Genomic DNA, 115343 nt, shown 5'->3' on the forward strand with positions numbered 1-115343 from the left:
AGCCCAGACCTTCCTGACGGATCCCGCCGCCCGCGAGGAGCGCGCCCAGCTCGCCGGCCGGATCGCCATGTCCAAGGCCATCACCTCCTACGCCCACCAGACCGGCCTGGACCAGGATCCCGTGGTGAAGCGCCAGATGGAGCAGCAGCTGGCCAACGTCTACTTCCAGGCCCTCATGCAGCGGCGGCTGGCCAAGGCCGAGCCCACGGAGGAGCAGCTCCTCGCCTTCTACAAGGAGCGCGTGGCCATGCTCCAGGCCCAGGGCCGCAGCCAGGGCGTGCCCCCCTTCGAGACCGTCAAGGGCCAGCTCCCCGAACTGTGGAAGCAGCAGCGGGCCCAGACCCTCAGCCAGGAAATCCAGAAGGAGGTCAAGGCGAAGGTGCCCGTGACCCTGGCGGACGACTACCGGCCCGCGGCGGAATAGCCTCGCCTCCATCGCAACGAGGGCCCCGAATCGGGGCCCTCGTTGCGTTTGGGTCAGCCCTTCCCCAACCGGGCCGATTGATCCAGGACCTCCTTCAGGGCCTTTTTCGCGGCCGCGGGCTGGCGCTTCTGCTGCGCTTCCCGGAATCGCGCCAGGGAGGCTTCGAGCCCCGGCCCCGCCGCCGGATACAGGGCCACCACCGGCTTGAAGGGGGCATCCACGCCGGGGATCAGGTTCCACTGGCCATCGTCCACGGCGCACCACGCCATCATCGCCATCCGTTCCGCCTGGCGCACATCTTGATCCGCCGATTTCGCCTGCCGGCCCGCCAGGGTGTTCGCCAGCCCCAGCGCTCCCACGGCCTGCTCGCGGGGCTTCATGGTCCCCATCGCCTTCACCTGCCGGTCGAACGCCGTCACCTCCGCCGCGGACAGGGTCTTGCCTAGGCCCGGCTTCGCGCGCTCCCACGCGGCCTTTCCCTGCGCGATCAATCCGCGCATGGCGCCACGGCGCCCTTCCACCAGCGCCCGGGCCACCGCTTCGAACGAGCCCTGAGCCTCCGCCAGCGCGGGCGGCCCCGCAGGCGCCTGAACGACCTGGGCGGGAGGAACGAGCAGCAACACCATGGGGGCCTCCGAAGCTCCACCTTAACAAAGGCGGAATGAGCGCCTGGCTGAAGCTCCTCAGGAGTTCCGCCCTGTCCGTGCCTGGAGAGGGCTGTGATTCCGATCCCGTCTCACCAAAACAAAGGCCCCGAAAGGGGGCCTTTGTTTTGGTGCCTGGAGACGGAATCGAACCGCCGACACATGGATTTTCAGTCCATTGCTCTACCAACTGAGCTACCCAGGCGGGAAGACTCAGAATAGCAGGCACAGCCGCATTTTCAAGTGCGGAGAGCGAGAGGATTGGTGCATCCTCTATGGTTCGAGTTCCGTTCGGAAGCAGAGGTTCGCCATGGCCCGTGCCCCCAAAAACCGTGAGATCCAAGTCCAGAAGCCCGCCCAGAGCCTGGCGCACTTCCAGACCAAGCTGGGGAGAGGGGAAGAGGAGACCGGGAACCTGCTGAAGCCGGTCCTCATCGGGGCGGGTTCCCTCGTTGCGCTGGGACTGCTCTACGGCGGATGGAGCGCCTACCGCACCCAGGCCGCGGAGAAGCACGAGGCCGCGGTGGCCGCCCTCCAGATGGAGGTGGAAGGCGACGGGATCACGCCCGTGCCCGCCGCCGAAGTGGAGAAGCGGATGCGCGAGCGCGTGAGCCGCCTGGAGGCGCTCGCCGCCTCGGCGCCCTCCTCCGGCAAGGCCGCCACCGAGGGCCTGCTGGCCAGCTGGCGCCTGGCGCTGGAGGGCAAGGCCGCGGCACCTGCCACGGCCACCGATCCCTGGAGCCGCATCCGGCTGGCTCAGCGCGCCGTGGCTCTGGGCCAGGCCGCCGCGGCCCGCGCGCAGCTCGATTCCCTTCGCGCCTCCGCCCAGCCCGGCGAAGCCTGGGCCGAGGCGTTCTGGTCCTGCCAGATGGAGGCCAACCGCCTCGCCGGCGACCGCGCCCAGGCCCTGAAGGACCTCGCGGAGTACAAGGCCCGCTTCAAGGGCCGCGGCGACGCTGATTCCATGGAGCGCCTGGTCCAGAGCATCTGAGCCGCGCCGTCTGAAAGGGGGACATCCCATGCGGATGTACGACCTCATCTATACGAAGAAGCTCGGCGGCGCACTGACGCCCGGACAGATCGCCTTCTGGGTGAAGGGAGCCGCCGACGGCACCATCGCCGATGAGCAGAGCGCGGCCCTCCTCATGGCCATCTGCTGGCGCGGGATGACCACCGAGGAGACCCTGGCCCTCACCCTCGCCATGCGCGATTCCGGAACGCGGATGGACCTGTCCTCCGTCCCCGGAATCAAGGTGGACAAGCACAGCACCGGCGGCGTGGGCGACAAGACCACCCTGATTCTCGGGCCCATCGTCGCCGCCTGCGGCGTCCCCTGCCCCATGTTCAGCGGCCGGGGCCTGGGCCACACGGGCGGGACCATCGACAAGTTCGCCTCCATCCCGGGCCTGAAGGTGGAACTCACCGACGCGGAGTTCCTGCGCAGCCTGCGGGAGACGCGCTTCGCCAACTCCGCGCCCACCGGCGACATCGCCCCCGCCGACAAGAAGCTCTACGCCCTGCGCGACGTGACGGCCACGGTCGAGAGCATCCCCCTGATCACCGCCAGCATCATGTCGAAGAAGCTGGCCGGCGGCGCGGACGCCCTGGTCCTGGACGTGAAGTGCGGCCCCGGCGCCTTCATGAAGACCCTGGAGGAGGCCCGCACGCTGGCCGAAAGCATGGTGGCCGTCGGGAAGGCGCACGGAATGCGGATCCGCGCCCTGATCACGCGCATGGACGCGCCCCTCGGCTGGGCCATCGGGAACGCCCTGGAGGTCATGGAGTCCGTGGAGATCCTCCGCGGCGAGCACGCCGACTCCGAGCTCGCCCAGATGAGCTTCCGCCTGGCCGCGGAGATGCTGCTCCTGGGCGGCGCCGCGACCACGCTCGAAGAGGCCGAAACCAAGGTCCAGACCACCCTCCGCGACGGCTCCGCCCTGGAGACGCTCCGCCGCTTCGTGGCCCTCAACGGCGGTGACGCCAAAGCCCTCGACGATTTCAGCCGCCTCCCGCAGCCGGGCCAGGCGATCGAAGTCCGCGCCGACCGCGCCGGCTACATTCAGGCCATCGACGGCCGCGCCCTCGGCCTCCTCGCCATGGAACTGGGCGCCGGCCGGAAGGACCGCAACGACGTGCTGGACCTCGGCGTGGGGATCCGCGTGCATGCGGCCGTGGGGCAGGAGGTGAAGGAAGACGATCTTCTTTTCACCCTCTTCACCAAGGCGGGCGCCCAGCCTGACCACGCCGCCTACCAGGCGACCATCCAGTGGAATGAAGGGACGATCAGCCCTTCTTCTTGGTTGTTGGCAACCATCGCCTAATCAGGATGTTGCAGATGCAAGACGCGCGAGATGCGGCATTCTGAAGGATGGTTCCCGAAATTTCGTCGGAATGAAGAATTTTCTTCCTCGTTCTGGTACTGTTACGCGTCTGTCCCTCTTCCGATCTTTCCCAGCCTCACGCCCAAACTGGATTCCCCCCTTCCCTTAGGCCAATCCATCTGCTGTTGTGCCTGAGGTTTCGCTGTTCTTACCTCGGGTCCCCCCCATCCGGGTTCCCGATTTTCTGGAGGATGCTATGCATCTCTTGAACAATCGCCTGGGCCGTCTCACGGCTCTCATCGCCCTGGGCGGGGCGGCTCTGTACTCGCAGGGCACCCAGACTGCCAACGTCACCGGCACGGTCGTCGATTCGGCCGGCGCCCCCCTCGCGGGCGTCACCGTCCGCTTGACCTCTCCTTCCCTCCAGGGCGTCCGCACCTACGTCACGGATGCCACCGGCAAGTTCATCGCCCGCCTGCTGCCTCCCGGCTTCTACACCATCCAGTACACCAAGGATGGCCTTGAGACCCGCAAGATCACCGAGCAGCTCGGCATCGACCAGACCTTCAGCCCCAAGGTCACCCTCTCCAAGGTGGGCGGCGCTGTGGTTGAAGTGATCGCGGCCGCTCCCGCCGTCGACAAGACCGACATCAAGACCGCCACCAACTACCGCGCTGACAGCGTCGACATGCTGCCGAACGCTCGTACCCAGGAAGGCGTGGCCCTCCTTACCCCGGGCGTGACCTCGGGTGTCGGCGGTCGCGTCCAGATTCGCGGCGCCCAGACCTCCGGCAACCTCTACCTGCTGGACGGCCAGAACATCGCGGACAACGCCTACAACAACCGGGGCGTTACCCTCATCGATGACTCCATCGAAGAGACCCAGGTCGTCACCGGTGCCATGTCCGCCGAGTACGGCGATGTCGATGGCGGCGTCATCAACTCCATTACCCGCTCCGGCAGCAACGAGTTCTCCGGCTCCCTCCGCTGGGAACTGAGCGATGCCGCCTGGAACGCCATGGCCCCCATGCAGGCGCGGGCCGCCGTCAACAACATCATGAACGAGACAAAGACCCTTTTCTTCAGCGGTCCCATTCTCAAGGATAAGCTCTGGTTCGCGGCGTCCTATTTCACGACCAAGAACACGGTGGCCAACAATATCGCTGCGGCCGCCATCGTCCCCGTCACCGCTCTTTCCGGTGCCACGCCGAATTCCCCCGACGGCGCCAATGCGGGTTATTCCCAGGCCAACGCCGAGATCCGCCGCCAGGCGAAGCTGACCTGGTCCATCAATCAGGACCACACCCTGGTCGCATCCTACATGCGGAATGCCAACAACCAGACGAATCGTAATTATTCGTCCGGCGAACTGCTGTCTCTGGTGCCCCAGATCAGCACGTCCGACTTCCTCAACATCGCCCTGCGGTCCGCTTGGGCCAGCAATCTCACCACGGAACTCCGCTACGGCAAGAAGCACCAGAACCTCTCCGCCGGTGGTGCCGCCAATGGCCAGAGCCCTTTTTACAACGATGACACGGGCTATTACTACAACAACGGCATCTTCAGCAGCAACGACGGTGGCGACGAGCGCGACAACCAGACCCTGAACCTCAAGGCCAGCCTGTTCTGGAATGGCGCCGGCAGCCACCAGACCGACTTCGGCATCGACTACTACGAGGGCAAGCGCCAGGCCAAGAACGCTCAGACCCCCACCGGCTACATCATCGAAGCGAGCGACCTGAACCTCAACGCTCGCACCGCCGTTGGAGGCGCTATCTGGACCTACCAGAACGGGGAAGGGTCCGCCAAGAACGATTCCTATGGCGTCTACGTCAACGACAAATGGAGCCTGGACCAGCACTGGAACTTCCAGTTCGGCGTGCGCTTCGACAAGTACGAAGCCAAGAGCGAGAGTGGCAGCAAGACGGCCGGCGCCAATGGCATCAGCCCCCGCCTCGGCGTGAAGTACGACCTCTTCGGCGACAGCAAGCATATCTTCGGCGTGAGCTTCGCCCGCTACAACGCCAAGGTGCTGGAAGGTATCACCAATTCGGTCACCAGTCAGGGCAACCCCACTGAGATCGATTACCTTTACTCCGGTCCTGCCGGTGCCCAGAGCTTTGCCGTCTTGCAGAACCTGAGCAACTACAACATTTCCCCCAGCGGTATCGCTTATTACAACGACCCCAAGCTGAATGTCCGCCTTTCCGACAAGCTGAAGGCCCCCACCACGGATGAGATCCAGGCCAGCTACGCCGTGTCCTTCAACTTGGGCGCCATGGGCGACGGCTACCTGAAGGTGACTGCGGTCGACAAGAAGTGGAAGAACCTCATCGACTACAGTGTCGGCAACAACGGTACGGTCAGCGATCCCACCGGGACGCCCATCTACGTGAAGGTTTGGGACAACAACTCGGAAGCCAAGCGGACCTACAAGGGCCTGGAACTGGAATCCCAGTACAACGTCAATCAGTGGAGCCTCCTCGGCAACATCACCTGGAGCCAGCTGAAGGGCAACTACGAGGGTGAAGGCACCAGCACCCCCGCCCGCGGAGAAGGCCTCCACAACTTCGACGTCCAGAGCGGCGTGGCTTTGTATGACCACAACTGGACCACGCCCTACGGCTACCTCACGGGCCACGTGCCCATCCGTTCGCGCATCACTGGCAGCCGCACCTTTAACAACGAATTGGGCAAGACCTCTGTAGGTCTGATCTATCGCTTCGATTCCGGCGCTCATTACAACAATACCCGTGTAATCTCTGCCGTTGATAATCCCAATACGGCCGCTAACGAAGCCCGTCTGGGTGGCTCGACCATGTCCAGCCAGTTTGGGACCAGTGGCACGCAGTACATGAATCAGACTCGCGGCGACGGTGTGTTCATGGCCTCGTCCTACCTGGATCTGGCTATCACCCATGACTTCCCTCTCTTCAAGGTGGGAAGCCGGGATGTGACCGCCTTCGGTAAGCTGAACATCAGCAACGTGCTGAACCACCAGCAACAGGTTTCCTTCAGCACCACGTATGCAGCTGCCACCGGCACTTATGGCCAGCCCAACGGCGGGGTGAACTCTCCCTGGGTGCCTACTTCCACCTTCGGAAAGCCCACGGGTACCACCAACTACGGTACCGCCCGAACCATCACTGCTTCCGCTGGCTTCCGCTTCTAGTTCTGGCAAATTCCAACAATAAACCGGGGCCCGCAAGGGTCCCGGTTTTTATATTTCACGAAAAGTCGCTAAATCAAATAAGGACATCAGCCACACCAAAAGGTGAACTAATTACCCTCTATCCATGAAAGAGAGCAAAGTTAAACCTAATGATTGACTCAAACGGAAGTGAGATTTTCATCGAAAACTGAATTTTTTATATCATTCATTTTTATTAATCCCATTCAGGGATCCCCCATAAGCCAAATATTCTTTAATAATCTGCTTGAGAAGGAGGAAAATCCCCCCTACTGATCTAATCGATTCTCCCAAACACTTTTTCTCCTGAAATAGCAATCCCAAGGGAAGGCCTTATTTAGGAGATTGGCTTCATCCACTCGTTCGTTACTATAATCTGTCAAGCAAAACCGCAAAAAGACGATCATTAAGTCATCTATACGCATCGCATAGTGATGTTACTTGTGAGTGTCTGGGAAAAAAAGTTTGTGTGATCAGGGGAACTTGCCCTATCCTTTCGGCATCCCCCTGATCTTTGGCCCACCTCAGGTATTGAGGCCGGACATTCCATATGTCCGGCCTCAATTCATAGGGAAGGGTCAGATGTCTTTTGCCCGTGGCGGTCCCCCCAACCGCTCCACTCTCTTAAGGAGTTTCTATGAATCGTGTCTTCACCCGGCTCGGCTTTACGGCCGCAGCGCTAGTCGCTGGGAGCGGCATGGTCGCGCACGCCCAGACGGCCACGACAGGCGCGGTGTCCGGCGTGGTCTCCGACAAGGGGGGTGCACCCCTCGCCGGAGCGACCGTGCGGCTCAGTTCCTCCCAGACCTCGCGGACCTACATCACGGGAACGGACGGCAGCTTCCGGATGGGACTGCTCAATCCCGGCGCGTGGACCGTCGAAGTCACCAAAAACGGATTTCAAAAGATTAGCCAGGCCGTCACGGTGCTGGTGAACCAGACCCAGCCTCTGACCTTCAAGATGGCGGGTGAGGCGGCAACGGTGGTCGAGGTACTGGGGACTGCCACTACCGTGGACACCACCACCACTCAGACCGGCCTCACCACCACCATGGATACCCTGTCGGCGATTCCCAAGGGACGCGATATGAGTTCCATCGCCTTCCTCGCGCCGGGCGTGGTTTCCGGTGGCTTCAATGGCCGCAACGATCCGTCCATCGGCGGCGGTTCCGGTGCTGAAAACGCTTACATCGTGGACGGCTTGTCTACCACCAACAGCAGCCGCGGCTTCCAGGGAACTCAGCTCGTCACGGACTTTATCGACCAAGTCGAAGTCCAGACCGGCGGGTTCAAGCCCGAATTCAGCGCATTGGGCGGCGTATTCAATGCCGTAACCAAGTCGGGCACGAACGAGATCAAGGGATCCACTTGGCTGACTTGGGACGCCATCGGCATCCAGGCGGTGGCCAAGAAGAGCAAGTACTCTCAGCCCACCACTCAGGCCGTGAACAGCCGCTACGACATCGGCGCTGAAATCGGTGGTCCAATCCTGAAGGACAAGCTGTTCTTCTTTGCCGGTGTGGACGCCAACATCACGGAAGCTCCGGGCAGTGTCCCCAACAACAACGGGCTGGTGGACAGCAAGCGGAAGATCAACGCCCTGCAGGCGCTCGCCAAGTTGAACTGGTACATCACCCAGGATCACCAGATCACCTTCTCGGCCAACATCAATGACACGAAGGATGATTACCCTACCCGCTATCCCGTGACCGGCAACGGCAACCTCGGGTATAACGACAAGAGCACGGTCCAAAACTTCGTCATCAACTATGACTGGACGATTTCTCCCTCTTTGTTCTTCAGTGCCAAATTCGGCACCACAGAGTTCAAAGATGAAAACACCCCGTCCGACATGACGAACATCGCGGTAACCGACAATGTCTATTACACCGCGGGACCCGGGGCGGCCAGCCGTCCCGACTTGGCCGGACTCGCATACCGCTCCGGAGGAGCGGGATATTCGGCCACTGCTGCGCTGGATAAGGTCACGTCGGACCAGCTCAGGGCAGATCTCAGCTGGTTCCTGGGCTCACACAACATGAAGTTTGGCATGTCCCAGCTGGAGTCCAAATACACCGAACTGGCCGCCACCTCAGGGGGCGAGCGCGTGACCATCCGCGCCACCACCTCCGGCGCCTTTAACGGCGTGGATCGCCAGTTTCTGAGCACGAATGCCACCGTGAAAGCCATCTTCACGGCCTTCTACGCCCAGGACACATGGGACGTGGGCAACGGCCTCAAGCTGATGTATGGCGCCCGCTACGAGATCCAGGATCAGCGTGACTTGAACGACAAGAGCTTCATGAAGTTCAGCAACTTCAACGATCAGCTCCAGCCGCGCCTCGGCTTCACCTGGGACGTGAACCAGGATGGAAAGACGAAGGTTTCCGGCAGCTATGCTCGCTACTTCGAATCCATCCCGCAGCGCCTCGCGATCCGCGTCTACGCAAATGAGATCTACCTCCGGTATCGCTATGGAACCAGTGGATCGACCTATAACGCGGCTACGGGAGCCTATGCCATCACCAGTGCAACCCCGAGCAGCATTACGGACTTCGCCACGCCCTTCAGCTTCGATCCCATCGCCGAAGGCGTGAAGCTTCCCCAGCGCAACGAGTACATCCTGGGCCTGGATCACACCTTTGCGAGCGGATGGACTGCCGGTATCCATGCCAAGTACCGCGAATTGAAGAACCCGATCGAGGACATGGTCTTCACTGACAGTGCTGGAAATCCCTACGATGAAGGTCCGTCCATCTCCTTCACCGGCACGGGAACTCCCACCGGGGGCGCAGGCGCCGCGGTGATCGGTAATCCCGGGGCCTTCCAGCAGTGGCGTCCCAACGCCAAGAGCATGACGCTCTACCTGTTGGGGCAGGGAACGACGACCAATAACTACGGCATCAACATGCTGCAGTACTACAATCCTGCCACCGGCCTCTTTACCGTCCAGGACACCGGTTTCACCAAGGCGGGCAACAAGTTCTCCAGCATCGACTTCACCCTCGACAAGAAGACGGATCGCGATGTCTTCAGTTTCAGCTACACCTGGAGCCGGCTCGAAGGCAACTACGAGGGCGTGGTGTCCAGCTCCAATGGCCAGGCGGACGGCAACATCACCGCTTCCTTCGACTACTACCCCTACGTAGGCTATGGCCTGCTTCCCAATGACCGCACGCACGTGGTCAAGCTCTTCGCCAGCCACCGCTTCGATTTCCTCGGCGGGGATCTGAACGTGGGCGCCAACTGGACCTATCAGAGCGGCACCCCCATCAGCCTCTTCGATGACGGTTCCACGAGCGAAGGCCATGCCCCGGGAAGCGGCAGCTCTCTGGACATCGGCGGCTACGGCAATGCGGTTCCCGCCAACGGCCAGTTGGGACAATACGGCCGCACGCCCGCCCTCAACAATGTCGATTTCCATCTCGACTGGGCCTACAAGCTCGGCAAGCGCTACAAGCTGATCCCCAGCGTGGACGTGTTCAACGTCTTCAACACGCGGTATGCCACCGCGGTCTACCAGCAGGCCACCGACGCGAGCGGCACCCGGGCCGTCAACTACGGTCAGGCCAGCGACTGGCAGGTGGGCCGTCGCTACCGGTTCGGCGTGAAGTTCCAGTTCTAATCGGGACGCATGTCGCAGAGGAGAGCGGGCCCGCAAGGGCCCGCTTTCCCGTTCGGTCGGCCCTCTTCAATCCTTGGGGACCCACAGCACATCCCCCACCCCCCCCACCGCGTTTTCCGCCCGCGCGAGCGCGAAGAGCCAGTCGCTGAGGCGGTTGAGGTAGGCGACGACGGCGGGGTTCAGGGATTCTTCTTCCGCGAGGGCGACGGCTTCGCGTTCGGCGCGGCGGCAGACGGTGCGGGCGACGTGGGCGTGGGCGGCGGCCGGGGTGCCGCCGGGGAGGACGAAGGCCGTCATGGGAGGCGCCAGGGCCGTCAGGCGGTCGATGTCGGCCTCCATGGCGGCCAGGTCCCAGGTGGGCCGCGTCATGCGGGCTCCCAGCAGCTCCTGGCGGTCGGCCGGGGTCGCCAGGATGGCGCCCAGGACGAAGAGGTCGTGCTGGATTTGTTGGAGCAGCTCCGGGTCCACGCAAACAGGCGTGGCGTGGAGGCGAAGAACGCCGATGACGCTGTTCAGCTCGTCCAGTGAGCCGTAGGCCCGCAGCCGTCCGTGCGACTTGCTGACCCGCTGGCCGCCGAACAGGCCCGACGAACCGTCGTCTCCCGTGCGCGTGTAGAGCTTCATGGCCGCTTCCTCCCGAGAGATCCCGATGGGCGGGCGTGTGGAGCAGAGCACCGGATGTTGCCGCCGGTGGGGTTGTTCAGCCCGATGACTGGGGATGGGTCCCCCAGGCCTGCCGTGATTGTAGAAGTGCGATCAGACCTTGAGGGCGAGCTACTCCGCAGCCGCGCGGCATCATTACGCCGCGATGACGACCAAGCAGGCCTACGCTCCCCCGTGGGCCCGGCTCCACGCGGCGGTGTCGGCCCGCCAGGCGCCGAGGGCGGCGAAGCCCGCGGCATCCACCACGCCCTGGGCCTCCGCTTCTTCGGCGAGGACATCGAAGGAGCTGAGGGTCTCGAAGCCGATTCCGGCTTCCGCGAAGGCGCGCTCCGCCTGGGGTAGGCCGTAGCTGAACAGGGCCAGCACCGCGGGCACGTCGGCCCCCTCCGCCTTGAGGGCCTCCGCGCACTTCAGGCTCGACATGCCCGTGGAGATCAGGTCCTCGATGAGGAGCGCGCGGTGGCCCTTCGCCAGCGGCCCTTCCACCTGCCGGCCCATCCCGTGGTTCTTGGGCGTGGGGCGGACGTAGGCCATGGGCAACTTCAGGCGGTCGGCCACCATGGCGGCCCAGGGCACGCCGGCCGTGGCCGCGCCCGTGATGAGGGTGGGACGGAACTCCACCGAGCGGGCCGCCAGGGCCGCCACGATCCGGTCGCGGATCTCCTGAAGGCCCAGCAGCTGCCGGTTGTCGCAGTAGATCGGCGACTTCAGGCCGCTGGCCCAGGTGAAGGGATCCTGCGGCTGGAGCTTCACGGCTCCCGCCTTCAGGAGGCAGGCGGCGAGATCCCGGGGGGGGAAGTCCATCACAGCTCCAATTCGGCGATGGGCTGCTTGGACAGATAGCGCTCGGCGCCGTCGGGGAAGAGGGTCACCACGCGGGAACCCGCGGGGAGGGTCTTCGCGAATTCGCGCGCGGCCCAGGCATTGGCGCCGCTGGAGGCCCCCACCAGGCAGCCCTCGGTGGCGATCAGTTCCCGCGCCGTGGCCAGGCTGTCCGCGTCGGCCACGTCGATGATCCGGTCCGCGAGCTCCAGATCGAGGCTGGCGGGAATGAACCCGTTGCCCACGCCTTCCACCGCCCATTCGCCCAGAGGCGCGCCGCAGTAGACGGAGCCCACGGGCTGAACCACCACCGCCTGGATCGCGGGGTTCTTCTCCTTCAGGAAGCGCGCGATCCCCGTGAAGGTGCCGCCGCTGCCGGCCCCGAGGACCACCGCATCCACCTTCCCATCCATCTGCGCCCAGATTTCGGGGCCGGTGGTGGCGTAGTGGCTGTCGGGATTGCTGGGGTTGTCGAACTGCTGGGGCACGAAAGCGTCGGGGATGCTGGCGGCCAGCTCCTGGCACTTGGCGATGGCGCCCTTCATTCCCTGCTCCTTGGGGATCAGCACCAACTCGGCGCCCAGGGCCTTCATCAGCATCATCTTTTCGCGGCTGTACTTCGTCGGGACGCACAGGATGCAGCGGTAGCCGAGGGCCTTCGCCGCGATGGCGAGGCCCACGCCGGTGTTGCCCGCGGTGGGCTCGATGATCGTGCTGACCCCGGGTCGGATCTGGCCCAGGGCCTCGGCGGCGCGGATCATCCCCACCCCGATGCGGTCCTTCACGCTGCCGCCGGGGTTCAGGTACTCGAGCTTGGAGAACAGCTGGAGCCCAGGCGCGAAGCGGGTCATGCGCAGGAGGGGCGTGTTCCCCACCAGGTCCAGGACGGAATCGACGACGGAAGGAAGCGCTCTCGCCACGGGATCAGCCTTTCACCACGATGCTCACCAGCTTGCCGCCGGGAGGCAGGACCACTTTCACGATCTCCTTGCCCGCCAGGTGCGGCTGGGCTTCCGCGCAGGCCAGGGCGGCTTCGCGGCGGCGATCCTCACCGGCGGCGGCGGGCACCGTGATCCGGCCCCGGACCTTGCCGTTCACCTGGACCACCACCAGGACCTCGTCGGCTTCCAGAAAGGCGGGATCGGCCTCGGGCCAGGCGGCCTGCATGCACAGGCCCTGCTTCCCGAGCTGCGCCCACAGCTGCTCGGCGAGGTGCGGCGCCACCGGCGACATCATCCGCACGAAGGCGTCGAGCGCGTGCTGCATCACGGCGGCGCGGTGCGGGGCGTCCGCAGGGAGGTCGGCGAGGGCGTTGGACAGTTCCATGAGCCCCGAGACCACGGTATTGAACTGGTAGCGGCGCTCCAGGTCGTCCGTGAGACGCGCCACGGTCTGGTTGAGCTTGATGAGAAGCGCCTTCTCCTCGGCGCTGAGCTGGTCCTTGGCGGGAAGGGCGTCGGCTGCGACGCCGTGCTCCTCCACCATGCGGGTGATCCGCTTGAGGAAGCGGCTGGCGCCCTCGATGCCCTCGAACCCGGTCCAGTCGATCTCCTTCTCGATGGGCGCGGCGAAGATCATGAATAGGCGCAGCGCGTCGGCGCCGTACTTCGAGATCACCTCGTCGGGATCCACGATGTTTCCCTTGGACTTGCTCATCTTCGAGCCGTCCTTCAGCACCATCCCCTGGCAGATCAGCTTCTGGAAGGGCTCGGGGCCGGAGGCCAGGCCCAGGTCGCGCAGCACCTTGTAGAAGAAGCGGGCGTAGATCAGGTGCATGGTGGCGTGCTCGATGCCGCCCACGTAGAGGTCCACGGGCATCCAGGCGTCGCTCTCCGCCTTGGCGAAGGGCAGCACCGCATTCTTGGGATCCAGGTAGCGCAGCCAGTACCAGCTGCTGTCCACGAAGGTGTCCATGGTGTCGGTTTCGCGCCGGGCCTTCGCGCCGCAGTTCGGACAGTCCGTGTCCAGGAAGGAACGGGACGTGGTCAGCGGAGAGGGTCCCACGCCCGTGAATGCCACGTCCTCCGGGAGGCGCACGGGCAGGTTCTCGGCCTTTTCGGGCACCACCCCGCAGGCCGGGCAGTGGACCGTCGGGATGGGCGTGCCCCAGTAGCGCTGGCGGCTGAGGCCCCAGTCCTTGAGCTTGTAGGTGGTGGTCTTGGCGGCGCGGCCACCCAGTTTCGCCACCATGGCGTCCACGGCGGCTTGGCTCTTCATCCCGGTGAATTCGCCGCTGTTGACGAGGGTTCCCAGGTCCCACTCGCTGTCAGCCTCGATGACCTGGGGGATCGGCAGGCCGTACTTCTGGGCGAATTCGTGGTCGCGCTCATCGTGGGCGGGCACGCCCATGACGGCCCCCGTGCCGTAGTCCATCAGCACGTAGTTGGCGGCGAACACCGGGACCTTCTCGCCCGTGAAGGGATGCACGACGGACAGGGCCGTGCGGTGGCCCAGCTTCACGTCGCTGGTCATGCGCTCTTCGCGGCTGACGGCGGCCACCTGATCGCAGAAGGCCTTCAGGCCCGCATCCATCTCCGCGGCCTTCTCGATGACGGGATGCTCGGTGCTGAGGGCCATGAAGGTCACGCCGAACAGCGTGTCCAGGCGCGTGGTGAAGACTTCGACTTCGCCGCCGCCGTCGAGGTCGAACGCGAGGCGCGCGCCCTCGGAGCGACCGATCCAGTTCCGCTGCATGGTCTTCACGTTGTCGGGCCAATCCAGGCCGTCGAGGGAGGCCAGCAGCTCGTCCGCGTACTTCGTCGTCTTGAAGAAGTACTGCTCCAGGGGCTTCTGCACCACGGGGAAGCCCGTGCGCTCGTCCTTGCCGTCCACCACCTGCTCGTTGGCGAGCACGGTGCCCAGCTCCTCGCACCAGTTCACGGTGCGCATGGCGCGGAACACGTCGCCCCGCTCCCACATCTTGAGGAACAGCCACTGGTTCCAGCGGTAGTAGTCGTCCTGGAAGCTCGCGATCTCGCGCTCCCAGTCGTAGCTGATGCCCATCTTCTGGATCTGGCCCTTCATTTCCTCGATGTTCTTGCGGGTCCAGATGGCGGGGTGGATGCCGTGCTTGATGGCGGCGTTCTCCGCGGGCAGCCCGAAGCTGTCCCAGCCGAGGGGATGCATCACCTCGTAGCCCCGCATCCGGCGGAACCGCGCCGTCACGTCGCCCAGGGTGTAGTTCCGGACGTGGCCCATGTGGATCCGGCCGCTGGGGTAAGGCAGCATCACCAGCATGTAGAAGGTCTTCGATTCCGGCAGCAGCTCCGCAGCCCGCTTGGCGCGGAAGGCGCCGGACTCGAGCCAGCGGCGCTGGATCTCGGGTTCCTGGGTCAGGGGCTGGAAGGGCATGGGGCGGCTCCGGGCGAACCCTTGATTCTACAGGAAGCTCGGGCGTTCCCGGCCCCCCTGCCCGGGCCAGAGGAGCCTCGCGGGAACTTCCCCCAACTCCTAACGCCGTCTTAACGCGCGGGGTGGCCATCTTATCGGGCCGGCTCGATCCGCCGGCGCCCGGAGCCCCGATGAAAGCCGCGTCCTTCCCGCTGATTCTCGCCTGCCTGCCGATGCTGGCCCAGGCGCCCTCCCCCGCCGCGCCCCCGGTTCTTCCGCTTCCCGGCCCCTCCAAAGCCGCCGAACCCTTCGCCTTCGCCGATTTCACGTGGCTCAACGGCAACCCCCGCACGAAGGAGGCCGTCCTCGATTCCAAGTGGTTCACCGGCGAGTTCCGGGCCGACGTGAACGCGGTCTACGACTTCAACCATCCCCAGGACCACACCCTGGTGGGCTCCAGCGAATTGGGGCGCACCGACGAGGTCCACGTCCAGCAGTTGGGGATCGGGGGAGATTTCCACTGGGACAACGTCCGGGGCCGCCTCATGACCCAATTCGGGCTGTATTCCACGATGACGCCGCGCAACGACGCCAGCTCCGCCAAGGGCCAGTGGCGGACGGACGACGCCTACCGCTACGTGTCCGAGGCCTACGGCGGCTATCACTGGGACGCGCTGAACGGCATCAACCTCGACGCGGGCATCTTCATGTCCTACATCGGGCTGTTCAGCTACTACAACTTCGACAACTGGGCCTACCAGCCGTCCTACGTCTCGTCGAACACGCCGTGGTTCTTCAACGGGCTCCGCCTGCAGGTCTTCCCCACCGACAAGCTCAAGCTGGAGCTCTGGCTCACCAACGGGTGGCAGTCCTACAACATGTTCAACCGCACCCCCGGCGTGGGCACGTCGCTCACCTGGCGCCCCACCGGCGACCTCAGCTTCATCTCCAACAACTACCTGCTGGGCGCCGACACGCTGGGGAACGCGAAGCGCACGCGGCGCCACACGGACAACAGCCTCCAGTGGAAGTACTGGGATCGGCCCGGCAGTTTCGTCTCGAAGATGGCCGCCAGCTTCACCTTCGACCTGGGTGACGAGCAGGGTGGCGGGGTCAGCCGCAGCGGGACGGCTTCCGAGCCGAAGCAGTACTTCGCGGGCTGGATGGCCTACCAGCGGTTCTGGTTCGCCCAGGACCGCCACGCCCTCACCCTGGGCGGGGGCGCCATCACCAATCCCAGCCGCTACCTCGTCCTGGTGCCGCCCATCAACGGGGCCACCGCGGCGTCGGGCACGCCCTATTTCACCGCCAATCCGGGAGAGCCCTTCCGCGCCTGGGACTGGTCCGCGACCTACGACTACATGCCCAGCCAGTTCATCACCATGAGGGCCGAGTTCAACCGCCGCGGCGCCAGCGTGCCCTACTTCGCGGGGCCCGGCGGCGTGACCCCTCCCGGGGGAAACCAGGGGGCGCCGGGTTCCGTCGTGGCCGGCTGGGCTCCCGACCTCCGCAAGACCGAGAGCCGCCTGACGCTGGCTCTCCTGGTGAAGCTCTGAGCCCCCGCCGCAGGCCCGCCATGCACCTTCTCCTGCCCTGGTTCCTGCCCGCCGCCGCCCTGGTGGGGTGGCTCGGCACCGCCAGCGCCCGCACCCTCGCGCCCGGTGGCCGGCAGGGGCGGGACCGGGTCGCCCTGCTCGCCGTGGCCTGGAGCCCTCTGCTGATCTGGCTGCTCGCCCAATTCGTCGATCCCGGGAGAAACCCATGAGCCCCGTCCTCGTCATCGCCGCCCTGCTGGCCCTGGGCCTGCTCGCCTACCTGGCGTTCGCCCTGCTCAAGCCGGAGGCGTTCCAGTGACCCACGCCTGGATCCAGAACCTCTTCTGCCTCGCCCTGCTCCTGGGGGCGGCGGTGCCCCTGGGGGCGTTCATGGCGCGGGTGCTGGAGGGGGAGCGCACCTTCCTCCATCCCCTCCTCCGGCCCGTCGAGCGCGGCCTCTACCGCGCGATGGGGATCCGCGAGGAGGAGGACATGGGCTGGAAGGCCTATGGGTGGTCCATCACCCTCCTCAAGCTCGTGGGGCTCGCGGCGGTCTTCCTGCTGATGCGGGCGCAGGCGGCGCTGCCCTTCAATCCCGAGCACCGGGCGGGCGTCGACGCGGCCCTCTCGTTCAACACCGCCGTCAGCTTCATCACCAACACCAACTGGCAGGCCTACGGCGGCGAGGCCACCCTGGGCTACTTCGTCCAGATGGTGGGACTGGCGGTGCAGAACTTCCTATCGGCCGCCACGGGGATCGCCGTCCTGGCGGCCCTGATCCGGGGGTTCGCGCGCCGCAGCGCGAAGGGGCTGGGCAACGCGTGGGTGGACGTGGTGCGCAGCACCCTCTACATCCTCCTGCCGCTGTCCTTCGTCTTCGCCCTCTTCCTGGTGTCCCAGGGCGTGATCCAGAACCTCTCGGCCTACGTCCGCACCGCGGGGGGACAGGTGCTCGCCATGGGGCCCGTGGCTTCCCAGGTGGCCATCAAGATGCTGGGCACCAACGGCGGCGGGTTCTTCGGCGCCAACGCGGCCCATCCCTTCGAGAACAGCTCGCCCCTGTCGAACTTCATCCAGACTGTGAGCCTCCTCCTCATCCCCGCCGCCCTGTGCCTCTCCTTCGGGCGGATGGTGAAGGACCGGCGGCAGGGCTGGGCGCTGCTGGCGGCCATGACCGTCCTCTTCACCGGCTCCCTGGCCGTCTGCACCTGGGCGGAGGTGAAGGGCAACCCGGCCCTGGCCGTGGCCGGCGCCGACCAGACCTCCACGGCCCGGAGCGCGGGCGGAAACATGGAGGGCAAGGAGCTGCGGTTCGGCCCGGGGCCGTCCGCCCTGTGGGCCACCGCCACCACCGCGGCCTCCAACGGGTCCGTGAACGCCATGCACGACTCCTTCACGCCCCTGGGCGGCCTGGTGCCGCTGTGGCTGATGCAGCTGGGCGAAGTGGTCTTCGGCGGCGTGGGCTCCGGGCTCTACGGCATGATCCTGTTCGCCCTGGTGGGCGTGTTCGTGGGCGGGCTCATGGTGGGCCGGACGCCGGAATACCTGGGCAAGAAGGTGGAGGCCTTCGAGATGAAGATGGCCGCCATCGCCATCCTCCTGCCCTGCGCGACGGTCCTCATCGGCACCGCCGCCTCCGTCCTGTCGCCCGCGGCCGTCGCCTCGGTCAGCAATCCGGGCCCCCACGGCTTCACCCAGATCCTCTACGCCTGGAGCAGCTGCGCCAACAACAACGGCAGCGCCTTCGCCGGGCTGGCGGCCAACACCCCCTTCTACAACTACGGCCTGGCCGCCGCCATGCTCCTGGGCCGCTTCGGCGTGATCTGGCCCGTCCTGGCCCTCGCCGGCTCCCTGGCGGGAAAGAAGCACACGCCCGCCGGCGCGGGGACCCTCCCCACCCACACCCCGCTCTTCGCGGGCCTGCTGGTGGGCGTGGTGCTGCTGGTGGGCGCCCTGACCTTCATTCCCGCCCTGGCCCTGGGGCCCGTCGCCGAACACCTGACTTCGCGGAGCGTCCGATGATCTCCCGTTCCCCCGCCCGCTCCCTCTTCGACGCGGGGATCGCCCGCCGCGCCGCCGTGGACGCCCTCCGGAAGCTGAACCCGCTCCACCAGCTGCGGAACCCCGTGATGTTCACCGTGTGGGTGTGCAGCGCCTTCACCACCGGCCTGGGGCTCCGCGCCCTGGGGGGCGGAGGGGATGCCCGCCCGGCTTTCATATTCGCCATCGCCCTGTGGCTGTGGTTCACGCTGCTGTTCGCCAATTTCGCCGAAGCCATGGCCGAGGGCCGGGGAAAGGCCCAGGCCGACGCCCTGCGGCGGTCCCGGAAGGACGTGAAGGCCCGCCGCCTGTTTGGGAAGGATGCCGCCGCGGGAACGGAAGCGGTGGATGCCCCCGACCTCCGCAAGGGCGACCTGGTCCTGGTGGAGGCGGGCGAGACCATCCCGGCCGACGGGGAAGTGGTGGAAGGCGCCGCCTCCGTCAACGAGAGCGCCATCACCGGCGAGAGCGCCCCGGTCATCCGGGAGAGCGGCGGCGACCGGTCGGCGGTCACGGGCGGCACGCTGGTGCTGTCGGACCGGCTGCTGATCCGGATCTCCTCCGATCCCGGCGAGGGCTTCCTCGACCGCATGATCGCCATGGTGGAGGGCGCCAAGCGCCGGAAGACCCCCAACGAGATCGCGCTGGACATCCTGCTGGCGGGCCTCACCCTCATCTTCCTCCTGGCGACGGCGACCCTCCTGCCCTATTCCATCTTCTCGGTGAAGGCCGCGGGCCAGGGGCAGGCGGTGGGCCTGACGGTCCTGGTGGCCCTGCTGGTGTGCCTCATCCCCACCACCATCGGCGGGCTGCTCAGCGCCATCGGGATCGCCGGGATGGACCGCATGATCCAGGCCAACGTCATCGCCACGTCGGGCCGCGCCGTGGAGGCCGCCGGCGACGTGGACGTCCTGCTGCTGGACAAGACCGGCACCATCACCCTGGGCAACCGGGAGGCGGTGGCCTTCTTCCCCGCGGAGGACGTGGATCCGCAGCGCCTCGCGGACGCCGCCCAGCTGTCGTCCCTGGCCGACGAGACGCCGGAAGGCCGCAGCATCGTCGTTCTCGCCAAGGAACTGCACGGCCTCCGGGAGCGGGATCTCCACGCCCTGGGCGCCCGATTCGTGCCCTTCACCGCCCAGACCCGCATGAGCGGCGTGGATCTGGGCGAGCGGCAGATCCGCAAGGGCGCGGCGGACTCCGTCGAGGCCCATGTCCAGGGCCTGGGCGGCGCCTTCCCCGAGGAGCTGCGCCGCACCGTGGACCGGATCGCGCGGGAGGGCGGCACGCCCCTCGTGGTGGCCGAAGGCGCCCGCGCCCTGGGCGTGGTGCAACTCAAGGACATCGTGAAGGGCGGCATCAAGGAGCGCTTCGCCGAGCTGCGGGGGATGGGCATCCGCACCGTGATGATCACCGGGGACAATCCCCTAACCGCCGCCGCCATCGCCGCCGAGGCGGGCGTGGACGACTTCCTGGCCCAGGCCACGCCCGAGGCCAAGCTCCGGCTGCTGCGGGAATACCAGGCGGGCGGGCGGCTGGTGGCCATGACCGGCGACGGCACGAACGACGCCCCCGCCCTGGCCCAGGCGGACGTGGCGGTGGCCATGAACAGCGGCACCCAGGCGGCGAAGGAGGCGGGGAACATGGTGGACCTGGACTCGAACCCCACCAAGCTCATCGAGATCGTGGAGATCGGGAAGCAGATGCTGATGACCCGCGGGTCGCTCACCACCTTCAGCATCGCCAACGACGTGGCCAAGTACTTCGCCATCCTCCCCGCCGCGTTCGCCGGAATCTATCCCGCCCTGGGCGCCCTGAACGTGATGGGGCTCCACAGCCCCGAAAGCGCCGTCCTATCGGCGGTGATCTTCAACGCGCTGATCATCGTCGTCCTCATCCCCCTCGCCCTGCGCGGGGTGAAGTACCGCGCCATCGGCGCCGCCCAGCTCCTGCGGCGCAACCTGCTGCTGTACGGCGCGGGCGGGCTGGTCGTCCCCTTCGCCGGGATCAAGCTCATCGACCGGCTGCTCGTCGCCTTCCACCTCGTGGCGTGAAAAGAGGGAACAACATGGAACCGCAGATACACGCCGATGAAAGACATCCTCCGCATCGTCGTTCCGTCATCTGCGCCATCGGCGTCATCTGCGGTTTCTTCTTTCGCCCCTGTTTCTCTTGAGTGACCCCATGAACCTCCAGCTCCGCGCCGCCCTCGTCTCCTTCCTCGCCCTGACCGCGGTCACGGGCATCGCCTATCCCTTCGCCGTCACCAGCGTGGCGCGGCTCATCTTCCCGCGCCAGGCGGAGGGCTCCCTCCTCCGCCGCGAAGGAAAGGTCATCGGCTCCGAGTGGATCGGGCAGTCCTTCACGTCGCCCCGCAACTTCTGGGGCCGCCCCTCCGCCACCGTGGACGCGGACGGGAAGCCCCTCCCCTACAACGGGGGCAACAGCGGCGGCTCGAACCTGGCGCCCAGCAACCCGGCCCTGGCCGAGGCCGTCCGCGCCCGCATCGCCGCCCTCCGCGCCGCGGATCCCGGCGCCGCGGGACCGGTGCCCGTGGACCTGGTGACGGCCTCGGGCAGCGGGCTCGACCCCCACATCAGTCCCGCCGCCGCGGAGTTCCAGGTCGCCCGCGTGGCCCGCGCCCGGGGGCTGGCCGAGGCCCCCGTGCGGGAGCTGGTGGCCGCCCACACCGAAGGCCCCCAACTGGGATTCCTGGGCGAAGCCCGGGTGAACGTCCTCCAGCTGAATCTCGCCCTGGACGCGCTTCCCCGGGCGGACGGCGGCGGTTCCCGCTAGCGTACCGGCATGGCCCCTTCCCGCCCCGATCCCGACGCCCTCCTCCGCGCGGTCCAGGAGGCCGAGACGCGGGCGTCGCGCGCCAAGCTGAAGGTCTTCTTCGGCGCCGCGCCCGGCGTGGGGAAGACCTTCGCCATGCTCTCCGAGGCCCGCGAACTGCGACGCGAGGGCATCGATGTCGTCGCGGGCGTGGTGGAGACCCACGGCCGGAGCGAGACCGCCGCCCTGCTGGAGGGCCTGGAGCGCCTGCCGCCAGCGGAGCGCGCGTACGCCGGCCGCTTCCTGCCGGAGTTCGACCTCGACGCGGCGCTGGCCCGCCGCCCGGCGCTGATCCTGGTGGACGAGCTGGCCCACTCGAACGTGATGGGCTCGCGCCACGCCAAGCGCTGGCAGGACGTACTGGAGCTGCTGGACGCGGGAATCGACGTCCACACCACCCTCAACGTCCAGCACCTGGAGAGCCTGAAGGACGTGGTCGCGCAGATCACGGGCGTGGTGGTGCGGGAGACCGTGCCGGACACCGTCCTGGAGCGCGCGGACGAAGTCGAGCTGGTGGACCTTCCTCCGGAGGATCTCCTGGCGCGGCTGAAGGAGGGGAAGGTCTACCTGCCCGAGCAGGCCCGCCACGCCCGCGACCACTTCTTCCGGAAGGGCAACCTCCTCGCCCTGCGGGAGCTGGCGCTGCGCCACACGGCGGCCAGCGTGGACGCGCAGATGCGGCGCTACATGGCGTCCGAAGGTATCCGCCGGACCTGGGCGGCGGGGGAGCACCTGCTGGTGTGCGTGGGCACCGGCTCCCTGTCGGAGCGCCTGATCCGCGGCACGCGGCGGCTGGCGGCGGCCCTCGGCGCGCCCTGGACCGCCCTCCACGTGGAATCCCACCGGCGGCTGCGGGTCACGGATGCGGACCGCGCGCGCCTGGAGGCCCACCTCCGGCTGGCGGAGAAGCTGGGCGGCGAGACGGCGGTCATCGAAGGCGGCGGCCCGCTGGAGGAGGACATCCTGGCCTTCGCCCGCGACGGGAACATCACTAGGCTCGTGGTGGGGAAGCCCTCCCGCCCCCGCTGGCTGGAGGTGATCCTGGGGTCGCCGGTGGACAACCTCATCCGCCGCAGCGGGGACATCGACGTGTGCGTGATCACCGGCGATCCCGACCGCGGGACGGCACCGGCCCTGCTGCCTCGCCCGCTCACCAGCCCCGCCCGCAACTACCTGCTCAGCGCGCTGGCCGTGGCCGCCGCCAGCGCCGCGGCGGCGCTCGTGTTCCGCCGCACGGAGCAGGCGGACATCATCATGGTCTACCTCCTCGGCATCCTGGTCGTCGCCACCCGCTTCGGCCGCGGCCCGTCGCTCCTGGCCTCCCTCCTCAGCGTCGCGGCCTTCGACTTCCTGTTCGTCCCGCCCTACTACACGTTCGCGGTCACGGACTTCCGCCACGTCGGGACCTTCGGGATCATGCTGCTGGTGGGCGTGGTGATCGGGAGCCTCACGGAGCGGATCCGCGCCCAGGCCCGCCTGGCCCGGGGCCGCGAGCAGCGCACCCGCGCCCTCTACCGCCTGGGTCAGGAGCTGGCCCGCGGGGGAGATCCGGCCGCCCTCGCGGAGGCGGCCGTCCGGAACGCCGCCGCCCAGTTCCACAGCCGCGCGGCGGTCCTCCGGCCGGATTCCCATCGCCGGCTGGCGCCCCTCCCCGCGGACTTCCCCCTGGAGGAGCAGGAACTGGCCGTCGCCCAGTGGGCCTTCGACCACGGCCAGCCCGCGGGGCTCGGCACCCCCACCCTCCCGGGCGCCCGCGCCGCCTACCTGCCCCTCCTCGGCGCCGGAGGGCCCATCGGGGTCCTGGGCCTCCTGCCCGAGGGAAATCCCGCCTGGCTCGAACCGGATCAGCGGCAGCTCCTGGACGCCTTCGCCACCCAGACGGCGCTGGCCCTTGAACGCGCCGCCCTTGCGGAGGAAGGGGCCCGGGACCGGCGCCGGGCGGACGAGGAGCGGCTCCGGAACGCCCTGCTGAGCTCCGTCTCCCACGACCTCCGGACGCCGCTGGGCGTCATCACCGGCGCGGTGAGCGCGGCCCTGGAGACGCCGGACCTGGGCGATGCCGACCGGCGCGAGCTCCTCCAGTCCGCGCAGGTGGAAGCCCAGCGCCTCCATCGGCTGGTGAGCAACCTCCTGGACATCACCCGCCTGGAGTCCGGCGCGCTGGACCTCCGCACGGAATGGATGCCCGTGGAGGAGATCGTGGGCGCGGTCCTCAACCGCCGCGAGCTCGCCGGGGAAGCGGCCCGGATCCGCGTGTCCCTGCCGCCGGACCTGCCGCTGGTGGCCCTGGACGGCGCCCTGATGGAGCAGCTCCTGTTGAACCTCCTGGACAACGCCCTGAAGTACGCTCCCCCCGCCTCGCCCGTGGACATCAAGGCCTGGGCGGCGGGGAAATCCCTCACCCTGTCCGTCGCGGACCGGGGACCCGGCCTCGCGCCCGGAGAAGAGGCGCGGATCTTCGAGAAGCTGGCGCGGGGCGAGGCAGCCGCGGGCCGGCCCGGCGCGGGACTGGGCCTCGCCATCTGCCGCGGCATCGCCCTCGCCCACGGCGGGCGGATCCAGGCGGTCAACCACCCCCAGGGCGGCGCCCAGTTCCTGGTCACTCTCCCGGTGGGCACGCCGCCCCCGGTGCCCGAGGAGGCGCCATGAGCCCCGCCGGCCCCCTGGTCCTGCTGGTGGAGGACGAGCTTCAGATGCGGCGGTTCCTGCGCGTCGCCCTGGAGGGCAGCGGCTACCGCTACCTGGAAGCGGGGAACGGGGAAGAGGGCCTGGCCCTCGCCGCCCGCGAGAAGCCCGACGCGCTGCTGCTGGACCTCGGGCTGCCGGGCATGGACGGCCTGGAGGTGGTGACCCGGCTGCGGGAGTGGAGCGCCACGCCCATCATCGTGATCTCCGCGCGGGGGCAGGAGGCCGACAAGATCGCCGCCCTCGACGGCGGCGCCGACGACTACCTCACCAAGCCCTTCGGCACCGGGGAACTGCTGGCGCGCCTCCGGGCGGCGCTGCGCCACGCGAGCCCCGCGGCCTCGGATCCGGTGTTCACCCTCGGCCGCTGGCGGGTGGACCTCGCCCGTCGCCAGGTGCTGGTCGAGGGGCGCGAAGTCCACCTCACGCCCCTGGAGTACCGCCTGTTCACCACCCTCATCCGCCACGCGGGCAAGGTCATCACCCACCGCCAGCTGCTCAAGGAGGTCTGGGGCGGCGTGGCCGGCGCCCAGCCGCTCTACCTCCGCGTCTACATGACCCAGCTCCGCCACAAACTGGAAGAGGATCCCTCCCGCCCCCGCCACCTCCAGACCGAACCCGGCGTGGGCTACCGGCTGCGGATGGAGGATTAGCGGCTGGGGTGAATGATCCGAAGGGATCAAGATCATCGCCAAGCCGCCAAGGGCACCAAGAAAAAATCCCGGCTTTTCTTGGCGTTCTTGGTTTCTTGGCGGTGATCTTTTCTGCAGAGTTCGGAATCCGACGTTCTGCTCCGGGCGCCGTTGGATGCGATCCCAGCGATGGCCGTCAGCGCCGCGCCTTCCCCGTGACGCGCTCGACGTCGATGCGGAGGACGGCCGTGCGGAACAGGTCCTTGCCGATCCCGCGGTCCACCTGCTCCAGGTGCTGCGGCGCAAAGCGCTCGCCGAAGGCGCGGAGCGCGGCGCGGCGGGCGTCCTCGTCCTCCAGCCGCACCGCCCGGCCGAAGGCCACGGCGCTCTCGTAGCGGGTGGACAGCTCCAGAGGGACGGTTTCCGCCTCCGTGACCACGCAGTAGGACACCTGGTCGTTGAAGGCCAGGTTGTCCAGCTTGTGGCCGGCGGTGGCGCAGTGGATGATCAGGGCGCCGTCCACCAGGGCGTGGTTGACGGGCACGGCGTAGGGCCAGCCCTCGGCGTCCACCGTGGCGAGAACGCCCCACTCCGCCTTCGCCATCACCGCGTGGGCTTCCGCTTCCGTCAGCGCCCGGTCGCGGCGGCGCATGGGGTGGGAGGGCGGCGTTCCGGCGGAGGATTCCATGCAGCCAGTGTATGGCGAAGGCCGGGGCGCGGAACGGCTCCCGCGCCCCGGCCTTCCTTAGCCGAGACCGCCGTCCGCGCCCGCCTTCGGCCCTCCCACCCACGCGTAGAAGCTGGGCAGGGCCAGCAGGGTGAACAGGGTGCTGGTGACGAGGCCGCCCACCATGACCAGGGCCAGGGGCCGCTCCAGCTCGCTGCCGCCGAAGCCCAGCAGCATGGGGAGGAGGCCCAGGATGGCGCTGCCGGCGGTCATGAGCTTGGGCCGGACGCGGCCCAGGCTGGCCTCCTTCAGGGCATCCAGGAAGGGGAGCCCCGCGGCCGTGAGCTGCCGGGCCTGGGTGATCAGCACGAGGCTGTTCTGCACCGCCACCCCGAACAGCCCGATCATCCCGACGATGGAGCTGATGTTCCAGCTCTCGCCCGCCAGCCACAGGGCCAGCAATCCGCCCGCGAAGGCGTCCGGCAGGGTGAGGACGACGACCATCACCTCGCGCCAGCGGCCCAGCGCCAGGTAGAGCAGGCCCACCACCAGGGCGAGGGCCGCGCCGACGGCGATCGTCAGGCGCTTCTGGGTGTCCCGGGCCTCCTCCAGCTTGCCGCCGAGCTTCACGACGGTGCCCTTGGGGAGATCCAGGCTCCGCAACGCGCGCTCCACCCGCTTCCCCGTTCCCCCGAGGTCCCCGGCGGTGCGGACGTTGAGGGCGAGGCGCCGCTGGGCGGCTTCCCGGCGGATGAGGCTGGGCGTGCCTGCCTCCTCGAACCGGGCCACTTGGCCCAGCTCCACCACCCGGCCGCCATCCAGCACCAGCGGCAGGCGCTGGAGGCTCTCGGGGCTGGTGCGGCCGTCGTCGGGAAAGCGCACCACCCGCCCGATGTGCTGGGGGCCGTCGAACCGGGGCGCCGCGTCCAGGCCCTGGAGGGCCGCCCTCAGCGTGGTGGCGATGAGCGTCCGCGGCACGCCCAGGCGGCGGAGGGCCTCCTCGTCGGGAACCACGGTCCACTTGGGGAGGACGCCCGCCCCTTCGGGCGTGATGGAGGCCACCCCCGGCACCTTCGACAGCGCCTCCTGGAGCGCCGGCAGCCGCGCCTGGAGGAGGGCGAGATCCGGGTGGAACAGCTTCACCTGGATGTCCGCGGGCGTGCCGCCGATGCCTTCGGAAATGCGCATCTGCATGGGCGTGGTCAGCTCCACTGGATAGGGCATCGCCTCCGCGATCTCGCCCGCCTCCCGCTGCACTTCGGCGGTGGGCCGCGATCCGTCCAGGATCACCATCACGTCGGAGATGGTGTGGGGCATGGGGTCCTCGGTCAGTTCGGACCGCCCGGTGCGGCGGTAGACCGACGCCACGCCGCGCAGCCGCGCCAGCCGCCCTTCCAGCTGGAAATTGGCCTCGTCCACCGCCGCCAGGCTCGTCTCCGCAGGCAAGATGCTGTTCAGCATCAGCGCGCCTTCGTCGAGGGGAGGCAGGAAGTTGGTCCCCAAGCGTAGCGCCAGCCACAGGCTGGGCACGGTCAGGCCGAGGGCCAGGATCCGCACCACGGCGCCGTGACGGAGCGCCCAGCGCAGCGCTGGCTCGTAGGCCCGCTTCAGGGCCCGCACCAGCCGGGGCTCCTCCAGGGCGGCCCCCGGCGGCAGGAACCGCTCCACCAGCGCCGGCACCAGCGTGAAGCTCAACACCAGGCTGAGGGTCATGGCGGCGGCGATGGCGACGGCCAAGGGCGCATACAGCCGCCCGGCGAGGCCCCCCAGCGCGAGCAGCGGAATGAACACCGCCAGGATCACCAGGACCGCCGTGAGGATAGGCACGCCCACCTCCGCGGCGGCGCGGGTGAGGACGACCCGCCGGCTCGCGACGCCGCCGTCCTCCCGGTGGAGGCGGTGCGCCAGGTTCTCCACCATGATCACGGCGGCATCCACCAGCAGGCCCACGGCGATGGCGAGACCGCCGAGGGTCATGGCATTCAGGCCCAGCCCCGCGGCCCGCAGCGGGATCGCCGCGCCGAAGGTCGCCAGGGGCAGCACCGCGATCACGATCAGCGCCCCCCGCAGGTTGCCCAGCAGGGCCACCAGCACCAGCGCCACGAAGATCCCGCCAAGGAGCAGGGCCCAGGTCACGCCATCCAGGGCGTGCGTCACCAGCTTTCCCTGGTCGTACATCAGGGTCAGCTCCATGCCCGCGGGCAGGCTCCCGCGCAGCTCGTCCAGGGCGGCCCGCGTGCCTTGCGCCACCGCCAGGGTCTCGGCAGTGGGCTGCTTGACCACGCGCAGGCTCACGTCCTCGTGCAGCAACTCCTCGGGGCGGGAAGCGTCCGCGCCGCCGGGCCCGTGTCCCAAGTGGCGCGCCAGGCCCCGGCGGAAGGCGGCGCCCTCGCGCACCTCCGCCAGCTCGCCGAGGGAGACCATCCCCCGGGGCGTGGCCAGGGGCAGCCGCTTCACGGCCTCCGGCGTGGCGGCGAGGCCGCCGACGGTGATGAACCAGCCCTTGTCCTGGATCTCCATCACGCCCGCGGCGGTGTCCTGGTGGCTGCCGTCCAGCGCTTCCATTACCTCGCGGAGGCTGACGCCCTGGAGCCGCATCCGCTCGGGCTGGACGATCACCTGGAGCTGGCGCTCCTCGCCGCCGAGGCGCTCCACCCGGGCCACGCCCGGCACCGCCTGGAGGCGCGGGATGAGCACCTTCTCGGCGTGGTCGCGGAGGGTGATGGGATCGACGGCGGGGCCCTCCAGGACGATTTCCTGGATCTCCTGCAGGCGGCCCGCGGCGCTGGACATCAGCGGAGCGCGGGTCCCTTCGGGGAAGGCCGCCGTGACCCCGGCAAGCCGCTCGGCCACGAGCTGCCGGGCCCGCCATGGATCGGTGCCACCCCCGAAGGCCAGCACCACCTGGACCACTTCGGCCTGGACGCTGCTCACCACGCGCTTCACGCTGGGAAGGCCGCCCAGGGCCTGCTCCACGGGCTGGGCCACGGTCAGTTCCAGCTCCGGGGCGGCCCGGCCAGGGCTCTGGATCAGGAGGGTGAGGCTCGGCAGCGTGAGATCCGGGAACAGGTCGCGTTTGAGGCTGCCGAAACTGGCGACCCCAGCGGCCAGCCACAGGAGCGCCAGGGCGAAGACCCAGGCCTTGCGCGGCAACAGCCAGTCGAACCACCGCTGGAGGAAACCCGGACGGGGAACGCGGGGCTCAGTGGTCATGGCCTTCTCCCCCGCTCTTTCGCTTGATCTGGAGGGCCTTGAGCAGGTACGCCCCTTCGCCCGCCACGGTCTCACCGGGCCGCACGCCCTCGATCACCATCACGCCGGTCCCCACTTCCGCGCCGCGGCGCACGGGGCGGAACTCGGCCTCCTCCCCTTCCTTCACGAAGACCCCCCACACGCCTTCCACCTGCTGGAGGGCGGCCTGGGGCAGGACCACCGCCGTCGCCAGCGGGACGCGCACTTCCAGCGGCGTGCCGGGCATGGGCAGGGCGCCGCCCTGGAGGCGCAGGCGGTACGCCAGGCGGTGGGTGTCCGGCGTCAGGACGCTGGGCGTGCCCTCCAGCCGGGCCTTCCACCGCTGCCCGTCGGCGCGGCGGACGTCCGTCACGGAGCCCGGCCGCCAGTCCAGCGGCGCGGGGGGCGTGAGTTCCAATCGGACGAGGGCGGCGGACGCGGCCTGGAAGCCGCCCAGGTCCTGCCCCGCCTCGATGCCCTGGCCGAGCTGCACCCGGTAGGCGGTCACGGCCCCGGCCTTGGGCGCCCGGACCGTCAGCACCGCCCCGGCGGTCTCGGCAGCGGCGCCCCGGGCCTCCAGCGCCAGACGGGCGGCCTCCTCGTCGGCGCGGGCGGTGGCGGCGTCGCTGTGGGCCGCCTCCAGCTCACGCCGGGAGCCCGCCTGCGCCTGGAACAGCCGCACTTCCCGGGCGGCCTCGGCCTCGGCGCGGTCCCGCCGCGCCCGCGCGGACAGCCAGTCCGCCTTCAGCCGGGCCAATTCTGGACTCCTAATCGAGACCAGCGCTGCACCAGCGCCCACGCGCTGCCCGGGGGCGACCAGGATCGCCGACACGATGCCCTTCACGGGGCTGCTGAGGATCGCCTGGGCCGACTCGTCGCCGATGGCCTCGGCGGGATACCAGCCGCCCTCGGCGCGGGGCTCGGGCACCGTCAGGAACCGCAGCCCGCGGACATCCTTGAGGGGAATGTGGAGGCCTTCGCCGGCCTCGGCGGCGTGATCGCCGTGGGCGTGCGCCTCTTCGGGATGGCCGTCCGCGTGGGGATCGGCGCCCTTGCGGCCGCAGGCGGCGAGGCCCACCAGGGCCAGGGCCAGGGCCAGAAGGGCGGGTCGGAGGAAAGTCATGGGGTCACCCCTTCGGTGAGGGCCTGGAGTTCGGCGGAAAGGAGATGGGCCGTCCGGAGGCGGCGGTACGCCGCGGCCTGGACGTCCAGCAGTTGGCGGCGGATGGGGAGGGCTTCGGAGGGGCGCTCGCGGCCCTCCCGGAGGCGCAGCTCCACGGCCTGGAGCGCGGGATCGAAGGCGGCGAACGCCCGGGGCGGAGCGGCCGGAAGCCGCGCCATCGCGGCCTGGAACCGGGCGTCCAGCTCCTCCAGGGCCAGTTCCCCTTCGCGGCGGCCGGCCTGGAGCGCCGCCTCGGTCTCGCGGCGCAGCGCGGCTGCCTCGCCGGGGCGGGCGAAGCGGTAGGCCAGCCCGACCCGGCCCACGCGCTCCTCGCCCTCCCGGGCATAGCTTCCCCGGAGGCTCCACCGGCTGGCGGCCAGGGCCTCCTGGTGGCGCAGCGCCTGCTGCTCCAGGTCCGCCTGGGCCAGCAGGGCCCGGCGCAGGGTCCCCGCCTCGTAGCGGGCGCGCAGCCCGTCGGGAAATCCACCCGGAGGATCGCCGGGCTCTGTCAGAGGCGCGGGCGCGGCGGGCACCTCGGCCAGGTGGCGGAGGGCGGCCCAGGCGGCCGCGCGCTGCTGCCGGGCCTCGTCCAGGTCGCCCTGGGCGCGGAGCAGTTCGCCCTCCACCAGGGCCGCCTGGAAGGCCGGATCGGCGCCGGCCTCCAACCGGGCGCGGGCGGCCTGGAGCCAGGTCTCCACCGTGGCGAGGTCGCGCTCCCGCAGGTGCAGGAGCCGCTCCGCCAGCCAAGCGTCGAGGTAGGCCCGGCGCAGCTGGAACCGGGCCTCGATCCCGCCCGCGGATCGCAGCAGCGGATCCGCCTCCCCCAGCGCCGCTTCCAGGCGGCGCCGGACGCCGGGCGACAGGAACAGTGGAAGGTCCACCTCCACGGCCCGGTCCGTGAAGGTGGGGGCGCTCGGCTGGGCGCGGGGTCCCGCGGACAGAGCGAGGGCGGGGCCCTCCCGCAGGAAGCCGCCGGTTCCCGCCAGGGCGCGGTGGCGCTCGGCCAGCAGGGCCTCCGCGCGGTACTGGGCCGGACCGCTCCGGGCCCGGGAGAGGATGTCGTCGAACGAAAGGGGCGGCGCCTGCGCGGCCAGCACGCAGGGCAGCGCCCCCAGAAGAAGGGGTCGCATGGAAACCTCGAAGGAATTCGCGGAAAAGCACGCAGGGCTTCGCCCCCCGTGCGCGGACGGACGCTCAGCGCCCTAGGCCCGCGGCGGTTCCTTCTCGGGTTCGACGGTCAGGCTGACGAGGGACTGGGCCCGCGGCACCGCGAACCGCGGGTGGAGCCGCCGCGGCGCCGGAGGCGGAACCGGCGCCTCGGGCACCGGCGCCGTCGCGCAGTCATCCCCGCACAGCAGATGGCAGGCCGGCGCGCACCCCGCGGGCGACGTGTCAGGACACACCTCCCGCCCCGCCGCCCCCAGATAGAGCCCCATCAAGCAGAGCAGCAGCGCCGCCACCCACCGCCGCACCCTCGCCCCGCCCCGCCGAGGGACACCGCCGGAGGGCTGTCGGGACGACATGGCCATCGGGCCATGCTACACGACGGGAAAGAAAAACCTGGAAAGGGACGGCCCCCACTAAACCTTCTACGAACCCCCTCGTTGACATCTACGAAACATGTCGTATCTTTTCGGCATTCCTTCTCTGGAGCCCGATCCCATGCAGCCTTCCCCCAAGCCGACCGACGCTGAACTGGCCATCCTGCGGGTGCTGTGGGCCCGGGGGCCGAGCACGGTGCGGCAGGTGTTCGAGGTGCTGTCGGCGGAGCGGGAGCTGGGCTACACGACGGTCCTGAAGATGCTCCAGATCATGGATGAAAAGGGGCTGGTGCAGCGCGACGCGGCGGACCGGGTCCACATCTTTTCCGCCACGGAGACCCAGGTCCAGACCCAGCGGCATCTGCTCGACGACCTGCTGGACAAGGCGTTCGGGGGTTCGTCCCTCAGCCTGGTGATGCAGGCCCTCGCCACCCGCAAGGCCAGCCACGAGGAGCTGGCCGAGATCCGCAAAATGCTCGATCAGGCCGAAGGAGGTCCGCGATGACGTCCCTGCTGCCGTGGCTCCAGACTCCCTCGGCTCAGGCCCTGGGCTGGACCCTCCTTCATTTCCTGTGGCAGGGCGCCGCCCTGGGGCTGATGGCTTGGCTGGGAATGGCCCTGCTCCGGGGCGCCAGCGCGAAGGCCCGCTACGGCACCGCCTGCGCCTTCCTGGTGCTGATGGTCGCGGCGCCGGTGGCCACGTTCCTCTTCCTCCAGCGGCAGGTCCCGGCCGTTCCCGCGGCGCTGGAAGGAACTCTGGCAGCCGCGGCATCCGCGCCGCGGATCGACGCGCCGCTGAGCCTCCGGATCAAGGCCGCACTGGATCCCGCCCTCCCCTGGCTGCTGGGCGGCTGGGCGGCGGGCGTCCTGCTGCTGTCGGGGCGCTTCCTGGGCGGCTGGGCGCGGATCCAGCGGCTGCGGCGACGCAGCGCGTCCCCGGCGCCCGCGGAATGGCACTTGGTGCTGTCCCGCCTCTGCCGGGAGTTGAAGGTCTCGCGCACGGTGCGCCTGCTCCAGTCCGCGGCGGTGGAAGTGCCCACGGTCCTGGGCTGGCTGCGGCCCGTGATCCTGCTGCCGGCCTGCGCCCTCGCGGGACTGGCCCCGGCCCAGCTGGAGGCCATCCTCGCCCACGAATTGGCCCACATCCGCCGGGGCGACTTCGCCGTGAACCTGCTCCAGTCGCTGGTGGAAGTGCTGCTGTTCTACCACCCCGCCGTGTGGTGGCTGTCCGCCCGCATCCGCGCCGAGCGCGAGCTCTGCTGCGACGACGTGGCGGCAGCCCTCTGCGGCGATCCCCTGCTCCTGGCCCGTGCGCTCACCGACCTCGAGGCCCTGCGCGAGCCCGCGTCCCTTCCTTCCCATCGCCTGGCCCTGGCCGCCAACGGAGGCTCCCTCATGCACCGCGTCCGACACCTGCTCCAGCCTTCGCTCCCCGCCTCGGGCGGCGCGCGGGCCGCCGCCCTCGCGCTCCTCGCCGCCTCGCTTCTCGGGGCCGCGGGCGCCGTTCTCCAGGAGAAGGCCTCCGATTCCAAGTCTCAGCACAGCACGCGGCTGAAGGTCCTCGACGGCGACCGCCAGATGGACGTCCAGGTGAAGGGCGACGTCCGCCTGGACGCCACGGCCCGCGAGCCGGTGGCCGTGCCCGGCGACGGCAGCTTCCGCGTGGAGGAGAAGACCGGCGGGAAGACCCGCGCCTACAGCGCCTCCAAGGACAAGCGGACCTACACCGTGGACGGCCAGGAGAAGGAACTGGACGCCGAGGGCGAGGCCTGGCTGCGCGGCGCCGTGAAGGACACGGCCCAGGCCCAGACGGGCCGCGAAACCGCCCGCAAGCTGCGGATCCGCACCGCGGGGCTCGACGACCATACCCGCGACCTGGCCCGCCAGACCCGGGAGCTGGAGGCCCAGCTGCGCTCCATCCAGGCCAACCCGGATCTGAGCTCCGAAGCGCGCGCCCGCACTCAGGCGGACGTAGAGAAAGCGCGAATAGAGATCGAGAAGAACCGCGCCGAGCTGGAGAAGGCCCGCGCGGAGGTGGAAAAGCACCGCGCCGAGATCGATCGGGCCCGCGCCGAGGCTCGGAAGATCCGCGTGCAGGTGACGAACGAGGGCGACAGCGCCGAAACCGTGATCGTCCGCGACCGGGTCCACCCCAGGACCGGAACGGACAAGCGCCTCCAGGTCCTGCGGAAGCACGCCGCGGACAAGGACGGGGACGAGGACATCGATTTGGATCTCGACCTGGACCTCGATGTCGACCTGGACGAACTGGCGAACCTCCAGATCCCGCCCATCGCGCCCGTCCACCTCTCCAAGCTCCACGTCCAGCCGGACCCCCACGCGGAGATCCAGGCCCTGCAGTCCGCCATGAAGTCCCTCCAGAAGCGGCTCGACCAGCTCCAGGCGCGGGCGGCGGCCCAGCCCCGGCCCTTGAAGCCCCTCAAGCCGGCCACCCTCAAGAGCGTGCCGCCCCCCCCTGTCCCTCCGCCCGCCCCAGGCTCCCGGCCCGTTCCTCCCACCCCCCCGGCGCCGCCCGCGCCGCCGGTTCCCGAGGATTGAAGAGAACGGCGCGATCTTCGCCGGCGATCATCCCAGACACCAAGGGCACCAAGAATGGCGTAGGAGAACGACCTGCCCTTCTTGGTGCCTTTCCGTCTTGGTGGTGATCTTTTCCCTTTCTCAACCCTCGGTCCGGCGCACGCAGAATGATCAAGGCCGCTGATCTTCAGGCTTCCTTTTTTTGAACGCGAATCCGCCTCAGAGCGCCGCCAGGAAGGTCTCCACGCGCTCCCAGTCGCGGGTCACGGGAAAGGGCGGGAGGGCGGCGCGGACCTGGGCGGCGTAGCGCTTGCCCAGGCGGTCCTCGCTGGGGAGCATCAGGCGCGGGTCGAGGACGGCCACCACGCCGCGGTCGCCGCGGGTGCGGATCAGGCGGCCGATGCCCTGCTTCAGCTTCAGGGTCATCTGGGGCACCTGGATCCCGATGAATCCGAGCCCCTCCCGCTGGGCGTCCGCCTCGCGGATCCGCGCCTGGAGGACGGGATCATCCGGCGGCGCGAAGGGGAGCGCCGAGACCACCACCAGGGTGAGGGCGTCGCCGGGCAGGTCCACGCCCTGCCAGAAGCTGGCGAGGCCCAGCAGCGCCGCCGACGGCGTGGCCCGGAACCGCTCCAGGAGCTGGGTGCGCGAGAGGCCCTCGCCCTGCACGAAGAACGTGAACTGGGGCAGGGCCTCCTCCAGGCGCGGGCGGAAGGCGGCCAGCATCTTGCGGCTGGTGAACAGCAGCAGCGCCCGGCCGCGGCTGGCGCGCAGCATCCGCTCCATGGCGGCGAGGGAGGCCTCCACCCAGGCGGGATCGCCCACGCCTCCGCCGCCCGCGCGGCGCTCCGGCAGGCCCGGCGGGATGAACAGCAGCCCCTGGGCCTCGAAGTCGAAGGGGCTGTCCACGTGCTCGGCGACCTCCACCTCGGGCTTCGTCAGTCCCAGGCGCAGGCCCAGGCCGTTGAAGCCGCGGCCGTCCCGCAGCGTCGCGCTGGTGAGCACCACGCTCTCGAAGCCGCGCCGCACGTGCTGGTGGAAGAAGGGCCGCACGTCCACGGGGTTCGACTTGAAATGGACGAGGTGGGCGCCCTCGCGGCTGAGGGTGGAGACCCAGCCCTCGGGCTGGGCGAAGATCTGCTCCATGCGCGAGAAGGCCGTCCCCACGCGCTCCGCCAGGCGCATCCACAGCGGGTTCTCGGGATCGGCGCTCGCCAGCCGGCGAGTCTCCAGCCACAGCGGGTGGCCCGCCTCCACCCAGGCGCCCACGGCATCGGCCAGGGCCTTCATCTCGGGGCCCGGCGACAGCAGGGGGAGGACGCCACCCTCCAGCGGCACCCACGCGATGAGTTCCCCCCAGGCCCGCTCCCAGGGCTCCAGCAGGGCGAGCAATCCGGCACCGGAGCCCTTCGCCGCCTCGCGCAGGTCCGTGAACAGCAGGCTCATGGCGCGGCTGGACCAGGTCTCGGCGCAGCTCTCGGTGAGCTGCTCCTCCAGGTCGTGGGCCTCGTCCAGGATCAGCACCGGCGCGTCGGGGAGCACCTGGCCGAAGGCGGATTCCCGCAGCACGCGGTCCGCCAGGAGGAGGGCGTGGTTCACGATGATCAGGTCGGCCTCGGCCACTTCCGCCCGCAGCTTCGTGAGGAAGCAGTCCTCGAACCGCGGGCACTGGCGGCCGGTGCAACGCTCGGCGCGGGCGTTGATCTTGTCCCACAGGGGCGATTCGCCCTCGCCGAACCGGCCCAGGCCCTCCCGGTCGCCGTCCTGGGTCTCGCGGGTCCACCGCTGGAGCGCCAGCCACAGCTGCTGGTCCGCCCGGGTGAACTCCAGGTGGGGATCCGCCGCCACGGACTCCCAGGCGGTGCGGCACAGGTAGTTGGCGCGGCCCTTGGCCAGCACGGCCCGGACGGGCCGCCCGAGGATCCCGGCGGCGCGGGGGACGTCCTCTTCGAGCAACTGCCGTTGGAGCTGCTTGGTGCGCGTGGCCACCAGGACCGGATGGCGGCCGGCGGCCAACGCGGGCACCAGGTAGCCCAGGCTCTTGCCGGTGCCGGTGCCAGCTTCCACAGCCTGGATCACCGCGTTGGGCCGGGACTCGGGCTCGCCGCCCTGGTCGCGCCAGCCCTGGAAGCGGGCGGCGCCCTCCACCACGGCGTTGTGGACCAGTTCCGCCATCCGGCGCTGGCCGGGCCGGTCCTCCGCGCCGGGAAAGCACGCGAAGATCCGGCCCTCCGGCGGGGCGAAGAAGCGGTCCATGGGATGCGCCATTCCTCCAGTGTGGCGGAAAAAGAGCGAATGGCCTATTTGTGGTACTCCTTCCCGCGGAGGATCGTGAACGCGCGGTACAGCTGCTCCAGGAGCATCACGCGGCTGAGTTCGTGGGGGAAGGTGAGCGGCGACAGGCTGAGCTGCTCCCGGATCTCGCCCTTCAATCCCGGATCGAATCCGTGGCTGCTCCCCAGGGCGAAGGCCAGGCTGTCGCCGCGGTCCATCCGCTCGCCCAGCCACCGGGCGAGGGCCTCGCTGTCCCGGAGTTTTCCTTCCGGCGTCAGCAGCACGGGGCACTTCACGGCCTTCAGTTTCGGACGGAGGCGCTCGGCCTCCTCCTTCAACTGGCGGACCGGATCGCCCTTCCCTTCCGCCAGCTCCGTCACGTCCATCCGGGCATAGGGCCGGAGCATGTCCAGGTAGTGGCGTTCCAGGTCCCGACAGGGTTCCAGACGCAGGCGGCCGAAGGCAATGAGCCCGATGGGATACATGAGGACATTGTGAGCAATTCCCCTTGGCAGCGCAGCGGGATGGTTCCACCATCCTCTTCATCCCGATCATCCTGTCCGGAGGTAATTCCTATGCGACGTTCACTCATGCTGCCCCTCGCGAGTCTGATCCTCGTGCCCGCGTTCGTCGGGTGCGGCGGCAACGAGATTCCCACCACCGCCCCGGCCGCCGCCAAGGAGCCGGCCGACATCCTGTACCACCTGCAGTACATGGTCGTGCGCAAGGACTACAAGCACATCGCCACCATCGCCCCCATCACGCCCGACGTGGTCTACCCCTCCGCCATGCACTTCCACAAGCAGGCCAAGGAAATGGGCCTCACCCTGACGCCCGAGGAACTCAAGGGCCTGGGCGTCGAGCACCTGGCCGCCAAGCTGGACGACCTGCCGGGCGGGCCCACGGACGACTACCCGGTGAAGGACGCGCGCCTGGCCTTCAACGCCGGCATCTACCGCCTGCTGAAGGGCATCACCGAGAAGTCCTGGGGCAAGATGCAGCACATGGGCATCGTGGACAACAACGCCGGCCGCCAGTTCGGATCCAACGCGGTGGTGAAGGACATGGCCCTGGGCTTCGACGGGACCAAGGTCCTCACCGTGAGCTGCCTCAAGAAGCCCGACGGCACCTGGGGCGTCTCCTACCTGCGCTACGACGTGGCCCTCAAGAACCTGAAGCAGTAGCGACATTCTTTCCCTCCCGCCGCGGCCCCGGAAGACCCGGGGCCGCGCTGCGCCTGGGTTCCCCCCTTCGCGGTGGATTTTGGCGGGGGCGCCTGGGAAAATACCCAGTTGGTCCGGCGGGGGCGTCCCGAAGAAAGCCGGCCTGGGAGGATGCATGTCCAACAAGAACATCGTGCACGTGGTCGGCACGGGCACCATCGGGGAACCTCTGATCGGCCTGCTCACCGAGTACAAGAAGGAACTGGGCATCGACGAGGTCACGTTCCACAAGAACAGCGTCAGCGACCGCCCCAAGGTGAAGGCCCTCCTCAAGCGCGGCGCCAAGCTGGTGGTCGACGCCGACAAGGTGGACGGCTTCAAGGCCTGGGGAATCGAGCCCGCCATGCTGCACGACCAGGCCCTGGAAGAGGCCACCGCGGTCATCGACTGCAGCCCCAAGGGCATGGACATGAAGGAGCGCTTCTACACGAAGTACGAGCACAACACGAAGGGCTTCATCGCCCAGGGCAGCGAGTTCGGCTTCGGCACCATGTACGCCCGCGGGATCAACGACGACGTCCTGAAGCAGAGCGGCCAGTACGTGCAGGTCGTGAGCTGCAACACCCACAACCTCTCCTGCATCATCGACACCCTGGCCCTGGGCGACGGCGAGGACAACCTGCTCGAAGGCAGCTTCGTGTGCATGCGCCGCGCCAACGACATCAGCCAGGTGAAGGACTTCTGCCCGGCGCCCCAGGTGGGTACCCACAAGGACGGGAAGTTCGGCACCCATCACGCCCGCGACGCCTACCACCTGTTCCAGACCAAGGGCCTCGAACTCAACCTGTTCAGCAGCGCCGTCAAGCTGTCCACCCAGTACATGCACAGCCTGTGGTTCGACCTGCGCCTCAAGCGCCCCACCACGCTGGAGGCCCTCAAGACCCGCATCAAGGCCAACGACCGGATCGCCATCACCGAGAAGAAGGACGCCAACACCGTGTTCTCCTTCGGCCGCGACCAGGGCCACTTCGGCCGCATCCTCAACCAGACCGTGATCCCCCTCAGCACCCTCACCATGCCCAGCGAGACCCGCGTGGTGGGCTTCTGCTTCACGCCCCAGGACGGCAACAGCCTGCTGTCCAGCGTGGCCGCCGCCCTCCGCTTCATCCACCCCGAGGATTTCGAGGAGCGCATCCAGGTCCTGAAGCCCTACTTCTTCGACGAAGTGTAGCCGCCGGACGCCGACGAAAAGGGCCCGCGGCGCGGGCCCTTTTCATGGAACGCTAGGTTCATCGCAGGAACGCCCATGCACATCTCCGCCCAGTACACCCTGACCCCCGAGGAGGCCCTCCGGGGCGTCCGCGCCTTCAAGCGGGTCCGCTATCAGATCTCCGTGGGCGCGGGCCTCGCCCTGATCCTGCTGGGGCTCGGGGCATTTCTCTTCGCGCCGGGGCAGCGGGTTCCCGGTGGCTTCATGGTCCTCAACGGGCTGGTGTTCGCCCTGGTGCCCGAGGCGGTCCTCCGCCTCGCCCGGCGCCGGCGGGGCAGCGACGCCTACGCCCCCGTGGAGGTCCTGTTCGACGACGAGGGCCTGGCCCTCCGCACCGACGGCAGCGAGGGCGGCCTGCCCTGGTCCGCCTTCGCGAAGATCGACCGCCACAGCGGGTTCTGGCTCTTCCGCAGCGGCCCCTCCCAGGCCGTCCTCCTGCCCGATCGCGCCCTGGATTCCGCCGCCTCCGCGGAACTGGAGGCATTCCTCCGCGCCCGGAAGCTGATGAAGTGAAGGACCTCGCCCGACGCGTGGATGAGGTTGCCCGCGGGCTGGTGGGCGATCTGCTGATGCGGGACGACGTCACCCTCCGGATCACCGAAGTGGAGGCCTACGGCGGCGCCTGGGACAGCGCCAGCCACGCGCGGCACGGGCCCACGGCCCGCAACGCGCCCGTGTGGGGCCCGCCCGGCCGCGCCTACCTCTATTTCTGCTACGGCATGCACTGGATGCTGAACGTGGTGGCGGCGCCCGAGGGCGAAGCCTCCGCCGTGCTCATCCGCGGCGCCGAGGTGGTTGCCGGGCTGGACACCGTCCTCCAGCGGCGGAAGGCCGCCCACCCCTCGCCCCTGCTGTGCGCCGGCCCCGGCAAAGTGGCCCAGGCCCTGGCGCTGGACGGGACGTTCAGCGGTCACGACCTCCTCGCGCCCGGCGGCCTGGAGCTGCGCCCCGGTGCCCCGCCTGCGCTCCTCCTCGCGGGGCCGCGCCTGGGCATCGGGTTCGCCGCGCCGGAGGATCAGGCCCGCCCCTGGCGTTTCGCCGATGCGGCCAGCGGCGCCATCCTCCAGAAGAAGGCCCTGCGTCCCGAAACCCGATAGCCTCTTCCCGGAGGCCGCCATGCCCTATGTGAACATCCGCATCACCCGCGAAGGCGCCACTGTGGAGCAGAAGGCGCGGCTCATCGAAGGCGCCACCCGGCTGCTGGTGGATGTCCTGGGCAAGAATCCCCAGACCACCGTGGTCGTCATCGACGAAGTGGACACCGACAACTGGGGCGTCGGCGGCGAGACCGTCACCGCCCGGCGGAAGCAGGGGAAGTAGGGACATTGCGGTATACTTCCGGTCCGCCCGATTCGTCCCCTCGCGGGGGAACGAGACGGCGGCGCCGAGCGGGGTTCCACCGCCTCGGTGAGCACGGACCGCGAGGATGACCGGTTTCGACAGGTCCCGACCATGCGGGTCGCGAAACAAAGCCCGGGGGGCTTTGTGAAGCGGGACCCCGCAGGAAGGGAATCATGCCGGACAGGTTCCATTTGATCGGTAAGCACGGACCGAGGGGGTGACCGGTTTCGACAGGTCGTGACCCGGGTGTCCGGTGCAGGCGGGGGTTGGTCGGCTGGCCCCCTCATCAAGCCGCCCACATCAAACTGCCAACGATAACTTCGAACTGGCTCTCGCTGCCTAGGGCAACCTAGGTTCCGAGCGAGTCCCCGGGATCTCTGGGTACCGGGCTCGTTAAACCTCCGAAAGGGTGGCTTCGGCCTGCCGGACGGAGGCACCAGATAGGCCGCCGCGACGCCCCCTGACGACGGCCGAGATCAGGGAGCAAGCGTTCCGAGCGGCTCGTCCGCTCCCCGCCGGAACGCTTCAAGAGCGGACCAAGCCTGTGGAAGAGCCGCCATTCGGCATGTCTTGGACGTGGGTTCGACTCCCACCACCTCCACCAATTCGACTTCCAACGACATCCAAAATCGTTCAAAACGACACGAAAAATCAGCAATTTGCGCGATTTTCGAGTCCAGTGGAGTCCGACGAAGTTCATTGAAAGCCGGGGGCAACTGGGGGCAAGATTGGGGGCAACCACCGAGGTGCCCCCGGGAGTTGCCCCCATGCCCCTGACCGACGTCAAGATCCGCCAGGCCAAGCCAGGCCCAAAGCCCATCAAGCTCTCGGATGAGCGCGGGCTCTACCTGGAGGTGGCCCCCGGCGGGGGCAAATGGTGGCGCCTGAAATACCGCTTCGAGGGCAAGGAGAAGCGCCTATCCCTCGGCATCTACCCCGACGTGGGCCTCAAGGAGGCCCGGGAGCGCCGGGATGAGGCCCGGAAGCTGCTGGCCGACGGCGTGGACCCCAGCCTGCACCGCAAGGCCATCAGGCAGGCCCGTGAGGACGAGGCCGAAAATACCTTCGAGGTGGTGGCCCGCGAGTGGCACGCCAAGAACGCCCACACCTGGGTCGCCGAGCACCGCGATGGCCTTCTCCGGCGCCTCGACCGAGACATCTTCCCCTGGATCGGCAAACGGCCCGTTGGAGACATCACCGCTCCCGAGCTGCTGGCCGTCATCCGTCGTATCGAGGCCCGGGGGGCACTGGAGACTGCCCATCGGGCCCTGAGCACCTGCGGACAAGTCTTCCGCTACGCCATCGCCACAGGTCGCGCCCAGCGGGATGTCGCCGCCGATCTTCAGGGCGCCCTGCCGCGTCCCCAAGTGAAGCACCTGGCGTCCACCACGGACCCTGGGCGTCTTGGTGAGCTGCTTCGGACCGTCGACACCTACCAGGGAACCCTGGCCACCCGATGCGCTCTTCGCCTGGCGCCACTCACCTTTGTCCGCCCGGGAGAGCTGCGGACAGCCGAGTGGGCTGCCATGGACCTGGAGGCCGCCGAATGGCGTTTCCAGGCCAGCAAGGGGGGCCCCCCGCACATCGTGCCCCTCAGCACCCAGGCTATGGCCATCCTCAAGGAGCTTCAGCCCCTCACGGGAAAGGGGCGCTATGTCTTCCCCGGCGCCCGTAGCAGCGCCCGCCCCATGAGCGAGAACACCGTCAACGCCGCCCTCCGGCGCCTGGACATCCCAAAGGAAGAGCTTTGCGGTCACGGCTTCCGGGCCGCCGCCCGCACCATCCTGGACGAGGTGCTGGGCTTCCGCCCCGACATCATCGAGCACCAGCTCGCCCACAAGGTGAAGGACCCCAACGGCCGCGCTTACAACCGCACCGCTCACCTGCCCGAGCGCCGGAAGATGATGCAGCTGTGGGCCGACTATTTTGATCAGATCAAGGGGTAGTCGGGAGCTGCCGAGTGCTCGTCGGGGGTCACTCGAAGTCCTGGGGGGTGGCTTCACTCGTCACTGGCAAGACCCTCCTCAACGCTGGAAAACGCCTCCAGGGCAGCCTCCAAGTCCTCGACAATCTCGCGGGCGAGGACATCCGGGGCCGGGAGGTTCTCGCTGGCTTCGAGGTCCTCGTCCTTGATCCAGAAGAGATCCAGGTTGGCCTTGTCGCGAGCGAGGAGAGCCTCGCGGTCGAAGACCCGGAACCGCTCGCTCTCCTTACGCTTCTTGCGGTCTTTGGGCTGGTAGCAGGCCACGAAGTCCCGGAGGTGCTCTTCGCCCAGCGGGTTCTCCTTGAGCGTGAAGTGGAGGTTGGTGCGGAGGTCGTAGATCCACAGCTTCTCGGTCCACGGCTTGGCCGCGCCGGGTTTGCGGTCGAAGAAGAGCACATTCGCCTTCACTCCTTGGGCGTAGAAGATCCCGGTGGGCAGGCGCAGCAGGGTATGGACGTCGCACTCGTGGAGGAGCTTCCGCCGAATCGTCTCGCCCGCCCCGCCCTCGAACAGGACGTTGTCGGGCACCACCACCGCGGCCCGTCCGCTGCCGGGCTTGAGTATGGACTTCACATGCTGGAGGAAGTTCAGCTGCTTGTTGCTCGTGGTGGTCACGAAGTCGGCCCGCTCGTAGGTGAGGCTCTCCTTCTGGGCCTTCCCGTCCTCGCCCACCACGGTGATGCTGCTCTTCTTCCCGAAGGGCGGGTTCGTGAGCACCATGTCCACCAGCACGGAGGGCGGCGAGGCCAGGGAATCCCGCCCGCCCTCGATGAGGCTGTCCTCCCCGCCGATGCCGTGCAGGTGCAGATTCATAGCGCAGAGCCGGGCCACCTCGGTGGTGATGTCCGCGCCGCGGAATGCCCGTTCCCGAAGATGCCGGGCCTGGTCGGGCGTGAGGGGACCCTGGGCGGCCATGTGGTCGTGGGCCGCAATGAGGAAGCCGCCTGTGCCGCAGGCGGGGTCCGCCACGACGAGCCCGGGGTTGGGGTCCATCACCTCGACAATGGCCTTGATGAGGGGGCGCGGCGTGAAGTACTGGCCTGCGCCGCTCTTCACATCCCGAGCATTGCGCTCCAGCAGGCCCTCGTAGATCTCGCCCTTCACATCGGCGTCGAGGCCACTCCAGCTCTCGGCGTCGATGAGCATGACGAGGCGCTTCAGCTTGGCCGGATCCTGCAGCTTGTTCTGGGCCTTCCGGAAGATGGTGCCCAGCAGGCCCGGCTGGTGGCCCAGCTCCTGGAGGACCTTCCGGTAATGGTTCTCCAGGTCGTCTCCGTCCAGCCTCAGCAGGCTGGGCCAAGCCAGGGCCTTGGGAATGCGCGCCTCGACCTTCCTCCCCAGGGCGGCGTCCAGTTCCTCCCGTTCCTGGGCCATCTTGAGGAACAGCAGGTAGGTGAGCTGCTCCACGTAGTCGCCGTAGCTCACACCGTCGTCCCGGAGGACCGTGGCGAAGTTCCAGACTTTCTGCACGAGGGTTTGGGCGTTCATGGAGGCTTTCAGGCGTCAAACAGGCCGGATGATTGCGCAATGAAGAGGTGTTGTGAAAACAGCAACATGCACGAGCAGAATTGGTGAACGGGGGCAAAAGTGAGCAAAAGGGGGCATCCGAATGACGCCTATTGCGCAGGAAGGCCGAACTCACCCCACCGGGAACCTGGGAAGTAGCGCTTGCCGCCTTCTTCCCGCCGGAGCACGCCGTCCTGGACCAACTGGGCCAGCGCGCGGGTGGCGTATTGCCGGGAGACCTCGTAGACCGCCTGGTAGTCCAGGTTCTTGATGAACCCCTTGCTGTCCATGCGCTCCCGGAGGGCGGCGGCGGGCCCCTGGGGTTGCGGCGGCGGGCCCCCGGCCGCAGGCAGGGTGAGGCGCACCCGGTAGATCGCCCCTGCACCCGGATGGTCGGGGCCCTCCAGGTAGTCGGCCTCCACCAACTCGCGTAATTCTCGATACGCCTGATCCCGGTCCACCTGGTTGAGCGCCTGGTATTCCCCACTGCGGAAGCTCCCGCCTTCGTTCTTCACCAGGATCCGTTTCTGGCGGGTGCCGATGGGCAGTTGCCGCACGAAGGCCGCCCACTCGGGCCGCCCTGTCTCGAAGATGGGGGTGTTCCTGAGGGTGACAGTGAACAGGCCGTTCTCCTCCTTGAACTCCGGGAGGGGCAGCCAGGACTGTTCCATCTCCTCGTGGATTCGAGGGACGCCTTCCCCCCGTTCCCGCATGAGGCCCAGCTCGGCGAGGATCCGCGCCATGCGGGGGTTCCGACTGGCATGGACCTCCCGGCGCTTCTGCAGATCATCGATCGTGAGCGACGGGAGAAGCGTGCCGGGGCTGATGACTTCCAGGCGGTCCTGGTAGAGCCACACCTCCGTTCCACGGGCCTGCTGGCGGTAGTCTCGGTGGCCGGCGGCGTTCACCAGAGCCTCCTGCCAGGCGAAGGTGGGGTATTTCGGCATCTCGCGGAAGAAGAGGTCGTGCAGCTTCTCCGAGAACCCGATCAACTGGCCCAGACGTTCGTAGGCCCGCTCGAGGACCACAGGCAGGGCACCCTCCAGGCGGGGCTTGATCTCCTCCACGTTGCTGTGGGGGCCGCTCTGCCGTTCCCGCCCCTCCACCCGGAAGACGCGGAACCCCGCATTGGGGTGTTGCTGGAGGGAGGCGCTCTTGGCAAAGAGGAGCAGGGCGGCGCGCCGAAGCACCAGGTCGGCCCCTCGACGCTCGGCCAGGCGGCGCTCGATCAGGTAGTCCTGGGGGTCCTCGCCATCCAGCCCGGCCGCCAGCGCGGCGCGGCGGAGCAGGTCGAGGTCGAGATCCTCCAGGCGCGCCTCGGGCAGCAGGTCCACCTCGGCGCTTTCAATCTGGCCCTGGCGCTTGACGGCGTTGATGGCCTCCTCCGAATCCTGGATGACGAGGTCGTCCACGCGCCGGGGGTAGCCATCTCCTTCGACCCGCACGGCCTTGGGTGCAGAGCCCCAGGAGAAGACTAGAACCTCCACGTCTCCGATGCGCTGGCGCCAGCCCTCGGCCTGAGGAGGCACAAGGCGGCGGGCGGGTACCTTGAGCATCTCCTCAACGGCCTCCGAGGGGTATCCGTGGCCCGCCAGGCTACCGTCGTCCTCCATGCCCAGGATCAGCACGCCCCCATCCGCATTGGCGAAGGCAGCGGCATATTCCGCGATCTGGTCGCGCACCTCCTTGCGTTCCCGGGGGATCTTCCGTCCTTCGGGGCCATGCCAGAGCGATTTCCGCTCGAAGTATTGCCCCTCTTCCTGGCCCTGGTAAGTGGCGAGGTCCAAGTGACGGCTGGTCATGCGGAACCTCCCGAGGCAAGGGGTGCGGCCTTCCAGGGTCGCCCGCGGCGGCGTGGGGCCTGCGGTTCGGCGGGCGCGGCCTTCGGGGGGCGGCCCCGGCGGCGGGAGGCGGGGGTGTCGGGGGCAGCGGCCTTCAGGCGGGCCAGGAGAGTCTCGGCAGACTCGTCGTTCGGATTCTGGGGCACCAGCTCGCCGCGGAAGGTGCGTTCGAGGATGGACTGGCGCAGGAGCTCGGCGCGGCGAAGGTTGGCCTGGAGGGTGGCGTCCAGGGCGTCCGCGGCCGAAAGTCGACGGTCGAGTTCGGCGAGGAGCGCCTCCCTCTCTTCGGTTGGAGGAAGGGGGATCGGGATGGTTACCAACTTCGCCTGCGAAATGTTCCTCATGGATAGCTGATTGCCCGACGCCCGGGCTTCGAGTTCATCGCGGCCCGCGCGAGACCTCAAGAAGGTGAGGGTCCATGGTTTGAGGGACTCATCGGCGAAGTGAAGCCGGAGCACCTTGTCACTCAACATGATGTCTCTGGTCGTCCTGTGGACGATGACACACGCCCCTACCAGTTCCAGGGTGTTGGCTCGGCTGATCAGGAAGTCGCCAGGATGAATGAACAGCCGTGGGTTAACAAGATCCTTCCGGGGCACAGTCTTGCTCTCGAGTTCGTCATAGGCGCCCCAGGTGACGGCACTGATCTTGAGGATGCCGACCTCTCCCCCTTCGGGAGGTCTGCCCTTGGCGGCGAAGTTCTTGCCGGCCTCGATGTCAGTCAATAACGCCCCGAACGTTGTACTCGTCCATCCCTCAGGCAGATCACCAAGCTTCCCAAGCTTAAGGTCGTGGCCCTGCGCCTCGCGCCACTCCCGCGTCAGCTCGCCGGTGACGGCGGCTTGGAGGAGGGCCTGGCGGTAGCGGGTGAGGCGGCGCTGGGCGCGGCGCAGGGGGGCCACCCCGGCGTCCAGCTCGCTGAACAACTCCTCCAGCTTGGTCACGATGCGGTGCTGCTCGGCGAGTGGGGGGACTGGAACAGGGATTGTAGACAGGTTACCCCTAGAGATGCGCTTTCGAGTTGAACCCGACTGGAGGCCAGCAATCGCCACCCTAAATGGGGAAGCATTGATGAACGCGGACAACCACCTGTGGCTGAACTCAGCTCTGCCGGACCTGACAATGCAGACATCCACAACTGTCACACATGGCCTGACATCACCAGGGAACACGCATGCTCGCCCGAGAGGATCTGGCATGCGGGCGACCAGAACATCTCCTGGCTCAAGGAAGGTGCAGCGAAGTGCGTGTGCCTTATCCCTAGTGAGGAATCGTTCGGACCTATCGCGAAAGTGACCGTCGCCAATGTCAGCAAGCTGGACTAAGCGGACTTCTCCCTCTGGATCTTGGTCCTTGCTTTCAACCCAGTCCCCATCGACGAATACCCCATCGGGGCCCGTGAGCATTGGAATAGTTGCCCACGCCCATCCATTTGGCAGTGGGTAGTCTCCAAGATTGCTCATGCCACCAACACCTCATTCAGCTCCTCCAGGATGGCACGCAGGGCGGGGCCGAAGAGCTGGACGGCTCGGGCGGGGCCGCCCTTCTGGGCGAAGGGGGCCTGGTCCAGGTCCTCCACCTGGATGGCGCTGGCGGCCTGGATGCGCTCCTTGAAGAGGGCGAGCCAATCCAGCTGGGTGGAGGTGAAGGGCTGGCCGCTCTGCTGGTGCTGGGCCAGCCATGCACTGAAGCGGCGCTCGGCTTCGTCGCGGAAGGGCTCCAGCTCGGGCCGGTCGCCCAGGGCGAAGCGCACGAGGGAGATGAGGTCCGTCAGCAGGCGCTGGCTCCCCGCGCCCTTCACGCGGCCGGCCTCCAGGCGGGCGTAGGCGCTCCACAGCAGGTCTGGCGCCAGGGGCGGCTTGCCGCGGCCCAGGGCCTCCGCCAGCTCCTTCACGGCCTGGAAGGTGAGATGCCGATCCTTGTGGCGGTGCTGGTAGAGCACCTGCAGGGCCAGCAGCTCATCCTGGTGCGCCTCCATGAAGGTCTTGAAGCTGGTGATGAGCCCCTTGGCCTTCTCCACGTCGAAGCCGGCGTAGAGCACCTGGTCGCGGCTCACATGGTCGATGACCTGCTCCAGCTCGCGGGTGAGGTTGACTAGGCGTTCCCGCAGGGCGGGGCGCTGGAAGGGCTTGGCGGCTTCGTCGGCCATGGCCGTGCGGGCGGCCTGGAACTGGGCATCCGTGGGCTCGGCGCCGTTGGCGAGGCTGAACTGGGCCCGGGCGCGGGCCTGCACCTTGTCGGGGTCACAGGCGTCCAGCAGGCGGTTGGCCAGGAGCTTCAGGCCGGGACCCTTGCCGTTCTCGGCGCTCACTGGGGGCACCTGGGCGGCCTGTTCGGGGGTGGCGCGGCGGTCGAGGCGGGCCAGCCGCCCCGCGAGGGTCGCCAGGGTGTCGACAGAGCGGTCGCCCTGGGCCACGTGCAGGAGGAGCTGCTCCAGGGGCACAGTGGGTTCCCGCTCCAGGGGGCGGGTGTCGGTCTTGTCCGTCTCGGTGACGCCCACGGCATCCACCAGGACGAAGTGGGTCTTGGCGGGGGCGTCGGCGGTGACGCTGTGCAGTTCGTCCGGGCTGAGGACGCGGGTGGCGCGCCCCTTCATCTGCTCGTAGTAGAGCTGGCTCCGCACGTCCCGCATGAAGAGCAGGCATTCCAGGGGACGCACGTCGGTGCCGGTGGCGATCATGTCCACGGTGACGGCCATGCGGGGATAGAAGCTGTTCCGGAACTCGGCCAGCAGCGTGTCGGGATCCTCGCCGGAGAGCTTGGAGCGGTAGGTGATCTTCTTGCAGAAGGCGTCGCCCTCCCCGAAGACCTCCCGGGCCATGAGGACGATGTCCTCGGCGTGGTTGTCGTCCTTGGCGAAGACGAGGGTCTTCGGGACGAGGGCCCGACCCGGGAAGAGGTCCGTGAAGAGCTTCTCCTTGAACGTGGCCAGGACGGTGCGGATCTGATCCTTGGCGACGATGGAGCGGTCTAGGGCCCCAGCCTCGTAGGGCAGGTCGTCCTTGAGCTGCTCCCACCGCTTCTGGCGGGTGAGGCGGTCCCGGCGGTCCACCACGGTGCCGGCCTGGACCTTGGCGCCCTGCTCGGTGATCTTGGTGCGGATGCAGTAAATCTCGAAGCCCACGTTCACGCCGTCCACCACGGCCCGCTCGTGGGGATATTCGCTCACGAGGTTCTGGTTGAAGAAGCCGAGGGTGTGGGCGCTGGGCGTGGCGGTGAGCCCCAGCAGGAAGGCGTCGAAGTATTCGAGCACCTGCCGCCAGAGGTTGTAGATGGAGCGGTGGCACTCGTCCACGATGATGAGGTCGAAGGCGTCGATGGGGATGGCCGGGTTGAAGGTGACATCCCGGGGCTGCTGGTTTCGGACATCGGCCTCGAAGCCGCTGTGCTCCTCGGCCTCGTCATCCGGCCCCTCCTCGCCCCGCAGGCTAGCGTAGAGGCGCTGGATGGTGGTGATGACCACCTTGGCAGCCGGGTCCAGGGCGCCGTGAGTGAGGTGCTGGACGGGATACAGCTCGGTGAACTTCCGGCCATCACGGGGTACCACGAACTGCTCGAATTCGTTCTTGGCCTGCCGGCCCAGGTTGCGCCGGTCCACCAGGAAGAGGATCTTCTTCGCCCGGGCGAACTTGGCCAGCCGGTAGCAGAGGGTGACGGCGGTGTAGGTCTTGCCGCTCCCCGTGGCCATCTGGAGCAGGGCCCGGGGCTTGTTCTGCTTGAGGCTCGCCTCGGCGCCGCGGATGGCCTCCACCTGGCAGGCGCGCAGATTCGTGAGGTCCAGGTCAGGCAGATCCTGAAGGCGCCCGCGGAAGGTGGTGGGTTCCAGGATCAGCTCCTTCAGCCCCTGGGGCGTGTGGAAGGTGAGGAGGCTCCGGGAGCGGTGGTTCGGGTCGCGGGTGTCGCAGAAGTAGGTCTCGACCCCCGTGCTCTCGTAGAGGAAGGGCGGCTCGGGGCACCACCTCTGGAGGTGGTCCGGCAGGTTGGCCTGGTAGCGGGCGGCCTGGTCGGCCACGCCGCTGAGTGTGGTTCCCTCCGCCTTGGCCTCGATGATGCCGGCCACCTTACCCTCGATGAACAGCACGTAGTCCGCGGGCCCGGTCTTCCCCGGGAATTCCCGCACCACCACGCCTGGGGCCGCGCCGAGGTCGATCGCCTTCGCGTTCTGGATCACCCAGCCTGCTGCCTCCAGCTGGGCGTCGATGTTCTCTCGGGCCAGGGCTTCAGGGGTCATGGTGGTATTAACCAGGGATGCTGCTCGTCGCAAATGCGTGGAGAGACTCAGTATTATCCATGAGCTTGTCGGTTATTTGCGACCTAAAATGCACGGAGCCCCCCCTTGGCGAGTCGATCTCGATCCCACGGATTCAAGCCCATGCCCCAGCCGGTTGAAATCCATTCGCAGATGATTCAGCGCCAGCTTGAAACCGCTCAAATCCGCGAGTCCCGCCGAAATGGGAATCGTCGAGGGGATGCGGATCGCGAGGCCATCCTTGAAGCCATGTCCCACCTGGAGCGCCTCCGACCGGTCTACCGCGAGGCCCTAGCCGAACAAGCCCACTCGGTTCGAGTCAAGCAGATTGCCGACGACCTCGCGGGCCTCGAAGCCCTGCTCCGCGAGTTCGGGGGCCAGCCCTTGACCGAGCCGCTGCAGGAGAGGGTTCGGACGCGGATCCGAACTTGGCACTACGAGACGCGCCGATGGGTCCAGGACCTGCCCCATCAGCCGTGCCTCGATAGGCTCCCTGGACGGGAGGGCGAAGCCTCGACGGAGCGCAGGGCCCGGGTCGAGCGGCTGTGGCTCCAGGCCGGCGGAGCCTGGTTCGGCGCGCCACCGCTGACCTCCCGCAACCAGACGAGCGACCCACCTCGTCAGCTACGCCTCCAGGGTCTGCCCCAGGCCCTGGTCCCGGACCCGCTTCGCTCCAGTGAGGCCAACGACGCCGCGCAGGGTCCATCTCGTGGGATCTGCCGTCCCGGTCCCCTGGCCGAGCTGATGACGCTGGCCCGTGAGGCGCTGGAGGTGGAGATCGGCGGCCCGAACCTTGGCGGCCATGCCCCGTTCGAGCAGCGCCGTCGGAGGGCCTCGCTGAAGGACGCCTTTGCCTTCACCTGCCTGCGCATCTACGAGAAGGCCGTCGGGCCCAAAACGGCTCGGCAGGGAGATGCTCTGCGGCGAGATCTGAACGAGGTTTCTTTCGATCATTTCGTGGCCTTGGTTCATCGCTGGGTGGCGGGGCCTGAGGCGCCAGTCAGCTGGGAACCCGGGGTTGGCCCCATCCGCAAGGCCATCGCGACCCAGCGGGCCTGGCAGAAGCTGTTGAAGATGGCCAAGTGCAAAGACGAAGACACATTCAATGCACTGCCGCTGGAAGACCAGAAGGCCGCCGCCAGGAAGTTGCCGGAAAAGGTGCGTATGCGCCTGACACCTCCAGCCCCGCCCCTGATCTAGGGATCAAAAGGTTGAGGTAGGTCGAAAAATCGAACCCCGAAGAGGCTACAAGCTGCATGGCATCGCACGGCCTCGGAACGAGGTGAACGTCAGGAGATGCCATGACCACGCCGACCCTCAAGACCAATCAGGTGGAGCTAGACGCTTTCGCCCCCTCCAGCACCTACACGCTTCTGCGGCTCCCTGCCGTGCTGAAGGCCCGAGGCCGGTCCCGCAGCTCCCACTATGCCGACATCAAGCAGGGGCTATTTACACGCCAGGTCAACCTGAGGGTTCACTGTGTTGGCTGGCCCGAGCACGAGGTCATGGCCCTGAACGCGGCTCGCATTGCGGGAAAGACTGACCAGGAGATCCGGGACCTGGTGCAGCACCTGGAGGCCCATCGGAAACGAGGCACCTGAACTGCCGAGATCGGCAATTCAACCAGAAGACGCAATGAAGTGAATTGAAGGTCTGCGCTGAGGGGCGTGACCAGGGTCCGGGGCTCGCCCCTGCCCAAGTGGCGGGGATGCAGGGCCGCCCCGGAGGGAGCCGTGGTCAAACTTGACAGTAGAGCAAGCTGGAAACCGCCCATCGAGCGTCGAAAAGAAGTCCTGGACCTGGCGGACCGTCTGGAGGACCTCGGCACCTTCCCCGACCAGGTGAAACGCCTGCGCTGCTGTGGGCTGATCTGGACGGTGGCCCACAGCGGGCAGAGAAACCTCCCATGCAACCAGAGATTCTGCCCACTGTGCCGCCCGCGCTGGCGTCAACGGGAGTTTCGGAAGTGGTGGCCTAAAATTGCTTCGATCTCAGGTCAACAGGGTGAGGTGGTGGCCTTGACGCTGACCCGCCCGCTTCGAAGTGGGACTTTGGTCGAGCAGAAGACAGCCTTGCGAAAAGCCGCAGCCAGGCTATTCCACCGGCAGCCGTGGAAGGGGGCATCGGGCTTCATCAATCAAGTGGGCATCCTCCTGGTGGTGGAGATCGGCACGGAGGGGCCCCACAACGGCCTGCCCCACCTGCACCTGCTGGTGGTCGGCTTAGAGCCCGGCTTGGCCCTCGCGGCGGCCCAGTGGCTCAGAGATACCTGGTTGGAGGTGAACCCCGACGCCAGCCCTTTGGGGCAGGATTTTTCACTTTGCAGTGGGCCCAAGGGATTTGGAGCCTGGCTCAACTACATCCTGAAAGGGTTCACCATCGCCCCCACCTGGAGCGACGAGCGCCTTGAGGCCATGCTGGAGGCGTTGACCGATGGGAGTCACCGCCTGACCTCTTCCGGCCTGCTCAGTCCGCGAAAGGGCAAGCCCCGCTCCACGGCCAAGGCTCGTCTGAAGACCCACCAAGCAGCTTCTGTCGAAGTGAGTTTCGGACATGAAGGTATCGACACTTCGCGACAATAACTGTCGACACCCATGATTAAAAAATCATCGACTGTCGACGACTTTTCGCGTGTTTCTTCTCACGCTTCCGGGTTTGATCGAAGCATCGTCCTTCAAAACCCGGAGCACCCGAATGAGCATCCACCCGCGCCCAGGCGAGTACGGCCAGCCCGTGACGATCAAGCATCCACATACCCCCACGCCGCTGGCCACCTGGAGCGACCCGACCGCCGTAGCCACCGCCGTCCCCGACGGGCCCATGCCGCCGATGATTAACGAGGTTCCCCTCATTCCGCTTGGCGACCCTCTTCCCGGTCGCGCTGACTGGGAGGAGCGGGCGCAGGAGATGGATTTCGAGGAACCGCCCTTCGACGGGGAGGGGTCAAAGCCTGCGGCGGGAGCCGTGGTGGTGGAACCGGACGGCCGCCTATGGCTCGTGTCCCCAACGAACGAATACGGCCATTGCAAAACCACCTTCCCGAAGGGTAAAGCCCACGGCATGAGCCTCAAGGCCACGGCCTTGAAGGAGGTCTTCGAGGAGGCGGGCCTCCAAGTTGAGCTCTTCGACCACCTCGTCGACGTGACGAAGACCACCTCCCGCACCCGCTACTATCTGGCCCGCCGGAAGGGTGGTAGCCCCGCAAGCATGTGCTGGGAGATGCAATCGGTCCACTTGGTGCCGCTGGAAAAGGCCAAGGAGATGCTGAATCAGCCGGTCGACCACCAGATCATCGACACCCTGATCGAGCATTGGCCAAGCTGGGCCGGTTGGTTTTTCCGACGCAACGGCGAGGCCCCTGCCTGGGAGGCAGCCAAAAGCGGTCGGACACCAGCAAGCCGCAAAGACTGGCTCACTCTTCCGCTCCCGACGAGGCGGGCACGTATTCCGCTGGACATTCGACTTGACGCGAGTGAATCCAACAATCTGAAGCTGGGCCTCGTGCCCCAGAGGATGGAGCAGAAGTGGTTCGCCTACTTCGAGGGCGATATCCTCCACGAGCATCGAAGCTGGACCGGGTTCTGCATCAGCGAAATCCATTTCCAACCCGACGGTGATGGGCTCCGGGCGACCTACGCTGACGTGAACCGGCAGACAGGTCGGTACGAATGCACTGATGACGCCGAGGATGCCCGCCTCCTCACCGAACGCATCCGGCAACTCGCCCACATCACCGAAGAAGATCGGAACGCTGAGGATTCCTTTGTCGCCGGGTTAAAAGCATCCTTGGTGCCGAACTACCTGGGCGACCCCAAGGTGGTCGGCAGGCTCGTGGAGAGCTACCTCCAGGCCGTGCTGGACCAGCATGTGGCCTCGAACCAAGGTGGAGATGTCCAGGCCGCCCACGCGGCATTCATGGACCAGAACAAGGCCCTGGCGCGCATTTTCGCGGGCGACGACTCGACTTACCAAACCATCGGCATCTGGAACACGGCTGGCTCGCTGGGAACACTCGCCATCAAGGCTCTGGACCTGGACCCGGCCTACTATGCCGATGAGAACCTCCTTTGCATCCTTTCAGAAGGACTGGCTGGGGTGGCCATCTGCTTGCGCGAGATGACCACGGCCTTTGAGGCAGACCCCCAGGCCGAGTTCAAAAGAGACTTCCTGCCCCAAATCCAGAGGCTCGCGCAATTCACAGCCTCGGTGCTCATGGGCACCCAGGCTGTACTGTTTCCCGAGCTGTCCCTCCGCGCCTTCACCTATGTGCAGGCAATTCCTAAACCGAAGGTGCCTGGGTTGTTTGACACCCCCATAGACATCGACAACACGCAAGAGGAAGAGGAGGAGAAAGGCCAGGCCGACGAGGACATGACCCCCGACGAGATTGACGAACTTCGGATCGCTTTTGATCTCGCGCCGCTCAACGGCAAGCCCACACATGGAGGAGGAGGTTCATCGGAGCCTACCTTGAACAAGATGGGCAGGCCCATCACGCTTCCGGGCCCCATCGGCGCCCTCGCGAAGAAGGTCGGGGGCGTCGGCGCCCTCGCTGATGAGTTGGGGATCTCACCCCGAACCGTCCGGCGTTGGGCTACGGATGGTGTGATTCCCAAGATGGGCTTGAAGGTACTGAAGCACCCGTTTGAGCAGCATGCCGTTGATCTGGAGGGGCTCGTGGACACCTCGGTCAAGGAGTAGCCGATGTGGATCTTCACGCCGTCATCGTTTCTTTCGATTGTCGACAAGGGTGGTGATGGGAGCACCCTGCTGATCCGGGCCCGCCGAGAGGGCGAGATCGAAGCCCACTTCCCGGAGGTCGTGGTCGAGACCACGCCCCGCAATGACTATCTCTACCGGGCCAGGATCGACCGGGAGCGCGTGGCACAAACCATGGCCGAAATCATTCGAAAATTGCATCACCCCAACTACAAAGCAGCGATCAAAGGCCCAGACCTCCATGACTCCTGCATGGAGGTCTGGGACGTGATGTATCGCTACCAGAACCGGCACCGGAAACAGTGAGCGCAGCGAGAACTCGTCGACATCAAGTCGACATCAAGGAGAAGCCATGGAATGGAAGGTCAGGAAGGGCGGGGACGAATATCCCTGCCCCGATATCCCCACCCTCAAGCAGTGGGCCACCGAGGGCCGAATTCTGAAGGAGGACTACATCTTCAACCCTGTCCTTAGGCAATGGCTCTACGCCCGTGACGTGGCCGAAATTCAACCGAATTTCATCAAGACCACGAACCAAGCCCAGGCCCAGCACTTGAAGAAGGTCGCCACCGCGTTGGCGATCCTGGGCGTGATCTTCCTGGTGCTCTCCCCGCCCTTTGGCGGGCTGCTCCTTCTGGCGGCGGCGACCTGTGCCGTGGTCCACCATGTGAAGGCGGGAACGGTCATCTAGGGTCTCACTCTTCTACGGCTGCGGAGGCATCATGGCTGGCAATAAGCACCACTTCCTTCCTCGATTCCTGATGAAGGGCTTTGCAAGCAGAATTGAAGAAAAGAAGGTCTTCGTCTGGCTATACCGTAAGAACGCCGCCCCCCGGGAAGAAAGCACTCGCAATATCGGACACGAAAAGGGCTTCTACAGAACCGGACAGGACACCGCAGACCCCGAGATTACGGCCGCTGAGAGGCCCATGGTGGAGCTTGTCGATCACCTACGGGACCTGCCTACCGGAAGCGCAGCCGATGGTATGGGCGTACCTGAAATGGTCGCCCACTTCGTGACCCGCACCAGGCACATACGTGATTCTGTCGAGGCCCTCGGAGATATCGCGCTTGAACGATTCGATGATTTTCTGGCATCCGGTCAGGACTTCATGCGCATGGTGCTGAATTCTCCGAAGACTAAGCAGCAGATCCTGGCGGGGACCCCAGCATTTCTACGTCCGATGGCCATGCAGGACTTTCCCAGTTTACTCAAGAGATTTGAGGAAGAGTGTGGACCAGCGCTTCAGGCCATGATTCTTGATGCCATGTCTCAGACCCGAAAGAGAATCCCCGTGCTGGTGAAGAAAACCCATGTGGAACTACTGCGAAGGGAATTGGCCCCCGAGGCGCGAGTGGCGAACTACCGCAAGCTGTCGTGGTCTGTGATCGACGTTCCGTCCCCGATGATTCTCGGTGATGTGGGTGTGCTCTTCGAAACAGGAGGGACCCGTCGATACAAACCCTATGACGAGAAGGGCGACCTGCTGATGGGGGCGTATCTCCCGATCACGAGCCAACGGCTGCTGGTGGGACTCCTCCCTGACCGACCTCCAACATCATCTCCGGAAGAAATACGCGCCGCCTATGCGAGGGCTTGTAGGGAGTTTTTCGTGGGGAGCGCCCAATCCGAGGAGTTGAAGCAGCTTCAGCCGCTACTCGGAACCGAGTCCGAAATGATGAGTCTTGATGAGGTGGACAGAGCTTTCAAAGAGTGGATGTTAGAGGCATCGGCTGACCTGGCTGGCAACGATGCACTGGAATGAAGCTCCCTATTGATTTCGAAATTATTCACGAGAGGAAAGTATGAGTGGATTCGATAGCGGTCGTAAGCGATCTCTGCATGCCAAGCCTATGACCTCGCACCTCCGGGCCATCGACATCCGCAAGTGGCAGCGCGAAGGACTTCTCCGACCTGGTTTTTCGTTTACGCGGACATGGCATCAGTGCGGTGAACTTCTGGCCCAAATCCAGGTCCACCCCATGGGCGACCATCTTCAGATCGCCTATAGCACCGGACCCTGCAAAGAACCTGGACCCGTACAGCATGACGTCATCCACGTGGTCCGCACGACCTGTCACCTGGGCGGGCACCGGCCGTGGTTCCTATGCCCCCGCCCCGGTTGCGGACGCCACGTGGCCTTGCTCTACGAGTGTGGGGGCTTCGCCTGTCGCCAGTGCCTCGATCTCGTCTACCCAAGTCAGCGGGAGTCGGCTGCGGGACGTGCCCTTCGAAAGGCCGAGCGGGTCCGCCAGCGCCTCGGTTGGGAGCCCTTATTCCGTCCCCCTCTGAGGTTGGACAGGCAATAAGGAGCCGAGAAGGATGATATCCAGCCGCCAGGGTGCGAAGCGATGGGAGGCCGTAGGCCGACCGAAGCGAAGCACCCTGGCGCGGCGGCTCCGGAGGGCTCAGGTCCTTCACCAGGAGAACCCCTATGTCCCAAACCCAACCCCTCCCCGAAGGGAATATCCAGCGATGGACGGCCAAAAGGAAGGCCGCCGTCGTTCTGGACCTGATCAAGGGAAAGATCACGGCCGCCGATGCCGCCCGCCAGCACGGGCTGACCGTGGCCGAGTTGGAGCAGTGGAAGGACGACTTCCTCAGCCAGGGCACGGAGGCCCTGCGCACCCACCCACGGGACCGCGAGGCCCAGTGGGAGGCCGAGAAGCAGCGCCTGCAAGCCAAGGTCGGCGAGCTGGCGCTGGAGGTGGACATCCTAAAAAAAGCGCATCGCATTCTCGGCAAGGACTTGCCGGAAGGGATCTCGTGAATGCGGTGCGGTGCGATGTGCTGGAGGCGGGGATGGAGATCCCGATGACTCGCCTCTGCCGGGTGCTCGGTGTGCCGCGCTCCACGGTCTACCACCAGCCCAAGGTGGAGAAGCTGCATCGCCCGGTGGACGAGGCCCTGGCCAGGACCGTCCACGAGATCATCCAGGCCCACCCGACCTTCGGCATCCGGCGGGTATGGGCCTGGTTGAGGTATCGCCTGGGTCAGTCCACCAATCGCAAGAAGATCCACCGCCTCATGCGGATCAAGGGCTGGAGCTGCCGCCAGCGGGCCGTGGGGAAGCGCCCAAGGGTGCCGGGGTCGAAATCCATTGCCCCGTTCCCCAACCAGCGCTGGTCCACGGACATCGCCCTGGTGGAATGCGGGGTTGATGGTTGGTGCGCGTTCGTGCCCGTCCTGGACTGCTGCACCCGCGAAGTCCTGGGCTGGAGCCTGGATCGAACGGCCAGGGCCCAGAATGCGGAACGCGCTCTGGAAGAAGCCCTGATCCACCGGTTCGGATGGACCCACGGCGCACCGCCGGGCCTCGCCCTCCGCCATGACAATGGCCTCGTGTTCGGCTCCCGGGCCTACCGGGCTCTGGTCAAGGACTACGGCCTGAAGCAGGAATACATCACGCCCTATACCCCCGAGCAGAACGGCTTGTGCGAGCGGTTCATCCGTTCGTTCAAGGAAGAGTGCGCCTGGCTCCACCGGTTCCAGGACATCCGCGAAGCCCGCGCCGTCATCGCCCGATACATCGACCACTTCAACACCCAGAGGCCCCACCAGGCCTTGGCCTACCGGACGCCCCGAGAGGCGTTCCTCAACCCCCAACCCGCTGCCTGATAACCCTCAAACTTGTCCAACAATCAGGGGAGCACTACACCCTGGGAGTGCAGCGCCACGGGTCGCAGGCCGAGAGGCATGCACGAGCGCACATTCAGTCGCTTGCGGGCTCTGCGTGCATGCCTGATGATTCAAGCGCTGGGCGGGGCAAAGCGACGACTGGATTGGATCTCGCGGTCCTTGGATGGCCGAAAATGATCGGAACGACCGGGGAGCCAAGGCCCATCAAGCGGGGGCAACATTGGGGGCAACCCATCAATCACTATTTCAATAACTTGTTTTTATGCTGTAGATACACATTAAATTCGGTAGCCACCACCTCCACCATTTATGAAGATTCGATAAGTTTCATCAAATTTTATAATTACACCTTCTAAATGACTCGCAAATTGTCATTTAGTTCACACCGGGTCCATCAACAAGCCATACATTAGCCTGAATGTTAATCAATCTCGCCAATCCATTAGGACCGATAGTTCTTGTCCCGGGACCCCCCGAAGTACCTGTTAAGTACAGAGAAACGCCAGACGCACCGACGATTGTTTGGTTTCCACCTGTTTCATTATGCAAATAAATAACAGCACCGACAGGCACATACGGGCTCAATATTGAATTCGGGACAGTCACAACAGTAGGTAAATTTGTTAATCTTTTGATTTTTCCACAATCTGTTTGCGACAGAGCATAAGTTGTTTTCGTGACTTTCTCTGTACCAAAAACAGCGCCAGGATTACTCCAAGGTTCGGCGGCTAATAAATTAGGATTTGTTATTTGTACCCTACGTCCATCATCATTTGAAGAAGGAATAGACAAGGGGACAAAACCAGAAGCGGTATTATGCCATTGATTCCCGTAATCATTCTGTTCAATCATCAAATGACCATCAACAATCCCCCCATAAACAACGTGATCTATAGTCCAATCAATATATCTAACATTGGAGTCAAAAACTTTAACCATAGGAATATTATGACCGTGAAAATTTATATAAGCATTTTTCACAACAATTCCTTGCGGAAAATACAAATTCCCTCCAATGGTTTTGCTCACTGTAGTAATGTATGCTAAAGCATTATTTGCCATTTCAGCATAAACACTATCAATGATTATATCTTGAGCATCTGGTGTAAGAATTATCCCATAACTACTATTAACAAATGATCCACCCAAAATTCTTGACCCAGTTCCGCTAATTTGTGCATAAACCCCTAAATCAATATCATTATAAGCAGCCATAAAACAATTGCTGATTGTAACTCTTGAGTTTCCGCCGTCAGATACCCCGGCAGGACTGACACCAATTATTCCAATAAAATTCGCATTAGCATCATTTCTATCTACAGTATACATACGAACATTTTCAATTACGGCGTCCCATATATTGTCATATCCATAAATACAGTAATTACTCCCGCCAGCACCACTCCCAAAGTCCTTGAAGACAACGTTTATTATTCTCGGGCTAAGAACAAATGGTCGCAAGAAAATACCATGAATAGCGGCCTTTGTACTAGTTATTCTAAGGCCATCTACGGTATAGTGCGCATTTGAATAAGGATATAAGCCGGTATTTAAATTTCCTAAATCAATGGCGTTTCCACTCCCCGTGTAATAGAGCGTAGCATCTCCATTAGAAAACAAGTAAACGGGAGTTTGAAAGTCTAACCCGCCAGAATACTGGTAAGTCCCCATCGGGAAATAAATCCCAATAGGCTTACCGCCCTGAACAACATATTGAGAATTCACCCATTCCGATAATAACTTAAAAGCAGAAGCATTGTCATTGGCAGTCGTATTTACTCCCCAGTCCAACACATTGATGGGAGCGCCATTAATCATTGCGTAAGATATTGAATTGGAGGATAGATCTCTCCCAAAACAGGGCATGGTTATTGTTGCCATTAAAGCAAAAACCACAGTTATAAGTCGTTTGAACATGATCACCCCATTAATAAATTAAAACGATTTAAAAAACAAGCCTTTGTGGAAGCTCTTGCTTACAAATTATTTCATCTCCGTTAGTCTGAGTAGTCTTAATAAACTCACTGTCAGTCGCCTCTTCTCGGAAAGTCTCCCCCCACTGCACTCTGAGTTGCCATGTTCCCCCAATATGGCTTTACGCAACACCCCAAAAAGGAGCAAATACAATAGACAAATAACGAGAGGCAGGATGGGGGACATCGGAATCAGGGGAATCCGGTTGATACTGCTGCGGACCTAGGATGGTGAACTATCCCAGCTTCAAAGATCCGACGACTTTGTAAGTCCGATAGGGCGCAGTCCAGTCGCTGTACGAAAAACCGTCGTCATCGTCGGAATGCTGAATGACGCCATCCAGCGAGATGTGCTCGATGATTCTGAGCTTCCTCATGCGAGCCTCCACCTTCTTGGCTTGAGATTTCGAGAATATCTTCATCCTCGCTAAGTCAGCTGAAAGCTACCGTGGACGCTTTACCAAATCAGTTTGCGGATCCTGTCTCGAAAGGAGACACCATGACCAACGCTGTAGCCAACCTTCAGACGGCACTCCAACAGGCGATGGTGGGCCGGCCGAAGGCGGGGGGATTCCCCTACCTGGCCGAGACCCTGCGCCGGGCGGAGGTCCGGCGGAACCGGTGGGCCCTGCCCTCCTGCCAGAGCACCTACTGGACGGGGCTGGGCGCGGTGGTGATGCAGGGGCAGCCTCTGGCGCTGGGCGCGCTGGAAGTTCCTCCGTTCGATGAGGAAGCCCTCGTCGCGGCCCTGCGGCGGGACCAAGCGGGCGAGGGCAGCTTCCCGGAATTCCTGGCGGCGGCGTGGCGGGCGGGGGTGATCGACTACGACGTGGACTTCGAGGGGCGGACCGTCACCTACCGCGGCGCCAGCGGCGAAAGCTACGTGGAGGCCTATCCGGCGGTGGACGTTCCCTAGCCTTTCCGAAGCAACCCGCCCACGGCGGCCCGTCGGTACGCGAAGGCGGGGGCCGAAGCCCCCGCCTTTGGTTCGTTGGAAGAGTGCGCCCTATTCCGCTTCGCCGGCCAGCACCGGCACTTCCGCGACGGCCACGGCGGTGGTGACGGGAGCGGACTTGGCGGAGCGGCCGATGTTGGCGTGGAACTTCTCCCAATCGATTTCCTTCTCCCAGCTGGCCATGACCACGGCGGCGATGCAGTTGCCGATGTGGTTGGTGATGGCGCGGGCCTCGGACATGAACTTGTCGATGCCGAGGATCAGGGCCATGCCCGCCACGGGGATCCCGGGGACGACGGCGAGGGTGGCGGCGAGGGTGATGAAGCCCGAGCCGGTGACGCCGGCGGCGCCCTTACTGGTGATCATGGCCACCACGAGGATGCCGAGCTGCTGGCCGAGGGTCAGCTCGATGCCCAGGGCCTGGGCGATGAACAGCGAGGCCAGGGTCATGTAGATGTTCGTGCCGTCCAGGTTGAAGGAGTAACCGGTGGGGATGACCAGGCCGACGATGGACTTGGACAGGCCGATCTTCTCCATCTTCTCCATCAGGGGGATCAGGGCGGATTCGGAGGAGCTGGTGGCCATCACGAGCAGGAGCTCGTCCTTGATGTAGCTCACCACCTTGAAGATGTTGAATCCGGCGATGCGGGCGATGGCCCCGAGCACCACGAACACGAACAGGGCGCAGGTGGCGTAGAACAGGAAGATCAGCTGGGCCATGGGCACCAGGGACTTCAGCCCGAACTTGCCGATGGTGTAGGCGATGGCGGCGCCGGCGCCGAGGGGGGCCAGGTAGAGGATCTGGTGCATGACGCCGAAGAAGGCCTTGCTGAGGTTCTCCAGGAAGCCGATGAGGGGCGCTTTGTGCTTCTCGTTGAGGGCGGCCACCGCGAACCCGAGCAGGACGGAGATCAGCAGCACCTGCAGGATGTCGCCGTCGGTGAAGGCGCTGAACATGGTCTTGGGGATCATTTTCAGGAGGTGATCCGCCACGGTCATGTGCTGCGCCTGGGTCACGTAGTTGGCCACCAGCTTGGGATCAAGCTTGGCGGGATCGGCGTGGAAGCTGCGGCCGGGGCCGAACAGGTTGGCCATCACGAGGCCCACCACCAGCGCCAGGGTGCTCACCACCTCGAAGTACAGGATCGCCTTCCCGCCCACGCGGCCGGCCTTCTTGATGCTGCCGGAGCCCGCGATGCCCAGCACGACGCTGCACAGGATCACCGGGGGGATCAGCATCTTGATCAGGCTGATGAACCCGTCGGCGAAGGGCTGCATCTTGACGGCGACCACCGGGTAGAAGTGCCCCAGGATCGCCCCGAGAATGATCATCAGGGCGACCCAGTTGTAGAGTTTGGTTGCGGCGCGCTTGAGCATGGTGAAGGTCCTTTCAGCGGATCCGGGCATGGAAACCGGCGGCCCCAGAAACAGGGCCGGATGGAGACGCGGTGGGAAAGATGCCGGACGGCGATGGGAACGAAGGACCCGGGTGCCGGACTGGCGTACTACACATATGACCTACGGGTAGGTTTGATCATTCTGGGCTAGCCCCTCCGGGGCCGGCCGTTCTGGAAGTTGATTTCGGGAATTGAAACTTTTGAAAGCGCCGGTCTGACCACCCTCACAGGAGGCGCTGGACCTCGCGCAGATGGGCCTTCTGGAGGGTGAAGCGGTGGACGGGCCGCCCGCCCGTGCCGTAGCCCGGCTCCATCCGCAGGACATGGAGGGCGGCCAGGAACTCGAAGTACTTCCGCACCGAGACGCGCGACAGGCCGACCTGCTGGCCGATCTCCTCGCTGGTGAACCAGGGGGAGGCCTCCGGCCACGCGAGGATGGCCCGCAGCACGCGGTCCAGGGTGTTCCGGTCCAGGCCCTTGGGAAGGCCCGCGGCCCTCGCCGGTTCCGCCGGGCGGCGGCCCAGGTGCTTGTCCAACTCCGTCTGGTCCAGGGCCTGGCCCTCGCGGATGCGGTGGCGGGTCTCGCGGTAGCGCTCCAGCGCCTGCTTCAGCCGCTCGAACTCGAAGGGCTTGATCAGGTAGTCCACGGCGCCCAGCTTCAGCGCCCGGTCGATGGTGGCCGTGTCCCGGGCGGCGGTCACGAAGATCACGTCGACGTCCACGCCCGCCCGGCGGATCTCCTCCATGAGTTCGATCCCGCTCTGGCCGGGCATGAAGATGTCCAGCAAGAGCAGATCCACGGGCCGGCTGCGCAGCAGCTCCAGCGCCTCCGGCGCGCTCCGCACCAGGGCCACGGCCTCGAAGCCCTTCACCCGGGTCAGGTAGATCCGGTTCAGCTCGGCCACCATGGGATCGTCTTCCACCAGCAGGACGCGGATCATGCCTCCTCCCCCGGGAACAGGCGGAGCGACGCTGTGAAGAGGGCGCCGCCCTCCTCGCGGTTCCGGGCCTCCAGGCGGCCTCCGCGGGCTTCGACGGTGCGGGCCGCCTGCCACAGGCCGAAACCGCGGTTCTCGCCCTTGGTGGAGAACCCCAGCGTGAAGGCCCGGGCGAGGACGTCCTCGGGCAGGCCCGGCCCCGTGTCGGCGACGGACAGGTGCACGTCGTCCTCCTCCGGCCGGAGCGAGACCTGGATCTCCCGGTGGGTCCGGTCCCCAATGGCCTCCACGGCGTTCTCCAGGAGGTTGCCGAGGACGGTGACGAGGTCGTGGGACGCGGCGCCGTCGGGACAGGGCGGCAACGACGCGTCCTCGTCGAGGCGCATCAGGATGTTCTGCTCCCGGGCGGAGGCGAACCGCGCGAGCAGGAAGCCCGCCACCACCGGATCCTTGATGCGCTGAACCACGAAGCCCACCTCGTCGTCCAGCCGCCCGGCCACGCCGGTGATGTAGGTCTCCAGCCGCTCGTACTCCTCCAGCTTCACCAGCCCGAGGATCACGTGGAGCTTGTTCATGAACTCGTGGGTCTGGGCCCGCAGGGCATCAGCGTAGAACCGGACCCCGGTGAGCTGCTCCGCCAGGCGGTTCACTTCGGTCTTGTCGCGGAAGGTGGCGAGCGCTCCCGCGATGCGGCCCTCCACCAGCACGGGGACGCGGTTCGTGAGGATGGGCAGGCCCAGGATGTCGCCTTCCTGGTCGTACTCCGCCTGGCCCGTCTCGACCACGCCCCGCAGCCGGGAGCTGGGCAGGACCTCCTCGACGTTGCGGCCCACCAGCTCGCCGTGGCTCCCCGCGCGGGCGAACAGGCGCAGGGCCTCCTCATTGACGATGGTGACGACCAGGTCGCGGTTCACGCCCAGCACGCCCTCGCGCACCGAATGCAGCATGGCGTTCCGCTGCTGGAGGACCGTCGAGATCTCCTGGGGCTCCATGCCCATGAGGATCCCCTTGATCCGGCCGGCGAGATACATCGCGCCCAGGATCCCCGCCGCGAAGCCCACGGCACCGCCGAACAGGATGCGCTTCTGGACGCTGACCACGGCCCGGTCCACGCCGGACATCAGCATTCCCACCGCGACGGCCCCCACCTGCCGCTCGCCATCGCGGACGGGGGTGAACGCGCGGAGCGACACGCCCAGGGTCCCCTGGGCCACGGACAGGTAGGACCGGCCGCGGTAGACGTCCGCGTCGTCGCCCCCGGCGAAGCGGGCGCCGATCTGGGTGGGCGTGGGATGGGACAGCCGGAGGCCGTCCATGCCCATCACCACCACGTAGTCCGTGGCGGATTCCAGCCGGATGCGCTCGGCGAAGGCCTGCACCTCGTCGGGGGAGCGCTTTCCCAGGAGGCCCTCCCGCGCGATGTCGGACTCGGCGACGATGCGGGACAGGAGGACCACCTTCTCGCCGAAAGCCTCCCGGGCCTGCTGCTCCATCTTCCAGTCCACCAGCACGCCGGTGACGAGGAGGGCCAGCCCGAGGATCAGGCTGACCAGGAGGGTGATCCTGGCCCGCAGGCGTATGACGGGGCGCGTCCGGGACATCGTAGGACCATCCTAACCCGCGCCCTGACCTGCACAGGCCCTTGACACCCCCTTGGGCCGGCCGCAGGTTGGCCCTTTCCGCGACGCGCCCGACCGGAGGCCCCATGAGCACCCCGAGGAGCACCCCCGAACCCGCCTGGGATCCCGACTGCGAGATCGTCTCCCGCCGGGTCTTCGCCGCGCCCCGGGAGCGGGTGTTCGCCGCCTGGACCGACCCCGTCCACCTCGCCGTGTGGTGGGGGCCGAAGGGCTTCACCAACACCTTCGAGGCCTTCGAGCCCGTGCCCGGCGGCGCGTGGCGCTTCGTGATGCACGGGCCCGACGGCACCGACTACCCCAACCAGAGCGTGTTCGTGGAGGTGGAGGCCCCCAGCCGCCTCGTGTTCGACCACGTCTCGGGCCACCGCTTCCGGGTGGTGGCCACTTTCGAGGCAGCGGACGGCGGGACGGAGGTGACCTTCCGGATGCGGTTCGAGTCCGCCGAGGCGTGCGCGGAGGTGCGGGACTTCGTGGTCCCTGCGAACGAGGAGAACTTCAACCGCCTGGAGGCGGAACTGGGGCGGATGGGCTGACGGGGATGGCCCTTTGACACTCCGTCAACCCGATTGGGGCGCGGGAGCCTAATCGGGCCCGATTTAGTGCTTCCCATCACCTCTTGAAGGGGGGCCCTCGCCCGCCCCGATTCCAGCGGCTAGAGTCATGTCGTCCCGTTTTCGGACCCCTGAACCACGCCGCGGATGCCCGGGAACGGGCGAGGCGGCACCCCCTCAAGACCCCCTTCGACCGGAGCATAGGCTCCGCCTTCACACCCTCTCCTTCCCGGAGGAACCATGAGCCAGTACGTCAACGAAGTCCTTGAGGGCCTCAAGAAGAAGGCCCCCTGGGAAAGCCTGTTCATCCAGGCGGCCACCGAGATCCTGCATTCCCTGGCGCCGGTCCTCGAGAAGGAGCCCAAGTACAAGAAGAACGCCATCCTCGAGCGCATCCTGGAGCCCGAGCGCGCCATCGGCTTCCGCGTGCCCTGGGTGGACGACAAGGGCCAGATCCGCGTCAATCCGGGCTGGCGCGTGCAGTTCAGCAGCGCCATCGGGCCCTACAAGGGCGGCATCCGGTTCCACCCCAACGTCACCCTCGACACCCTGAAGTTCCTGGGCTTCGAGCAGATCTTCAAGAACAGCCTGACCGGCCTGCCCATGGGCGGCGGCAAGGGCGGCTCCAACTTCGATCCCAACGGCAAGTCCGACGCCGAAGTGATGCGCTTCTGCCAGTCCTTCATGATGGAGCTGTTCCGCCACATCGGCCCCGACACCGACGTGCCGGCCGGCGACATCGGCGTGGGCGGCCGCGAAGTGGGCTACATGTTCGGGATGTACAAGAAGCTCGCCAATGAGTTCACCGGCGTGCTCACCGGCAAGGGCCAGTACTGGGGCGGCAGCCTCATCCGTCCCGAGGCCACCGGCTACGGCGTGGTCTACTTCGCCGAAGAGGCGCTGAAGACCAAGGGCAACAGCATGCAGGGCAAGAAGGTCGCCGTGTCCGGCTTCGGCAACGTCGCCTGGGGCGCCGTCACCAAGGCCACCCAGCTCGGCGCGAAGGTCGTCACCATCTCCGGCCCCGACGGCTACATCTACGACGCCGACGGCATCAGTGGAGAGAAGATCGCCTACATGGAGGAGATGCTCCGCATCGACCGCATGTCCGTGGCCCCCTACGCCCAGCGCTTCAAGACGGCCCAGTTCCACGCCGGCAAGCGCCCCTGGGAGCAGAAGGTCGACGTGGCCCTGCCCTGCGCCATCCAGAACGAGCTGAACCTCGACGAAGCCAAGGGCCTGCTCGCCAACGGCTGCCTGGCCGTGGTGGAAGGCGCCAACATGCCCAGCACCCTGGACGCCGTGGAGTTCTTCCAGGCCAACACGGACAAGATCATCTTCTCCCCCGGCAAGGCCTCCAACGCCGGCGGCGTGGCCACCTCCGGCCTCGAGATGAGCCAGAACTCCATGCGCCTGGGCTGGACCGCCGAGGAAGTGGACGCCCGCCTACACCAGATCATGGTCAACATCCACAAGTCCTGCGTGGACGCCGCGGCCCGCTTCGGCACCCCCGGCAACTACGTCAACGGCGCGAACATCGCCGGCTTCCTCAAGGTGGCCGACTCCATGATCGACCAGGGACTCGTCTAGTCTTTCTCTCCCCGCGAAGGAGGGCCCGCCCGGGCCCTCCTTTCGTTTGTACACTTCCGGCATACGACGAGGCCCCGATGATCAGTCCGGAGTTCAACGAGATCTTCCACAAGTACGCCTCGGACAAGGAGATCTTCCACGACCTGATGCCCCTGCGCGCCCGGGAGATCCTGCTGGTCTCGCCGGCCTTCGACGCCTTCACCCTGGAGCAGGACGGGCTGCTGACGGAGATCCTGTTCGAGGGCTACTACCAGCTCAACATGAGCAATCCGCCGCGGGTGACCAACGTGTCCACGGTGGAGGACGCGCTGGAGACCTGCGCCAGCCGCCACTTCGACATGATCATCGTGATGAGCCGCCTGGGCCAGGGCGGGCACGTGGAGCTGAGCCGGGCCCTGCGGAAGGCCGACACCAAGATCCCCATCTACCTCCTGCTGAACGACAACGTGGAGGTGGGCGCCATGGACCGGCGCCGCCAGGATCTGCTGCGCCACTACGACCAGATCTTCGTGTGGAACGGGAACCCCGAGATCTTCATGGCCATGGTGAAGTTCATGGAGGACCGGGCCAACGTCCAGAACGACACCCGCGTCGGCCTCACCCGCGTGATCCTGCTGGTGGAGGACAGCATCCGCTACTACTCGCGGTACCTGCCCATCCTCTACAGCGAGATCCTCAAGCAGACCACCCGCCTGGCGAAGGACCAGAACCTCGACCGGATGACCCGCACCCTGTCCATGCGGGTGCGGCCCAAGGTGATCCTGGCCACCTCCTATGAAGAGGCGATGGGCTTCTGCGACCGCTACCAGGACTGCCTGCTGTGCGTCATCTCGGACCGAAAGTTCCCCAAGGACGGGGTCCTGGATTCCCAGGCGGGGATCAAGCTCATCCGCGCCCTGAAGGAGCGCATCCCGGACCTGCCAACCCTGCTCCAGTCCTCGGATCCCCTGAAGGAATCCTGGGCCACGGCGCTCAACAGCGGGTTCCTGAACAAGAACTCCTACACGCTGGGCGCGGAGCTTTCGAGCTTCTTCTACGAGCGGCTGGGGTTCGGCGATTTCATCTTCCGCGACCGGGAAGGGGCGGAGATCGCCCGCGCCACCAACATGGAGGACCTGCGCGACAAGCTGCGGATCATCCCCGTGGAAAGCCTCGTCTACCACGCCTCGCGCAACCACTTCTCCGCCTGGATCATGGCCCGCGGCGAAGTCCAGGTGGCCAAGGTCCTGGCGAAGTTCCGGATCTCGGACTACCGCGACCCGGAGGAGATGCGCGCCTTCCTCATCCACGTGGGCGACTACGTCCAACGGATGAAGACGCTCGGAAAGGTCGTCCCCCTCACGGAATCCACGCCCAAGGAGGAGCCCAACATCCTCCGCCTGGCGGCCGGATCCATGGGCGGGAAGGGGCGGGGCGTGGCCTTCACCCACGCCCTCCTGTCCCGGCTGGACCTCGAGCGGCAGATCCCCGGCGCCAACATCCGCATCCCCCGCTCCGCCATCGTGGGGACGGAGGAATTCACCGCGTTCATCAACCGCCACGACCTGCGGCACAGCCTCCAGGAGGACGCCGACGACGACGCCATCAAGCACCGGTTCCTGGCGGGCAGCCTGTCGCCGGAGCTGATGGACAAGCTCCGCCTGTTCCTGTCCCGCCACGCCCAGGTGCCCCTCGCCGTCCGATCGTCGGGGCTGATGGAGGACAGCCTGTCCCATCCCTTCGCGGGGCTGTACAACACCTTCTTCCTGCCCAACAACCACCCCGATCCCGAGGTCTGTCTCGCCCAGGTCGCCGAGGCCATCAAGCTGGTCTACGCGTCGGTGTACTCCAAGGCGTCGCGCTCCTACTTCCAGGCCATCGACTACAAGATCGAGGAAGAACAGATGGCCCTCCTCATCCAGGAGGTCTCGGGCAGCCGGTTCGGCGACCGCTTCTACCCGCACCTGTCCGGCGTGGCCCAGTCCTTCAACTACTACCCCGTGGCCTACACCCAGCCCCAGGATGGGATCGCCAATATCGCCGTGGGCCTGGGGAAGTACGTGGTGGAAGGGGACAAGGCCTACCGGTTCACCCCGGCCTACCCCGAGATGGACGTGGTTCCCCCCAAGGAGCAGCTCCGCACCACCCAGCGGCACTTCTACGCCCTCGACCTGAGCCGCACGTCCATGGACCTCTACGCCGGCGAGGACGCCACCCTGCTCAAGCTGGACATCGCCGAAGCGGAGAAGGACGGCGCCCTCCAGCACTGCGCCTCGGTCTGGGACTGGAATGACGACCGGATCCGCGACGGCCTGGACTATCCCGGGCCGCGCATCGTGAACTTCCGCAACATCCTCAAGTACGACCAGTTCCCGTTGGCGGCCATCCTCCAGCGGCTGCTGCAGCTGGTCCGCGAGGCCATGGAGACGCCCGTGGAGATCGAGTTCGCCGTGAACCTCGATCCCGATCCGGAGAACGGGAAGCCCACCTTCACGCTGCTCCAGATCAAGCACCAGCTCATCGACGGCGGGGACGTGAACCTCTCCGCCGAGGACCTGGATCCCGCCGACCTGTTCCTGTTCTCCGAGCGGTGCGTGGGCAACGGCACCGTCGAGGGGATGCGGGACATCGTGTGGGTGGACCCGGCGGGCTTCGACAAGTTCGAGACGCCCGCCCTGGCCGCGGAGCTGGAGAAGCTCAACGACCGTTTCCGCGCCGAGGCCGGGAAGTACGTCCTGCTGGGCCCCGGCCGCTGGGGGAGCAACGACCGCCACCTGGGGATCCCCATCACCTGGTCGATGATCTCCTGCGCCCAGGTGATCGTGGAGTACGCCATGGAGAACTTCCAGGCGGACGCTTCGCTCGGCTCCCACTTCTTCCACAACGTCACGTCGCTGAACATCGGCTACTTCACCGTGCCCTATCCCCGCGGCACGGCCCTGCTCGACTGGGACTGGCTGCGGGCCCAGCCGGAGGTGTGGCGGTCGGGCTGCCTGGTCCACAGCCGGGTGGAAGAGCCCCTCCACATCGTCATGGACGGCCGGCGCAGCGCCTCGGCGATCTTCAAGCAGGCGCCCCTCCCGCCCGAGCCGGAGCCCGAGCAGGAGGGGTTCGCCTAGCGCGAAGCGGGCCTACTTCACCCGCGCATACTCCATGTCCATCTGCTTGACGAAGGTCCCGCCCTTCGCCTTGACGAACATCGCCATGGTGCGGTGGTCGCGGTCCACCTGGGTGTGCACTTCCTTGTAGGAAGCGGGCTTCCCGGCCTCGTCGTAGCCCTCGAAATACAGGACCTGCTCCCGGCAGTTTCCGCTGCACTGCCCCTTGGTGAGCGCCATCCAGGTGCCGGAGCTGTCCACCCAGCTCCCCACGTGGGCGTTCTGCTGGGTGTCGTACCCGAAGAGCCCGTGGCCCTCGAAGGCCTGGCCCATCATCTCGGCCTTGAGTTCGCTCTTCAGCCAGAGGCCGCCCGCGACGAGCGCGTTGACCTCCGTCCCCTTGGCCACCACCGGCGGCTTCGAGGGATCCATGTACAGCCGCGCCACGGCCGTCCAGGTCCCCGCCTGATCCTTCATGGCGAGGTGGTGGCGGGTGGGCTTGGGGCCTTCCTGGGCCGACAGGACCAGGGCGCATCCGAGGAACAGCGTCAATCCGCGCATGGGAACCTCCTGGCGCCATCCTAGGACTTGCCTGGCTGGGCGCCAATCGGCTTCCGCTAAGCTGGAGGATTCGGAGGGGCGCCTTGATCCACCATCCCGGCAGCGTGTTCGTGGTCTCCGCTCCGTCGGGAGCGGGCAAGTCGACCCTGGTCCACCGGCTGGTCCGGAACGTCCCCGACCTGGTGTTCTCCATTTCCTGCACCACCCGCCAACCCCGGGCGGGCGAGGTGGACGGCCGCGACTACTTCTTCATCGACGACGCCCGGTTCGACGCCATGATCCAGGAAGGCGGCTTCGTGGAGTGGGTGGAGGTCTACGGCCACCGCTACGGCACCGGCCGCGCCTGGCTGGAGGAGGTCCTGGCCAGCGGGCGGGACGTCCTCCTGGATATCGAGACCACCGGCGCCCTCAACCTGCGGCAGGCCATTCCCGATGCGCGGATGATCTTCATCCTCCCCCCGTCGGCGGCGGCCCTGGAGCAGCGCCTGCGCAGCCGCGCCAAGGATTCCGACGAGCAGGTGGGCATCCGGATGCGCCACGCCCGCCACGAGATGGAGCAGTATCCGGCCTACGACTATCTGGTGATGAACGATGACGTGGAACTCGCCTATCGCCAGTTCGAGGGCATCATCCACGCGGCCCGCGCGGAGCGGCCGCGGATGACCCCCCTGGCCCGCCGGATCCTCGAAGGGTTCTGACAAAAGGCCTCGTCGCCCCGTGCCGGAGGCGGGCGTATCCTGGGGAATGACGTTCTCCCGGATCAAGCCCATGGCCCGTTTCATCACGCGCAACTGGATGTGGATGGTCATGGCGGCCACGGTCGCCGTCGCCGGCCCTCTGCTCGCCCGCACCAGCGGAGAGGGCGGACGGCAGCGCAGCCTCGACACCCTGACCGAGATCATGGACCTGGTCCAGAAGCAGACCCCGGAGCCGCCCCCTTCCAAGCAGCTCGCCCACGCCACCATCCAGGGGATGCTGCACACCCTCGACCCCCACTCGAACTACATGGACGAGAGCGAGTTCCGGCTGCTGCGCGAGGAGCAGAAGGGCTCCTTCTTCGGGATCGGGGCCATCATCCAGCAGCACGACCAGGGCATCGCCATCATCAGCCCCATGAAGGGCGGCCCCGCGGAGCGCGTCGGCATCCGCTCCGGCGACATCATCAAGGAGATCGACGGCACCAACACCGAGGGTATGAGCTCCAACGCGGCGCTCCAGAAGCTGCGCGGGGAAAAGGGCACCCTCGTGGAACTGGCCGTCCGCCGCGCGGGGCTCGCGGACCTGATGCGGTTCTCGATCCCCCGGGCCGAAGTGCCCACCAACAGCGTCTACCACAGCTTCATGCTGGATGCCGACACGGGCTTCATCCAGATCAAGGACTTCGGCGAGACCACCTCCGACGAGTTCGAGAAGGCCGTGGCCTCCCTCAAGAAGCAGGGGATGAAGCGCCTCGTCCTCGACCTGCGCTTCAACGGCGGCGGCGTCCTCGACGCGGCCATCGGGATCTGCCGGCAGCTCCTCGGCCCCGACCAGCTCATCGTGAGCCAGAAGGGCCGCGACGGACGCGACGAGAGCCAGACCCGCACCAGCAAAGGCGCCCAGCTCGATCCCTTCCCCCTGGTGGTGCTCATCAACCGCCTGTCCGCCAGCGCCAGCGAGATCGTCACCGGCGCCGTCCAGGATCACGACCGCGGGGTGGTGGTGGGCCAGACGAGCTGGGGCAAGGGCCTGGTCCAGAGCCTCCTGCCCATCAACCGCTCCCGGGGCCTCGCCCTCACCACCGCGCGCTACTACACGCCGTCGGGCCGCAGCATCCAGCGCGACTACACCCATGGCCTGGACGACTACTACAACCCCGAGGACGAGAAGGACACGAAGCCCCAGGGTCCGGCCTTCAAGACCGACCTGGGCCGCACGGTCTACGGCGGCGGCGGGATCAACCCCGACTATTCGCTCCCCGTAGCCAAGGTGAACGAGTTCATGGCCACTTTCCGGTTCCGCCACTCCGCCTTCTTCCGGTTCGCGGTCCACGAGAAGGAGCACTTCGGCGTGCGCCCCGGCCAGCACGCGGACGACGCGGTGATGGCGCGCTTCCGCGCCTGGGCGCAGGAGCAGTCGCTGACCATCTCGGACCAGGACTGGGAGGCCAACGCGGAGGCCATGCGCGAGCAGATCTCCATCGAGATGCAGAACGTCGCCTTCGGCATCGAGGCGGGCTTCAAGATCCAGTGCGAGAAGGACCCCGCCATCCTCAAGGCCCTGGAAGTGATGCCCGAAGCCGAGGGCCTCCTCCGCAAGAAGCAGCTCATCGCCCGCGGCGCCTCCACCACGGTCGCCGCCCTCCGCTGAAGCGAGGCCCGCCATGGACGTCACGCTGCCCGATCACGTCGAAGCCCTGCGGCAGGAAGTCCGGCGGTTCGCCGAGAAGGAGATCCGCCCCCACGTCATGGCCTGGGACGAGGCCAAGACCTTCCCCCTGGACGTGGTGAAGCGCCTGGGCGGGATGGGCCTGATGGGCGTGATCTTCCCGGAGCAGTACGGCGGCGCGGGGATGGGCTATCTGGAATACGCCGTGGCGGTGGAGGAGCTGTCCCGGGTGGACGGGTCCGTCGGCATCACCGTGGCCGCCCACAACAGCCTGTGCAGCAACCACATCTACGCCATGGGCGACGAGCGGCAGAAGCAGGCCTGGCTGCGCCCCCTGGCCAGCGGGCAGGCCATCGGCGCCTGGGGCCTGACGGAGCCCGGCTCCGGCAGCGACGCCGGGGCCCTCGTCACCTCCGGGCGGAAGGAAGGCTCCCACTACGTCCTGAATGGGACCAAGACCTTCATCACCCACGGCACCGTGGGCGACATCTTCGTGGTCATGGCCCGCACCCGCCCGCCCGTGGCGGGCCGCAGCAGCGCCGACGGGATCAGCGCCTTCATCCTGGAGAAGGGCATGAACGGCTTCCGCGCCGGGAAGCAGGAGAACAAGCTGGGCCTCCGGGCCAGCGACACCTCCGAGCTGATCCTGGAGGACGTGAAGGTCCCCGAGGCCAACCTCCTGGGCGACGAGGGCGTGGGCTTCAAGCAGGCCATGAAGACCCTGGACGGCGGCCGGATCAGCATCGGCGCCCTGGGCCTGGGCATGGCGCAGGGCGCCTTCGAGGAGGCCGTGCGCTACAGCAAGCTGCGCCGCACCTTCGGCCGGCCCCTGGCCGACCACCAGGGCATCCAATTCAAGCTGGCCGACATGGGCACGGAGATCGAGGCCGCGCGCCTCCTGATCTACCGCGCCGCGGGCCTCAAGGACCAGGGCCTGCCCTACGCCAAGGCCGCCAGCATGGCCAAGCTCTACAGTTCCGAAGTCGCTTGCCGCGTGGCCAGCGAAGCCGTGCAGATCCTCGGCGGCTACGGCTACACCAAGGACTACCCGGTGGAGAAGTACTACCGGGACGTGAAGCTCTGCACCATCGGCGAGGGCACCAGCGAGATCCAGCGGACGGTCATCGCGCGGTACCTCCAGTCCGAGTACTGATTTTCCGGAGCACCCATGAGACCCCCGATCCTCCTCCTCGCGGCAGCCCTGCCTCTGCTCGCCTCGCGCCCCCTCCAGGTGGACGACCTATTCAAGGTCAAGCGCGTCGGCGATCCCCAGCTCTCCGCCGCCGGGGACCTCGCCTACCAGGTGGGCGCCGTGGACATGACCGCCAACAAGTCCGTCAGTCGGATCTGGTTCCAGCCCGCGGGCGGCCCGGCCAAGGAGCTGGATCTGGGCGGCGGCAGCCAGAGCCGGCCGCGCTTCAGCCCCGACGGGAAGAAGCTGGCCTACCAGTCCGGCAGCCAGGTGTGGGTCGTGGACCTGGGCACGAAGGAGAAGCGCCAGATCACGAAGCTCAGCGGCGGCGCCGAGGGCCAGGTCTGGAGTCCCGACGGCAAGTGGCTGGCCTTCCTCTCCACCACCGTGCCTTCGGGCAGCGACGCGGAGAACGCGGCCTACCTGAAGGCCCAGGAGGAGAGCAAGGTCAAGGCGCGCCACATCAAGACGCTGATGTACCGCCACTGGAACGAATGGAAGGATCCCCAGCAGGTGAGCCATCTCTTCGTGGTGCCCGCCGACGGCAACGCCGCGCCCCGGGACCTCACCGCGGGCCTCGCGACGGACGTTCCCAACTTCGCGGGCGTCTCCGCGGGCGACGGGTTCGGATGGGCCCCCGACAGCAAGGCCCTCGCCTTCGAATCGGCCCCCGAGCAGACCAAGGGCACCAGCACCAACGGCGAGATCTACGAAGTGGCGCTGGCCGGCGGCCCCGCGAAGAAGCTCACCGACAACCCCGCCATGGACAACACGCCCCGCTACTCGCCCGACGGGAAGTCCATCGCCTGGCGCGCCCAGCGCCGCGCGGGCTTCGAGGCGGACCAGTGGGAGCTGCGGATCATGGACCGCGCCACGGGCCAGATCGTCCGCACCACCGCCGCCCTCGACCAGAGCTTCGGCGACTACCAGTGGCAGGGCCAGGATCTCGTCGCCACCAGCGACCAGCAGGGCCACACGGACCTGTTCCGCTGGACCGGCAAGGGGCTCCAGCGCCTCACCACGGGCCTCCATGTGGAAGGCTTCGCCCTGGCGGGCGACCGGGCCGTGATCGCCGCCACCACCCTCGCCACGCCGCCGGACCTGCACAGCCTCGACCTGAAGACCGGCCGCGCGTCGCGCCTCACCGCCCACAATGAAGCGCTCGCCAAGGAACTGGCCCTCAATCCCGGCGAGGACCTGTGGGTGGACACCGTGCCCGTGGACGGCAAGCCCGCGAAGGCCCACGCCTTCATGGTGAAGCCCGTGGGCTTCGATCCCGCCAAGACCTACCCCGTGGCCTTCGTCATCCACGGCGGGCCCCAGGGCGCCTGGGCCGACAGCTGGCACGCGCGGTGGAATGCCCAGGCCTGGGCGGGCCGGGGATTCATCACCGTCCTGCCCAACCCCCGCGGGTCCACGGGCTTCGGCCAGGCCTACACCGACGCCATCAGCGGCGACTGGAACGGCGCCGTGATGACCGACCTGATGAACACCCTGGACGCCGCCCTGAAGCGGTTTCCCAACGCCGATCCCAAGCGCGTGGTGGCTTGCGGCGGCAGCTACGGCGGCTACGCCGTGAACTGGATCGCGGGCCACTACCCCGACCGCTTCGCGGCCTTCGTGGCCCACGCCAGCATCTACAACACCGAGAGCATGCAGATCGGCAGCGAGGAGCTGTGGTTCCCCCGCTGGGAATTCAAGGGCTGGCCCTGGGAGAGCGCCGAGACCCAGGCCCGCTGGCGCGCCCAGAGCCCCAGCAGCGGCGCCGCCAACTTCAAGAAGCCCATGCTCGTGGTCCACGGCGAGCTGGACTACCGCGTCCCCGTCACCGAGGCCTTCCAGCTCTACAACGTCCACCAGGTGTGCGGCATCCCCAGCGAACTGCTCTACTTCCCCGACGAGTTCCACTTCATCGCCAAGCCCCAGAACAGCAAGCTCTGGTACGACACCGTGCTCGGCTGGTGCGAGCGCTGGACGAAGTAGAAGCCCGCTTCAACCGCAGCGCGCGCAGAGGCCTTTTTGGCTCCTCTGCGCGCGCTGTGCGCTAGACCGCTCCCCTAGCGGAAGCCCTTGAGGGCCGCGCCCACCATGATCACCACCGGAATGGTCGCGAGGTAAAGGCACAGCATCACCAGGGTGAAGATGCCCACGTAGCGCCAGAAGGACTTCTGCGCGGCCAGCGCCCCGCGGAGATCGGCGGCCTCGCCGCTGGCCATCAGATCCCCGATGCGGCTGGCGTAGCGGTTGAGGAACAGCACCGGCGGAAGGTGGAGCCCCGCCAGAAGGAGGTAGACCCCGCCCACGGCCATTCCCACGCCGGGGGACGCCTTCCGGGTGGCGATCGCCACCGCCATCCCGATGCAGGAGATCAGCACCATCGCGCCGATGGCGAGGAAGCCCAGCACCGCCATGAAGCGCGCCCACGGCTTGGTCCGGCGCAGCAGCTCGACGAGATCGGGCGAAACGGCCGCGCCGCCCGATCCCCAGGCCGCGCCGGAAGGGAACCCCGCCGACGCGGAAACCGGACCCGGCCCGGCCGCAGATGCCGGAGGAAGGTCCAGCTCGATGCGCACGGGCGCTGCGGAAAGCCCCGGAAACTGCCGGATCGGCGTCCACTCGGCGGTGCCCTCCCGCCACACGAGGTCGTCTCCGCTCAGCGTCCCGTCGGTCACCAGGGCCTTGAGCTGTTCGTCGGTGACGGGCCCTTGCACCTGGCCCTGCTGAAGGTAGTTCCAGAGACTCGCCATGCCGCGCCTTTCCTGTGTCCGCGCCCAAGGGGAGGAGCGCCGGCCCCGGGAAAGCAGGAAGGAACGGGCGGCTCCGAAAAGTTCCTGCATGATGCCACGGCGCGTTCAGGCCCGGGGAATCACGCCTCCGCAGGCGCCCGGATCGGACAGCGCCCGCCACGGTTCCAGCACGAAGGGCCGGCTGAAGGCCCGCGGATGGGGCAGCTCCAGGGTCAGCTCCGCGCCGAGGGCCCGCAGATCCTCCGGCGCGGCCCAGGTCCAGTTTCCGGGCGGACCGTCCGTGGTGATCAGGTCCAGATCCAGCGTCCGGGGCGCGTTCCGCCCCACGCCCCTGTCCCGCCCCGCCGCCAGCTCCAGACGCAGCAGCGCCTCCAGCAGGCGGCGAGGATCGGTCTCCTCCGCTACGAGGATCGCCACGGTGTTGAGGTAGGCCGGCCCGCGCCCCGACTCGTCCGGCGTCTCCATCACCAGCGGCGACGGCACCACCGTCCCCAGCGTCCGAAGCGCCGCCAGCCCCGCGTCGAGGTGCGCCTGGCGATCGCCGAGGTTGGAACCGAGCGCAATAACGGCTTTCATCCTTCAACCCAACAGAAATGGGCCACGGATGAACACGGATGAACCCAGATCGTCAGCAGCATGTCCCATCCGTGTTCATCTGAGTTCATCCGTGGCTAATGCTTCTTTCCATGTTCCGCCACCACCAGCGTGCGGATGCCGCCGCGGATCAGGAAGTCGCCCTCCACGCGCATCCACTGGGGCTGCGTGGCCTTCACCAGGTCGTCGAGGATCTGGTTGGTGACGGCCTCGTGGAAGGCGCCGCGGTCGCGGAAGCTCCACAGGTAGAGCTTGAGCGACTTCGATTCCACGCACAGCTGGTCGGGCTGGTAATGGATCCGCAGCTTGGCGAAGTCCGGCTGGCCCGTCAGCGGGCAGAGGCACGTGAACTCCTCCGTCTCGAACGTGATCGTGAACGGCCGCCCCGGGCGCGGGCTGGCGAACGTGTCCAACTCGCCGGTGGGCCGCGTCACCACGAACTGGGGGAGCGTTTCCGGAAGGGTGGGCTTGGGGGTCTTTTTCGTGGCCATGAGAAATCCTTTTGTGTTGTTTAACCGCAGAGGACACAGAGATCGCAGAGAAGGCCCTCAGGCAGATTCTGAAGAGGTGTGGATCACCCTCGTGACGCCATCCACCAATCGGACTTGGTTGAAATTCACGCCGAGCCCCAGAGCAAGATTCATCAGCTTCAAATACGTCAGTACCTGGGCTCGAAGCAGGTTGATGGGGCTTCTGGCCGCCTTGAGCTCGACAATCAGTCGACCCTCCACGAGCAGATCGATCCGATAGCCTGCATCGAGAATCGCTCCTTTGTAGGACACAGGTACAGCAACCTGGCGCTGAAAGGGGATGCCCGCCAGAGCCAGTTCCCTGGCCAGACACACCTCATAGGCAGATTCAAGCAATCCCGGCCCCAAGCTCCGATGCACCTCAATGCAGGCGGCAATGACGCGCTGGGACAACCCGTTGAGTCCATCGAGATCCCGTTCCACTCTGCGCCCTCTGCGATCTCTGTGGTTAATGGTTCAGGTTTTCCGGAATGAACGCGTACGGAATGGGATCCGGGAATCCCGCTTCCTTGAACCCGCGCAGCCGCAGGTGGCAGCTGTCGCAGTGGCCGCAGGCTTCGGTTTCGCCCTGGTAGCAGGACCAGCTGAGATGCAGGGGCGCGCCGAGGTCGCGGCCCTTCCGCACGATGTCGGCCTTGCGGAGGTGGAGGAGCGGGGCGTGGAAGGCGAGACGCGTCTCGGGCCTGGTGCCCAGGTTGGCGGTCTGCTCGAAGCTGCGGAGGAAGGCTTCGCGGCAGTCGGGGTAGCCGCTGCTGTCCTCCTCCACAAACCCCACGAAGATGGCGCTGGCGCCCAGGACCTCGGCCCAGCTCACGCAGGTGGCGAGCAGGTGGGCGTTGCGGAAAGGGACGTAGCTCACGGGCACGCCCGGGCGATCCAGCTCGCCCTCGGGCAGGGCGATGGAGGCGTCGGTCAGGGCGGAGCCGCCGATGGCCTTCAGGGTGTCGAATCCGATGATGAGGCGGCGGTGGGCGGGCACGCCGTAGAAGTCCGCGATGTCACGGAAGGCGCGTCGCTCGCGGTCCTGGGTGCGCTGGCCGTAGTCCGCGTGGAGCAGGGCGAGGTCGAAGCCCTCGGCCTGGGCGATGGCGGCGGTGACGCAGGAATCCATCCCGCCGGAGAGGGAGATGACGGCGAGTTCAGCCACGGGAGATCCCTTCAGCCCAGTGTTCCAGGTCGTCCATCTGGCCCTGCAGCCGGTCGCCTTCGGCGGCGTCGTCGGCCTTGGGCGGAAGCTGGTACGGCGTTCCGTACTTGATCACGCAGGTGGCGAACGGCAGCGGGATCACCATCCGGTCCCAGGTCTTCAACTCGAAGCTGCGGTCGAAGGCGAGGGTGACGGGGACGATCCACGCGCCGGTCTTGCGGGCCAGGGCGAGGGTGCCCGGCTTGAGCTTCATCAGGGGGCCGCGGGGGCCGTCGGGGGTGATTCCGAAGTCCCAGCCCTGGCGCACGGCCTGGATCATCCGCACCAGGGCCCGGGCGCCGTCGTCGCTGGCGGTGCCGCGCACCGCGTGGATGCCGAACCAGCGCCAGGTGGCCGCGCTGCGTTCGCCGTCCTTGCTGTCGCTGGACAGGATGGCCACGCCGCGCGCTTCTCCGGCCGCGTTCCGCCGCTGGAAGGGATAGGCGAGGGGCATCATGAACAGCCGCCGGTGCCAGAAGGCGAGGATGACGCGCTCATCCGCGACCACCAGGCTTTCCAGGGGCCCGAAGCCCTCCCGCCGGACCCGGAGGGTGTAGGACCACGCCTTGGTCAGGCCCGCCACCAAGAAGGGGACGGCGCGGAAGTGGAGCCACACCGACAGCGGCGAGCCCAGGGGGCGCCCCCGGTCGGCGATGTCCACGGCGGCCATCAGGCCTCTCCGTCCACGAGATCCTCGGGGTGGATCGGATAGCGCGTGCCGCAGTAGTCGCAGCGCACGTCCAGCGGACCCGGTTCCTGGAACAGGTCGGCCTTCTGCTCCGGGGAAAAGCGGCGGAGGGTCCCGACCAGGGCCTCCCGGGTGCAGCGGCAGCGGTAGAAGAGGTCCAGGGCCGCCAATTCCTCCACGCCCTCGCCCTGGGACACCCAGGTGGCCAGGAAGTCCGGCGTGCGCTCCCAGAAGGGGACGACTTCGAGGCCCTCCAGGGCCTGGACCAGCCGGGCCAGCCGCGCCGGCGGGCAGTCCGGCAGCGGCTCCACCAGGAGCCCTCCCGCCTCGCCGGTGCCCGGATCGCACCACAGGGTGAGGCTCGCCTGGATCTGCTCCGACTGCTGGAGGTAATGCTCCACTTGGACCTGGATCCCGCCTTCCACCAAGGGGAGATGGCCCACGTAGGGCTGGCCGTTGTCGCGGGAGCGCATGACCTGGAAGACGCCGGGGCCCGCGATCCACTCCGGGGCATCCTCGGGGCCGAGGTCCAGCACGCCGCGGATGGTGCCGTCGGGCCAGCAGTCCGCCACCACCGCCTTGGCCCTGCCGGCCCCCTTCACCAGCAGCTGGAGGCGCTCGGCGAACAGGGTCCGGGTCTGGAGGAGGGCCGTGGCCGACAGGAGTTCCGTGAGGCAGGCGCAGGCGGCGGGATCGAGGTGGGGATGCCCCCGCCGCACGCCGTCCCACAGCGGGCTGGCGTCCAGGGACGAAAGGCGGATGTGGTGGTCGCGCGTCAGCGCCTTCACCACCTTCGCGTGGGGGACGGCTTCGGGCATCAGTCCCATCCGATCTGCCGTCCCTTGTTCTGCTGCTCCAGCCAGGCCATCAGCGGCTTGAAGTAGTCCATCATGGCGCGGGTCGAGAGGTCCTCGCCGGTGGCGTCCTTCAGGACCTTCCGCCAGTCCTCGGTGGCGCCCTTTTCGAGGATCTGCTTCAGGAAAGCGCCGACCTCCTTGTGGCCGGAGTAGTTGCAGCTCCGCGGGTCCTGGTGGAGGATCTTCCGGGCGATATGGTCGTGCATCTGGAACTTGAAGACGGTGGCCCAGCCGTAGCTGTAGTAGTAGGCGGGGTTGTCGTTGATGTGGGTCTTGGTGGCGGGATCGCAGAACGCTTCGCCGCGGGGGCTGGGCGGCTCCACGCCCTGGAGGTCGCGCACCAGCTTCCACCAGCGGGTGTTGAGCTGGTCGGCGGGCAGGCCCTTGGCGTAGAAATCCGCCTCCCATTCGGGCATGGTCCCGCAGGCCCAGAACATGAAGGGGATGGCCACTTCCAGGGCGTCGTTCAGCAACACCTGCATCTGATCCACCTTGTAGTCCGCCGGCAGGACGCCCGCGGATTTCAGGTACGGCACCTGGCGGGTGGCCATGGCGATCAGCTCGCCCACGCCCTCGTGGAAGCTGGGGTTGGCGCCGTCCCGCAGCAGGGGCGGCACGCCCGGGTTGGTGTAGCACATGAAGTAGTAGCCGTGGCCCAGCTCGTGGTGGCAGGTCTCGAACCACTGGGCGTTGGACTCCACGCTCATCAGGGAGCGGATGTCGGTGTTCAGGTCCATGTGCCAGCAGGAGGCGTGGGAGTTCTTCTTGCGGGCGTCGCCGGCCTTCACCGGATAGAGGTCGGACTTGGTCCAGAAGCTCGCGGGCAGGGGATCGAAGCCCAGCCCCGTGTAGAAGGCCTCAGCGGTCTTGACGATGCGCTCGGGCTGCCAGCCCTTGAAGTAGGGATCGAAGTCGACGGCGCTGACGAACCCGGTCCAGTTCTGGCTCCACCGGTTGTTGATCCAGTGGGCGGGGATGGCCTTGGGCACGGGCTGGCCGTACTTCTTCGCCATCTCGTACTTCACCCAGGTGTGCAGCTGGAGGTAGAGGGGCCGCAGTTCCGCCAGGAACTTGCGGTTGAAGGCCGTCATCTCGTCCGCGGTCAGGCCGTAGCGGGCCACCTGGAGCGAGAAGTAGTCGGGATGGCCCAGCTCCTTCGCCACGCCGTTGCGGAGGTCCCGGAGGCGCACCAGGCCGTCCTTCAGGGGGATCCCGATCTCCTTGCTGGCCTCCCACCACAGGCGCCGCTCGGCCAGGTCCCCGCTGGAGACCAGCTTGTTGTCGATGTCGTTGGCGCTCACGGGCTTGCCGCCCACCTTGAACTGGAACCCGTTCATCAGGGAGGTCTGGCGGGTCTCGGCGGCGATGCGCTCGGCCACCAGCTTCGGCTGGGTCATGGGGCCTTCGGCGCCGTAGGGCATCAGCAGGATGCGCTCCAGCTGCCGGACGGTCTTCCCGTCCAGGTCGGCGCGCCGCTTCAGCAGCTCCTTGGCCTCGGTGATCACGTAGGGGTTGCCGTTGAACGCGGCGAAGGCCTTCCCCGCCCACTCGGCGGCGGCGTCGTGCTCCGGCTTCACGTCCGTGGCGGCCGCCCAGGCGGCTTCGGAATTGACGTAGTAGAGCGCCTGGTAGCCGGCGTTCACCAGCTGGAGGAACCGGTCCGCCCGCTCCTGGAGCTTCGCGTTGGAGGGAGGCACCGCCTGGGCGCTCAGGGAGACGGCCAGGGCGGGCAGAAGGGCGGAAAGGGTGCGGCGGCGCATGGGTGCTCCCGGCGAGCCCTCTATTGTGCCTTCCGGGGGGGCCGCCGTCAGCAGGGGAGCAGGACGGTGAAGCTCGATCCGAAGCCCGGCTGGCTCTGGGCCCGGATCTGCCCGCCGTGGGCCGCCACCAGCCGCTGGACGATGGCGAGGCCGAGCCCCACGCCGCGCCCCGCCTCGCTGCGCTGGCCCTGGCCCTGGCCCTGGCGGAAGGGATCGAAGATGTAGGGCAGCTCCGCCGGAGGCACCCCGCGGCCCGTGTCGATCACGGCGATCCGCAGGAAACGCAGCCCCGCCTCCACCCCGGCGCCGTATTCGACGCCGGCCTCCACGCGCACGCCCCCGCCCCGGGGCGTGAACTTGAAGGCGTTCTCCACCAGATTCAGGAGCGCGCGCTCCAGCTTCAGCCGGTCCGCCTGCAGAACCGGCAGCCCCGCGGGAACGCTCACCTGGAAGGTCAGGTCGGCCTCCGTGCCCCGCAGGGCGTAGGGCACGAGGAGGCCCTCCAGCCAGGGGGCGGTGTCGATCTCCGCCACGTCCATGGGCGTCTCTCCGCTCTCGCTGCGGTAGATCTCCAGCATCTCGTCCAGCAGGTCCCGCATCCGGGCGAACGCGTCCTGGGACTTGTCCATCAGGTCGGCGGACTGGGCCGCGCCGTTCCGCAGGGCGTCCAGGGTCAGGCCCAGGAAGGTGAGGGGCGAGCGCAGGTCGTGGACCAGCATGGCCGTGAAGTTCGACTTGAGGGTGTTCACTTCCTTGAGCTTGAGGTTGGCGTCCAGGAGGTTCTGGTTCTGGAACTCCAGCTCCCGCTGGAGGCGGGCCAGCCGCACCTGGTGCTCCACCCGCACCAGGACCTCCTCGGCGTGGAAGGGCTTGGCGACGTAGTCGCGCCCCCCCGCCCGGAAGGCCCTGACCTTGTCCAGGGGCGCGTCCAGGGCGCTGATGAACACGATGGGGATCCGCGCCAGCAGCGGATCCGCCTGGAACGCCTCGCAGGTCCCGTAGCCGTCCAGGCCGGGCATGTTCACGTCCAGCATCATCAGCTCGGGGGGATGGCGCCGCGCGGCTTCCAGGGCCATGGTCCCCGAGGGCACGGCCCGCACCCGGTAGTTTCCTTCCCGCAGGACCGAAGCCAGGAGATCCAGGTTGTCCGGATGGTCGTCCACGATGAGGATGTCGCCCTGCGGGACCAGCATGTCGTCTCTCCCGTTCATCCTTCCAGGGCGTCGAGCACTTCCTGGAGCTTGTAGGCCTTGAGAAATCGCCGGAGGGACTCGGCGGCGGACGGTTCCAGCCGGTCGACCAGACCCAGGGCCCCCTCCACATCCCCGATGAGGACCGCCTCCTTTACCTCGGCGCGCCAGGGGGCGGACTGAAGCGCCAAAACGGCCTTCAGGTTCGCTTCCGGTTCGGACTCCGGCTCCCGGACGAGGAAGCGCAGCCCCAGCAGGCGCGACATGACGTCGAACAGCTCCGCCTCGCGGAAGGGCTTTCCCAGGAAATCGTCGAAGCCCGCGCGGAGGAGGGCGTCGCGGTCGGTATCCAGGACGCTGGCGGAAATGGCCACCACACAGGTGGGCGGCGCGTTCCCCTCCCGCTCCTTCCCGCGGATCGCCTCCAGGGCGGCGAAGCCGTCCATCCGCGGCATCCGGAGGTCCATCCAGACCAGGTCCGGGCGGTGCTGCTCCCACAGCTCCACGGCCTCGATGCCATCCGCCGCCGCCAGCGCGGGCAGCCCGACGGACGCCAGCAGCCCCACCAGCAGGTCCCGGTTCTCCACGCGGTCGTCCGCCACCAGCATCCGCACCGGCCGCTGACCCGGCTCCAACCCGACGACCCGGCCCCCGCCCAGCAGCTCCGGCGGCGGCTCCCCCTCGGAAAGGGGCAGGCTGAAGGAGAACCGGGTGCCTTCCCCCGGGCGGCTGTCGAGTTCCAGCTCCCCGCCCATCAGGCGGACCAGGGAACGGCTGATGTGCAGACCGAGGCCGGTGCCCTCGCCGCCGGCGGCGGCGCTCCCCTGGAAGAAGGGCCGGAACAGGAGCCGCTGGTCCTCCGCCGCGATGCCGGGACCCGTGTCCTCCACCGCGAAGGTCGCCCAGCCGTCGGCGTAGCCGGCGCGCAGGACCACCGCGCCCCGCTCCGTGAACTTGACGGCGTTCCCCACCAGGTTCACCAGGATCTGGCGCAGCTTGGCCTCGTCCCCCTCCAGGTACGCCGGGAACCCCGGCGCCGCCTCCACCCGCAGTTCCAGCCCCTTGTCCCGGGCACGGATCCGCTGCATGTCGAGGGCGGCTTCCAGGAGGCCGGCGGCGCGGAAGGGCCCGGCGCGCACGTCCAGGCCCCCGGATTCAATTTTGCTCAGGGACAGGATATCGTTGATCAGGGTGAGGAGGTGCTCGCCCGCGCCCAGGATCCGACCCAGGTGTTCCCGGTCCTCGGCGCTGCGCCCTTCCTTCCGGTCCATCAGCTGCGCGTAGCCGAGTACGGCGTTGAGCGGCGTGCGCAGCTCGTGGCTCATGTTGGACAGGAAGGCGCTCTTGGCGCGGTTGGCGGCCCGGGCCCGGGCCTCGCTGGCCCGCAGGTCGGCCTCCAGCGCCTTCAGCCACGACAGGTCCGACGCGATGCTCACGTAGCCCACCGGCCCGCCGTCGGCCCCGAGGATCGTGGAAAGGGCCACCAGCATGGGCCGCCGGTGCCCCTCGCGGGTCACGAAGGTCCATTCGCGGAGGTCGGGTCCCTCCAGCGTCAGGCAGCGCACCAGATCGTTGTCGTCCGTCACGGGGCGGCCCTGCCGCGCCTCCAGCTCCCGGCTGCGGGCAGCCACCTCGCCGCGGTCCAGCCAGGGGGCCGTGGACCGCCCGATCAGCTCCTCCGCCCGGAAGCCCAGCAGGCTCTCGGCGTAGGCGTTGAACCGCCGCACCACGCCGCCGGCGTCCCGCACGATGATGGCCACCTGGGCGTTCTGGAGCACTGCCCGCTCGCTGGCCTCGCGCTCGCCCAGGGCCCGGATCGTCTCCCGCATCTGGTGGACCATCCGGTTCAGCTCGCGGCCCAGATCCGCCACCTCGTCGCGGCCCGCCACCGGAATCGGGGCCTCCAGATCGCCCGCCGCGGCGAGCCGCACCTGGTCCACCAGCCGCCGCAGCCCGTCCGACAGGTGGCGCGAGATCCAGTAGCCCAGGCCCATCGCCGCCGCCAGCCCCGCGACGATGACGCCGTAGGAGAGCAGCCGGATGCGGCGGACGCGGACCGCGGTGTCCGCCAGGCTCCGCTCGGCGGCCTCCTCCTGGGCGTCCGCCAGCCGGGCGACGAGTTCGGTCAGGGGAAGGAGTTGGGGCAGCAGGTCGTCGTCCACGGCGCGCCCCTCCGCCAGAATGCCCTCCAGGCGGTCCAGATCGCGGTTCGCGGCGGCGGTCAGGGCCTCCACGCGCCAGACGGTCCCGGGATCGGGTTCAGATGGAACGGCCCGGAACGCGGTCCACGCCGCAACCGCCTCCGCCCGCGCCACCCGGATCCGCGCCAATCCTTCCGAGGGCTCCAGGGCGCCGCTCCGCACCTGGCGCATCGCGGAGGGGATGCGGATCCCGTAGGCGTCCGACACGGCCTTCAGCTTGCGGACGGGCACCACGCGGGTCTCGAACATGCGGAGGGCCTGCCGTTCCGCATCGTGGAGGATCCCCAACTGGACCAGGGCCAGGCCCGCCAGGACGGCACCCACCGCGCCGTAGCCCAGCCACAGCTTGGCGGCGATGCGGATCCGGCTCAGGAACTGGACCATGGGCGGCTCGGAGGGAAGATTCCCGACCAGGATGCCAGGATCGAGGTTTGCCGTCCCGCAGGGCTCCGCTATAGTCGCGGGGTCACTGCGGATCGGAGGATGCCGTGTCCACTTCCCTGCGCCCCCTGCGGGTTCTCGCCTTCGGCTTGGGCCTCCTCGCCGCCCTTCCCGCCCGGGGCGGCGACCTGGTGGTCTCCGCCGCCGTCAGCCTCACCGAGGCCTTCCAGGAACTGGGGCGCCGCTATGAAGCGCGCCACCCCGGCACCAAGGTCGTGCTCAACACGGGCGCGTCGGACAAGCTCCTCCAGCAGATCCTGGCGGGGGCGCCCGCGGACCTGTTCGCCTCGGCAGACCAGGTGGCCATGGACAAGGCCGTCGCCCAGAAAGCGGTGGATCCGGCCACCCGCGCCACCTTCGCGGGCAACGCGCTGGTCCTGATCGTTCCCGCGGACGCGAAGGGCCCCGCCTCGCCCGCCGCCCTGCTGGATCCCAAGGTCCGCCGGGTCGCCGTGGCCAATCCCGCCAGCGTCCCCGCCGGGCGCTACGCCCGCGAAGCCCTGGAGGCCCAGGGGCTGTGGGCCGCCGTGGAAGCCAAGGCCGTCTTCGGCCAGAGCGTGCGGCAGTGCCTGGACTACGTGGCCCGGGGCGAGGTGGACGCCGGCTTCGTCTACGCCACGGACGCCGCCGTGCAGGCGGGCAAGGTGCGGGTGGCCGCCACCGTCCCCACCCGCACGCCCGTCACCTATCCCATCGCCCTCGTGGCCGGCACCCGCCAGGCCGAGGCCGCCCGCGCCTTCGTGGCCCTGGTGGTCTCCGCGGAGGGCCGGGAGGTTCTCGCCCGCTTCGGATTCACGGCCCCCTGACGCCGGATGGATCAGGCCTGGATTCCCCTTCTCCTGTCGCTCAAGGTGGCGGGCCTGGCGACGCTGGCGGTGCTGATCGCCGGCACGGCCCTGGGCTTCCTCCTGGCGCGCCGGCCCTTTCCCGGGCGGGAGCTGCTGGACGCGGTCTGCACCCTGCCGATGGTGTTGCCGCCCACGGTGCTGGGCTACTACCTGCTGGTGCTCCTGGGCCGCCGGGGACCGGTGGGCGGCTTCCTGGACCGGACCTTCGGGATCCAGCTGATCTTCACCTGGCAGGGCGCGGTGATCGCCGCGGCCATCGTGTCCTTCCCTCTGGCCCTCAAGGCCGCGCGGTCGGCCTTCGAGCAGGTGGACCCCCAGTTCGAGCGGGCCGCCCGCACCCTGGGCGTCTCCGAACCGGGGATCTTCTTCCGGATCAGCCTGCCCCTCGCCTGGCGCGGGATCCTGGGCGGCGCCCTCCTGGCTTTCGCCCGGGCCCTGGGCGAGTTCGGCGCCACGCTGATGGTGGCGGGCAGCATCCCAGGACGGACGCAGACCCTGTCCGTGGCCGTCTACGAAGCCGTCCAGGCGGGCCAGGACGGCCTGGCCGCCACCCTGGTGCTGGTGACGTCCGCCACCTGCCTGGCGGTGCTCCTGGGCGCCTCCCGCCTGCTCCGCGGCCACGACGCCCGCAGCGCGGGACGGGAGCCCTGGGCATGAAGCTGGAGGTGGACATCCGGGGCACCCTGCGTACCCGGGACCGCGTCTTCCGCCTGAAGGTGACCTTCGCCTGCCAGGCCCGCTCCCTGGTGATCTCGGGCCCCTCGGGCGCCGGGAAGAGCCTCACCCTGCGCGCCATCGCGGGCCTGCTCCGTCCCGAGGCGGGCCTCATCCGCTTCGAGGGCCGCGCCCTGTTCGACGGCGCGGCGGGGCTCCACCTGCCGCCCCAGGCCCGCGGCATCGGCCACGTCTTCCAGGACTACGCCCTGTTCCCCCACCTCACCGCGGCGGAAAACGTGGCCTTCAGCTTCTCGCGGACCTGGCGCCGCCCGTCACGGACGGCCCTCGCCGAGGCCCTGCCCTGGCTGGAGCGCCTCGGCCTCGGCGGCTTCGGAGATGCCCGCCCCGCCCAGCTCTCCGGCGGCCAGCGCCAGCGCGTCGCCCTGGCCCGCGCCCTGGCGGCCAAGCCCCGCCTGCTGCTGCTGGACGAGCCCTTCGCCGCCCTGGATCCCCGCCTCCGCGACCGCCTGCGCCTCGACCTGAAGGCGCTGGCGGCGGAGGAATCCCTGCCCCTGGTGGTGGTGAGCCACGACCTCGGCGATGCGGAGATCTTCGGAGAGGAGCGGATCGAGCTGGAAGAAGGGCGGGTGGTGGGAGCGGAACCGGCCTCCTGAGCCCTCAGCCCTTCGTCCACCGCAGCACCGGCTTGCGGGCGGCGGTGGTTTCGTCCATGCGGCGCAGGGGCGCCAGGGTGGGCGCCTGGTGCAGGGCCTCCGGGTTCTCCTCGGCTTCCTTGGCGATGGCGAGCATGGTGTCGCAGAAGGCGTCCAGCTCGTCCTTGCCTTCGCTTTCGGTGGGCTCGATCATCAGCGCGCCGGGCACGATCAGGGGGAAGTAGATCGTGGGCGGGTGGTAGCCGTGGTCGATGAGGCGCTTGGCGATGTCCAGGGTGTGGACGTCGTGCTGGGCCTGGATCGTGTCGCTGAAGACCACCTCGTGGAGGCTGGGCGAATCGATGTGCAGAGCGTAGGCGCCCTTGAGCCGGGCGCGGATGTAGTTGGCGTTCACGATGGCGCGCAGCGTGGCTTCCTTGAGGCCGTCGGACCCGTGGCTCAGGCAGTAGGTCAGGGCGCGCACCAGGATCCCGAAGTTGCCGTAGAAGGTGTGCACCTTGCCGATGCTCTGGGGCCGGTTCCAGTCCCAGCGGTAGGTGTGCCGGGGCACTTCGCCCTCGCCCACCTTCACCGTCTCCCGCACGACCACGGGCACCGGGAGGAAGGGCGCCAGCTTCTCGGTGCAGCACACGGGACCCGCGCCGGGGCCGCCGCCGCCGTGGGGCGTCGACATGGTCTTGTGCAGGTTGAGGTGCATCACGTCCACGCCGAAGTCGCCGGGCCGCGCCACGCCCACCAAGGCGTTCATGTTGGCGCCGTCCATGTAGACCAGGGCGTCGACGCCGTGCAGCAGGTCGCTGATCTCCTTGAAGCGGTACTCGAAGACGCCGACGGTGTTGGGGTTGGTGATCATGGCGCCGGCGATCTCGGTGCCCAGCTCGGCCACCAGCGTCCGGAGGCCCTTGCGGACCTTGCCGTTCACGGGATCGGTGACGTCGTCAAAGCTGATGGTGCCGTCGGGCAGCGAGGGCAGTTCCACCACCTCGTAGCCCGCCATGGCAGCGGTGGCGGGGTTGGTGCCGTGGCCGCTGTCGGGGATCAGGATCACGCGGCGCTTGGCGCCCTTGGACAGGTGGTAGGCGCGGATCAGCATCACGCCCGTCAGCTCGCCCGCGGCGCCGGCGCTGGGCTGGAGGGTGACGCCGGGCAGGCCCGTGATCTCCTTCAGCCATTCCTGAAGGGTGTAGACCATCTCCAGGTTGCCCTGCACCAGGGCGTCCGGCGCCATGGGATGGCTGTCGGTGAAGCCGGGCAGCGATGCCACCTTCTCGTTGAGGCGGGGGTTGTGCTTCATGGTGCAGCTGCCGAGGGGGTAGATCCCGTCGTCCACGCCGTAGTTCCACTTGGAGAGGCGCGTGAAGTGGCGGATGACCTCCACTTCGCTCAGTTCCGGCAGGGCGTCGAAGCCCTTGCGGACGAGGTGGGCGGGGCGGGTGTCCTGGGCGGCGGGCACGTCGAGCTTGGGCAGGTCCATACCCCGCTTGCCGGGGACGGAGCGGTCGAAGGAGAGGGGTTCGCGCTGACGAAGAAACATTTTATTCTCCCTCGTTAAGAAGGTTTGTTACTCGAGGCATGCCGTTCGTATGGAATGGAGCCTCTGTGCTTTTGAATATCTTAATTATTCTAACAGTTCCGTTAACCCCATCTTTTAAATAATTAGAAATAATTTCTTTTTCTTCACCAGTCAGTCCTTTGTACTTTTCAATTTGCCTTAAAATCATCTCTGCCTCTATAAGATTAGCTATTCCCTTCATTTGCCATATTGAATGCTTTATTTCCCTAAGAGGATCATCAGGAGGAGGCAGTAATTCTGCTTCTTTCCAGAAATCAACAGCATTTTTATAAAAATTTAAAACCAAATCAGCTGTTCTTTGAAAATCAAGCTTTTGTTGTTGTGAATGTTGAAAAAAATACATTCCCGCGGCAACTATGACTGCAACACTACCAAAAAGAGTGGACCAATTTGATAAATTTTTTAACAATATATTTTCATTCTTTGATAAAAATGCCGCAATAAACCCACTGAACAACAAGGATATATATATAGATAAACCTATAAACACTAATGTTCCACCAGTTTTTTTTATGGTTCGATCTAAAAAATCCATTATCACTCCACGGCGGCGGGGACGCGGGCCAGGATCTCGACGAGGCTCTCGATCATCCGGCGGGAGTGGAGTTCGGTGGCGCACCACAGGATGCAGCCTTCGTATTCGGGGTACCAGCGGCCCAAGTCCAGGCCCGGCAGCAGGCTCTCCGCGAGGCAGGCGGCCTCGAGGGCGGCCATGTCGCCGCGGTAGCGCAGAACGAACTCGTTGAAGAAGGGGGCGTCGAAGACGGGCTCCATGTCCGGCAGGTCCAGCAGCCGCTGGCGCAGGTACTGGGCCTTGGCGGCGTTCTGCTCCGCCAGCCCCTTCAGGCCTTCGGGCCCGGCGAGCTGGAGGAAGAGGTTGGCGCGCAACGCGACCAGCCCCTGGTTCGAGCAGATGTTGCTGGTGGCCTTGTCCCGGCGGATGTGCTGCTCGCGGGCCGTGAGCGTCAGGACGTAGCCGGTGCGGCCGTCGAGGTCCTTGGTCTGGCCCACCACGCGGCCGGGGATCTCCCGCTTGTGGGCGTCCTTCACGGCCAGGAAGCCGAGGAAAGGGCCGCCGAAGTTGGGCTTGTTCCCCAGGGACATCGCCTCGCCGCAGGCCATGTCGGCGCCCACCTTGCCCGGGCCCTCCAGCCAGCCCAAGGCGAAGGCCTCCTGGGTGACGCTGACCAGCAGCGCGCCCGCGGCGTGGATGAGCTCGGCCAGGGCCGGGAGGTCCTCCACGGCGCCCAGGAAGTTGGGGTAGCCCACCAGCACCGCCGCCACATCGCCGTTCAGCTTGGCCTGGAGGTCCGCCAGGTCGGTGATCCCGTCCTTGAGGCCCACCTCCACGAGCTTCAGGCCGTCGTGGGGGGCGAAATTGGTCTTCAGCACCTCGCGGTAGAGCGGGTGCAGGCCGCGGCTCACGAGGACGGTGTTCCGCTTCTTCTGGACGCGCACCGCCATGAGGGCCGCCTCCACGCAGGCCGTGCCGCCGTCGTAGAGGCTGGCGTTGGTGACGTCCAGGCCGGCGAGGTCGCAGATGAGGGTCTGGTACTCGAAGATGTGCTGCAGCGTGCCCTGGCTGATCTCCGGCTGGTAGGGCGTGTAGGCCGTGAACCACTCCTGGCGGCTCACCATGGCGTCGATGGCCGAGGGCACGAAGTGGTCGTAGGCGCCCGCGCCGAGGAACTGGGCGCAGAACCGGGTATTGCGGTTGGCCAGATCCATCATCTGCCAGGCCACCTCCTGCTCGGAGCCCTGGGCGGGCAGGTCCAGGTCGCGCTTCAGCCGCAGGTCCGCGGGGATGCCGGCCAGAAGATCCTCCGCCCGGTCCACGCCGATGGCGTCCAGGAGGGCTCGGTCTTCGGCGGGAGAAGAGGGCAGGTAGCGCATGGCGGCCTCGCAAAGAGCGGATGGAAACCCAGCGCTCCAGAATATCAGCCCGCCCCTGCCGCCCCCCCTGTGCGGCCGGTCACAGACCCCTCGCCCCTAGCGGCGCTTCCACAGGTCGAAGGGCTGGGTCCCGATCAGGAGGTTGAAGCTGCCGCTGGTGGGACCCGCGCCTTCGGGCGTCCTGAACTTGAGGAATCCGTAGGCCAGCTCCACGTAGAAGTTGGACAGGGTGGTCCGCAGCATCAGGCCGGTGCCCTGGGCCCGGCGATTGGCGTCGGCCTGGAACAGGTCCCCGTGTTCCCGGGAAACCCAGGCGAGGTCGAACCGGGGGACGATCTCCACGGTGAGCCCGAGGCCCGCGTAGATCCGGTAGGGAAGGCCGAACCGCGCCGCGGCGAAGTTGGGCGCCACGTAGCCCACGGCCCGGGACCCGATCACGAACGAGGGACCGCCCAGGACCCACCAACGGTCCAGGGGCAGGCGGCGGCCCATCCCCCCTTCCAGGTCCACGTCGAAGCCCAGGGTGTCGTGGAAGGAGTGGATCCCCCGCGCCCGGAAATAGGCCTGCTGGAAGTCCGCGGCCGGGAGCTCGCCGGCCTTCGCCTCGCCCACGCCGAACCGCGCCCGGAGCAGCAGCCCTTCCCGCGGAAGGGTGTGGCGGTCGAAATTGTCCCACTCGCCGGACAGGAAGGCGGCGTGCTGGACCTGGCTGCGGCGGACGCCGTTTTCTTCGAAGGTCGCGTCCCGCCGCCCCACGTCCACGCTCGCCTTGCCGGTGCCCAGGTTGCTGAAGCGGAGGTACGTGCGCACCGACAGGTCGGAGGCGCTGATGCGGCTGTCGATGCCGCTGCCTGAAAGGGCGGGAGAGGGCCAGCTGAGGGCCGTCTCCAGGCGCTGCCGCCAGTAGTCGGCGCTGAATTCAAGCCCCGCGCCGGGCGAGAAGCCGAAGGGGCTGCGCAGAGCCAGGGCCATCTGCTCCTGCAGGCGGTTGCGGGCGGCGGACAATTCCGCCTCGGTTCCCTTGAAGCCCAGGTTGAAGGCCCGGTAGGCGAGGCCCACCTGCCCGCCGAGGCTGCTGTCGTAGCCCAGGGAAATGTCCAGCCGGTCCCGCTTCCGGGGAACGGGCATCAGGGTGAGGACCGTCCCCTTCCCCTCTTCGGGGCGGATCAGGTAGTGCAGTTCCTCCAAATGGAGCCGATGCTCCGCCAGAATGATCCGCTTCTGGAGCACCTCGGGCTGGAAGGGCCGCCCTTCGAGGTCGCCCAGGATCCGCCGCAGGTGCAGCTCGTCCACTGTGGCGCCGGTCCGGGTCTTCACCTCCACTTTGCAGATGACGGGCTCCCGCAGGACCAGCCGCAGGCGGCCCGTGGCGGAATCGAAGCCCGAGCCCCGCGCGTCCACCAGAGGATTGCCCTCCATCATCAGCCGGTAGACCAGCTGGGAGATGGCCCGGCCGAAGACCTGGGGATTGAACGGCGCGCCAATGGGCATCTCCGCCAGGGCCTGGCGGACCCGGGGCTGCCACGCTTCGGGAACCTCCAGGTCGAGGGCCTCCACCTGAGGGAAGGGGCGCATGTGGATGGTCAGCGCCCCATCCGGATCTGCCGTGGCCCAGGCCTCGGCCGCCAGGCCATGGACCAGAATCTGCTGCAGGAGGATCTGCACGTCGCGCAGCCAGTAGCCGCCTTCGGGGCGGCTCGCCAGGGTGACGGTCAGCAGCCCTTCCAGGGCCTCGCCCAGGGGATAGGGACTCTCGAAGGCCAGCCGCGACGCCTTGACGACCTCCTTTCCCCGCCAGCGGGAGCGCAGCAGGTCGGACAGGGCGTGCTGCCGGGCGTCGAAGGCCTCCCGCCCCTCGCGGATCAGGCGGGGCGCGAGCGTCCCGTACTCCAGGAACGGAGCCTCGCGGATGTCGGGGCGGATGAGGAAGTCCGCCGCCGCCCGGCTCTCCCACTGGCGGCGCTCGATCACCAGATCGAGGCTGCGGGAGGCCACGGAATAGATGCTGGTGGCCGGGCCGCGCGCCATGGGCGAGCTGATGTCCACGCCGATCACCACGTCGGGATGGAAGATCTCCTTCGCGGTGGACACCGGCAGGTTCTCCACCAGCGCGCCGTCCACGTACTGCTGCCCGTCGATCAGGACGGGCCGGAAGCCGCCGGGAATGGCCATGGAGGCGCGCACGGCCTCCACGAGGTCGCCCTGGCCGAAGATCCGCCCCTGGCCGGTCTCCAGGTTGGTGGCCAGGACGCGGAGGGGCCGGCGGAGGTGGTCGAAGTCCCCCTGGGAGAAATAGGTCCCGCGGGCCAGCAGGCCCTGGAGGGTGTGCTGGACTTCCACACCGCTGCGCAGCCCCTGCGCGAGGCTGATGTGGCCCTTCTCCCGCTCCACAGCGAGGAAGGTGGATTCCTGGTCCTGCTGCTCGCTCAGGGTCTCGCCCGGCACGCGGAGGAGCGGCTCCAGGAAGGCGCGGGTCAGATCCAGGCGCAGGAACAGGTCCTCGATCTCCCGCCCCGAGAAGCCGCTGGCGTAGAGGGCGCCCACCAGGGCCCCCGCGCTGGTGCCGGTGACGCTGTCCAGGGGAAAGCCCAGCTCCTCGAAGCGCTGGATGACGCCGATGTGGGCCAGGCCCCGCGCCCCGCCGCCGCTGAGGGCCAGGGCCACCCGCGGCATCCCCGGGATCACCACCCGCGGGGCGAACCGGAACACCATGTCCGGCGGCTCCACGGTGACTTCGATCCGCGACGGCGCTGCCGGAGGCGCCGCGGGCGCCGGGCCCGCCACGAGGGCGGACGCGGCGATCAGCCAGCCCAGCGCTGGAAGTCTCATGCGAGGACCGCCCGCTGCGCCTCCATTAGGGCCGCGCAGCCCGCCAGTCCCAGGTCGATCAGCCCCGCGGCTTCGGCGCGGGTGAAGGAGCGCCCCTCGCCGGTGCCCTGCAGCTCCACCAGCTCCAGCTCGCCGCCCGCCGTCGGTCGCGCGGCCACGAGGTTGCAGTCCACGGCGGCCCGGTGGTCCTCCTCGTACTCCAGGTCGAGGATCAGCCCCCGGCGGCCGTCGCCGGACTCCACCACGCCCGCGCTGACGGCCGCCACCTGGCGGACGAGGGCGCCCTCCAGGCCGCGGGCCCGAAGCGCCAAGGCCACCGCCACCCACGCGCCCGTGATGGCCGCGCAGCGGGTGCCGCCATCGGCGTTCAGGACGTCGCAATCCACGGTGAGGGTCCGCTCGCCCAGGGCGGCGAGGTCCACGGCCTGGCGGAGACTCCGCCCCACCAGCCGCTGGATCTCCACGGTGCGCCCCTGCTGCTTCCCGCGCGCCGCTTCGCGGTCGGACCGCGTGTTGGTCGCCGCCGGCAGCATCCCGTATTCGGCGGTGAGCCAGCCTGTGCCGCGCCCCTTCATCCAGCCGGGTACTTTCTCCTCGAGGCTGGCGGCGCACAGGACGTGCGTCCGGCCCAACCGCACCACGCAGGAACCCGCGGCGTGGACCTGCACGCCTTTCTCCACCCCGAAGGGACGCAGTTCATCGGCGCGGCGCATCAGCGGCGGCCTTCGGGCTCGATCTTCTCCACCCGCCCCTGGTGCCTTCCGCCTTCAAAAGGTGTTTCCAGGAACGTTTTGAGGTAGTATTCCGCCTTGAGCGGATCCGTCAGCCGCTGGCCGAAAGCGATGGCGTTCGCGTCATTGTGCTGCCGCGCCAGTGCCGCGTGCTCAGGGGAGGTCACCAGGGCGCAGCGGATGCCGGCATGGCGGTTGGCCGCGATGCTGATCCCGATTCCGGACCCGCAGACCAGCACCAGGCGCTCCCACCGATCCCTTCCTTCCGCCGCCCGGTGCGCGAAATCCGGATAGTCCACCGACGCAGGGCCGTCCGTCCCGAAATCCACCGCCTCGTGTCCCTGCTCCACTGCCCAGGCTTTGAGCCGTTCTTTCAGGTCGAATCCCGCATGATCGCTCGCAAATCCGATTCGCATCGTCCGCTCTCCCGCCCCTCAGCCTACCGCCTCCCGACGGGCGCCGCTTCATGCTGAATCCCTTCCTCCAGTACCGACCCCAGGATCGCGGTTTCCTCCTGTGCATGCCCGAGGCGGTCGGGCCCTCCGATTGGACCCGCGCCCTCCGCAGCCTGCCCGGCGAACTCCAGGGGCGGGAGCGCCTGACGCCCGCCAAGGCCCAGATCTTCCTGGCGGACGGCGCCCTGGTGGAAATGCACGCGGTGCCCCTCCGTTGGCAGCGCGCCTACCCCTGGCTGTCCTCCCTGGCGCTCCGCCCCGGGAACGCGGGGCCGACGCTCCGCTACTGGGCCACGGCGCTGCGCCTCCTCCAGTCGCTGGTGGTGCGCGGCGCGCTCCTGCCGCAGCTCGACACGCGCACCAACCCCTGGAAGGCCCGCTGGGGCGTCAGCCTCACCAGCCCCGCCGACCGCGCCGCCCTCCGCCAGCTGACGCTGGCCACGCCCCCGGCGGCTGTGGCCTTTCCCGAGAACGACGTCTGGGCCTTCACCAAGACCCTGGCCCTGGGGGATCTGGACGCCTTCGACATCGAGGATGAACTGGCCATTCCCCCCACGGCGGATGCGGTGGTCACCGCCTTCCTGGAGGACGGCGCCGATTTCGTGATGCGGTTCGTGGCGGGCGGCCTGCGGGCGGGCGAGGATCCCCGCCTGGGGCTGGTGCACCGCCTGCGCGGCCACAAGCGGGACCGCCTCCCCTGGGACGAGCGCCTGATGGTGGCGCTGTCGCATCAGCTTCCCGAATTCCCCACCATCGGAATCACGGAGCGCACCCTGGGCGAGCAGCTCGCCCAGTGGAGCGAGGGCGCGCGGCCCCAGTGGGTGCGCCCCAGCCTCCGCCTGGAGGCCCCGCCCGTCCCCACCGCCGACCGCGCCGTCCAGGACGCGGATCGCCTGGCGGAAGAGGGCTGGATCCTCAAGGTGGGCCTGGAAACCGAAGCCGGCGCCAGCCTGGGCGTGGCCCAGCTGTGGGAACCCTCCACCGAGCCGGAGGTCCTCCAGGCCCGCCAGGCGCTGCTTCGCGGCCTCGCCCGCGCCGTGCCCTTCTTCCCCGCCGTGGAGCGGGCCCTCTCCGGCCAGCGGCCAGAAGATCTCGTCCTCCGCCCGACGGAGGCGTGGAGCTTCCTCACCCGCGGCGCCGCCCAGTTGAAGGAAGCGGGCTTCCTCGTCCACATCCCCGAGGGCCTGGCCGATTTCGGCGGGGCCAAGCGCCTGCGCGCCAAGGTGCGCCTGGGCGCCCGCAACGTGGAGGACGCCGAACCCCTGGCCCAGGTCGGACTGGAGGGCAGCGTCAGCGCCGACTGGTCGCTGATGCTGGGCGACGACGCGCTCAGCGTCGAGGACTTCGCCCAGATGGCGAGCCTCAAGCACCCGCTGGTGGCCTGGAAGGGCAAGTGGGTCGCCCTCGACCCCGAGACCCTCAAGCAGATCTCGGCCGTCATCCAGGCCAGCCGCGGCGCGGGATTCGAGAGCATGACCAAGGGCGAGGCCCTGGCCGCCGCCCTCACCGGCACCGCGCGGATCCCCGGCGTCAGCGAGGCCATCGAGGTGGAAGTGGCCGGCGATTTCGGCGCCGCCCTGGAAGACCTCAAGGTCCTCCCGGACAAGCCCATCACCCAGCCCGCCAGCTTCCAGGGCCAGCTGCGCCCCTACCAGCTCCGCGGGCTCGCGTGGCTGGAGGGCCTGTCGCGCCTGGGCCTGGGCGGCATCCTGGCCGACGACATGGGCCTGGGCAAGACCATCCAGGTGCTGGCGCTCCTCCTTCACCGCCAGGAGCAGAGCCCCAAGCAGGGGCCCGCGACGCTGCTGGTGTGCCCCACGTCCCTGCTGGGCAACTGGGAGCGGGAGCTGGCCAAGTTCGCGCCGACGCTGCCGGTCTTCGTCCATCACGGAAACAACCGCGATCGCCTGCCCGCCGCGTTCAAGCCCCACACCCTGGTGTTGACCACCTACGGCGTGGTGCGGCGGGAGGAGGAATCCTTCGGGTCGCGGCCCTGGGGCATGGTCGTCGTGGACGAGGCCCAGGCCATCAAGAACGCGGGATCGGCCCAGGCCAAGGCCGTGCGGCGCCTGCGCGGCGGATTCCGCCTGGCGCTGACGGGCACGCCCATCGAGAACCGGCTGACGGAGCTGTGGGCCATCCTCACCGCCGCCCTGCCCGGCTACCTGGGGAGCGAATCCCAGTTCAAGGAGCGGTTCGCGGCGCCCATCGAGAAGTACCGCGATCCGGACGCCGCGGCGGAACTGCGCCAGCGGATCGGCCCCTTCATCCTCCGCCGTTTGAAGAGCGACAAGGCCATCATCCAGGACCTGCCCGAGAAGCAGGAGATGAAGGTCTTCACCACCCTCAGCCGCGAGCAGGCCGAGCTGTACCAGTACCGCGTCGCCCAGATGGACGAGGAGCTGGACGCCGCCACGGGGATCGAGCGCCGGGGCCGCATCCTGGCGCTGCTCACCCACCTCAAGCAGATCTGCAACCACCCCAGCCAGTTCCTCAAGGCCCAGGGCCCCTACCGCGGGCGCAGCGGCAAGCTGGACCGCCTCACGGAGATGCTGGAGGAAGTGGTCGAGGCCGGGGAGCGGGCGCTGGTCTTCACGCAGTTCAAGGAGATGGGCGACCGCCTGCAGGTCCACCTCCAGGAGGCCCTGGGCTTCGAGCCCCCCTTCCTCCACGGCGGCACCTCGCGGGAGGGCCGCGACGAGCTGGTGCGCAGCTTCCAGGAGGACGCGGATTCCTCGCCCGTCCTGCTGCTCAGCCTGAAGGCCGGGGGCGTGGGTCTGAACCTCACCGCCGCCACCCACGTCTTCCACTTTGACCGCTGGTGGAACCCCGCGGTGGAGGACCAGGCCACGGACCGCACCTACCGCATCGGGCAGACGAAGAACGTCCAGGTCCACAAGCTGATCACCATCGGCACGCTGGAGGAGAAGATCGACGCCCTGCTGGAATCCAAGCGCGACCTCGCGGATCGCGTGGTGGGCACGGGCGAAGGCTGGCTCACCGAACTGGATGACGACGCCCTCCGCCGCCTGGTGGCGCTGGATCCGGACGCCGAACTGCTCGATCCCGACGAGGGGAACGGCGAGGAATCCGTCCGGCCCGTCCGCCGCCGCAAGGAGGTGGAGCCATGATGAGCCACGCCGACCGCTTCGGCGCCACGTGGTGGGGCCGCCTCTGGATCCAGGGCCTGGAGCGCCTGGGCGACGACTACGAGAATCGCCTTCCCCGCGGGAAGAAGTACGCCGAGGACGGCCACGTCTCCCACTTCAACGTCCAGCCCGGCGAGATCCAGGCCCGGGTCCACGGCCGCAAGACCTACAACGTGACCCTCGGCCTGCCCGCCCTGACCTCTGCCCAGTGGGAGAAGGCGCTGGCCCGCATCGCCCAGGAGAGCCGGTTCGTGGCCTCCCTCCTGACCGGCGAGATGCCCCAGGGGTTGGACGAGACCTTCCGCGAAGCGGGCGCCAGCCTCTATCCGCGCGTTCCCAAGGAACTCCAGACCCACTGCGACTGCCCCGATTGGGCCAACCCCTGCAAGCACGTGGCCGCTGTGTGCTACGTGATGGCCGAGGCCCTCGACCGCGATCCCTGGCTGCTGTTCGACCTGCGGGGAAAGAGCCGGGACGAGGTGATGAAGGCCCTCCAGGCCGCCCTCGACGCCGCCGCCGTGGCCGCCCCCAAGAAGCGGGGCCGTCCTCCCAAGAAGAAGCTGACCGTCGTGGATCTGCTGCGGCGGGAGCACGATCAGCCGGAGCGCTGGCAGCGGCTGGACGACGACGCCTACGATGCCCTTCCGGCGGCCCTTCCCGAGGTGGGCATTCCGCGGATGATCCCGCCCGATCCCTCCGTGTTCACCCAGCTGGGACCCCTGCCCCACGCCCGCATCGAGACCAGCCTGTGCTTGGCCGCGCTCATGCACCGGACGGCCCAGTGGGTGCTCCAGCAGATCGAGGAGGGGCCGCGCGGCCTGGACGGCGAAGGCGACGAGGCCGAAGCCGATTTCGAGCAGCCCGCCTCCCCCTTCGACGCGCCCATGACCCCCGCCCCGCGGCCCGGCCGCAACTGGCGCCACAAGAAGCGCCGCTGGGGGAAAAAGAGCGGCCAGTGAGCGCCTCCGGCAAAGCCCCGCGCCGCCGCGATGCTTCGCCGGGCCCGGATCGCGGAGTCCCTGCTACGCTCACTTCGCCCCGCTTGCCTCGCTCGCCGGCCCTCTTCGTCCGGTGGTGGGGTTTTGTGAGGCACTCTAGGTTCCAGGAGCTTCCATGCGCACCATCGCCACCCCGAACGCCCCCGCCGCCATCGGCCCCTACAGCCAGGCCCAGATCTCCGGCGGCCACCTGTTCACCGCCGGGCAGATCCCCCTGGTGCCCGAGACCATGGAGATGGTGACGGGCTCCATCGAGGCCCAGACCGAGCAGGTCATGAAGAACCTCGCCGCCGTCCTCGCCGCCGCCAACACCGGCTGGGACCGCGTCGTGAAGACCACCGTCTTCCTCACCGACATGGCCGATTTCGGCGCCTTCAACGCCGTCTACGAAAAGGCCCTCGGCACCGCCAAGCCCGCCCGCAGCACCGTCCAGGTGGCCGGCCTCCCCCGCGGTGCGAAGGTGGAAGTGGAGCTCATCGCCGAGGTGTGAGCTCCGGAGCAAAATTTCACAGAGAGCCGAGGACGGGGCAGATGGCGCCGTCCTCGGCTCTCTTGTTCCCGAATTAGGAAAGATCAGCACTGTGCGGATACCCGGGTTGAGTAGCTCCAACAAAGACCGACGGAAAGACGGTAATTGACGATCCTCTATGGGTCCACCAGCCCCACGCCGGTGAGTTCGTCATTGCGTTCCGTCCTCGTGATTCGTGAACCGGCGGAAGCTCTTCTCGTCACTTCCTCCCATCCGCTCCCCAAACGGCAGGCTCTTCTGTCGTCCGATCACCGTTCCGGCCGCGTTCGTCAGCACGCTCGGCGTCCCGAGGTGGTCCCCCTGGAGGTAGACCCTCCCACTCGGACGGTCCTCGCAGATCAACTGCCCGAACCCGTAGATCAGGTTCTTCCGCCAGACGAATGCTTCCGGGATTACCACCGTGACGGTGACCGACGCAGTCGCCGTTCCCGCGCTGTTCGTGGCTATCAACAGGTACGTCGTCGTCTGGCTCGGGCTCACCAGCACGCTCGTGCCCGTCACCGGCATTCCCTTCAATGTCAGGCTCGTCGCGCCCTGAGTGGACCAATTCAGCGTCGCGTTGTTTCCCTGGTTGATCTGGCTCGGCGCCGACTGGAAGCTCACGATCACGGGCTTCTGCGTCACGCTCACCGAATAACGATTTATTGCAGTAATGTCAAGTTTCTGGGGCATCACAAGCTTTCGTAGGCCCCTATAATGTTTATTGACCAACTCTGAAAGCACGCATATTCGTGAGGTCAGGCATATCGTTGCTAGTTATCAAAGAACAAAATATTCTTAATTTTAGAGAATGTGCTTGTTTGGGCGCATTACTTCAATGGCCTGAGGGTCACTGGCCCGTAGGAGCTTTCAGGTAGGCCCTTGATCGAATTCATCGTAATCCTGGCTGCTTCTGGACTCAGCACTAGGTTCCCCCAGAAGTAGAAGTCATTCAGGCGATCAAAGATGACTTCTTTCTCTGGATCCCGCTTAGAATCAAGGATTTCAACAGTCCAGGCCTGGGCATGGTAGAGCCCGAAATCTTTCTCCTTTGTGTCTTGAAATGCATTGATGGTCCAGAAGTTATAGACGAACAAATCCAGATTTCGATGCTCCACCTGATAGAACCAAATTCGACCCTTGACTGGCATTTTTCCCTGGACATGAACGAACTGGCCATCGATCTTCAGGGAGTTGCCACGTAGAGTGACCGTTGGAGCTTTCGATTCCTGCGCCCACATCATTGCAGGAGCCACAACGGAAACAACCAAAGTGATCAGTCTCAATCGGTTCATCGGGCTAGTCCTCATTAAAGAAATCCGTGTGGCCAATGATCAATGAGTTATCTCTGAGCTGATGCTTTGGCCCATTTGATCGCCATTGATCTCTCCCACCTATATCGTAGAGCATTGAGGCTCCATTCCATATCTGGCGGAATCTAGTGAGAGTCGTCTTTCTGTCGTTATAGCTCCCTAGCTTTTGCACAGCGTATGAATACTCAGGGCTATCGACCGTCCCCGCGAGGATCTTACCGATACGACCGGGATTGATAGCCAAGGCTGTGAACTGATTTGGGGCACTAATCAACTGAAGCATCAGATTGTTTTGCAATCCGGGCTGGGAGACTCCATCCTTCTGGCCCCAATTTGCTCCGTTTTGAGCTTCGATCATTCGATTAACAAACGCGATGGCTCCAGCTTGAACTGCCGCAGGACCTTCGCCTCGGAACTCCTGGGCCAACACGGCGGCTACCAGTTGGACAGCTGTAACTTCGAGAGAAGTTGGAAGGCCCAATTCCTTTAACGTAGCTTGCGAAAGATGCTGTGTGCCCTCTCCGCCGGTCATACCGAGCAGAGTACTCATCAGCATTCCGTAGCGTCCCCCACCTTCACCTGTTTGGGCGGGTTGGACGGCGGTCGATCCTGCGGCAGTATTTTCCGAAGTCCACAATCCAAAAGGGTTGCCCATGGTGAATGCTGAATTGCGATTGGTGCTTCCCCCCGACAAACTCATTGGATCTTCAAACCAGGTTATCCAGCCCTCCTGACCATACTGCGCATCCAGAACCAACGGGGTATGGGAGTTTCCGGTCCCCTCCCTCATCCCATCCGGATCGGTCTGAGTGATGGGCTGGTTCGACACGTAGCTGTAGAGGTTCAGTCCGTCGTCGCTGTGATCGTACGCCGGGTCCACCTGAGCGAAGCGTCCGTACGTCGGCAGGTACATCCGCGCCTGCATGTAGATCGGTAGTTGCGTTCCGTCCTCATGGTTCGTGAACCGGCGGAAGCTCTTTTCCCCTGACCCGAGCATCCGCTCCCCAAACGGCAGGCTCTTCTGTCGTCCAATCACCGTCCCGGCCGCGTTCGTCAGCACGCTCGGCGTCCCCAGGTGATCCCCCTGGAGGTAGACCCTCCCAGTCGGACGGTCCTCGCAGATCAGCTGCCCGAACCCGTAGATCAGGTTCTTCCGCCACACGAATGCCTCTGGAATCACCCTTTATCTACTTTCGATCGACTCGCTGTAATATAAATCTATTTCTAACAGCAAGAGCTGAAAACAATGCTACTGGGATAGCCAAAATCAAAATACACCAGACAACCATATCTAATCTCTTACGCTTAGAAGAAGGAAGTAGTTCGAAATCCAAAAAACGCCTTTTTATATCAGACAATCCAGGGCTTAACCACAAAATCATTAAGGTAATGAAAATAAATCCAAATAAAAACATTAAAGCAACCACGGTAGGAAAATGAATGCCGATTATTAATTCCAAAACAAAATATAACGACATTAAATAACAAGCCAAAGGCAGGCCAGGAGCTGCCGCAGCTTGAATTAAAGAAATTTTTTCCATAGATTTGAAAGAAGATTTAAAATTTCTATATACAAACCATACAATATAAATATATATATTTATGTATATTATTAAAAACTTGGAGATTTTTTTAGATGAATGAATGTTATCTGCCTCTTCTATTTCCATCACTTTTATCTCCTAATGGTAATTATTATAATAATTACCCGTGGCAGTTAGTGCATTTCCAAACCAATTATTTCCATAGAACCCGCCTGCATCTTTGAACATTTGGCCCCAACCACCATCATTTCTCCAATTAGATTCAATAAATGTTTTCGCCCCAGAAATAATTAGTCCGCCAGGGCCTGCAAAGGTTGCCAATCCTGTAGCGGTAAGATCGAAGGCTCCTTTTTCTGGAAGCACCTCCCCATCGGCGACCTGTACAAGGGACAATCCTGCCGAAAGAGCAGAAAAGCCATAGCCAGCGTTTTGAGCGATGGAAGATATCCTAGCAACTTTCACATATTGATTCCCAAAAAAACCTAAATACATTCGTCCCAGATTTGAACCTGAATATGCGATAGTCATGCCTGGAGTCCCATACAGAAGACCAGTCATTCCCCAACCAGCAACTCCTAAACCATTTTGCATTGTGGACAAATTTATTTGAGGGTTCCAGTCAGTAACCTCAATAGCCACTCCCACCACAGGAACATTAGATTTAAGCACATTGCCATTAGTTATATCAAAAAGTTCTGCCGTTGAGACCGACGATACTTCGACTCTCCCCGGACCTGTTTCAGCCCCTTGATTACCCGCTGATTGCGCTGCGGGAACGTCATAAGAAGATGCTCCTAATGACCCTCCCCATACGGAATAAGGATTGGTCGAACCCCCTGACATGCTCATGGGGTTCTCAAACCACGTTATCCAGCCTTCCTGGCCATATTGCGCATCCAGAACCAACGGGGTATGGGAGTTCCCGGTTCCCTCCCTCATCCCATCCGGATCGGTCCGGGTGATGGGTTGGTTCGACACGTAGCTGTAGAGGTTCAGCCCGTCGTCGCTGTGGTCGTAGGCCGGATCGACTTGAGCGAAGCGTCCATACGTCGGGAGGTACATCCGCGCCTGCATGTAGATCGGCAGCTGCGTTCCGTCTTCGTGGCTTGTGAATCGCCGGAAACCCTTTTCCCCCGACCCGAGCATCCGCTCCCCAAACGGCAGGCTCTTCTGCCGCCCGATCACGGTCCCCCCGGCGTTCGTCAGCACGCTCGGCGTCCCCAGGTGATCCCCCTGGAGGTAGACCCTCCCAGTCGGACGGTCCTCGCAGATCAGCTGCCCGAACCCGTAGATCAGGTTCTTCCGCCACACGAATGCTTCCGGAATCACCACCGTGACGGTGACCGACGCAGTCGCCGTCCCCGCGCTGTTCGCCGCCACCAGCGTGTACGTCGTCGTCTGACTCGGGCTCACCAGCACGCTCGTGCCCGTCACCGGCATTCCGTTCAATGTCAGGCTCGTCGCTCCCTGCATGGACCAGCTCAACGTCGCGTTGTTCCCCTGGTTGATCTGGCTCGGCACCGACTGGAAGCTCACGATCACGGGCTTCTGCGTCACGCTCACCGTCACCGTAGCCGTCGCGGTTCCCCCCAGGTTGCTGGCCGTCAGGGTGTACGTCGTCGTGGCTCCAGGCAAGACATTTACGGAACCTGCAGCTCCTGCATTTCCAACACCCTGGTCAATGAATACGGACGTAGGATCATTCCCCACCGTCCACGCCAGCGTGCTGCCCGATCCCACGTTGATCGTGGTGGGGCTCGCTGTGAAGGTGATCACCGGCCGGTTCACCACCGTCACCGTCACGTCCCGCGTTACGAACTTCGTGGGATCCAGCGTGTTCGTGGCCTTGAGCGTATAGGTCGCCGTGGCGGCCGGGGCGACGAACTGGCTGCCGTTCTGGGCCACCGCCCCTCCGGAGAGGGTCACGGAGACATCCCCCACGCCGTTGCTTACGCTCCAGCGCAGGGTGGTGCCCTGCCCCGCCCCGATGGCCGAGGCATCCGCCGTGAAGCTCAGGATGGTGGGCACGGTGGGACGGGGGTTGACGGTTACCGTGGCCGCGGCGGTCCGGGTGACGCTCACCCCATTCAGGGTGTTCACGGCGGTCAGCGTGTAGGTGGTCGTCCCACTGGGGCTGACGCTGCGGCTGCTGGACCCCAGGACGCTTCCGATGCCCTGGTCCAGGCTCAGGGCGGTCGCATTGCCTGCGCTCCAGTTCAGGGTGCTGGGATCCCCCTGGTAGACGGCGGTGGGGTTGGCCCAGAAGGACGAGATGATCGGCGGCTGGACCACCGTCACCGTGACGGTGGCCGTGGCGGTTCCTCCCGCATTGCTGGCGAACAGCGTGTAGCTGGCGGTGGAGGCGGGATAGACCGCCACGCCGCCACTGGCGCCCACGCCGCTTCCCGCCAGGGTGACGGTGCTGGCACCGGCGACGCTCCAGCTCAACGTCGAGCCGGAGCCCGAGGGGATGGTCGTCGGACTGGCCGTGAAGCTCTGGATGACCGGCGCATCCGGCAGCACCGTGATCGTCACGGTGGTGGATGAGTTGGTCCAATTGATCTGGTAGTTGTTGCATACCCGATTTCCGGCATCATCCCATCCCCAGGTGAGGCATCGCCCCTGGCTCGGCAACCGCGTCGTCAAAGTGGCGGTGTAGGTGCCCGCCGCCCCGTAGGCGTGGCTCGTCGCCCAGCCGCTGGCAGTGGCGCCGTCGCCGAACGTCCACGAGCCGGCGTCCCCATCGGGGGAATTACCCGCAAACATCACCGTTTGATTGACCCGCACCGTGACCGGCCCCGAGGGGGAGGTGATGACGGGATTGGTACCCAGCGACGCGGTCGTCATTTTGGAGGACGCCTTGGCCGCGGCCGCCAGGGCCTTGGCCTGGGCCGTGGTGACGACGGCGGGGGTCTTCTCGAAGACCGACAGGGGTTCCCGGTTGAAGCCGTACACCGTGTATTGAATCGAGCCGTCGGGCTTCATCCGCTTGAAGCGCAGCCCCTCGCCGCTCAGAAGGTAGGATTCAGCGTAGGCCACGGCCCCATCCTGGCTGATGACGCGCCCCAGGGCATCGTAGGCCCAGCTGGTGAGGGTGGAGGGATCCCCCGGCACCGCCCACACCTGCTTCATCCGGCCCTGGCCATCGTAGTGGACGCCGGTATTCACGCCGGCGAGGGTGGTGGACGGAAGCCGGTTGTCGGTTCCAAAAGTGAAGCCGCAGGTCACCGCTTCCGCGGGGAGAAGCCCCACGAGGGCGCTCGATTCGACGGACGCGCGGTTTCCGTAGAGATCGTACCCGTAGAGCTGCTGGATGCGCTCGCCGTTCACGCCCTGGATCACCGCTTTGGAGAGGCGCCCCAAGCCGTCGTATTCGAAAGCATCCGCGCCCCGGCTCAACATGCGCCCGTCGTTGGACCAGGCCACAGCCGCGTCCTCGACGGTGGAGCCGCCCGCCCCCTGGATCACCCGGGACAGCTCCTGATCCCCGTTGCGCTGCCAAGTCGTCGTCGCGGCATTCGCATAGGTGAGGCGCTCTCCTTCCTCCCCATTGATGGTCTGGTCGTAGGCCATGGACGCGACGTTCGATTCCCCGTAGGTGGGGCCGTACCCCACGCCACTGGGCCGGTGGAAGGCGTCGTATCCGCGCGTCACCGCGCCGCCGCCCTGTCCGTTGAAGGTGGGGTAGTATTCCCGCACCACGTTGCCGAACGCGTCGAAGTCGCGGCTCACCGTGAAACTGACCGTTCCGTCCGACGTGGTCTTTGAATTCAGGCGAGAGAGGTCGTCATAACCATAGGTTTCGGTGAGATTGCCATAGGCTTGGGTCTCGATGCGGCTGTGGAGACGACGCAAGCCGTCGTAGCCGAGGGTGGTGGTCGTCGCCGCTCCCAGGCCCGACGTGGTGATGATGTGCGCCAGCCCTTCGTTGGGGTCGCCCACGGGATAGAGGTCGGTGATGACGGTGGTGGCGTCGGTCCCCGAGCCCTTGGTCACCTTCAGGGCCTGGCCGCCCGCGGTGTGGCTCTCGAAAAGGGTGGTGCCTTCCTCCGGCTGGGTCTGGCTCAGCAACCAACCCATCTCGTTGTGGGTATAGGACCGGACCTGGCCTCCCCGCCGCACTTCCTTCAAGCGGCCATAGGGATCGTAGGCCAACTGGGTGAGTTGGGTCATCCCATCCAGCGACCGGATGACCTGGCCAAGGTCATCCTTCAGCGTCTTCTGGGTCACGTAGGTTTCGATCGTTCCCACTTTTCGAAGAAGGTTGGTCGTAGCCAGCCAGCCCGTCTGACCATCGAGGATTCCCGCCTGCGGACGGTTGAAAATGGCCGTGACGACGCCGCGGGTGTTCTTCGTCTGGAGCACGAAACCATCGAGGTCGTAGCTCGTTTCGCTGTACTTCGGCGTGCTTCCGGCTTTCGTGGGCAGGGACTCCCGGATCTTCTGCCCGTACCCGTCGTATTCGGAATAGACCGTCCGCTCCGCCGCCGTGCCCTTGGCCGTCGTGACCGCCACGGTTCGCCCGAAGGCATCCAGGCGGGTCTCCTTCACCAGATCGGAGCCATCCGCACCGGGCGCGTGTTCCCTCACCCAACGGCCCGCCGGATCCCATTCCTTCCAGGTCGCGGTGGCGGCCACGGCCCCTTTCGCTTCTCTCACGGTTTTCCAGGCGCGCCCATAGGCGTCGTACAGCACGGTCGTCCGGATCCCCTCGGGTGAGACGATGGCCTTCACCCTACCGAGGGTGTCGCGCTCCTCCGTCGCCCACCGGGAATCGGGCCGCTGGCGCACGCCGGTCCGCCACAGGCCGGTGTACGCGAAATCCTCGCCGATCCGTCCCGAAAGCGAAGGCGAGGAACCGGATGGACCCGTGACGCGCCGAGTGGTGCTCTTCACCTCGGGCCGATCCGAATCCAGCGTCTGCTCCAGGGTGGCCGTATAGCCGCCCGTGACCCCCGTGATCGAGGTCGCGCGCCCGAGGGAATCGTTCTGGTAGGACTTCGATCCCAAATCCACCGAAGCGACGCCGCGCAGCGCCGGATAGTTGGTTCCCCCGACATTGGAGCCCGCCGACTGCTTGAGCAGCAGGACCAGGTCCGAATTCCAGACGGCGGAAAAGGCGCCGGACCGGACGATCCCCCCCGAGGCCTGGTCGCCCTCGGGGAGGGCTCCTGCGCGCCATGCGGCGTTTGCCGGTTTGCCGGTCCCGTCGTAGGCCGTCAACCCATCGGGAGCGATGATCCGGCGCTGCGTGCCGAAGATCCGTCCCGTCCAGTTCAGTTGTTCGGATGTCTCGGTGGGGCCTTCCCCGGCGGGCCTCTCGACGATGGTGCGGGTGGCCACGGGAGAGAGGGCGACCTGGCCCACCACATCGCCATTCGCGTTCATGGGGCTCTTCAAAGTCCAGCCGTCATGGGTGATCTTCTTCCGGATCACCTCGGTGGTTCCGGACATGGTCCCCTGCAGCTCCTGGACGACCGTCGACAGCGCGAACAAGGCCATCTGCCGCTGGTCGCTTACGGCCTGGTCCGGGGCCCCAAAAACGCCCACGGGTTGGGCGTGGATCAACCGGGTGAAGCGGTACGAGGTTCCCGCAGCCGGCTGCGGGTGGATCCTGATTTCGGTCTGATACGCCGTGCTGGTCCAGGCGATGGTCTTGTTCGTGGTGTCGTAGGAAGCGGGCTTGGGATAGGTCCTCAGGAATTCGATGAAGGATCCGCCCGTTTCTCCTGGAACCGTGGAACTGAATGTCGCCGTGCTCAACCCGGGATTTCCCTCCCCGATTTGAACGTTCCCGGTACTGGTGTAGGTGACCGGCTCGAATCCCTTCCAGTTCCCCTCGGGACCAAAACATTCGTACACCGGGACCGGCACTCCTGCCCCGGGAAATCCCGAGGTTGCCGTCCATTGGTATTCGATCTTGCTGCCGCCCCTCGATTCAAGGGTCGAGAGCCGGGTATTGCCGAGCATCCAGGTGAGGGTCCAATCGTTGCCGCTCAAATCCGCACGGGACACGGACGTGAGCATCTGGCCCCGCCAAACCTCATCGACGCTCGTCATCTGGATCGTGGCCAATCCCATGTTGTTGGTGATCGACCACGAGGATCCCGAGCCGCCAAAGGTCAGGACATGTCCCAGGGAGGATGAAAGGGTCGCGCCGGTTAGGGTGCCTAGGGTCGCGTCGAACGTATTGTCGAGGCGGACCCAATCCCCCCACCGATTTCGAATCTCCATGGAGGGACGGGCCTTCTGCTGGATGTTCTGGCCGGCATCATCCTCGAACGAGCTCCAGAGGGCGGTATCGCCCTGAATGATCGCCATCCGGGGGCCGAACACCCGGTTGTCCGCGGGCGGAAAGTAGGTCTCGGGAGTCCACGGCTTGGGTGGAACCGGGGCCTTCACCCGCCACGCGGACACCACCAGATGGCTGGTCCCATCCTCACTCGTAAAGACCGTGGCGCCAAAATAGGGGGTGTAGCCTTCCTCCAGAGTGCCGATCCTCTCCGCCCCGGTGCTGAGACCGCGATCCGAATACCACTTCTGGACAGCTGCCGGCGTTGCCGTGGTATCTAGAGGGGCTCCGCGGAGAAAGGTCACCTTCTCGTGCCCGAGGGTCACGATGACTCGGTTTCCCGTCTGGGTGCTGTCCCAGGTGGGCCACTGATACGCATCGAAGGAAGCGGTTCCCAGTCCTTCCGTATGCCACACGAATCCGATCGGAATCCGGCCCGGCAGCGTAGGACCGATCGGGAGGTTCAACTTCATCTCACCCGTGACCGCATCCACCTGGGCGGGGCCCACGGGAATCCAGCGATGGGCCGGCTCGATCGAGGTATTCCCCTGACCGGGCTCGCCCGCAGTCAGGGCCCGAACCAACAGGAAGAGACACGCCGCCAATCCTTGCCGAACCCTCATGGGCCCCTCTTTCGTCTGGGTGATCGATAGGAATTGATCATAGATTTTTTTCCCAATCAATGAAAAACAACCATGCCATCGACTTTCTTTACGCCCCCCGCACGCAGCTTGATCCAGTCCTGGCTAAAGCAAAGAAGACGCGTGCTCTCTACCTGGCGCTAAGGAAACCCAGCCGCAATCAATCCTTCCTTGAGCAGAGCCACCAGGACTCCTCTTTCCCCTGTTCAAGCATTCACTCATCCCCAGCTGGGGATCCAGTCAACCCTTGGAGTCCTCTCAGAGGCTCGCTCATGTCCAAAAAGAGCTCAGCCAGCCTGAATCAAAACCCTCATGGGGGTTTCCAATTCAGACTGGCTGAGCAAACAGGACCAATCTTTACAAATCGTGGAAGTAATCCCGGATCAGCGGGGTTCGCTGGGCTCCGGGCGGGGCACCGGACCATGGGGGCCACGCGGGCCGTGGCCGGGGCCCTTCTTGGACAGCTTGTCGAACTGCGCCTTCTGCTCGGGCGTGAGGACGGCCACGATCTCCTTTCGGATGGCACGGTGCTCCAGCAGCAGATCGAACTGGGCGGCGGCGGCCTGGTCGTGCAGGGATTTCAGGGCCTTGTCGTCGGCGGAATCGCCCGCCAGGGCCTCATGCAGGGCCTTGCCGGCCTTTTCCGCCGCGGCGCCCTTGGCCTTGAAGACCGACTTGTGGCTTTCGTGGATCGCCTTCACTTTGGCCTGCTGGGCGTCGGTGAGCCCCAGCTCGCGCAGGGCGCGGAAGTCGGGATGAAAGCCCATGTGGGGATCGACATGGGGACCGGACCGGCCGGGCTCGGGACGGGGACCCGGTTCGGGCGCCTGGGCGGAGAGGCCGAGACCGATGACCGACAGAATGACCGCCAGGGCGGCGGGCCGATGGGAGGGGGTTCGCATGAGTCGCTCCTGGAAGCGGACGGACCGTCCGTCCTCTCCTAGATGCGATCCGGGCCGGAACGGTTGACGTTTCCCGCCGGATGGCGAAAGCGCGCCTCCCAATGTCCGGGGGTCCGGGCCGCACGGCCTATTCCTCCTCCGTCTCCCCGATGTCCTCCTCCACGGCCTCCCAGCGGCGATGGGCTTCGAAGGCGGGATCCTTGAGCCGGGTCAGGAAATCCGTCATGCGCGGCGCCCAAAGGGCTTCCGCCGCCTGCGGAGCCGGAACGTGGGACAGCAGATCCGCGGGGGCTTCCTCCAGGCAGAGCTGGGTGAGGATCAGGCTCTGGCGGTAGCTCTCGCCCACAGGCGTGAGGTTGGCCGCCAGGGTCTCCAGGGTCTCGGCGAGGGGCGCATCCTCGGGCAGCGTCCCGGCCTCCGTCTCCAGGACCTCCACGGCTTTGAGGCGCGCCGCGATCAGCTTCAGGTGGAGCCGCTCCAACTCCCGGCGGGCGGCCCCTCGATCCAGCGCGTGGGCGGCGTCTTCCAGATGCGGGTGGAGCTTCCGGAACAGAAGGGACAGGGCGGTTTCCGCGGGATTCAAAGGCTGGGCTTCCGTCATCCCTCCAGCGTAACCCGCCGCCTCCGCTCGGATCCCGTTGAACGGCCCCCGCCCGTGCCTCAGCATGGACCCAGGAGTTGTCCATGGTCCCATCCGATCTCCTCGACCCGGTCACGCTCCAGAATCTGGTCGATCTCGACGATGGAGGTCCGGGACTGCTGTCGGAGATGCTGGCGATTTTCCGCGAGGACACGCCCCGCCGCATCCACGACATCCTCCAGGCCATCCAGCAGGGGGATTTCGACGGCCTCTCCCGGGCGGGGCACGCCCTCAAGGGCGGCGCGGGCGCCCTGGGCGCCAAGGCGCTCCGCGGGCTGGCCGCGGATCTGGAGCATCTGGGCCGGACCGGCTCCGTGGACGGGGGATCGGACCTGCCCCTCCATCTGGAGGCCACATTCCAGGCCAGCCTGGCGGCCCTGGAAGCCTACGTCGCCGGCATGGAGACGAACGCCGGCTGAATCAGGGATCGGCGAAGGACTTCAGGTCCGCGGCGCCCTTGGGCGGGGGCTGGTCGCTGATCTGGAGGCGGCCGTTGGCGTCGGTCCACTGGTAGATGCGCGTGGCAGCCCGCTGGACGGGCACCTCCGCCGCGCCGTCGGCGGTCTTCTGGACATCCACCTTGAACCCGCCGCGGCCCTTCTGGAGCAGGGCCATGCTGCCCGCCAGCTTGGGGTCCGGCTGCACCGCCCGGCGGCGGTAGAGGTCGAGCACGCGGGGCACGTAGGCCTGGGTCTCGCGGTAGGGCGGAATCCCCTTGTGGCGGTTCACCGCCCCTTCGCCGGCGTTGTAGGCCGCCACCACGCGCGTCAGGTCGCCTTCGTAGTAGTCGTGCAGCCACTTGAGATACTTCACGCCGCCACTGATGTTCTGCCGGGGATCGAAGGGATCCAGGACCCCGAACCGCTCCGCGGTGGACGGCATCAACTGCATCAGCCCCAGCGCTCCCGCCCGGGAGCGTGCCCGGTAGTTGAAGGCGCTTTCGGCCTGGATGACGGCCCGCGCCAGGTGCGTATCCACGCCCTCCGCCTGGGCAATCTCATCCACCAGGGCGATCAGCTCGGGGCTCTTGAGGGCCCGGGCCATCTCCGTCGGCGTCACCGCCAGCCGCACCCGGCCCACCCCCACGTGCTTCAGGACCAGCCCCTGGCTCTTCACGTAGCTCGGGGGGAGGTTGTTGATCACCAGCCGGCCCTGCCGGTCGTAATAGGTGTAGAGGTAGGTGACCCCCGGCTTCGCCACCTCCTTCGACCCCTTCGCCATCCCGGCGGTGAGCGCCAGGGTGGTCAGGAAGGATATGAAGAAGGGACGGAGCATGAATCTCCATGATACGGCTCCGGGGGTCGGCCGACCGGAGCCCGGGGGATGGAACTTGAAATGATACGAAAAAACGACGAAAATAATCATCCCAGGAGACTTCATGCCGGGTTCCGAGTTGCTGCTTTACCAGGCCGAGGATGGCCGAACTCGGGTCCAGGTGCGGCTGGAAGAGGACACGGTTTGGCTCACGCAACGGCAAATGGCCGAGTTGTTCCAGAAGGATGTGCGGACGATTTCGGAACATATCCGGAACATCTATGAAGAGGGCGAACTTGAGGAGGAGGCAGTAGTCCGGAAATTCCGGAATACTGCCTCCGATGGGAAAAGCTACGAAACGAGCTTTTACAATCTGGACGCCATCATTTCCGTGGGCTACCGAGTCCGCTCCGCCCGGGGGACCCAGTTCCGGATCTGGGCCACGCAGCGGCTGCGGGAATACATCGTCAAGGGCTTCGTCCTGGACGACGAGCGACTGAAGCATCCGCCCGCGGAAGATTCGGGACTTCCGGACCACTTCAGCGAACTGCTGGAGCGCATCCGCGACATCCGGGCCAGCGAGCGGCGCATGTACCTGCGCGTAAGGGAGATCTTCACGTTGGCGTCGGATTACGCCCCCTCCCAGGCCGAAACCACCAAGTTCTTCAGCATCATCCAGAACAAGCTGCACTTCGCGGCCACGGGCAGGACGGCCGCGGAGCTGATCCTGGAGCGCGCCGACAGCACTCGCCCCCACATGGGGCTGACCCACTGGACCTCCGGGCGCGTACAGAAGGCCGATGTGACGGTGGCCAAGAACTATCTACGCGAGCAAGAGATTGACGAACTGAATCGCATCGTGGTGATGTGGCTGGATTTCGCCGAAGACCAATCCCGCCGGCGAAAGGAGATCTTCCTGAAAGACTGGACCGAGAAGCTCGATGCCTTCCTGACCTTCAACGAACGCGAGGTCCTGCCCGGCCCCGGGGGCGTGTCGAAAGAGCAGGCCGACCTTCACGCGACACGCGAGTACGAGCGATTTGCCGACCAGCGCCGGACGCAGCTGGAGGAGGAAGGGGAGGCCTTCAACCTGAGGACGCTCGAAGCCGCCTCCAAGGCCCGGCTCTCGGGAAAGGCCCCCGGGGTGTCGACACCAGGGAAGCGGCAGAAGCGCAGGTAGTGAGAGGAATTTCGGAAGGAAATTGCGGCGGACGCGCGTCAGCCGGCGGTCTCGTGGCATAGCCCCCTCGTGGGGTCCCGACTCCGCGGAGGACATTCAGTCCTCCGCTCCGTCACCCCACGGTCTCGTGGCATAAGCTCCTCGCCGGGGCCCGGCTGCGTGGGCGACATCAAGTCGCCCACTTCGCCACCCGGCGGTCGCTTACATGTTCCTCCGGTACTGCCCCCCCACTTCGTAGAGGGCCTGGCTGATCTGGCCGAGGCTGCAGACTTTGGCGGCGTCGAGGAGGGCGTCGAAGAGGTTGCCTCCGGCTCGGGCGACGTCCTTGAGGCGGGCCAGGGCGGCGGGGGCTCGGTCGGCGTTGCGGGCGTGGAAGGCGGCCAGGTTGTCGATCTGCTGGCGCTTCTCGGCCTCGGTGCTGCGGATCAGCTCGGGAGCGCCCAGTTCGGCGGGATGGAGGTTGAGGAAGGTGTTCACGCCGACGATGGGCAGCTCCCCGCTGTGCTTGAGGTGCTCGTAGTGCATGGACTCTTCCTGGATCTTGCCCCGCTGGTACATGGTCTCCATGGCGCCCAGGACGCCGCCGCGATCCGCCAGGCGGCGGAACTCCAGCAGGACGGCCTCCTCCACGAGCTCCGTGAGCTGCTCGACGATGAAGGCGCCCTGGAGCGGGTTCTCGTTCCGGGCGAGGCCCAGCTCGCGGTTGATGATCAGCTGGACGGCGATGGCGCGGCGGACGCTCTCCTCCGTGGGCGTGGTGATGGCCTCGTCGTAGGCGTTGGTGTGCAGGCTGTTGCAGTTGTCGTAGATGGCGTAGAGGGCCTGGAGCGTGGTGCGGATGTCGTTGAAGTCGATCTCCTGGGCGTGGAGGGACCGGCCCGAGGTCTGGATGTGGTACTTCAGCTTCTGGGAGCGGTCGTTGGCGCCGTACTTCTCCTTCATCGCCACGGCCCAG

At 66.7% G+C, this 115343-nt stretch carries 92 protein-coding genes, 1 tRNA gene, 1 other RNA gene and 1 pseudogene (2 of these 95 running past the window's edge); 47 read left to right on the forward strand and 48 right to left on the reverse strand.

Annotated elements, in window-relative coordinates; all coding sequences use genetic code 11:
* On the forward strand, nucleotides 1-424 hold the 3' portion of the coding sequence (locus RAH39_RS13140; RefSeq protein WP_306590581.1) for a hypothetical protein. The gene continues 191 nt to the left of window position 1, outside the view; only the last 424 of its 615 coding nucleotides appear in the window; its start codon lies beyond the left edge, outside the window; its stop codon occupies nucleotides 422-424.
* A 53-nt stretch (nucleotides 425-477) separates the two neighbouring features.
* Here the strand turns inward: RAH39_RS13140 and RAH39_RS13145 are convergent, their stop codons facing one another.
* Together RAH39_RS13145 and RAH39_RS13150 are read right to left on the reverse strand one after the other, a co-directional pair.
* Nucleotides 478-1050, reverse strand: a complete 573-nt coding sequence (locus RAH39_RS13145; protein WP_306590582.1) for a hypothetical protein — start codon at nucleotides 1048-1050, stop codon at nucleotides 478-480.
* Between the two features lie 147 nt (nucleotides 1051-1197).
* Nucleotides 1198-1273: transfer RNA gene (locus RAH39_RS13150), tRNA-Phe, on the reverse strand.
* Between the two features lie 105 nt (nucleotides 1274-1378).
* Here RAH39_RS13150 and RAH39_RS13155 point away from each other — a divergent pair.
* The 4 genes from RAH39_RS13155 (at nucleotide 1379) to RAH39_RS13170 (ending at nucleotide 10204) form a co-directional block, all read left to right on the forward strand.
* On the forward strand, nucleotides 1379-2059 hold the full coding sequence (locus RAH39_RS13155) for a hypothetical protein (RefSeq protein WP_306590583.1): 681 nt from the start codon (nucleotides 1379-1381) through the stop codon (nucleotides 2057-2059).
* Nucleotides 2060-2087: 28 nt separating this feature from the next.
* Nucleotides 2088-3389, forward strand: coding sequence for a thymidine phosphorylase (locus RAH39_RS13160; RefSeq protein ID WP_306590584.1), 1302 nt, complete (start codon nucleotides 2088-2090; stop codon nucleotides 3387-3389).
* A gap of 256 nt (nucleotides 3390-3645) precedes the next feature.
* Nucleotides 3646-6561 (forward strand): TonB-dependent receptor, encoded by a 2916-nt coding sequence (locus tag RAH39_RS13165; RefSeq protein WP_306590585.1) that lies wholly within the window; start codon nucleotides 3646-3648, stop codon nucleotides 6559-6561.
* A 655-nt stretch (nucleotides 6562-7216) separates the two neighbouring features.
* Nucleotides 7217-10204, forward strand: a complete 2988-nt coding sequence (locus RAH39_RS13170; protein ID WP_306590586.1) for a TonB-dependent receptor — start codon at nucleotides 7217-7219, stop codon at nucleotides 10202-10204.
* Between the two features lie 66 nt (nucleotides 10205-10270).
* Here RAH39_RS13170 and RAH39_RS13175 read toward each other — a convergent pair whose 3' ends face one another.
* The 4 genes from RAH39_RS13175 to leuS form a co-directional block, all read right to left on the reverse strand.
* A complete protein-coding gene (locus RAH39_RS13175) occupies nucleotides 10271-10828 on the reverse strand; it encodes a cob(I)yrinic acid a,c-diamide adenosyltransferase (RefSeq protein ID WP_306590587.1) in 558 nt (185 codons plus the stop codon).
* 201 nt (nucleotides 10829-11029) lie between these two features.
* Nucleotides 11030-11671, reverse strand: coding sequence for an orotate phosphoribosyltransferase (gene pyrE / locus RAH39_RS13180; protein ID WP_306590588.1), 642 nt, complete (start codon nucleotides 11669-11671; stop codon nucleotides 11030-11032).
* Nucleotides 11671-12609, reverse strand: a complete 939-nt coding sequence (locus RAH39_RS13185) for a PLP-dependent cysteine synthase family protein (RefSeq protein ID WP_306590589.1) — start codon at nucleotides 12607-12609, stop codon at nucleotides 11671-11673. Before RAH39_RS13185 ends, pyrE begins: the two co-directional genes overlap by 1 nt.
* A 4-nt stretch (nucleotides 12610-12613) precedes the next feature.
* Nucleotides 12614-15040, reverse strand: coding sequence for a leucine--tRNA ligase (gene leuS / locus RAH39_RS13190; protein WP_306590590.1), 2427 nt, complete (start codon nucleotides 15038-15040; stop codon nucleotides 12614-12616).
* 170 nt (nucleotides 15041-15210) lie between these two features.
* Between leuS and RAH39_RS13195 the strand changes: the two genes are divergently transcribed.
* The 8 genes from RAH39_RS13195 (at nucleotide 15211) to RAH39_RS13230 (ending at nucleotide 24767) form a co-directional block, all read left to right on the forward strand.
* A complete protein-coding gene (locus RAH39_RS13195) occupies nucleotides 15211-16575 on the forward strand; it encodes an outer membrane beta-barrel protein (protein WP_306590591.1) in 1365 nt (454 codons plus the stop codon).
* 20 nt (nucleotides 16576-16595) lie between these two features.
* Nucleotides 16596-16784: a hypothetical protein gene (locus RAH39_RS13200; RefSeq protein WP_306590592.1), complete on the forward strand. Its 189-nt coding sequence runs from the start codon at nucleotides 16596-16598 to the stop codon at nucleotides 16782-16784.
* Nucleotides 16781-16873, forward strand: a complete 93-nt coding sequence (kdpF, locus tag RAH39_RS13205) for a K(+)-transporting ATPase subunit F (RefSeq protein ID WP_306590593.1) — start codon at nucleotides 16781-16783, stop codon at nucleotides 16871-16873. Before RAH39_RS13200 ends, kdpF begins: the two co-directional genes overlap by 4 nt.
* Entirely contained in the window at nucleotides 16870-18576 is a 1707-nt protein-coding gene (gene kdpA / locus RAH39_RS13210) for a potassium-transporting ATPase subunit KdpA (protein ID WP_306590594.1), read from the forward strand. The genes kdpF and kdpA overlap by 4 nt, the downstream gene beginning before the upstream one ends.
* A complete protein-coding gene (kdpB, locus tag RAH39_RS13215; protein WP_306590595.1) occupies nucleotides 18573-20648 on the forward strand; it encodes a potassium-transporting ATPase subunit KdpB in 2076 nt (691 codons plus the stop codon). The genes kdpA and kdpB overlap by 4 nt, the downstream gene beginning before the upstream one ends.
* A 130-nt stretch (nucleotides 20649-20778) precedes the next feature.
* Nucleotides 20779-21390, forward strand: a complete 612-nt coding sequence (gene kdpC / locus RAH39_RS13220) for a potassium-transporting ATPase subunit KdpC (protein WP_306590596.1) — start codon at nucleotides 20779-20781, stop codon at nucleotides 21388-21390.
* 9 nt (nucleotides 21391-21399) lie between these two features.
* Entirely contained in the window at nucleotides 21400-24078 is a 2679-nt protein-coding gene (locus tag RAH39_RS13225) for a DUF4118 domain-containing protein (protein WP_306590597.1), read from the forward strand.
* Entirely contained in the window at nucleotides 24075-24767 is a 693-nt protein-coding gene (locus RAH39_RS13230; RefSeq protein ID WP_306590598.1) for a response regulator, read from the forward strand. The genes RAH39_RS13225 and RAH39_RS13230 overlap by 4 nt, the downstream gene beginning before the upstream one ends.
* A gap of 175 nt (nucleotides 24768-24942) precedes the next feature.
* On the opposite strand, the gene RAH39_RS13235 is transcribed toward RAH39_RS13230, so the two are convergent.
* From RAH39_RS13235 to RAH39_RS13255, 5 genes are all read right to left on the reverse strand, one after another.
* Nucleotides 24943-25434, reverse strand: a complete 492-nt coding sequence (locus RAH39_RS13235; protein ID WP_306590599.1) for a pyridoxamine 5'-phosphate oxidase family protein — start codon at nucleotides 25432-25434, stop codon at nucleotides 24943-24945.
* A gap of 57 nt (nucleotides 25435-25491) precedes the next feature.
* Entirely contained in the window at nucleotides 25492-28626 is a 3135-nt protein-coding gene (locus RAH39_RS13240) for an efflux RND transporter permease subunit (RefSeq protein WP_306590600.1), read from the reverse strand.
* The gene (locus RAH39_RS13245; RefSeq protein WP_306590601.1) at nucleotides 28616-29767 is read right to left on the reverse strand and encodes an efflux RND transporter periplasmic adaptor subunit; all 1152 of its coding nucleotides are present in this window, start codon (nucleotides 29765-29767) and stop codon (nucleotides 28616-28618) included. Before RAH39_RS13245 ends, RAH39_RS13240 begins: the two co-directional genes overlap by 11 nt.
* The gene (locus RAH39_RS13250; RefSeq protein ID WP_306590602.1) at nucleotides 29764-30936 is read right to left on the reverse strand and encodes a TolC family protein; all 1173 of its coding nucleotides are present in this window, start codon (nucleotides 30934-30936) and stop codon (nucleotides 29764-29766) included. Before RAH39_RS13250 ends, RAH39_RS13245 begins: the two co-directional genes overlap by 4 nt.
* 72 nt (nucleotides 30937-31008) lie before the next feature.
* Nucleotides 31009-31329, reverse strand: a complete 321-nt coding sequence (locus RAH39_RS13255) for a hypothetical protein (RefSeq protein WP_306590603.1) — start codon at nucleotides 31327-31329, stop codon at nucleotides 31009-31011.
* Nucleotides 31330-31468: 139 nt separating this feature from the next.
* Between RAH39_RS13255 and RAH39_RS13260 the strand changes: the two genes are divergently transcribed.
* Nucleotides 31469-31852, forward strand: a complete 384-nt coding sequence (locus tag RAH39_RS13260) for a BlaI/MecI/CopY family transcriptional regulator (RefSeq protein ID WP_306590604.1) — start codon at nucleotides 31469-31471, stop codon at nucleotides 31850-31852.
* Nucleotides 31849-33906: a M56 family metallopeptidase gene (locus tag RAH39_RS13265; RefSeq protein WP_306590605.1), complete on the forward strand. Its 2058-nt coding sequence runs from the start codon at nucleotides 31849-31851 to the stop codon at nucleotides 33904-33906. Before RAH39_RS13260 ends, RAH39_RS13265 begins: the two co-directional genes overlap by 4 nt.
* A 198-nt stretch (nucleotides 33907-34104) precedes the next feature.
* On the opposite strand, the gene RAH39_RS13270 is transcribed toward RAH39_RS13265, so the two are convergent.
* Nucleotides 34105-36153, reverse strand: coding sequence for an ATP-dependent DNA helicase (locus RAH39_RS13270; RefSeq protein WP_306590606.1), 2049 nt, complete (start codon nucleotides 36151-36153; stop codon nucleotides 34105-34107).
* A 32-nt stretch (nucleotides 36154-36185) separates the two neighbouring features.
* Nucleotides 36186-36644, reverse strand: coding sequence for a 23S rRNA (pseudouridine(1915)-N(3))-methyltransferase RlmH (locus RAH39_RS13275; protein WP_306590607.1), 459 nt, complete (start codon nucleotides 36642-36644; stop codon nucleotides 36186-36188).
* Between the two features lie 90 nt (nucleotides 36645-36734).
* On the opposite strand from RAH39_RS13275, the gene RAH39_RS13280 reads away from it, so the two are divergent.
* The 7 genes from RAH39_RS13280 to RAH39_RS13310 all read left to right on the forward strand — a co-directional run bounded on the left by RAH39_RS13280 (nucleotide 36735) and on the right by RAH39_RS13310 (nucleotide 41879).
* Nucleotides 36735-37343 (forward strand): hypothetical protein, encoded by a 609-nt coding sequence (locus RAH39_RS13280; RefSeq protein ID WP_306590608.1) that lies wholly within the window; start codon nucleotides 36735-36737, stop codon nucleotides 37341-37343.
* Nucleotides 37344-37497: 154 nt separating this feature from the next.
* Nucleotides 37498-38553: a hypothetical protein gene (locus RAH39_RS13285; protein WP_306590609.1), complete on the forward strand. Its 1056-nt coding sequence runs from the start codon at nucleotides 37498-37500 to the stop codon at nucleotides 38551-38553.
* A gap of 75 nt (nucleotides 38554-38628) precedes the next feature.
* On the forward strand, nucleotides 38629-39105 hold the full coding sequence (locus RAH39_RS13290) for a YcxB family protein (RefSeq protein WP_306590610.1): 477 nt from the start codon (nucleotides 38629-38631) through the stop codon (nucleotides 39103-39105).
* Nucleotides 39102-39689: a DNA-3-methyladenine glycosylase gene (locus RAH39_RS13295; protein WP_373467331.1), complete on the forward strand. Its 588-nt coding sequence runs from the start codon at nucleotides 39102-39104 to the stop codon at nucleotides 39687-39689. Before RAH39_RS13290 ends, RAH39_RS13295 begins: the two co-directional genes overlap by 4 nt.
* A gap of 19 nt (nucleotides 39690-39708) precedes the next feature.
* The gene (locus RAH39_RS13300) at nucleotides 39709-39912 is read left to right on the forward strand and encodes a tautomerase family protein (RefSeq protein ID WP_306590612.1); all 204 of its coding nucleotides are present in this window, start codon (nucleotides 39709-39711) and stop codon (nucleotides 39910-39912) included.
* Between the two features lie 234 nt (nucleotides 39913-40146).
* Nucleotides 40147-40537: a transfer-messenger RNA gene (gene ssrA, locus RAH39_RS13305) on the forward strand.
* Between the two features lie 163 nt (nucleotides 40538-40700).
* Nucleotides 40701-41879: a tyrosine-type recombinase/integrase gene (locus RAH39_RS13310; protein ID WP_306590613.1), complete on the forward strand. Its 1179-nt coding sequence runs from the start codon at nucleotides 40701-40703 to the stop codon at nucleotides 41877-41879.
* Between the two features lie 53 nt (nucleotides 41880-41932).
* Here RAH39_RS13310 and RAH39_RS13315 read toward each other — a convergent pair whose 3' ends face one another.
* The 4 genes from RAH39_RS13315 to RAH39_RS13330 form a co-directional block, all read right to left on the reverse strand.
* On the reverse strand, nucleotides 41933-43405 hold the full coding sequence (locus RAH39_RS13315) for a type I restriction-modification system subunit M (RefSeq protein ID WP_306590614.1): 1473 nt from the start codon (nucleotides 43403-43405) through the stop codon (nucleotides 41933-41935).
* A 128-nt stretch (nucleotides 43406-43533) separates the two neighbouring features.
* Complete coding sequence (locus RAH39_RS13320) at nucleotides 43534-45225, reverse strand: ATP-binding protein (protein WP_306590615.1); 1692 nt, start codon at nucleotides 45223-45225, stop codon at nucleotides 43534-43536.
* Entirely contained in the window at nucleotides 45222-46727 is a 1506-nt protein-coding gene (locus tag RAH39_RS13325) for a restriction endonuclease subunit S (RefSeq protein ID WP_306590616.1), read from the reverse strand. Before RAH39_RS13325 ends, RAH39_RS13320 begins: the two co-directional genes overlap by 4 nt.
* Nucleotides 46724-49495 (reverse strand): type I restriction endonuclease subunit R, encoded by a 2772-nt coding sequence (locus RAH39_RS13330; RefSeq protein WP_306590617.1) that lies wholly within the window; start codon nucleotides 49493-49495, stop codon nucleotides 46724-46726. Before RAH39_RS13330 ends, RAH39_RS13325 begins: the two co-directional genes overlap by 4 nt.
* Nucleotides 49496-49636: 141 nt before the next feature.
* Here RAH39_RS13330 and RAH39_RS13335 point away from each other — a divergent pair, with 141 nt between their 5' ends.
* From RAH39_RS13335 to RAH39_RS13375, 9 genes are all read left to right on the forward strand, one after another.
* A complete protein-coding gene (locus RAH39_RS13335) occupies nucleotides 49637-50713 on the forward strand; it encodes a hypothetical protein (protein ID WP_306590618.1) in 1077 nt (358 codons plus the stop codon).
* 101 nt (nucleotides 50714-50814) lie between these two features.
* Nucleotides 50815-51114: a helix-turn-helix transcriptional regulator gene (locus tag RAH39_RS13340; RefSeq protein ID WP_306590619.1), complete on the forward strand. Its 300-nt coding sequence runs from the start codon at nucleotides 50815-50817 to the stop codon at nucleotides 51112-51114.
* Nucleotides 51115-51246: 132 nt separating this feature from the next.
* Nucleotides 51247-52095 (forward strand): rep family protein, encoded by an 849-nt coding sequence (locus tag RAH39_RS13345; protein ID WP_306590620.1) that lies wholly within the window; start codon nucleotides 51247-51249, stop codon nucleotides 52093-52095.
* 112 nt (nucleotides 52096-52207) lie between these two features.
* Nucleotides 52208-54214: an NUDIX domain-containing protein gene (locus tag RAH39_RS13350; protein WP_306590621.1), complete on the forward strand. Its 2007-nt coding sequence runs from the start codon at nucleotides 52208-52210 to the stop codon at nucleotides 54212-54214.
* Between the two features lie 3 nt (nucleotides 54215-54217).
* Entirely contained in the window at nucleotides 54218-54538 is a 321-nt protein-coding gene (locus tag RAH39_RS13355; RefSeq protein WP_306590622.1) for a hypothetical protein, read from the forward strand.
* 46 nt (nucleotides 54539-54584) lie between these two features.
* Nucleotides 54585-54923, forward strand: a complete 339-nt coding sequence (locus tag RAH39_RS13360; RefSeq protein WP_306590623.1) for a hypothetical protein — start codon at nucleotides 54585-54587, stop codon at nucleotides 54921-54923.
* 31 nt (nucleotides 54924-54954) lie between these two features.
* On the forward strand, nucleotides 54955-55998 hold the full coding sequence (locus RAH39_RS13365; protein ID WP_306590624.1) for a DUF4238 domain-containing protein: 1044 nt from the start codon (nucleotides 54955-54957) through the stop codon (nucleotides 55996-55998).
* A gap of 669 nt (nucleotides 55999-56667) precedes the next feature.
* Complete coding sequence (locus tag RAH39_RS13370) at nucleotides 56668-57003, forward strand: DUF1153 domain-containing protein (protein ID WP_306590246.1); 336 nt, start codon at nucleotides 56668-56670, stop codon at nucleotides 57001-57003.
* Between the two features lie 5 nt (nucleotides 57004-57008).
* Nucleotides 57009-57851, forward strand: a complete 843-nt coding sequence (locus RAH39_RS13375) for an IS3 family transposase (protein ID WP_306592119.1) — start codon at nucleotides 57009-57011, stop codon at nucleotides 57849-57851.
* Between the two features lie 396 nt (nucleotides 57852-58247).
* Here the strand turns inward: RAH39_RS13375 and RAH39_RS13380 are convergent, their stop codons facing one another.
* Together RAH39_RS13380 and RAH39_RS13385 are read right to left on the reverse strand one after the other, a co-directional pair.
* The gene (locus RAH39_RS13380) at nucleotides 58248-59789 is read right to left on the reverse strand and encodes a hypothetical protein (protein WP_306590625.1); all 1542 of its coding nucleotides are present in this window, start codon (nucleotides 59787-59789) and stop codon (nucleotides 58248-58250) included.
* Between the two features lie 325 nt (nucleotides 59790-60114).
* Nucleotides 60115-60222, reverse strand: a pseudogene (locus RAH39_RS13385) (dihydrofolate reductase); the annotation flags it as partial.
* 122 nt (nucleotides 60223-60344) lie between these two features.
* On the opposite strand from RAH39_RS13385, the gene RAH39_RS13390 reads away from it, so the two are divergent.
* A complete protein-coding gene (locus RAH39_RS13390; protein WP_306590627.1) occupies nucleotides 60345-60761 on the forward strand; it encodes a DUF1398 domain-containing protein in 417 nt (138 codons plus the stop codon).
* A gap of 90 nt (nucleotides 60762-60851) precedes the next feature.
* On the opposite strand, the gene dctA is transcribed toward RAH39_RS13390, so the two are convergent.
* The 3 genes from dctA to dcuS all read right to left on the reverse strand — a co-directional run bounded on the left by dctA (nucleotide 60852) and on the right by dcuS (nucleotide 64736).
* The gene (gene dctA / locus RAH39_RS13395) at nucleotides 60852-62177 is read right to left on the reverse strand and encodes a C4-dicarboxylate transporter DctA (protein WP_306590628.1); all 1326 of its coding nucleotides are present in this window, start codon (nucleotides 62175-62177) and stop codon (nucleotides 60852-60854) included.
* Nucleotides 62178-62421: 244 nt separating this feature from the next.
* Nucleotides 62422-63138: a response regulator gene (locus RAH39_RS13400; protein ID WP_306590629.1), complete on the reverse strand. Its 717-nt coding sequence runs from the start codon at nucleotides 63136-63138 to the stop codon at nucleotides 62422-62424.
* A complete protein-coding gene (dcuS, locus tag RAH39_RS13405) occupies nucleotides 63135-64736 on the reverse strand; it encodes a DcuS/MalK family sensor histidine kinase (RefSeq protein WP_306590630.1) in 1602 nt (533 codons plus the stop codon). Before dcuS ends, RAH39_RS13400 begins: the two co-directional genes overlap by 4 nt.
* Nucleotides 64737-64840: 104 nt before the next feature.
* On the opposite strand from dcuS, the gene RAH39_RS13410 reads away from it, so the two are divergent.
* From RAH39_RS13410 to RAH39_RS13420, 3 genes are all read left to right on the forward strand, one after another.
* A complete protein-coding gene (locus RAH39_RS13410; protein WP_306590631.1) occupies nucleotides 64841-65308 on the forward strand; it encodes an SRPBCC family protein in 468 nt (155 codons plus the stop codon).
* Nucleotides 65309-65566: 258 nt separating this feature from the next.
* Entirely contained in the window at nucleotides 65567-66916 is a 1350-nt protein-coding gene (gene gdhA, locus RAH39_RS13415) for an NADP-specific glutamate dehydrogenase (protein ID WP_306590632.1), read from the forward strand.
* Nucleotides 66917-66993: 77 nt separating this feature from the next.
* A complete protein-coding gene (locus RAH39_RS13420; RefSeq protein ID WP_306590633.1) occupies nucleotides 66994-70014 on the forward strand; it encodes a PEP/pyruvate-binding domain-containing protein in 3021 nt (1006 codons plus the stop codon).
* Between the two features lie 12 nt (nucleotides 70015-70026).
* Here the strand turns inward: RAH39_RS13420 and RAH39_RS13425 are convergent, their stop codons facing one another.
* Nucleotides 70027-70554: a DUF1579 domain-containing protein gene (locus RAH39_RS13425; protein ID WP_306590634.1), complete on the reverse strand. Its 528-nt coding sequence runs from the start codon at nucleotides 70552-70554 to the stop codon at nucleotides 70027-70029.
* 83 nt (nucleotides 70555-70637) lie between these two features.
* On the opposite strand from RAH39_RS13425, the gene gmk reads away from it, so the two are divergent.
* The 4 genes from gmk to RAH39_RS13445 all read left to right on the forward strand — a co-directional run bounded on the left by gmk (nucleotide 70638) and on the right by RAH39_RS13445 (nucleotide 76096).
* Nucleotides 70638-71252: a guanylate kinase gene (gene gmk, locus RAH39_RS13430; protein WP_306590635.1), complete on the forward strand. Its 615-nt coding sequence runs from the start codon at nucleotides 70638-70640 to the stop codon at nucleotides 71250-71252.
* Between the two features lie 70 nt (nucleotides 71253-71322).
* A complete protein-coding gene (locus tag RAH39_RS13435; protein ID WP_306590636.1) occupies nucleotides 71323-72903 on the forward strand; it encodes a S41 family peptidase in 1581 nt (526 codons plus the stop codon).
* Nucleotides 72904-72916: 13 nt separating this feature from the next.
* Nucleotides 72917-74074 (forward strand): acyl-CoA dehydrogenase family protein, encoded by a 1158-nt coding sequence (locus tag RAH39_RS13440; RefSeq protein ID WP_306590637.1) that lies wholly within the window; start codon nucleotides 72917-72919, stop codon nucleotides 74072-74074.
* A gap of 15 nt (nucleotides 74075-74089) precedes the next feature.
* Nucleotides 74090-76096 (forward strand): dipeptidyl-peptidase 5, encoded by a 2007-nt coding sequence (locus RAH39_RS13445; RefSeq protein ID WP_306590638.1) that lies wholly within the window; start codon nucleotides 74090-74092, stop codon nucleotides 76094-76096.
* Between the two features lie 74 nt (nucleotides 76097-76170).
* Here RAH39_RS13445 and RAH39_RS13450 read toward each other — a convergent pair whose 3' ends face one another.
* From RAH39_RS13450 to RAH39_RS13495, 10 genes are all read right to left on the reverse strand, one after another.
* Nucleotides 76171-76860, reverse strand: coding sequence for a DUF4339 domain-containing protein (locus tag RAH39_RS13450; protein ID WP_306590639.1), 690 nt, complete (start codon nucleotides 76858-76860; stop codon nucleotides 76171-76173).
* A 105-nt stretch (nucleotides 76861-76965) separates the two neighbouring features.
* Nucleotides 76966-77436, reverse strand: a complete 471-nt coding sequence (gene folK / locus RAH39_RS13455) for a 2-amino-4-hydroxy-6-hydroxymethyldihydropteridine diphosphokinase (RefSeq protein WP_306590640.1) — start codon at nucleotides 77434-77436, stop codon at nucleotides 76966-76968.
* A gap of 95 nt (nucleotides 77437-77531) precedes the next feature.
* Nucleotides 77532-77891: a preQ(1) synthase gene (gene queF, locus RAH39_RS13460; RefSeq protein WP_373467368.1), complete on the reverse strand. Its 360-nt coding sequence runs from the start codon at nucleotides 77889-77891 to the stop codon at nucleotides 77532-77534.
* A 111-nt stretch (nucleotides 77892-78002) separates the two neighbouring features.
* Entirely contained in the window at nucleotides 78003-78407 is a 405-nt protein-coding gene (locus tag RAH39_RS13465) for a GxxExxY protein (protein WP_306590642.1), read from the reverse strand.
* 25 nt (nucleotides 78408-78432) lie between these two features.
* Entirely contained in the window at nucleotides 78433-79131 is a 699-nt protein-coding gene (gene queC / locus RAH39_RS13470; protein WP_306590643.1) for a 7-cyano-7-deazaguanine synthase QueC, read from the reverse strand.
* Entirely contained in the window at nucleotides 79124-79840 is a 717-nt protein-coding gene (locus tag RAH39_RS13475; RefSeq protein ID WP_306590644.1) for a lysophospholipid acyltransferase family protein, read from the reverse strand. The genes queC and RAH39_RS13475 overlap by 8 nt, the downstream gene beginning before the upstream one ends.
* A complete protein-coding gene (locus tag RAH39_RS13480; RefSeq protein ID WP_306590645.1) occupies nucleotides 79840-80676 on the reverse strand; it encodes an Hsp33 family molecular chaperone HslO in 837 nt (278 codons plus the stop codon). Before RAH39_RS13480 ends, RAH39_RS13475 begins: the two co-directional genes overlap by 1 nt.
* Nucleotides 80676-82475: a M2 family metallopeptidase gene (locus RAH39_RS13485; protein ID WP_306590646.1), complete on the reverse strand. Its 1800-nt coding sequence runs from the start codon at nucleotides 82473-82475 to the stop codon at nucleotides 80676-80678. Before RAH39_RS13485 ends, RAH39_RS13480 begins: the two co-directional genes overlap by 1 nt.
* Nucleotides 82476-82522: 47 nt before the next feature.
* Nucleotides 82523-83668: a hybrid sensor histidine kinase/response regulator gene (locus tag RAH39_RS13490; RefSeq protein WP_306590647.1), complete on the reverse strand. Its 1146-nt coding sequence runs from the start codon at nucleotides 83666-83668 to the stop codon at nucleotides 82523-82525.
* Between the two features lie 14 nt (nucleotides 83669-83682).
* Complete coding sequence (locus RAH39_RS13495) at nucleotides 83683-86250, reverse strand: ATP-binding protein (RefSeq protein ID WP_306590648.1); 2568 nt, start codon at nucleotides 86248-86250, stop codon at nucleotides 83683-83685.
* 104 nt (nucleotides 86251-86354) lie between these two features.
* Here RAH39_RS13495 and modA point away from each other — a divergent pair, with 104 nt between their 5' ends.
* From modA to RAH39_RS13510, 3 genes are read left to right on the forward strand one after another with little or no spacing between them, the layout of a single operon-like run.
* The gene (gene modA, locus RAH39_RS13500; protein WP_306590649.1) at nucleotides 86355-87113 is read left to right on the forward strand and encodes a molybdate ABC transporter substrate-binding protein; all 759 of its coding nucleotides are present in this window, start codon (nucleotides 86355-86357) and stop codon (nucleotides 87111-87113) included.
* Nucleotides 87114-87119: 6 nt separating this feature from the next.
* A complete protein-coding gene (gene modB / locus RAH39_RS13505) occupies nucleotides 87120-87812 on the forward strand; it encodes a molybdate ABC transporter permease subunit (RefSeq protein ID WP_306590650.1) in 693 nt (230 codons plus the stop codon).
* Nucleotides 87809-88486 (forward strand): ATP-binding cassette domain-containing protein, encoded by a 678-nt coding sequence (locus RAH39_RS13510; protein WP_306590651.1) that lies wholly within the window; start codon nucleotides 87809-87811, stop codon nucleotides 88484-88486. Before modB ends, RAH39_RS13510 begins: the two co-directional genes overlap by 4 nt.
* A gap of 4 nt (nucleotides 88487-88490) precedes the next feature.
* On the opposite strand, the gene gcvPB is transcribed toward RAH39_RS13510, so the two are convergent.
* The 6 genes from gcvPB to RAH39_RS13540 all read right to left on the reverse strand — a co-directional run bounded on the left by gcvPB (nucleotide 88491) and on the right by RAH39_RS13540 (nucleotide 95928).
* A complete protein-coding gene (gene gcvPB, locus RAH39_RS13515) occupies nucleotides 88491-90020 on the reverse strand; it encodes an aminomethyl-transferring glycine dehydrogenase subunit GcvPB (protein WP_306590652.1) in 1530 nt (509 codons plus the stop codon).
* A gap of 1 nt (nucleotide 90021) precedes the next feature.
* Nucleotides 90022-90594 carry a hypothetical protein gene (locus RAH39_RS13520; RefSeq protein ID WP_306590653.1) on the reverse strand — a complete coding sequence of 191 codons (573 nt, stop codon included), beginning with the start codon at nucleotides 90592-90594 and terminating at the stop codon, nucleotides 90022-90024.
* Between the two features lie 2 nt (nucleotides 90595-90596).
* Complete coding sequence (gene gcvPA, locus RAH39_RS13525) at nucleotides 90597-91952, reverse strand: aminomethyl-transferring glycine dehydrogenase subunit GcvPA (protein ID WP_306590654.1); 1356 nt, start codon at nucleotides 91950-91952, stop codon at nucleotides 90597-90599.
* Between the two features lie 96 nt (nucleotides 91953-92048).
* Nucleotides 92049-94781 carry a patatin-like phospholipase family protein gene (locus RAH39_RS13530; protein ID WP_306590655.1) on the reverse strand — a complete coding sequence of 911 codons (2733 nt, stop codon included), beginning with the start codon at nucleotides 94779-94781 and terminating at the stop codon, nucleotides 92049-92051.
* A complete protein-coding gene (rph, locus tag RAH39_RS13535) occupies nucleotides 94778-95494 on the reverse strand; it encodes a ribonuclease PH (protein ID WP_306590656.1) in 717 nt (238 codons plus the stop codon). Before rph ends, RAH39_RS13530 begins: the two co-directional genes overlap by 4 nt.
* Nucleotides 95494-95928 (reverse strand): RpiB/LacA/LacB family sugar-phosphate isomerase, encoded by a 435-nt coding sequence (locus RAH39_RS13540; RefSeq protein ID WP_306590657.1) that lies wholly within the window; start codon nucleotides 95926-95928, stop codon nucleotides 95494-95496. The genes rph and RAH39_RS13540 overlap by 1 nt, the downstream gene beginning before the upstream one ends.
* A gap of 50 nt (nucleotides 95929-95978) precedes the next feature.
* Here RAH39_RS13540 and RAH39_RS13545 point away from each other — a divergent pair, with 50 nt between their 5' ends.
* The 3 genes from RAH39_RS13545 (at nucleotide 95979) to RAH39_RS13555 (ending at nucleotide 100604) form a co-directional block, all read left to right on the forward strand.
* A complete protein-coding gene (locus RAH39_RS13545) occupies nucleotides 95979-99098 on the forward strand; it encodes a DEAD/DEAH box helicase (protein WP_306590658.1) in 3120 nt (1039 codons plus the stop codon).
* Nucleotides 99098-100075, forward strand: coding sequence for an SWIM zinc finger family protein (locus tag RAH39_RS13550; RefSeq protein WP_306590659.1), 978 nt, complete (start codon nucleotides 99098-99100; stop codon nucleotides 100073-100075). Before RAH39_RS13545 ends, RAH39_RS13550 begins: the two co-directional genes overlap by 1 nt.
* A 154-nt stretch (nucleotides 100076-100229) precedes the next feature.
* Complete coding sequence (locus RAH39_RS13555; protein ID WP_306590660.1) at nucleotides 100230-100604, forward strand: Rid family detoxifying hydrolase; 375 nt, start codon at nucleotides 100230-100232, stop codon at nucleotides 100602-100604.
* A gap of 189 nt (nucleotides 100605-100793) precedes the next feature.
* Here RAH39_RS13555 and RAH39_RS13560 read toward each other — a convergent pair whose 3' ends face one another.
* The 7 genes from RAH39_RS13560 to RAH39_RS13590 all read right to left on the reverse strand — a co-directional run bounded on the left by RAH39_RS13560 (nucleotide 100794) and on the right by RAH39_RS13590 (nucleotide 111915).
* On the reverse strand, nucleotides 100794-101315 hold the full coding sequence (locus RAH39_RS13560) for an immunoglobulin domain-containing protein (protein ID WP_306590661.1): 522 nt from the start codon (nucleotides 101313-101315) through the stop codon (nucleotides 100794-100796).
* A 137-nt stretch (nucleotides 101316-101452) separates the two neighbouring features.
* Entirely contained in the window at nucleotides 101453-101908 is a 456-nt protein-coding gene (locus RAH39_RS13565; RefSeq protein ID WP_306590662.1) for a hypothetical protein, read from the reverse strand.
* A gap of 13 nt (nucleotides 101909-101921) precedes the next feature.
* Nucleotides 101922-102995 carry an RHS repeat-associated core domain-containing protein gene (locus RAH39_RS13570; protein WP_306590663.1) on the reverse strand — a complete coding sequence of 358 codons (1074 nt, stop codon included), beginning with the start codon at nucleotides 102993-102995 and terminating at the stop codon, nucleotides 101922-101924.
* Between the two features lie 127 nt (nucleotides 102996-103122).
* Complete coding sequence (locus RAH39_RS13575; RefSeq protein ID WP_306590664.1) at nucleotides 103123-103605, reverse strand: hypothetical protein; 483 nt, start codon at nucleotides 103603-103605, stop codon at nucleotides 103123-103125.
* Between the two features lie 12 nt (nucleotides 103606-103617).
* Complete coding sequence (locus RAH39_RS13580; protein WP_306590665.1) at nucleotides 103618-110394, reverse strand: RHS repeat-associated core domain-containing protein; 6777 nt, start codon at nucleotides 110392-110394, stop codon at nucleotides 103618-103620.
* 401 nt (nucleotides 110395-110795) lie between these two features.
* Nucleotides 110796-111314 carry a Spy/CpxP family protein refolding chaperone gene (locus tag RAH39_RS13585; RefSeq protein WP_306590666.1) on the reverse strand — a complete coding sequence of 173 codons (519 nt, stop codon included), beginning with the start codon at nucleotides 111312-111314 and terminating at the stop codon, nucleotides 110796-110798.
* A gap of 127 nt (nucleotides 111315-111441) precedes the next feature.
* A complete protein-coding gene (locus RAH39_RS13590) occupies nucleotides 111442-111915 on the reverse strand; it encodes a hypothetical protein (protein WP_306590667.1) in 474 nt (157 codons plus the stop codon).
* 83 nt (nucleotides 111916-111998) lie between these two features.
* Between RAH39_RS13590 and RAH39_RS13595 the strand changes: the two genes are divergently transcribed.
* Nucleotides 111999-112373: an Hpt domain-containing protein gene (locus RAH39_RS13595; protein ID WP_306590668.1), complete on the forward strand. Its 375-nt coding sequence runs from the start codon at nucleotides 111999-112001 to the stop codon at nucleotides 112371-112373.
* A gap of 1 nt (nucleotide 112374) precedes the next feature.
* On the opposite strand, the gene RAH39_RS13600 is transcribed toward RAH39_RS13595, so the two are convergent.
* Nucleotides 112375-113229, reverse strand: coding sequence for a transglycosylase SLT domain-containing protein (locus RAH39_RS13600; RefSeq protein WP_306590669.1), 855 nt, complete (start codon nucleotides 113227-113229; stop codon nucleotides 112375-112377).
* Between the two features lie 103 nt (nucleotides 113230-113332).
* Between RAH39_RS13600 and RAH39_RS13605 the strand changes: the two genes are divergently transcribed.
* A complete protein-coding gene (locus tag RAH39_RS13605) occupies nucleotides 113333-114388 on the forward strand; it encodes a virulence RhuM family protein (protein WP_373467332.1) in 1056 nt (351 codons plus the stop codon).
* Nucleotides 114389-114589: 201 nt separating this feature from the next.
* Here RAH39_RS13605 and RAH39_RS13610 read toward each other — a convergent pair whose 3' ends face one another.
* Nucleotides 114590-115343, reverse strand: partial view of a methylmalonyl-CoA mutase family protein gene (locus RAH39_RS13610; protein ID WP_306590671.1) — the 3' portion only. Its footprint extends 2675 nt past the window's final position; the window shows 754 of its 3429 coding nt (coding positions 2676-3429); its start codon lies beyond the right edge, outside the window — the gene reads right to left on this strand; it ends in the stop codon at nucleotides 114590-114592.

It is taken from the genome of Geothrix sp. 21YS21S-4 (genome assembly GCF_030845995.1).
Classification (GTDB): domain Bacteria; phylum Acidobacteriota; class Holophagae; order Holophagales; family Holophagaceae; genus Geothrix.

Coding starts and splice junctions, on each gene's coding strand:
- RAH39_RS13230 (WP_306590598.1), top strand. CDS start 24,075: ATGAGCCCCGCCGGCCCCCTGGTCCTGCTGGTGGAGGACGAGCTTCAG.
- RAH39_RS13520 (WP_306590653.1), bottom strand. CDS start 90,594: ATGGATTTTTTAGATCGAACCATAAAAAAAACTGGTGGAACATTAGTG.
- RAH39_RS13605 (WP_373467332.1), top strand. CDS start 113,333: ATGCCGGGTTCCGAGTTGCTGCTTTACCAGGCCGAGGATGGCCGAACT.
- RAH39_RS13510 (WP_306590651.1), top strand. CDS start 87,809: ATGAAGCTGGAGGTGGACATCCGGGGCACCCTGCGTACCCGGGACCGC.
- RAH39_RS13495 (WP_306590648.1), bottom strand. CDS start 86,250: ATGGTCCAGTTCCTGAGCCGGATCCGCATCGCCGCCAAGCTGTGGCTG.
- kdpC (WP_306590596.1), top strand. CDS start 20,779: ATGAACCTCCAGCTCCGCGCCGCCCTCGTCTCCTTCCTCGCCCTGACC.
- dctA (WP_306590628.1), bottom strand. CDS start 62,177: ATGCTCAAGCGCGCCGCAACCAAACTCTACAACTGGGTCGCCCTGATG.
- RAH39_RS13540 (WP_306590657.1), bottom strand. CDS start 95,928: ATGCGAATCGGATTTGCGAGCGATCATGCGGGATTCGACCTGAAAGAA.
- RAH39_RS13580 (WP_306590665.1), bottom strand. CDS start 110,394: ATGAGGGTTCGGCAAGGATTGGCGGCGTGTCTCTTCCTGTTGGTTCGG.
- RAH39_RS13445 (WP_306590638.1), top strand. CDS start 74,090: ATGAGACCCCCGATCCTCCTCCTCGCGGCAGCCCTGCCTCTGCTCGCC.
- RAH39_RS13290 (WP_306590610.1), top strand. CDS start 38,629: ATGCACATCTCCGCCCAGTACACCCTGACCCCCGAGGAGGCCCTCCGG.
- RAH39_RS13310 (WP_306590613.1), top strand. CDS start 40,701: ATGCCCCTGACCGACGTCAAGATCCGCCAGGCCAAGCCAGGCCCAAAG.
- RAH39_RS13170 (WP_306590586.1), top strand. CDS start 7,217: ATGAATCGTGTCTTCACCCGGCTCGGCTTTACGGCCGCAGCGCTAGTC.
- RAH39_RS13440 (WP_306590637.1), top strand. CDS start 72,917: ATGGACGTCACGCTGCCCGATCACGTCGAAGCCCTGCGGCAGGAAGTC.
- RAH39_RS13475 (WP_306590644.1), bottom strand. CDS start 79,840: ATGGCCGCCGTGGACATCGCCGACCGGGGGCGCCCCCTGGGCTCGCCG.
- RAH39_RS13410 (WP_306590631.1), top strand. CDS start 64,841: ATGAGCACCCCGAGGAGCACCCCCGAACCCGCCTGGGATCCCGACTGC.
- RAH39_RS13315 (WP_306590614.1), bottom strand. CDS start 43,405: ATGAACGCCCAAACCCTCGTGCAGAAAGTCTGGAACTTCGCCACGGTC.
- kdpF (WP_306590593.1), top strand. CDS start 16,781: ATGAGCCCCGTCCTCGTCATCGCCGCCCTGCTGGCCCTGGGCCTGCTC.
- RAH39_RS13245 (WP_306590601.1), bottom strand. CDS start 29,767: ATGACTTTCCTCCGACCCGCCCTTCTGGCCCTGGCCCTGGCCCTGGTG.
- RAH39_RS13325 (WP_306590616.1), bottom strand. CDS start 46,727: ATGAGCAATCTTGGAGACTACCCACTGCCAAATGGATGGGCGTGGGCA.
- RAH39_RS13250 (WP_306590602.1), bottom strand. CDS start 30,936: ATGCGACCCCTTCTTCTGGGGGCGCTGCCCTGCGTGCTGGCCGCGCAG.
- leuS (WP_306590590.1), bottom strand. CDS start 15,040: ATGCCCTTCCAGCCCCTGACCCAGGAACCCGAGATCCAGCGCCGCTGG.
- RAH39_RS13485 (WP_306590646.1), bottom strand. CDS start 82,475: ATGCGCCGCCGCACCCTTTCCGCCCTTCTGCCCGCCCTGGCCGTCTCC.
- RAH39_RS13585 (WP_306590666.1), bottom strand. CDS start 111,314: ATGCGAACCCCCTCCCATCGGCCCGCCGCCCTGGCGGTCATTCTGTCG.
- RAH39_RS13200 (WP_306590592.1), top strand. CDS start 16,596: ATGCACCTTCTCCTGCCCTGGTTCCTGCCCGCCGCCGCCCTGGTGGGG.
- RAH39_RS13225 (WP_306590597.1), top strand. CDS start 21,400: ATGGCCCCTTCCCGCCCCGATCCCGACGCCCTCCTCCGCGCGGTCCAG.
- RAH39_RS13235 (WP_306590599.1), bottom strand. CDS start 25,434: ATGGAATCCTCCGCCGGAACGCCGCCCTCCCACCCCATGCGCCGCCGC.
- RAH39_RS13165 (WP_306590585.1), top strand. CDS start 3,646: ATGCATCTCTTGAACAATCGCCTGGGCCGTCTCACGGCTCTCATCGCC.
- RAH39_RS13340 (WP_306590619.1), top strand. CDS start 50,815: ATGACCACGCCGACCCTCAAGACCAATCAGGTGGAGCTAGACGCTTTC.
- RAH39_RS13350 (WP_306590621.1), top strand. CDS start 52,208: ATGAGCATCCACCCGCGCCCAGGCGAGTACGGCCAGCCCGTGACGATC.
- RAH39_RS13335 (WP_306590618.1), top strand. CDS start 49,637: ATGCCCCAGCCGGTTGAAATCCATTCGCAGATGATTCAGCGCCAGCTT.
- RAH39_RS13550 (WP_306590659.1), top strand. CDS start 99,098: ATGAGCCACGCCGACCGCTTCGGCGCCACGTGGTGGGGCCGCCTCTGG.
- RAH39_RS13530 (WP_306590655.1), bottom strand. CDS start 94,781: ATGAGACTTCCAGCGCTGGGCTGGCTGATCGCCGCGTCCGCCCTCGTG.
- RAH39_RS13175 (WP_306590587.1), bottom strand. CDS start 10,828: ATGAAGCTCTACACGCGCACGGGAGACGACGGTTCGTCGGGCCTGTTC.
- gcvPA (WP_306590654.1), bottom strand. CDS start 91,952: ATGCGCTACCTGCCCTCTTCTCCCGCCGAAGACCGAGCCCTCCTGGAC.
- RAH39_RS13270 (WP_306590606.1), bottom strand. CDS start 36,153: ATGGCGCATCCCATGGACCGCTTCTTCGCCCCGCCGGAGGGCCGGATC.
- RAH39_RS13390 (WP_306590627.1), top strand. CDS start 60,345: ATGACCAACGCTGTAGCCAACCTTCAGACGGCACTCCAACAGGCGATG.
- RAH39_RS13560 (WP_306590661.1), bottom strand. CDS start 101,315: ATGCCCCAGAAACTTGACATTACTGCAATAAATCGTTATTCGGTGAGC.
- RAH39_RS13400 (WP_306590629.1), bottom strand. CDS start 63,138: ATGATCCGCGTCCTGCTGGTGGAAGACGATCCCATGGTGGCCGAGCTG.
- RAH39_RS13380 (WP_306590625.1), bottom strand. CDS start 59,789: ATGTTCAAACGACTTATAACTGTGGTTTTTGCTTTAATGGCAACAATA.
- RAH39_RS13320 (WP_306590615.1), bottom strand. CDS start 45,225: ATGACCAGCCGTCACTTGGACCTCGCCACTTACCAGGGCCAGGAAGAG.
- dcuS (WP_306590630.1), bottom strand. CDS start 64,736: ATGTCCCGGACGCGCCCCGTCATACGCCTGCGGGCCAGGATCACCCTC.
- RAH39_RS13285 (WP_306590609.1), top strand. CDS start 37,498: ATGTCCAACAAGAACATCGTGCACGTGGTCGGCACGGGCACCATCGGG.
- RAH39_RS13155 (WP_306590583.1), top strand. CDS start 1,379: ATGGCCCGTGCCCCCAAAAACCGTGAGATCCAAGTCCAGAAGCCCGCC.
- RAH39_RS13275 (WP_306590607.1), bottom strand. CDS start 36,644: ATGTATCCCATCGGGCTCATTGCCTTCGGCCGCCTGCGTCTGGAACCC.
- RAH39_RS13195 (WP_306590591.1), top strand. CDS start 15,211: ATGAAAGCCGCGTCCTTCCCGCTGATTCTCGCCTGCCTGCCGATGCTG.
- folK (WP_306590640.1), bottom strand. CDS start 77,436: ATGAAAGCCGTTATTGCGCTCGGTTCCAACCTCGGCGATCGCCAGGCG.
- rph (WP_306590656.1), bottom strand. CDS start 95,494: ATGCGCCGCGCCGATGAACTGCGTCCCTTCGGGGTGGAGAAAGGCGTG.
- RAH39_RS13600 (WP_306590669.1), bottom strand. CDS start 113,229: ATGCTCCGTCCCTTCTTCATATCCTTCCTGACCACCCTGGCGCTCACC.
- pyrE (WP_306590588.1), bottom strand. CDS start 11,671: ATGGACTTCCCCCCCCGGGATCTCGCCGCCTGCCTCCTGAAGGCGGGA.
- RAH39_RS13265 (WP_306590605.1), top strand. CDS start 31,849: ATGACGTCCCTGCTGCCGTGGCTCCAGACTCCCTCGGCTCAGGCCCTG.
- RAH39_RS13280 (WP_306590608.1), top strand. CDS start 36,735: ATGCGACGTTCACTCATGCTGCCCCTCGCGAGTCTGATCCTCGTGCCC.
- RAH39_RS13420 (WP_306590633.1), top strand. CDS start 66,994: ATGATCAGTCCGGAGTTCAACGAGATCTTCCACAAGTACGCCTCGGAC.
- RAH39_RS13255 (WP_306590603.1), bottom strand. CDS start 31,329: ATGTCGTCCCGACAGCCCTCCGGCGGTGTCCCTCGGCGGGGCGGGGCG.
- kdpB (WP_306590595.1), top strand. CDS start 18,573: ATGATCTCCCGTTCCCCCGCCCGCTCCCTCTTCGACGCGGGGATCGCC.
- RAH39_RS13480 (WP_306590645.1), bottom strand. CDS start 80,676: ATGCCCGAAGCCGTCCCCCACGCGAAGGTGGTGAAGGCGCTGACGCGC.
- RAH39_RS13145 (WP_306590582.1), bottom strand. CDS start 1,050: ATGGTGTTGCTGCTCGTTCCTCCCGCCCAGGTCGTTCAGGCGCCTGCG.
- RAH39_RS13545 (WP_306590658.1), top strand. CDS start 95,979: ATGCTGAATCCCTTCCTCCAGTACCGACCCCAGGATCGCGGTTTCCTC.
- modB (WP_306590650.1), top strand. CDS start 87,120: ATGGATCAGGCCTGGATTCCCCTTCTCCTGTCGCTCAAGGTGGCGGGC.
- RAH39_RS13590 (WP_306590667.1), bottom strand. CDS start 111,915: ATGACGGAAGCCCAGCCTTTGAATCCCGCGGAAACCGCCCTGTCCCTT.
- gdhA (WP_306590632.1), top strand. CDS start 65,567: ATGAGCCAGTACGTCAACGAAGTCCTTGAGGGCCTCAAGAAGAAGGCC.
- RAH39_RS13360 (WP_306590623.1), top strand. CDS start 54,585: ATGGAATGGAAGGTCAGGAAGGGCGGGGACGAATATCCCTGCCCCGAT.
- gcvPB (WP_306590652.1), bottom strand. CDS start 90,020: ATGTTTCTTCGTCAGCGCGAACCCCTCTCCTTCGACCGCTCCGTCCCC.
- RAH39_RS13435 (WP_306590636.1), top strand. CDS start 71,323: ATGGCCCGTTTCATCACGCGCAACTGGATGTGGATGGTCATGGCGGCC.
- RAH39_RS13370 (WP_306590246.1), top strand. CDS start 56,668: ATGTCCCAAACCCAACCCCTCCCCGAAGGGAATATCCAGCGATGGACG.
- RAH39_RS13240 (WP_306590600.1), bottom strand. CDS start 28,626: ATGACCACTGAGCCCCGCGTTCCCCGTCCGGGTTTCCTCCAGCGGTGG.
- RAH39_RS13575 (WP_306590664.1), bottom strand. CDS start 103,605: ATGGAAATAGAAGAGGCAGATAACATTCATTCATCTAAAAAAATCTCC.
- RAH39_RS13450 (WP_306590639.1), bottom strand. CDS start 76,860: ATGGCGAGTCTCTGGAACTACCTTCAGCAGGGCCAGGTGCAAGGGCCC.
- RAH39_RS13300 (WP_306590612.1), top strand. CDS start 39,709: ATGCCCTATGTGAACATCCGCATCACCCGCGAAGGCGCCACTGTGGAG.
- RAH39_RS13260 (WP_306590604.1), top strand. CDS start 31,469: ATGCAGCCTTCCCCCAAGCCGACCGACGCTGAACTGGCCATCCTGCGG.
- RAH39_RS13425 (WP_306590634.1), bottom strand. CDS start 70,554: ATGCGCGGATTGACGCTGTTCCTCGGATGCGCCCTGGTCCTGTCGGCC.
- RAH39_RS13490 (WP_306590647.1), bottom strand. CDS start 83,668: ATGCTGGTCCCGCAGGGCGACATCCTCATCGTGGACGACCATCCGGAC.
- RAH39_RS13355 (WP_306590622.1), top strand. CDS start 54,218: ATGTGGATCTTCACGCCGTCATCGTTTCTTTCGATTGTCGACAAGGGT.
- RAH39_RS13365 (WP_306590624.1), top strand. CDS start 54,955: ATGGCTGGCAATAAGCACCACTTCCTTCCTCGATTCCTGATGAAGGGC.
- RAH39_RS13595 (WP_306590668.1), top strand. CDS start 111,999: ATGGTCCCATCCGATCTCCTCGACCCGGTCACGCTCCAGAATCTGGTC.
- RAH39_RS13160 (WP_306590584.1), top strand. CDS start 2,088: ATGCGGATGTACGACCTCATCTATACGAAGAAGCTCGGCGGCGCACTG.
- RAH39_RS13330 (WP_306590617.1), bottom strand. CDS start 49,495: ATGACCCCTGAAGCCCTGGCCCGAGAGAACATCGACGCCCAGCTGGAG.
- RAH39_RS13555 (WP_306590660.1), top strand. CDS start 100,230: ATGCGCACCATCGCCACCCCGAACGCCCCCGCCGCCATCGGCCCCTAC.